104 protein-coding genes, 3 tRNA genes and 1 other RNA gene (2 of these 108 cut by a window edge) are annotated in these 113,954 nt (G+C 70.5%); 75 read left to right on the top strand and 33 right to left on the bottom strand.

Going from position 1 to position 113,954, the window contains the following annotated elements; all coding sequences use genetic code 11:
* On the top strand, positions 1 to 928 hold the 3' portion of the coding sequence (locus NNL39_RS03460; protein ID WP_255160312.1) for a helicase HerA-like domain-containing protein. Its footprint begins 827 nt before the window's first position; the window shows 928 of its 1,755 coding nt (coding positions 828-1,755); the start codon falls outside the window, past its left edge; the stop codon is at positions 926 to 928.
* A 42-nt stretch (positions 929 to 970) separates the two neighbouring features.
* Here the strand turns inward: NNL39_RS03460 and NNL39_RS03455 are convergent, their stop codons facing one another.
* From NNL39_RS03455 to NNL39_RS03445, 3 genes are read right to left on the bottom strand one after another with little or no spacing between them, the layout of a single operon-like run.
* Positions 971 to 2,785, bottom strand: a complete 1,815-nt coding sequence (locus tag NNL39_RS03455) for an SLC13 family permease (RefSeq protein ID WP_255160311.1) — start codon at positions 2,783 to 2,785, stop codon at positions 971 to 973.
* Between the two features lie 43 nt (positions 2,786 to 2,828).
* A complete protein-coding gene (gene cls, locus NNL39_RS03450) occupies positions 2,829 to 4,289 on the bottom strand; it encodes a cardiolipin synthase (RefSeq protein WP_255160310.1) in 1,461 nt (486 codons plus the stop codon).
* Between the two features lie 4 nt (positions 4,290 to 4,293).
* Complete coding sequence (locus tag NNL39_RS03445) at positions 4,294 to 5,397, bottom strand: AI-2E family transporter (protein ID WP_255160309.1); 1,104 nt, start codon at positions 5,395 to 5,397, stop codon at positions 4,294 to 4,296.
* A 152-nt stretch (positions 5,398 to 5,549) separates the two neighbouring features.
* Between NNL39_RS03445 and NNL39_RS03440 the strand changes: the two genes are divergently transcribed.
* Positions 5,550 to 7,016, top strand: a complete 1,467-nt coding sequence (locus NNL39_RS03440) for a leucyl aminopeptidase (protein ID WP_255160308.1) — start codon at positions 5,550 to 5,552, stop codon at positions 7,014 to 7,016.
* A gap of 68 nt (positions 7,017 to 7,084) precedes the next feature.
* On the opposite strand, the gene NNL39_RS03435 is transcribed toward NNL39_RS03440, so the two are convergent.
* The 5 genes from NNL39_RS03435 to NNL39_RS03415 all read right to left on the bottom strand — a co-directional run bounded on the left by NNL39_RS03435 (position 7,085) and on the right by NNL39_RS03415 (position 13,396).
* The gene (locus NNL39_RS03435; protein ID WP_255160307.1) at positions 7,085 to 8,713 is read right to left on the bottom strand and encodes an MFS transporter; all 1,629 of its coding nucleotides are present in this window, start codon (positions 8,711 to 8,713) and stop codon (positions 7,085 to 7,087) included.
* A gap of 109 nt (positions 8,714 to 8,822) precedes the next feature.
* On the bottom strand, positions 8,823 to 12,506 hold the full coding sequence (locus tag NNL39_RS03430) for an SCO7613 C-terminal domain-containing membrane protein (protein ID WP_255160306.1): 3,684 nt from the start codon (positions 12,504 to 12,506) through the stop codon (positions 8,823 to 8,825).
* Positions 12,503 to 12,724 carry a helix-turn-helix domain-containing protein gene (locus tag NNL39_RS03425; protein ID WP_255160305.1) on the bottom strand — a complete coding sequence of 74 codons (222 nt, stop codon included), beginning with the start codon at positions 12,722 to 12,724 and terminating at the stop codon, positions 12,503 to 12,505. Before NNL39_RS03425 ends, NNL39_RS03430 begins: the two co-directional genes overlap by 4 nt.
* A complete protein-coding gene (locus NNL39_RS03420) occupies positions 12,724 to 13,200 on the bottom strand; it encodes a DUF2975 domain-containing protein (protein ID WP_255160304.1) in 477 nt (158 codons plus the stop codon). The genes NNL39_RS03425 and NNL39_RS03420 overlap by 1 nt, the downstream gene beginning before the upstream one ends.
* Before the next feature lie 108 nt (positions 13,201 to 13,308).
* Positions 13,309 to 13,396: transfer RNA gene (locus NNL39_RS03415), tRNA-Ser, on the bottom strand.
* A gap of 59 nt (positions 13,397 to 13,455) precedes the next feature.
* Between NNL39_RS03415 and ffs the strand changes: the two genes are divergently transcribed.
* The 12 genes from ffs to NNL39_RS03355 all read left to right on the top strand — a co-directional run bounded on the left by ffs (position 13,456) and on the right by NNL39_RS03355 (position 25,895).
* An RNA gene (ffs, locus tag NNL39_RS03410) (signal recognition particle sRNA small type) lies at positions 13,456 to 13,552 on the top strand.
* A gap of 80 nt (positions 13,553 to 13,632) precedes the next feature.
* Positions 13,633 to 15,828 carry a phosphate acetyltransferase gene (pta, locus tag NNL39_RS03405; RefSeq protein WP_255160303.1) on the top strand — a complete coding sequence of 732 codons (2,196 nt, stop codon included), beginning with the start codon at positions 13,633 to 13,635 and terminating at the stop codon, positions 15,826 to 15,828.
* Positions 15,828 to 16,952 (top strand): acetate/propionate family kinase, encoded by a 1,125-nt coding sequence (locus tag NNL39_RS03400; protein ID WP_255160876.1) that lies wholly within the window; start codon positions 15,828 to 15,830, stop codon positions 16,950 to 16,952. Before pta ends, NNL39_RS03400 begins: the two co-directional genes overlap by 1 nt.
* A gap of 56 nt (positions 16,953 to 17,008) precedes the next feature.
* On the top strand, positions 17,009 to 19,177 hold the full coding sequence (locus NNL39_RS03395) for a DNA polymerase III subunit gamma and tau (RefSeq protein WP_255160302.1): 2,169 nt from the start codon (positions 17,009 to 17,011) through the stop codon (positions 19,175 to 19,177).
* 28 nt (positions 19,178 to 19,205) lie between these two features.
* Positions 19,206 to 19,805, top strand: coding sequence for a recombination mediator RecR (gene recR, locus NNL39_RS03390; protein WP_255160301.1), 600 nt, complete (start codon positions 19,206 to 19,208; stop codon positions 19,803 to 19,805).
* A gap of 87 nt (positions 19,806 to 19,892) precedes the next feature.
* A complete protein-coding gene (locus NNL39_RS03385) occupies positions 19,893 to 20,360 on the top strand; it encodes an SRPBCC domain-containing protein (protein ID WP_255160300.1) in 468 nt (155 codons plus the stop codon).
* A complete protein-coding gene (locus NNL39_RS03380) occupies positions 20,357 to 20,929 on the top strand; it encodes a TetR/AcrR family transcriptional regulator (RefSeq protein ID WP_255160299.1) in 573 nt (190 codons plus the stop codon). The genes NNL39_RS03385 and NNL39_RS03380 overlap by 4 nt, the downstream gene beginning before the upstream one ends.
* Before the next feature lie 159 nt (positions 20,930 to 21,088).
* A complete protein-coding gene (locus tag NNL39_RS03375; RefSeq protein WP_255160298.1) occupies positions 21,089 to 22,354 on the top strand; it encodes an aspartate kinase in 1,266 nt (421 codons plus the stop codon).
* A gap of 2 nt (positions 22,355 to 22,356) precedes the next feature.
* Entirely contained in the window at positions 22,357 to 23,418 is a 1,062-nt protein-coding gene (locus NNL39_RS03370) for an aspartate-semialdehyde dehydrogenase (protein WP_255160297.1), read from the top strand.
* Between the two features lie 11 nt (positions 23,419 to 23,429).
* Complete coding sequence (locus tag NNL39_RS03365; RefSeq protein WP_255160296.1) at positions 23,430 to 24,191, top strand: SGNH/GDSL hydrolase family protein; 762 nt, start codon at positions 23,430 to 23,432, stop codon at positions 24,189 to 24,191.
* 80 nt (positions 24,192 to 24,271) lie between these two features.
* Complete coding sequence (locus NNL39_RS03360; RefSeq protein ID WP_255160295.1) at positions 24,272 to 24,946, top strand: SGNH/GDSL hydrolase family protein; 675 nt, start codon at positions 24,272 to 24,274, stop codon at positions 24,944 to 24,946.
* 37 nt (positions 24,947 to 24,983) lie between these two features.
* Positions 24,984 to 25,895 carry a cation diffusion facilitator family transporter gene (locus tag NNL39_RS03355; protein WP_255160294.1) on the top strand — a complete coding sequence of 304 codons (912 nt, stop codon included), beginning with the start codon at positions 24,984 to 24,986 and terminating at the stop codon, positions 25,893 to 25,895.
* A gap of 30 nt (positions 25,896 to 25,925) precedes the next feature.
* Here NNL39_RS03355 and NNL39_RS03350 read toward each other — a convergent pair whose 3' ends face one another.
* Positions 25,926 to 26,573 carry a helix-turn-helix domain-containing protein gene (locus NNL39_RS03350; protein WP_255160293.1) on the bottom strand — a complete coding sequence of 216 codons (648 nt, stop codon included), beginning with the start codon at positions 26,571 to 26,573 and terminating at the stop codon, positions 25,926 to 25,928.
* A gap of 89 nt (positions 26,574 to 26,662) precedes the next feature.
* The gene (locus tag NNL39_RS03345; protein ID WP_255160292.1) at positions 26,663 to 27,418 is read right to left on the bottom strand and encodes a sulfite exporter TauE/SafE family protein; all 756 of its coding nucleotides are present in this window, start codon (positions 27,416 to 27,418) and stop codon (positions 26,663 to 26,665) included.
* A gap of 57 nt (positions 27,419 to 27,475) precedes the next feature.
* On the opposite strand from NNL39_RS03345, the gene NNL39_RS03340 reads away from it, so the two are divergent.
* Positions 27,476 to 28,948 (top strand): malate:quinone oxidoreductase, encoded by a 1,473-nt coding sequence (locus NNL39_RS03340; protein ID WP_255160291.1) that lies wholly within the window; start codon positions 27,476 to 27,478, stop codon positions 28,946 to 28,948.
* Positions 28,949 to 28,977: 29 nt separating this feature from the next.
* Positions 28,978 to 29,958 (top strand): DUF2804 domain-containing protein, encoded by a 981-nt coding sequence (locus NNL39_RS03335; RefSeq protein ID WP_255160290.1) that lies wholly within the window; start codon positions 28,978 to 28,980, stop codon positions 29,956 to 29,958.
* A gap of 17 nt (positions 29,959 to 29,975) precedes the next feature.
* Here the strand turns inward: NNL39_RS03335 and galK are convergent, their stop codons facing one another.
* Together galK and galT are read right to left on the bottom strand one after the other, a co-directional pair.
* The gene (gene galK / locus NNL39_RS03330) at positions 29,976 to 31,133 is read right to left on the bottom strand and encodes a galactokinase (RefSeq protein ID WP_255160289.1); all 1,158 of its coding nucleotides are present in this window, start codon (positions 31,131 to 31,133) and stop codon (positions 29,976 to 29,978) included.
* Positions 31,126 to 32,235, bottom strand: coding sequence for a galactose-1-phosphate uridylyltransferase (gene galT / locus NNL39_RS03325; protein WP_255160288.1), 1,110 nt, complete (start codon positions 32,233 to 32,235; stop codon positions 31,126 to 31,128). Before galT ends, galK begins: the two co-directional genes overlap by 8 nt.
* Positions 32,236 to 32,315: 80 nt before the next feature.
* On the opposite strand from galT, the gene NNL39_RS03320 reads away from it, so the two are divergent.
* From NNL39_RS03320 to NNL39_RS03310, 3 genes are all read left to right on the top strand, one after another.
* Positions 32,316 to 33,113, top strand: coding sequence for a DeoR/GlpR family DNA-binding transcription regulator (locus NNL39_RS03320; RefSeq protein ID WP_255160287.1), 798 nt, complete (start codon positions 32,316 to 32,318; stop codon positions 33,111 to 33,113).
* 4 nt (positions 33,114 to 33,117) lie between these two features.
* Positions 33,118 to 34,056 (top strand): aldose 1-epimerase family protein, encoded by a 939-nt coding sequence (locus tag NNL39_RS03315; protein WP_255160286.1) that lies wholly within the window; start codon positions 33,118 to 33,120, stop codon positions 34,054 to 34,056.
* Positions 34,057 to 34,198: 142 nt separating this feature from the next.
* On the top strand, positions 34,199 to 34,606 hold the full coding sequence (locus NNL39_RS03310; protein ID WP_255160285.1) for a hypothetical protein: 408 nt from the start codon (positions 34,199 to 34,201) through the stop codon (positions 34,604 to 34,606).
* On the opposite strand, the gene NNL39_RS03305 is transcribed toward NNL39_RS03310, so the two are convergent.
* Positions 34,607 to 34,679 (bottom strand) — tRNA-Lys (locus NNL39_RS03305).
* 57 nt (positions 34,680 to 34,736) lie between these two features.
* Here NNL39_RS03305 and NNL39_RS03300 point away from each other — a divergent pair.
* From NNL39_RS03300 to NNL39_RS03275, 6 genes are all read left to right on the top strand, one after another.
* Positions 34,737 to 35,369 carry a DNA-directed RNA polymerase subunit beta gene (locus tag NNL39_RS03300; protein ID WP_255160284.1) on the top strand — a complete coding sequence of 211 codons (633 nt, stop codon included), beginning with the start codon at positions 34,737 to 34,739 and terminating at the stop codon, positions 35,367 to 35,369.
* A 252-nt stretch (positions 35,370 to 35,621) separates the two neighbouring features.
* On the top strand, positions 35,622 to 36,086 hold the full coding sequence (locus tag NNL39_RS03295; RefSeq protein WP_255160283.1) for a cupredoxin domain-containing protein: 465 nt from the start codon (positions 35,622 to 35,624) through the stop codon (positions 36,084 to 36,086).
* Between the two features lie 56 nt (positions 36,087 to 36,142).
* Positions 36,143 to 36,805 (top strand): hypothetical protein, encoded by a 663-nt coding sequence (locus NNL39_RS03290; protein WP_255160282.1) that lies wholly within the window; start codon positions 36,143 to 36,145, stop codon positions 36,803 to 36,805.
* A gap of 137 nt (positions 36,806 to 36,942) precedes the next feature.
* On the top strand, positions 36,943 to 37,356 hold the full coding sequence (locus tag NNL39_RS03285; protein ID WP_255160281.1) for a hypothetical protein: 414 nt from the start codon (positions 36,943 to 36,945) through the stop codon (positions 37,354 to 37,356).
* Positions 37,357 to 37,374: 18 nt separating this feature from the next.
* The gene (gene sigK, locus NNL39_RS03280; RefSeq protein ID WP_407665145.1) at positions 37,375 to 37,983 is read left to right on the top strand and encodes an ECF RNA polymerase sigma factor SigK; all 609 of its coding nucleotides are present in this window, start codon (positions 37,375 to 37,377) and stop codon (positions 37,981 to 37,983) included.
* Positions 37,980 to 38,699 (top strand): anti-sigma factor, encoded by a 720-nt coding sequence (locus NNL39_RS03275; protein WP_255160280.1) that lies wholly within the window; start codon positions 37,980 to 37,982, stop codon positions 38,697 to 38,699. The genes sigK and NNL39_RS03275 overlap by 4 nt, the downstream gene beginning before the upstream one ends.
* 79 nt (positions 38,700 to 38,778) lie before the next feature.
* On the opposite strand, the gene NNL39_RS03270 is transcribed toward NNL39_RS03275, so the two are convergent.
* Positions 38,779 to 39,204 (bottom strand): arsenate reductase ArsC, encoded by a 426-nt coding sequence (locus NNL39_RS03270; protein ID WP_255160279.1) that lies wholly within the window; start codon positions 39,202 to 39,204, stop codon positions 38,779 to 38,781.
* A gap of 67 nt (positions 39,205 to 39,271) precedes the next feature.
* Complete coding sequence (locus tag NNL39_RS03265; RefSeq protein ID WP_255160278.1) at positions 39,272 to 40,180, bottom strand: metalloregulator ArsR/SmtB family transcription factor; 909 nt, start codon at positions 40,178 to 40,180, stop codon at positions 39,272 to 39,274.
* A 35-nt stretch (positions 40,181 to 40,215) separates the two neighbouring features.
* Here NNL39_RS03265 and NNL39_RS03260 point away from each other — a divergent pair, with 35 nt between their 5' ends.
* Positions 40,216 to 40,914, top strand: coding sequence for an aquaporin (locus NNL39_RS03260; protein WP_255160277.1), 699 nt, complete (start codon positions 40,216 to 40,218; stop codon positions 40,912 to 40,914).
* On the opposite strand, the gene NNL39_RS03255 is transcribed toward NNL39_RS03260, so the two are convergent.
* Complete coding sequence (locus tag NNL39_RS03255; RefSeq protein ID WP_255160276.1) at positions 40,911 to 41,552, bottom strand: arsenate-mycothiol transferase ArsC; 642 nt, start codon at positions 41,550 to 41,552, stop codon at positions 40,911 to 40,913. The genes NNL39_RS03260 and NNL39_RS03255 overlap by 4 nt on opposite strands.
* A gap of 131 nt (positions 41,553 to 41,683) precedes the next feature.
* Between NNL39_RS03255 and NNL39_RS03250 the strand changes: the two genes are divergently transcribed.
* The 6 genes from NNL39_RS03250 to pstB all read left to right on the top strand — a co-directional run bounded on the left by NNL39_RS03250 (position 41,684) and on the right by pstB (position 49,063).
* Positions 41,684 to 43,879 carry an RNA degradosome polyphosphate kinase gene (locus NNL39_RS03250; protein WP_255160275.1) on the top strand — a complete coding sequence of 732 codons (2,196 nt, stop codon included), beginning with the start codon at positions 41,684 to 41,686 and terminating at the stop codon, positions 43,877 to 43,879.
* Entirely contained in the window at positions 43,876 to 44,847 is a 972-nt protein-coding gene (locus tag NNL39_RS03245; RefSeq protein WP_255160274.1) for an NUDIX hydrolase, read from the top strand. The genes NNL39_RS03250 and NNL39_RS03245 overlap by 4 nt, the downstream gene beginning before the upstream one ends.
* Positions 44,848 to 44,981: 134 nt before the next feature.
* A complete protein-coding gene (locus NNL39_RS03240; RefSeq protein WP_255160273.1) occupies positions 44,982 to 46,064 on the top strand; it encodes a phosphate ABC transporter substrate-binding protein PstS in 1,083 nt (360 codons plus the stop codon).
* A gap of 147 nt (positions 46,065 to 46,211) precedes the next feature.
* Positions 46,212 to 47,171, top strand: a complete 960-nt coding sequence (gene pstC / locus NNL39_RS03235; protein ID WP_255160272.1) for a phosphate ABC transporter permease subunit PstC — start codon at positions 46,212 to 46,214, stop codon at positions 47,169 to 47,171.
* Between the two features lies 1 nt (position 47,172).
* Entirely contained in the window at positions 47,173 to 48,252 is a 1,080-nt protein-coding gene (gene pstA / locus NNL39_RS03230; RefSeq protein ID WP_255160271.1) for a phosphate ABC transporter permease PstA, read from the top strand.
* 31 nt (positions 48,253 to 48,283) lie between these two features.
* On the top strand, positions 48,284 to 49,063 hold the full coding sequence (gene pstB / locus NNL39_RS03225; protein ID WP_255160270.1) for a phosphate ABC transporter ATP-binding protein PstB: 780 nt from the start codon (positions 48,284 to 48,286) through the stop codon (positions 49,061 to 49,063).
* Positions 49,064 to 49,099: 36 nt separating this feature from the next.
* On the opposite strand, the gene NNL39_RS03220 is transcribed toward pstB, so the two are convergent.
* The gene (locus tag NNL39_RS03220) at positions 49,100 to 49,792 is read right to left on the bottom strand and encodes a response regulator transcription factor (RefSeq protein WP_255160269.1); all 693 of its coding nucleotides are present in this window, start codon (positions 49,790 to 49,792) and stop codon (positions 49,100 to 49,102) included.
* Positions 49,793 to 49,842: 50 nt separating this feature from the next.
* Here NNL39_RS03220 and NNL39_RS03215 point away from each other — a divergent pair, with 50 nt between their 5' ends.
* From NNL39_RS03215 to NNL39_RS03195, 5 genes are all read left to right on the top strand, one after another.
* Positions 49,843 to 50,106, top strand: coding sequence for a hypothetical protein (locus NNL39_RS03215; RefSeq protein WP_255160268.1), 264 nt, complete (start codon positions 49,843 to 49,845; stop codon positions 50,104 to 50,106).
* 161 nt (positions 50,107 to 50,267) lie between these two features.
* Positions 50,268 to 50,864: an FABP family protein gene (locus tag NNL39_RS03210; RefSeq protein WP_255160267.1), complete on the top strand. Its 597-nt coding sequence runs from the start codon at positions 50,268 to 50,270 to the stop codon at positions 50,862 to 50,864.
* A complete protein-coding gene (gene ygfZ, locus NNL39_RS03205; RefSeq protein ID WP_255160266.1) occupies positions 50,857 to 51,981 on the top strand; it encodes a CAF17-like 4Fe-4S cluster assembly/insertion protein YgfZ in 1,125 nt (374 codons plus the stop codon). Before NNL39_RS03210 ends, ygfZ begins: the two co-directional genes overlap by 8 nt.
* Before the next feature lie 16 nt (positions 51,982 to 51,997).
* A complete protein-coding gene (locus NNL39_RS03200; RefSeq protein ID WP_255160265.1) occupies positions 51,998 to 53,098 on the top strand; it encodes an FUSC family protein in 1,101 nt (366 codons plus the stop codon).
* 727 nt (positions 53,099 to 53,825) lie between these two features.
* Entirely contained in the window at positions 53,826 to 54,224 is a 399-nt protein-coding gene (locus NNL39_RS03195; protein WP_255160264.1) for an endonuclease domain-containing protein, read from the top strand.
* A gap of 83 nt (positions 54,225 to 54,307) precedes the next feature.
* Here NNL39_RS03195 and NNL39_RS03190 read toward each other — a convergent pair whose 3' ends face one another.
* Complete coding sequence (locus NNL39_RS03190) at positions 54,308 to 55,093, bottom strand: class I SAM-dependent methyltransferase (protein WP_255160263.1); 786 nt, start codon at positions 55,091 to 55,093, stop codon at positions 54,308 to 54,310.
* 33 nt (positions 55,094 to 55,126) lie between these two features.
* On the opposite strand from NNL39_RS03190, the gene NNL39_RS03185 reads away from it, so the two are divergent.
* Positions 55,127 to 55,870 carry a phosphoglyceromutase gene (locus tag NNL39_RS03185; RefSeq protein WP_255160262.1) on the top strand — a complete coding sequence of 248 codons (744 nt, stop codon included), beginning with the start codon at positions 55,127 to 55,129 and terminating at the stop codon, positions 55,868 to 55,870.
* Positions 55,871 to 55,945: 75 nt separating this feature from the next.
* Here NNL39_RS03185 and phoU read toward each other — a convergent pair whose 3' ends face one another.
* Positions 55,946 to 56,596, bottom strand: a complete 651-nt coding sequence (gene phoU / locus NNL39_RS03180) for a phosphate signaling complex protein PhoU (RefSeq protein WP_255160261.1) — start codon at positions 56,594 to 56,596, stop codon at positions 55,946 to 55,948.
* Between the two features lie 162 nt (positions 56,597 to 56,758).
* Here phoU and NNL39_RS03175 point away from each other — a divergent pair, with 162 nt between their 5' ends.
* Positions 56,759 to 57,916, top strand: a complete 1,158-nt coding sequence (locus NNL39_RS03175; protein ID WP_255160260.1) for a sensor histidine kinase — start codon at positions 56,759 to 56,761, stop codon at positions 57,914 to 57,916.
* Positions 57,913 to 58,593 carry a response regulator transcription factor gene (locus NNL39_RS03170; protein ID WP_255160259.1) on the top strand — a complete coding sequence of 227 codons (681 nt, stop codon included), beginning with the start codon at positions 57,913 to 57,915 and terminating at the stop codon, positions 58,591 to 58,593. The genes NNL39_RS03175 and NNL39_RS03170 overlap by 4 nt, the downstream gene beginning before the upstream one ends.
* Before the next feature lie 81 nt (positions 58,594 to 58,674).
* Here the strand turns inward: NNL39_RS03170 and NNL39_RS03165 are convergent, their stop codons facing one another.
* On the bottom strand, positions 58,675 to 59,145 hold the full coding sequence (locus tag NNL39_RS03165) for a DNA modification methylase (protein WP_255160258.1): 471 nt from the start codon (positions 59,143 to 59,145) through the stop codon (positions 58,675 to 58,677).
* Positions 59,146 to 59,331: 186 nt separating this feature from the next.
* Between NNL39_RS03165 and NNL39_RS03160 the strand changes: the two genes are divergently transcribed.
* The 8 genes from NNL39_RS03160 (at position 59,332) to NNL39_RS03125 (ending at position 68,038) form a co-directional block, all read left to right on the top strand.
* Positions 59,332 to 59,814 carry a CarD family transcriptional regulator gene (locus NNL39_RS03160; RefSeq protein WP_047565183.1) on the top strand — a complete coding sequence of 161 codons (483 nt, stop codon included), beginning with the start codon at positions 59,332 to 59,334 and terminating at the stop codon, positions 59,812 to 59,814.
* Between the two features lie 2 nt (positions 59,815 to 59,816).
* Positions 59,817 to 60,992, top strand: coding sequence for a 2-C-methyl-D-erythritol 4-phosphate cytidylyltransferase (ispD, locus tag NNL39_RS03155; protein WP_255160257.1), 1,176 nt, complete (start codon positions 59,817 to 59,819; stop codon positions 60,990 to 60,992).
* A gap of 235 nt (positions 60,993 to 61,227) precedes the next feature.
* Positions 61,228 to 62,634 (top strand): cysteine--tRNA ligase, encoded by a 1,407-nt coding sequence (gene cysS / locus NNL39_RS03150; protein ID WP_255160256.1) that lies wholly within the window; start codon positions 61,228 to 61,230, stop codon positions 62,632 to 62,634.
* Positions 62,627 to 63,619: a 23S rRNA (guanosine(2251)-2'-O)-methyltransferase RlmB gene (gene rlmB / locus NNL39_RS03145; RefSeq protein ID WP_255160255.1), complete on the top strand. Its 993-nt coding sequence runs from the start codon at positions 62,627 to 62,629 to the stop codon at positions 63,617 to 63,619. The genes cysS and rlmB overlap by 8 nt, the downstream gene beginning before the upstream one ends.
* Before the next feature lie 63 nt (positions 63,620 to 63,682).
* Positions 63,683 to 64,723 carry a ketopantoate reductase family protein gene (locus tag NNL39_RS03140; protein ID WP_255160254.1) on the top strand — a complete coding sequence of 347 codons (1,041 nt, stop codon included), beginning with the start codon at positions 63,683 to 63,685 and terminating at the stop codon, positions 64,721 to 64,723.
* 112 nt (positions 64,724 to 64,835) lie between these two features.
* A complete protein-coding gene (locus NNL39_RS03135) occupies positions 64,836 to 65,729 on the top strand; it encodes a cupin domain-containing protein (RefSeq protein ID WP_255160253.1) in 894 nt (297 codons plus the stop codon).
* A gap of 40 nt (positions 65,730 to 65,769) precedes the next feature.
* Positions 65,770 to 66,477: an SDR family NAD(P)-dependent oxidoreductase gene (locus NNL39_RS03130; protein WP_255160252.1), complete on the top strand. Its 708-nt coding sequence runs from the start codon at positions 65,770 to 65,772 to the stop codon at positions 66,475 to 66,477.
* Positions 66,478 to 66,589: 112 nt separating this feature from the next.
* Positions 66,590 to 68,038 (top strand): amidohydrolase family protein, encoded by a 1,449-nt coding sequence (locus NNL39_RS03125; protein WP_255160251.1) that lies wholly within the window; start codon positions 66,590 to 66,592, stop codon positions 68,036 to 68,038.
* Positions 68,039 to 68,104: 66 nt separating this feature from the next.
* Here NNL39_RS03125 and NNL39_RS03120 read toward each other — a convergent pair whose 3' ends face one another.
* Positions 68,105 to 68,554 carry a VOC family protein gene (locus tag NNL39_RS03120; protein WP_255160250.1) on the bottom strand — a complete coding sequence of 150 codons (450 nt, stop codon included), beginning with the start codon at positions 68,552 to 68,554 and terminating at the stop codon, positions 68,105 to 68,107.
* A 333-nt stretch (positions 68,555 to 68,887) separates the two neighbouring features.
* On the opposite strand from NNL39_RS03120, the gene NNL39_RS03115 reads away from it, so the two are divergent.
* The 5 genes from NNL39_RS03115 to NNL39_RS03095 are packed head-to-tail and all read left to right on the top strand — an operon-like array spanning position 68,888 to position 74,290.
* On the top strand, positions 68,888 to 69,667 hold the full coding sequence (locus tag NNL39_RS03115; RefSeq protein WP_255160249.1) for an SDR family NAD(P)-dependent oxidoreductase: 780 nt from the start codon (positions 68,888 to 68,890) through the stop codon (positions 69,665 to 69,667).
* A gap of 40 nt (positions 69,668 to 69,707) precedes the next feature.
* The gene (locus NNL39_RS03110) at positions 69,708 to 71,090 is read left to right on the top strand and encodes a M24 family metallopeptidase (RefSeq protein WP_255160248.1); all 1,383 of its coding nucleotides are present in this window, start codon (positions 69,708 to 69,710) and stop codon (positions 71,088 to 71,090) included.
* 7 nt (positions 71,091 to 71,097) lie between these two features.
* Entirely contained in the window at positions 71,098 to 72,180 is a 1,083-nt protein-coding gene (locus tag NNL39_RS03105) for a zinc-dependent alcohol dehydrogenase (protein ID WP_255160247.1), read from the top strand.
* A gap of 44 nt (positions 72,181 to 72,224) precedes the next feature.
* Positions 72,225 to 73,283 (top strand): 2,3-butanediol dehydrogenase, encoded by a 1,059-nt coding sequence (locus NNL39_RS03100; RefSeq protein WP_255160246.1) that lies wholly within the window; start codon positions 72,225 to 72,227, stop codon positions 73,281 to 73,283.
* Positions 73,284 to 73,315: 32 nt separating this feature from the next.
* Complete coding sequence (locus tag NNL39_RS03095; protein ID WP_255160245.1) at positions 73,316 to 74,290, top strand: zinc-dependent alcohol dehydrogenase; 975 nt, start codon at positions 73,316 to 73,318, stop codon at positions 74,288 to 74,290.
* Between the two features lie 93 nt (positions 74,291 to 74,383).
* Here the strand turns inward: NNL39_RS03095 and NNL39_RS03090 are convergent, their stop codons facing one another.
* The gene (locus NNL39_RS03090; RefSeq protein WP_255160244.1) at positions 74,384 to 75,463 is read right to left on the bottom strand and encodes an SDR family oxidoreductase; all 1,080 of its coding nucleotides are present in this window, start codon (positions 75,461 to 75,463) and stop codon (positions 74,384 to 74,386) included.
* A 475-nt stretch (positions 75,464 to 75,938) separates the two neighbouring features.
* On the opposite strand from NNL39_RS03090, the gene NNL39_RS03085 reads away from it, so the two are divergent.
* The 4 genes from NNL39_RS03085 (at position 75,939) to NNL39_RS03070 (ending at position 81,839) form a co-directional block, all read left to right on the top strand.
* Positions 75,939 to 76,958 carry an ABC transporter permease gene (locus NNL39_RS03085; RefSeq protein WP_255160243.1) on the top strand — a complete coding sequence of 340 codons (1,020 nt, stop codon included), beginning with the start codon at positions 75,939 to 75,941 and terminating at the stop codon, positions 76,956 to 76,958.
* A gap of 95 nt (positions 76,959 to 77,053) precedes the next feature.
* Complete coding sequence (locus NNL39_RS03080; RefSeq protein WP_255160242.1) at positions 77,054 to 78,148, top strand: substrate-binding domain-containing protein; 1,095 nt, start codon at positions 77,054 to 77,056, stop codon at positions 78,146 to 78,148.
* A 105-nt stretch (positions 78,149 to 78,253) separates the two neighbouring features.
* Positions 78,254 to 80,785: an ATP-binding cassette domain-containing protein gene (locus NNL39_RS03075; RefSeq protein ID WP_255160241.1), complete on the top strand. Its 2,532-nt coding sequence runs from the start codon at positions 78,254 to 78,256 to the stop codon at positions 80,783 to 80,785.
* Between the two features lie 31 nt (positions 80,786 to 80,816).
* The gene (locus NNL39_RS03070) at positions 80,817 to 81,839 is read left to right on the top strand and encodes a ketopantoate reductase family protein (RefSeq protein ID WP_255160240.1); all 1,023 of its coding nucleotides are present in this window, start codon (positions 80,817 to 80,819) and stop codon (positions 81,837 to 81,839) included.
* Positions 81,840 to 81,878: 39 nt separating this feature from the next.
* Here NNL39_RS03070 and NNL39_RS03065 read toward each other — a convergent pair whose 3' ends face one another.
* Positions 81,879 to 82,784: an NAD(P)-dependent oxidoreductase gene (locus NNL39_RS03065; RefSeq protein ID WP_255160239.1), complete on the bottom strand. Its 906-nt coding sequence runs from the start codon at positions 82,782 to 82,784 to the stop codon at positions 81,879 to 81,881.
* A 215-nt stretch (positions 82,785 to 82,999) separates the two neighbouring features.
* On the opposite strand from NNL39_RS03065, the gene NNL39_RS03060 reads away from it, so the two are divergent.
* Entirely contained in the window at positions 83,000 to 83,743 is a 744-nt protein-coding gene (locus NNL39_RS03060) for a cupin domain-containing protein (RefSeq protein ID WP_255160238.1), read from the top strand.
* A 9-nt stretch (positions 83,744 to 83,752) separates the two neighbouring features.
* Here the strand turns inward: NNL39_RS03060 and NNL39_RS03055 are convergent, their stop codons facing one another.
* Together NNL39_RS03055 and NNL39_RS03050 are read right to left on the bottom strand one after the other, a co-directional pair.
* The gene (locus NNL39_RS03055) at positions 83,753 to 84,427 is read right to left on the bottom strand and encodes a GntR family transcriptional regulator (protein ID WP_255160237.1); all 675 of its coding nucleotides are present in this window, start codon (positions 84,425 to 84,427) and stop codon (positions 83,753 to 83,755) included.
* A 4-nt stretch (positions 84,428 to 84,431) separates the two neighbouring features.
* Positions 84,432 to 84,956 carry a VOC family protein gene (locus NNL39_RS03050; protein WP_255160236.1) on the bottom strand — a complete coding sequence of 175 codons (525 nt, stop codon included), beginning with the start codon at positions 84,954 to 84,956 and terminating at the stop codon, positions 84,432 to 84,434.
* 124 nt (positions 84,957 to 85,080) lie between these two features.
* On the opposite strand from NNL39_RS03050, the gene NNL39_RS03045 reads away from it, so the two are divergent.
* The 7 genes from NNL39_RS03045 (at position 85,081) to NNL39_RS03015 (ending at position 94,839) form a co-directional block, all read left to right on the top strand.
* Entirely contained in the window at positions 85,081 to 87,267 is a 2,187-nt protein-coding gene (locus NNL39_RS03045; protein WP_255160874.1) for an alpha-ketoacid dehydrogenase subunit alpha/beta, read from the top strand.
* A complete protein-coding gene (locus tag NNL39_RS03040; protein ID WP_255160235.1) occupies positions 87,267 to 88,568 on the top strand; it encodes a dihydrolipoamide acetyltransferase family protein in 1,302 nt (433 codons plus the stop codon). The genes NNL39_RS03045 and NNL39_RS03040 overlap by 1 nt, the downstream gene beginning before the upstream one ends.
* A gap of 124 nt (positions 88,569 to 88,692) precedes the next feature.
* Positions 88,693 to 89,847: a Re/Si-specific NAD(P)(+) transhydrogenase subunit alpha gene (locus NNL39_RS03035; protein WP_255160234.1), complete on the top strand. Its 1,155-nt coding sequence runs from the start codon at positions 88,693 to 88,695 to the stop codon at positions 89,845 to 89,847.
* Positions 89,847 to 90,155 carry an NAD(P) transhydrogenase subunit alpha gene (locus tag NNL39_RS03030; RefSeq protein WP_255160233.1) on the top strand — a complete coding sequence of 103 codons (309 nt, stop codon included), beginning with the start codon at positions 89,847 to 89,849 and terminating at the stop codon, positions 90,153 to 90,155. The genes NNL39_RS03035 and NNL39_RS03030 overlap by 1 nt, the downstream gene beginning before the upstream one ends.
* Positions 90,152 to 91,528 (top strand): NAD(P)(+) transhydrogenase (Re/Si-specific) subunit beta, encoded by a 1,377-nt coding sequence (locus NNL39_RS03025; protein ID WP_255160232.1) that lies wholly within the window; start codon positions 90,152 to 90,154, stop codon positions 91,526 to 91,528. The genes NNL39_RS03030 and NNL39_RS03025 overlap by 4 nt, the downstream gene beginning before the upstream one ends.
* Positions 91,529 to 91,592: 64 nt before the next feature.
* Entirely contained in the window at positions 91,593 to 92,405 is an 813-nt protein-coding gene (locus tag NNL39_RS03020; RefSeq protein ID WP_255160231.1) for an Ig-like domain-containing protein, read from the top strand.
* A 13-nt stretch (positions 92,406 to 92,418) separates the two neighbouring features.
* A complete protein-coding gene (locus tag NNL39_RS03015) occupies positions 92,419 to 94,839 on the top strand; it encodes a hypothetical protein (protein ID WP_255160230.1) in 2,421 nt (806 codons plus the stop codon).
* A 13-nt stretch (positions 94,840 to 94,852) separates the two neighbouring features.
* On the opposite strand, the gene NNL39_RS03010 is transcribed toward NNL39_RS03015, so the two are convergent.
* Together NNL39_RS03010 and NNL39_RS03005 are read right to left on the bottom strand one after the other, a co-directional pair.
* On the bottom strand, positions 94,853 to 96,169 hold the full coding sequence (locus NNL39_RS03010; protein WP_255160229.1) for a DUF4032 domain-containing protein: 1,317 nt from the start codon (positions 96,167 to 96,169) through the stop codon (positions 94,853 to 94,855).
* A gap of 96 nt (positions 96,170 to 96,265) precedes the next feature.
* Complete coding sequence (locus NNL39_RS03005; RefSeq protein WP_255160228.1) at positions 96,266 to 97,363, bottom strand: ABC transporter ATP-binding protein; 1,098 nt, start codon at positions 97,361 to 97,363, stop codon at positions 96,266 to 96,268.
* 240 nt (positions 97,364 to 97,603) lie between these two features.
* On the opposite strand from NNL39_RS03005, the gene NNL39_RS03000 reads away from it, so the two are divergent.
* From NNL39_RS03000 to NNL39_RS02970, 7 genes are all read left to right on the top strand, one after another.
* Positions 97,604 to 98,521, top strand: coding sequence for a DsbA family protein (locus NNL39_RS03000; protein WP_255160227.1), 918 nt, complete (start codon positions 97,604 to 97,606; stop codon positions 98,519 to 98,521).
* A gap of 48 nt (positions 98,522 to 98,569) precedes the next feature.
* Positions 98,570 to 98,642 (top strand) — tRNA-Thr (locus NNL39_RS02995).
* A gap of 270 nt (positions 98,643 to 98,912) precedes the next feature.
* Positions 98,913 to 99,881 carry a CAP domain-containing protein gene (locus tag NNL39_RS02990; RefSeq protein ID WP_255160226.1) on the top strand — a complete coding sequence of 323 codons (969 nt, stop codon included), beginning with the start codon at positions 98,913 to 98,915 and terminating at the stop codon, positions 99,879 to 99,881.
* Between the two features lie 16 nt (positions 99,882 to 99,897).
* Positions 99,898 to 100,779 carry a CAP domain-containing protein gene (locus NNL39_RS02985; RefSeq protein WP_255160225.1) on the top strand — a complete coding sequence of 294 codons (882 nt, stop codon included), beginning with the start codon at positions 99,898 to 99,900 and terminating at the stop codon, positions 100,777 to 100,779.
* Between the two features lie 74 nt (positions 100,780 to 100,853).
* Positions 100,854 to 101,864 (top strand): Gfo/Idh/MocA family protein, encoded by a 1,011-nt coding sequence (locus NNL39_RS02980; RefSeq protein WP_255160224.1) that lies wholly within the window; start codon positions 100,854 to 100,856, stop codon positions 101,862 to 101,864.
* The gene (gene dacB, locus NNL39_RS02975) at positions 101,861 to 103,435 is read left to right on the top strand and encodes a D-alanyl-D-alanine carboxypeptidase/D-alanyl-D-alanine endopeptidase (RefSeq protein ID WP_255160223.1); all 1,575 of its coding nucleotides are present in this window, start codon (positions 101,861 to 101,863) and stop codon (positions 103,433 to 103,435) included. The genes NNL39_RS02980 and dacB overlap by 4 nt, the downstream gene beginning before the upstream one ends.
* A 17-nt stretch (positions 103,436 to 103,452) precedes the next feature.
* Positions 103,453 to 104,043: an isochorismatase family protein gene (locus NNL39_RS02970; protein ID WP_255160222.1), complete on the top strand. Its 591-nt coding sequence runs from the start codon at positions 103,453 to 103,455 to the stop codon at positions 104,041 to 104,043.
* Here NNL39_RS02970 and NNL39_RS02965 read toward each other — a convergent pair.
* Positions 104,040 to 105,878, bottom strand: a complete 1,839-nt coding sequence (locus tag NNL39_RS02965) for an ABC transporter ATP-binding protein (protein WP_255160221.1) — start codon at positions 105,876 to 105,878, stop codon at positions 104,040 to 104,042. The genes NNL39_RS02970 and NNL39_RS02965 overlap by 4 nt on opposite strands.
* A gap of 62 nt (positions 105,879 to 105,940) precedes the next feature.
* On the opposite strand from NNL39_RS02965, the gene NNL39_RS02960 reads away from it, so the two are divergent.
* Genes NNL39_RS02960 through NNL39_RS02950 form a run of 3 tightly spaced genes read left to right on the top strand, consistent with a single transcriptional unit; the run spans position 105,941 to position 108,527 of the window.
* A complete protein-coding gene (locus NNL39_RS02960) occupies positions 105,941 to 106,867 on the top strand; it encodes an ABC transporter ATP-binding protein (RefSeq protein WP_255160220.1) in 927 nt (308 codons plus the stop codon).
* Positions 106,864 to 107,691: an ABC transporter permease gene (locus NNL39_RS02955; RefSeq protein ID WP_255160219.1), complete on the top strand. Its 828-nt coding sequence runs from the start codon at positions 106,864 to 106,866 to the stop codon at positions 107,689 to 107,691. Before NNL39_RS02960 ends, NNL39_RS02955 begins: the two co-directional genes overlap by 4 nt.
* Before the next feature lie 11 nt (positions 107,692 to 107,702).
* The gene (locus tag NNL39_RS02950) at positions 107,703 to 108,527 is read left to right on the top strand and encodes an ABC transporter permease (RefSeq protein ID WP_255160873.1); all 825 of its coding nucleotides are present in this window, start codon (positions 107,703 to 107,705) and stop codon (positions 108,525 to 108,527) included.
* A 3-nt stretch (positions 108,528 to 108,530) separates the two neighbouring features.
* Here the strand turns inward: NNL39_RS02950 and NNL39_RS02945 are convergent, their stop codons facing one another.
* The 5 genes from NNL39_RS02945 to NNL39_RS02925 all read right to left on the bottom strand — a co-directional run.
* Positions 108,531 to 109,802, bottom strand: a complete 1,272-nt coding sequence (locus tag NNL39_RS02945) for an MFS transporter (protein ID WP_255160218.1) — start codon at positions 109,800 to 109,802, stop codon at positions 108,531 to 108,533.
* 127 nt (positions 109,803 to 109,929) lie between these two features.
* Positions 109,930 to 111,954: a family 14 glycosylhydrolase gene (locus NNL39_RS02940; RefSeq protein ID WP_255160217.1), complete on the bottom strand. Its 2,025-nt coding sequence runs from the start codon at positions 111,952 to 111,954 to the stop codon at positions 109,930 to 109,932.
* 247 nt (positions 111,955 to 112,201) lie between these two features.
* Positions 112,202 to 112,672, bottom strand: coding sequence for a 6,7-dimethyl-8-ribityllumazine synthase (ribH, locus tag NNL39_RS02935; RefSeq protein WP_255160216.1), 471 nt, complete (start codon positions 112,670 to 112,672; stop codon positions 112,202 to 112,204).
* A complete protein-coding gene (gene ribB / locus NNL39_RS02930; protein ID WP_255160215.1) occupies positions 112,669 to 113,952 on the bottom strand; it encodes a 3,4-dihydroxy-2-butanone-4-phosphate synthase in 1,284 nt (427 codons plus the stop codon). Before ribB ends, ribH begins: the two co-directional genes overlap by 4 nt.
* A protein-coding gene (locus tag NNL39_RS02925) for a riboflavin synthase (RefSeq protein ID WP_255160214.1) crosses the window boundary here: on the bottom strand, positions 113,949 to 113,954 show its 3' portion. 612 nt of this gene lie beyond the right edge of the window; 6 of the gene's 618 nt are visible here — the last part of the coding sequence; its start codon lies beyond the right edge, outside the window; its stop codon occupies positions 113,949 to 113,951. Before NNL39_RS02925 ends, ribB begins: the two co-directional genes overlap by 4 nt.

Below are 113,954 nucleotides of genomic sequence, written 5' to 3'. Positions count from 1 at the left end.
GTTCGACACCGCGCACTTCCTGCGCACGACGGCCGACGGCCGCGGCATCGTGAGCCTGCTCGAGGTGCCGGGTGTCGCCGACAAGCCGGCGCTGTTCTCGACCTTCCTCATGTGGCTGCTCGCCGACCTCTTCAACGACCTGCCCGAGGTCGGCGACCTCGACAAGCCGAAGCTCGTGTTCTTCTTCGACGAGGCGCACCTGCTGTTCCGCGATGCGAGCAAAGACTTCCTCGCCGCCATCACCCAGACGGTGCGGCTCATCCGCTCGAAGGGCGTCGGCATCTTCTTCGTCACCCAGTCGCCGAAAGACGTGCCGGGCGACGTGCTCGCGCAGCTCGGCTCGCGCGTGCAGCACCAGCTGCGCGCCTTCACGCCCGACGACGCGAAGGCCCTCAAGGCCGCCGTCTCGACCTACCCGAACAGCGGCTACGAGCTCGACGAGGTGCTCACGACGCTCGGCATCGGCGAGGCGATCGTGACCGTCATGAACGAGAAGGGCGCCCCCTCGCCCGTGGCCTGGACGCGCCTGCGCGCCCCCCAGGGCTCGATGGATCCCGCGCCCGCCGAGCTGGTCGCGGCGACGATCGCGGCCTCGCCCCTGCTCGCGCAGTACGGACAGGCGGTCGACCGCGAGTCGGCCTACGAACTGCTCACGGGACGCATGAACGCCGCGGCCGAGGCCGAGGCGGCGCGCGAGGCGGCCGAGCAGGCTGCCGAGCAGAAGGACGCCGCGCGCGAGGAGTACGAGAAGGCCTTGCGCGACCTGCAGAAGAAGGAGCGCACGACGACGCGCACGACGAACCGCCGCACGACGAAGCCCGAGCCGGGCGTCGGCGACATGCTCGGCGACGTGCTGGGCTCGCGCACCGGCCAGACCGTCATCCGCGAGGTCGTGCGCGGCATCTTCGGCACGCTCGGGCGGCGCTGAGCCGACGCCGGAGCGACGCGGTCGGCGGGCGCGACGGACGGGTCAGAAGGGGAACAGCACGGGCACGAGCAGCACCGCGACGCCGAAGAACACCAGGCCGACCGGTAGCCCGAACTTCCAGTAGTCGCCGAACTGGAACCCTGACGGGGCCATGATCATGAGGTTGCCGGGCGTCGCGACCGGGGTCAGCACGGCGGCAGCGGCGGTGACGGCGACCGCCATGAGGAACGGGAGCGGAGAGACCCCCATCTCATAGGCCACCGAGATGGCGATCGGCGCGATGATGAGCGCGGTCGCCGTGTTGCTGATCAGCTGTCCGAAGATCAGGGTCACGAGACCGAGAGCCGCGAGCACGACGCCGGGGCCGAGAGCGCCGACCGCGTCGACGATGCCCGTGGCGAGCAGGTCGGCCGCGCCCGTCTGCGTGATCGCGGTCGAGACCGGGATCATGCCGCCGACGAGCAGCACGGTCGTCCACTGGATCGAGCGGTGAGCCTTCTCGATCGACACCACGCGCGTGAGCACCATGATCGCCGCGGCGACGAGTCCGGCCACGGCGGGCGGCACGATGCCCGTCGCGAGGGCGACGACCATGAGCACCAGCACCCCGAGGGCGAGGTACGCGCGGCGCCCGAGGGGCGCTGCCTGGCGGCGGATCTGGTCGGGAGCATCCACGACCATCACCGAGGTGTCGCGGAGGTTCTCGTCGAGGGCCTCCCACTTGCCTTGCACGAGCAGGATGTCGCCGGCCTCGAGGCGGATGCCGGTCTGATCGCCGATGTCTTCGCCACCGCGCTGGATCGCGACGATGATGAGGTCGCCGCTCTCGGTGACCATGCCGGGGAACACCTCGTCGCCGATCGCACGCGAGCGCGGAGGGATGACGATCTCGGCGACGCCGTACTCGGCGTCCATCGCGGCCCAGGTGCTCGAGACCGTGCTCGTGCCGATGCCCTCGAGCTTGACGTCGTCGCTCACCGAGCGGATGCTCGTCGGGGTTCCCTGCAGAATCAGCACGTCCCCCTCGCGGATGGGCGCGGAGGCGTCACGCGAACCGCGCACTCCCGGCGACTGGATCGCGATGAGCGACACCGCGGAGTCGCTCTCGAACACGATCTGCTCGGCGGTGCGGCCGATGAGCGGCGACCCCGAGAGTACGCGCACGCGGCCGAACGGCTGCGCGCCGCCGAACTGGGCGAGCAGCGTGCGGGCGTGATCACCGAGGTCGGTCGCGAGCGTCGAGGGCGTGCGGGCCGGGATGAGCCGGTTGCCGAGCAGCACCGCGATGAGCACCGTTCCGGCGACGATCGGCAGGCCCACGAGGCTGAACTCGAAGAAGCCGAACGCGCGTCCCGTCTCCTCTTCGGCGAGCTCGGACATGATGACGTTGACGGGCGAGCCCGTGAGCGTGAGGAGCGAGCCGGCGTGCGCCCCGAAGGCGAGCGGCAGCAGCAGACGGCCCGCGGGCATCGTCATCTTCGTCGCGATGACGACGACGACCGGCAGCAGCGCGGCGACCGCGCCGTTGACGCTGATGAGCGCCGCGAGCACGGCGACGACGATCATGATGATGATCGTGAGCACGCGCGAGCTGCCCCCGCCGCGCTTGATGAGCTGCTGGCCCGTCCAGGCCGTGAGCCCCGAGCCGTCGAGCCCCTCGGCGACGACGAAGAGCGCGGCGATGAGCACGACAGCCGGGTCGCCGAAGCCCGCGAAGGTCTGAGCGAGGTCGAGGATGCCGAAGGCGTAGAGGGCGAGCGAGGCGCCGACGGCGATGAGGCCGACGGGGATGCGGTTCGTCACGAACGCCAGCACCACGACGGCGAGGATCAGCATCGTGATGGTGATGTCGCTCACGATGCCGACTCTAGCCGCGGGCCCGTCGCGCGCATAGCGGCGATCACTGCAACGACGAGGTGAGCCGGGCGATCGAGTCGCGCGCCTTCTCGCCCCACGGTCGTCGCACCCACTCGTCGAGGTGCAGCTCGCGGCTCTCCGCGCGGTACGAGGCCTCGATCGCGCGCATGCGCTGCACGAACTCGGCGCCGTGCACCATGACCGAGACCTCCATGTTGAGGCTGAACGAGCGGATGTCCATGTTGCTCGAGCCGACGATGGCGACGTCGTCGTCGATCGTGAAGTGCTTCGAGTGCAGCACCGTCGGCGCCTGATAGAGGTAGATGCGCACCCCGGCGCGCAGCAGGTCTTCGTAGTACGAGCGCTGCGCGTGATAGACGAAGAACTGGTCGCCGATCTCGCTCACGTAGAGCTCGACGAGCAGCCCTCGCGACGCCGCGGTGATGATGGCCAGTTGAATTGCCTCGTCGGGAACGAAGTACGGGCTCGTGATGCTCACCTGGCGCTCGGCCTTGTGGATGAGGGTCGTGTAGAGCTTGAGGTTGTTGTCGTTCTCGAAGCTCGGCCCGCTCGGCAGCACCTGGGCGTCCAGCAGAGCGGGGTCGTCGCCGAGCACGACGGGGCTCGTGTCGAGCGGCAGCAGCTCGTCGGTCTCGCTGTACCAGTCGGTCACGAAGACGGCGTCGAGCTCACGCACGACCGGCCCCTCGAGCCGCACCATGACCTCGTGCCAGTGCAGTCCGCGCGCGATCGACTTCTTCTTGCCGTAGTTCGACTGGATCATGTTCTGCGAGCCCGTGTGGCCCACGCGCCCGTCGACGACGACGAGCTTGCGGTGGTTGCGCAGGTCGGGGCGCTGCCACTGGCCCTTCCACGGGCGAAGGGGGAGCATCCCGTGCCATTCGGCCCCCATCGCGGCGAGGCGACCGAGCGTCTCCTTACGCGGCGGGTACAGGATGCTCATCAGGTGGTCGCTCAGAACGCGCACCGTGACCCCGCGCGCGGTCGCCCGCTCGAGTGCGGCGAAGAAGGGCTCGGTCGTCGCATCGAGGGTCAGGATGAAGAACTCGACGTGCACGTACTGCTCGGCCGTGTCGATGTCGGCCACCATCGCCGCGATCGCGCCCTCGTAGTCGTCGATGAGCTCGGCACGATTGCCGCCCACCATGGGCAGGGCGCCGAGGTTCTCGTTGAGCCGCACCGAGGAGCCCAGCCACTCGGGCCACTCGTCACGGTGGCTCACACGGTCGAGACCCTCGGTGCGATCGAGGATGGCCCGGCTGACCTCGTGCTGCTTCTCGCGCCGGCGCTTCGGCAGGCGGCTGAGGCCGACGAGGAAGAAGGCGATCGCGCCGATGTACGGGATGAAGATGATCGTGAGCATCCACGCGATCGCCGTCGACGGCCGGCGTCGGGCTGAGATCAGGATGATCGCGATCGAGCCGAGCACGACGTGCGCGACGACGAGCAGGGCGGGCAGCAGCCCGGTCGCATCACTGGGCACGCGACTACTTCACCCTCTGCCGCGGAACGACGACCTTCTTGAGGATCAGCAGGATGCTCGCGACGACGGGCGACGCGACGAGGGCACCGAGCAGGCCGAGGAGGGTGCCGCCGATGACGGCGCCGATGAGCACGAGCGAGGCCGGGATCTTGATGGCCTTGCCGATGATGCGGGGCGTCAGCAGGTATGCCTCGAGCTGCATGTACACGATCATGACGATGCCGACGACGAGCGCCGCTGCGGGTGAGGTGAAGAGCGACACGAGCACCATGAGGGTCGTGCTGATGACCGAGCCCACGACCGGGATGAGCGTTATGAAGAGCGCGATGAACGCCAGGATGCCGGCGTAGCGCACGCCCATGATGGTGAGCAGGATGAAGGAGAAGGTCGCATTGGTGACCGCGATGATGACCTGCCCGCTGAGGTACTTGCCGATGGAGTCGAAGATCTCCTCCGCGATCTCGGCGAAGCCCGCGCGCTTCGAGCCCGGCACGAGGTCGTAGAGCGCGTTCTTCATCACGTCGAGCGAGGCGACGAAGTAGATCGTGATGACGACGACGAGCAGCACGCCGAACGTGCCGTTGATGATGTCGGCACCGATGCGCAGCGCCCCGCCGCCCACCGTGAGCCACAGGCTCGGGTCGGCCGAGTTGAGGCGGATCCACTCGAGCAGGATGAGCGGGTAGCCGTTGAACTGCTCGTCGAGATCGATGAACCACGGTTGGTTGTTCACGTCGGTGAGGTTCTCGGGCAGCGTGCGCGCGAGCTCCGTGGCCTGCTCGATGACGATCGGCACGATGAGGAAGAGCATGGCCGCCACGACGGCGAGGAAGGCCGCGAGCACCACACCGATAGCCGCGCCCTTGCTGAGCCCGCGTTGCTGCAGCCGGGTCACGACGGGGTAGAGCCCGAGACTGATGAAGGTCGCCAGGAAGATGAGCGTGATCGTGTAGGCGAGCTGCGCGACCGCGGCGCCGAGCAGCAGGGCGAGCAGGACGCCGAGCGTGCCGATGAACCCGATCGCGAACGGCCCGGAGCGCAGCCAGGTGACGCGTTCGGTGCGCACGGCCTCCGGCTCGGGTGCGGGGACGGGTGCCTCGGACGCCATGGCGGTCCTCTCTGTCTTCCGCCGATCGACCGACAGAATCCTCGTCACCATATCGCCCGAACGATGAAGGGAATAGCCTGGGCGCGACGAATCGTCACTCCACGATCGTCCTGACCCGCACGAGAAACGGACCACCCATGAGCAGCCTGACGGTGACCACCTCATCCGCCGCCCCCGCATCCCTCGACGTCGACGTCGTTGTGATCGCCGCGCGCATCGGGGCCGACGGCCCCGAGCTCGTCGCGCACCCGTCGCTCGCCGCACTGCACGACCAGCTCGTCGCCATCGGGCTCACGGGCAAGGCCGACGAGCTCGTGCGCCTGCCCGCGCTCGACGGCTCGCGCGCGACCCTCGCCGTCGTCGGGCTCGGCGCGACGCTCTCGGCCGACACGGCCCGTCGTGCGGCCGGCTCGGCCGTGCGCCAGCTCGCCGGCGCCGCATCCATCGCGCTCGCCTTCGGCCTCGACGACGAGGCGCACGTGCACGCCATGATCGAGGGCGCCGCGCTCGCGGCCTACGCCTTCACCGACTACCGCGCGAAGACCGCCGCGAAGGTCAAGACCCCGGTCGGCGCTGTGACGGTGTGCACGGCCGCGGCGGTCTCGGCCGAGGCGATCGAGCGCATCCGCATCGTCACCGAGCAGATCGCCCTCGTGCGCGACCTGACGAACCGCTCGGGCGGCGACCTCTACCCGCAGTCGTTCGCCGACGCCGCCATCGCGGCCGCGAAGGGCGCGCCCGTCACGGTCGAGGTGTGGGACGAGAAGAAGCTCGCGGCCGAAGGCTGCGGCGGCATCATCGGCATCGGCCAGGGCTCGTCGCGCCCGCCGCGCCTCGTGAAGGTCTCGTACGCTCCCGCGGGCGCCGAGCAGCACGTCGCGCTCGTCGGCAAGGGCATCACGTACGACACGGGCGGCTACTCGCTCAAGCCCGCCGAAGCCATGAACGGCATGCAGAACGACATGGGCGGCGCCGCCGTCTCGCTCGGCCTCGTGCTCGCGGCGGCGCGGCTCGGGCTGCCCGTGCGCCTCACGGCGTTCCTGTGCATGTCAGAGAACCTCGTGTCGTCGACGGCGATTCGCGTCAACGACATCCTCACCATCCGCGGCGGCACGACCGTCGAGGTCATGAACACCGACGCCGAGGGCCGCCTCGTCATGGCCGACGGCCTCGTGCTCGCGAGCGAGGAGGGCCCCGACGCGATCATCGACGTCGCCACCCTCACGGGCGCGGCGATCGTCTCGCTCGGCCGCCGCACGGTCGGCGTCATGGGCGATGACGAGCTCGTCGGTGCCATCGTCGCCGCGGGCCGCGAGACGGGCGAGCCGCACTGGCACATGCCCCTGCCGGAGGAGCTGCGCTCGCAGCTCGACTCGCGCTTCGCCGACATGGCGAACCTCAAGGTGGGCAATCGCGATGGCGGGATGCTCGTCGCGGGCATCTTCCTCAAAGAGTTCATCGGCACGCGCGCCGACGGCTCGCCGATCCCGTGGGCGCACCTCGACATCGCCGGCGCGGCCGTGAACGAGGGACCGGCCTACGGCTACCTCGCCGAAGGCGCCACGGGCGTCTCGGTGCGCACGCTGCTCGCCGCGATCGAGCAGCGCTTCGCGGCCTAGCGGCGCACCTCGCACGAACGGGCCCCGGCGGAGAACATCCGCCGGGGCCCGTTCGTGTCGTGCGCTCGCTAGTCCTTCTTCTCGTCCGACTCCGGGTACCCCACGTACAGGTCCTCCTTCTGGAAGCCGGGCATGCGGCGCGCAGGAACGATCGCGAGCGCGGCGAGCCCGCCCAGCACGAGCATCGTGGTGCGCAGCGCGGTGAGCCGTGATTCGGTGAACTCCTCGACGGCGAACGCGATCTGCTCCTCGGTCGCGTCGGTGCGCTCGGTCAGCACCTGCTCGAGCTGCGCGTTGGTGAAGAAGTTGACGTTGTCGAAGTTGATCTGCTCGACGATCTCGGGTGTGAAGACCTCGGAGTCGTTCGCTGCCGCGTAGGCGCTCGAGGTGAGCAGGCCGACGGCGAAGGCCGACGCGACGGCGATGCCCGCGCTGCCCGAGAGGTTGTGCGTCAGACCGCGGATGGCGCCGACGTCGCCGGCGTTCTCGGCGGGCGCCGAGGTGAGCAGCGAGTTGAAGACGAGGGCGACGACGCAGCCCTGCGCGAGGCCGAGCACGACGAGACCGATGATGACGGATGCCTGACCCCAGTCGTTCGCGATCGTGAACGACAGCCACACGAGCGCGAGGGTGACGACCGTCATGCTCACGCTCGCGATCGTGCGCGGCGCGAATCGGCTGTAGAGCCGCGAGACGAGGGTGTTGGCGATGAAGATCGAGATCGTGTACGGAATCACGGCGAACGAGACCTCGATGCCGACGAAGCCCTGCACGACCTGCATGTAGAGCGGCATGAGGAAGCTCACGGCCGTGCCCACGAACAGCATGAGGCCCATGACGGTGACGGTGGCGCGCTCGCTGCGCGTTCCGACGATGTCGAGGTTGACGAGCGGCACCTTCTGCTCGGCCATGCGCTTGCGCGTGCGGCTGAGGAAGAGCTGCGCGAAGATGACCGCCGCGACGAAGAAGAAGGGCACGACCGAGAACTCGCCGATCGAGATCGGAGCGTTGCCGCTCGCCGTCAGCAGGCCCCAGTCGTTCATGACGCTCATGCCGAAGCTGATCAGGATGATCGAGATCGCGGCGAGCATGCCGCCGGTCCAGTCGACGATGAGGTTCTTCTGCGGCGGCACGGGCTTGAGCAGGAAGCTCGCGGCGAAGTTGATGAGGCCGATCGACGCGACGAGCACGAACGACCAGCGCCAGCCGATCGTCGAGGCGAACTGACCGGCGATGAGCAGCGAGACCACCTGGGCGAGCGGGATGCTCGCCGCGAAGTAGCCGATCGCCGAGGCCTGCTGCTTGCCCTGGAAGCTCGCGGCGATGATGATCGTGAGCGCCGGCAGCGTGATGGCGTTCGAGGCGCCCGTGATCGACTGGGCGATGAAGAGCACCGAGCCGTCCTGCGCCGTCGCGATGAGGATGGCGGCGAGCGCGGGAATGATCACGCCGATGCGGAAGGCGAGCACGGGGCCGATCTTCGCGGTGATCTTCGCGCCGAGCAGCAGGAAGGCCGAGACGGCGAAGGTGCTCGCGGTGTTCGCGAGGCCGACCGTGGTCGGCGAGATGCCGAGGTCTTCCGTGATGCCGGTGATCGACACGTTCCAGGCGTTGAACGCGAGCTGAACCTGCGCCAGCATGACAACGAACAGCGGCAACCACGAGCTGCGCGTTTCGACAGCGGATCCTGCGGACATGGGGGTATGCCTCCGGCTCTCGGCGCGTTCGGATGCGCGCTCTGTAGCCGCAATACTGCCCCACCACGAACGGCTTGGCGAGAGATATTCGGCGCGGCGCCGCGGGCGGTCAGCGGAGGTCGCGCAGGCGCGGCGTCGCCGGGGCACCCGGGCCGCCGCGGCGCTCGGATCCGACAGCGATCACGAGCAGCACGAGGCCCACGACCGCGAGGGTGATCCACCACGGCATGGCCTCGATGCCGCGCCCGATCTGCACCGAGAACGCGAGCACGTTCTCGACCGGCAGCACGATGATGCCGAGCACGAAGGGGGCCGCGAGCCGCCACCGCACGCCGACGAGGATGAAGGCGAGGGCGAGCCCCATGACGAGCACCGCGCGCCAGGTCTGCGGGTCGGTGGCCGTCGCGAGCATGGAGGCGAACACGAGCACGATGAGCCCCGGAGCGAGCAGCCACCACGATCCCGATCGCCCGGCAGGCCAGTGGTGCACCGGAACCGTGGTGCTCGGTGCTGTCTGACGCAGCGCGATGGCGCCGGCGATGAGCAGCAGGAGGCCGAGGGGCAGCGAGAAGGCTTCGACCCGCAGGAACTCGCGCGTGCTCCACGCGACGATGGCCGTGCCGAGGGCGAGCGAGAAGAGCACCCACGCTCGCGGCAGCAGAGTCGTGCCGCGCCGCTCACGAGCGACGGCGATGGTCATGGTGATGAGCAACGCGAGCATGAGCATCCACAGGATGGCGACCGTCAGCGCCTCGGGCTCGATCGCCGTCCACGCCGCGATCGTGACAGCGGAGATCGCGGGCACGAGCGCCCAGCGCCGGGCCGGCGCGTCGAGGGATGCGGTGCGCAGCATTCCCGCGACCCCGGCGGGCACGGCGCCCGCGAGGGCCACGAGCAGCACGACCACGACGGTCGGCGCGGCCGCCGGGTCGACAGCGAGCGAGGCGGTGCCGAGCCCGATGCGGGCGGCGAGCGCGGCGCCCGCGAGACCCGCCACGGTTGCGGCCGAGAGCGTCCATGCCCGTACGGGGGCGAGGCGGTGCGGTTCGAGGCCGCCGCCCGGCGCCGCCGCGCGGGGACGGATGCTCGCCCCGAGCACTGCGAGACCCACCGATGCGAGCACGAGCCCCAGCGCTCGAGCGGGCACGGGCTCGGCGTCGAGCGCGAGCAGCGCGAGCAAGGGCACGATGCCGGTGAGCAGGGCCGCGCCGTAGAGCTCGGGGCGCGGCCTTGCCCGCGCCGTCAGCACCGCGGCGATCGTGGCCGTGGCGATCGCCGGCGGCAGCAGGTGTGCCTCGGGTGCCGTGACGCCGAGCTCGAACCACAGGGTCGAGAGCGCCGCCGTCGCGGCGGCCCCGCTCACCCACCAATACGGTGCCGCGCCACGCACGCGCGCGGCGGTCGCGCAGCCCAGAGCCACGAGTGCGAGCACGATGATCGCGGTCACGGGCCCGGCGGCCTCGCGTGCGTAGGCCAGCGCGACGGCGATGACGGCGGTGAGCAGGGTCGAGAGCTCGATCGCCCGGCCGACGGCGCTCGCGTGCGCGACCGGCATGCCGCGGTCGCGCATGCCCTCGACGAGGCGGGGGATGAGCGGCAGGGTCGCCGCCACGAGCAGGGCGATCGCCGGCAGCACGATGGGCGAGCCGCTCATGACGAGCAGCTCGGCTCCGAGGTCGACGAGCACGACCGCGAGGGAGGGAACGATGACGGTGCCCGCGAGCACCCGCACGACGATGCCGAGGCCGGGCCGACGCGTGCGCAGAAGGCTCACGGCCAGCACGATCATGGCCGTGGTCGAGAGGGCCGCCCAGCCGCTGCGCTCGACCACCACGAGAGCGACGGCGAGCGCGAACGGCACGGTCGTGACGACCAGCACCGTGAGCCAGTGCGCGGCGGGAACCCGCGGCACGAGCGTCACCGCGATCGCGACGATGAGCCCGATCGTCGCGGTGAGGCTCACCAGTGCAGGGCCGCCGACACCGGCGAGCGAGAGCGCCGAGGCGGTGAGGACGAGTGCGTACCCGACGCCGACGGCGGTGTGCGCGGCACGGCCGGCGGCGGGCACCGTGCCGGCGAGCGCGACGAGCGCGACGAGGGCGGCGGGCCCGAGCATCACGGCCGACTCGGTCGACTGCCACGACAACGAGACGGCGACCAGCAGCGCGGCATGGCCCGCGAGGATGATCGGCAGTCGCAGGGCGAGCCGTGCGCGCGGCCCTGCGGCGGTCGTGGTCAGGATGACCGCCGTGGCTGTCACGAGCACGATCGCGGCGATCGCGCGCACCTCCGGGGCGACGATCGTCAGCCCGAGCGCACCGAGACCGGCGAGGCCGAGCGTCCAGAAGCTGAGCGCGCGTCCGCGGTGCACGGCCGCGGTCGGACGACCGGCGCGGTCGCCGACGAGCCGAGCCTGCAGGGCGAGGGCGACACTCGCGACGACGAGGCCGAGCACGACGGCGGCGCCCGTGTCGGCGTCGAGCGGCGAGCCGCCGCCCGCGGTCGCGCGGGCGCCACCGAGCAGTGCGGCCAGCGCGCCGAGCGCGGCGAGCCCGGCATGCGGGGACACCACGATCGCGAACACGCTCATGGCCCCCGCGAGCACGGTGCGGCGGTGCGCGGCGACATCGGCGCGGCTCAGGGCCGTGAGCGCGAGCACGCCCGCGGCTGCCGCGGCGGGTACGAGCACGATGAGGGCCGAGGGCCCTCCGATCCAGCCGGGGTCGATGCCGAGCGAGGCAATCACGAGCGCGGCCGGCACGCTCGCCCCCGCGATGAAGCTCCACAGCAGGCGCAGGCCGTGGCGGGCGCTGCGCGCGGCGACGGCGCCGCCGCCGAGCACGGCGGCCGCGGTGCTCAGCCAGCGCTCGGTGCCGTGCGCCCAGCCATCATCGGGGCCGCCGAACCAGGCCTCGACGATGAACGCGGCGAGCAGCACGGCGCCGAGCAGCTGCACGGCGATGAGCAGGGTGCGCTCACGGTGCCGACCCAGCGCTCCGCGCGCCTCGAGCCGGCTCGCCCCCTCGAGCAGCGCGAGCGCGACGGCCGCGGAGCCGAGCGGACCCCACAGCGTGCCGGGCGGGGTGCCGATCGCGGCCGCCGCGAGCAGGGGCACGAGGGCGAGGGCGAGGCTGCCGGCGAGCATCCACCCGCGAAGGCGCGTGCGCAGGCCGAGCGCCAGCGCGAGAGCGCCGCCGAACAGGGCGCTCAGGGTCGTGAGTGCCCAGCCGTCGAGACCGAGGGGCAGCGCGGGCGCGAGCGCGACGATCGCGAGGGTCGCGAAGACGAGGGCGAGGGCCGCGACGCACTCCGCCGAGACGGCGAGGGCGCGGCGGCGCAGCACCGGAGCGCCGCCGGCGAACAGCAGCGTCGCGGCGACGAGCACGCCGCCGCGCGCGATCGGGTCGGTGAGGTCGGGGTTGAGCAGCGTGAAGACGAGCGCGGCGAGTGCGACGAGACCCGCCCCGGCGACGGCGAGCACCGACTGCAGCGTGGTGCTGGCGCGCGGAGGAGCGGCGGACGTCGGCCGACTGGCGGGCGCTGCCACGGGACGCGGGCGCACGGTGACCGGGTCGATGACGCGGCGCGGGATGCTCGTGACCACCGTCTGCAGCGCCGCGAGCGCATCGGCCGCGGCCGACGCCGCCTGCCACACCTCGACGCCGGGCTCGCCGCGCAGGTCGGCACCGCAGGATCGGCAGAGGCCCGCGTCGAGGGGACGGGTGCACACGGGGCATCGTGTGGCGTCGCGCAGCCGCTCGACGGTCGGCGCGCTCCAGTGCGTCGTGGTCATGCGCCCGGCTCCTCGTCGGCAACCCACACGAGGATGTCGCCGGGCTGGCACTCGAGCACCCGGCAGATCGCGTCGAGGGTCGAGAACCGCACGGCCTTCGCGCGACCGTTCTTGAGCACGGCGACGTTCGCCGGGGTGATGTCGATCGCGGCGGCGAACTCGCCCACCGACATCTTCTTCTTGGCGAGCTGCACGTCGAGGTTGATGATGATGGGCATCACACCACCTCCGCGAGGTCGCTCTCGAGCTGCGAGGCCTGCCGCAGCAGCCCGCGCAGCACGACGACGAGCAGGGCGAGCACGGCGCCGATCACGATGCCGAGCAGGCAGAGCAGCGCGATCGAGGGCGAGGCCGCCCCGACGGTCGTGAGCAGCCCGAGCGTCGCGACGACGATGAGGGTGGCGACGATGATCGCCCCGAGGATCACGTCGACGTAGGCGAAGGCTTTGACGTTGAAGATGATGCCCTCGCCCACGAAGGTCAGCAGGCGCCAGACGCAGACGAGCGCCGCCTGCAGGCACAGCACGAACACCGCGGCCGCGATGACGCCGGGCCACTGCAGGAACGCGAGCGGGGGCAAGCGCTCGGCGGTCTCGGCCGCGATGACCGGAACGACGACCAGCTGGGTCAGCGCGAGCAGCGCGAGCAGCACGGCGATGAGCGACTTGAGCGTGAGGATGGTGATCCGGTGCATCGCGTTCCTATCGTTTGTCGGGCGATATCTATCGACAAACGATACATGACGGGCGGCCGAGCGCACGCAACCGCGACAAACGCCGCGGCAGCGGCACGAGAGGAGTGGTGGCGGAGAATGGGGGATTCGAACCCCCGAGGGCTTGCACCCAACACGCTTTCCAAGCGTGCGCCATAGGCCACTAGGCGAATTCTCCTGGGCGGCGCCCGCCACGGAGGCGGGAGCGACGAGACTGAATCCTACCGGTAAACTGATGGCGGCTCCTCGCGTGGCGCCATCCAGGCCAACTCCCCCAGGGCAGAAATGCAGCAAGGGTAACCGGGCTCTGGCGGGTGCGCGAGGGGTCCTTTTTTGTGCGCGGATGCCCGGCGCAGCATCCCCGGGACCATCGACCCCTGGGCCCTCCAAGGCTGTCGCCCTAGGCTGGGCGCAATGTCGCGCAGCATCTACATCACCTCCGCCGAGGGCAACTCGGGCAAGTCGACGGTGGCCCTCGGGCTCGTCGACACGTTGAGCCACCGCGTGCAACGGGTTGGCGTATTCAGGCCCGTTACTCGTGCGCGCGACGGTCGCGGTGTGCGCGACGCTGCGCCTTCTGTAGTCGCGCCAGAGCGCGACTACGTGCTCGACGTGCTGCTCGCGCACGACGGCGTCGACCTCGCCTACGACGACGCGATCGGCGTCGGCTACGACGAGGTGCATGCCGACCCGGAGGCGGCGCTCGCCGTGATCGTCGAGCGCTACCACGCCGTCGCGCAGCGCAGCGATGCCGTCGTCATCGTCGGCAGCGACTACACCGACGTGTCGAGCCCCACCGAGCTGTCGTTCAACGCGCGCATCGCGGCCAACCTGGGTGCGCCCGTGCTGCTCGTCATCGGCGGGCGCGAGAGCGGAGCGGCCGGCGGGCGCGGGCTCGCCGAGTCGGGGGCACGCTCCGCCGACGACATGCGCCGCGTCGCCGAGGTGGCCGTCGCCGAGCTCGACCACGAGCACGCGCAGCTGCTGGGCATCATCGCCAATCGCGCCGACGCCGAGGCGCTCGACGCCATCTGCGCGGCCGTGCAGACCGTGGCGCCCGAGGCGCTTGTGGCGGCCATCCCCGAAGACCCGTACCTCATCGCGCCCACCGTCGCCGCCGTCATGGAGGCCTGCGGCGGCACCTTCGAGCGCGGCGACGATGCGCTGCTGCAGCGCGAAGTGCTCGGCGCCGTCGTGGCGGGCATGTCGATGGAGAACGTGCTGCCGCGCCTCACCGAGGGCGCCGTCGTGCTCATTCCCGGCGACCGCAGCGAGGTGCTGCTCGCGGTGCTCATGGCGCATGCGAGCGAGACGTTCCCGAGTCTCGCGGCCATCGTGCTCTACGGCGGGTTCGACACACCGGATGCGGTGCAGAGCCTCGTCGAGGGCCTCGACCCGAGCCTCCCCATCATCCGAGCCGCGTCGGGCACCTACGACACCGTGCTCGCCATCATGGGCGCGCGCGGCCGCCTCGCGGCCGACAGCCAGCGCAAGTACGACACCGCGCTCGCGCTGTGGGAGCGCCACATCGACGCCGACGCACTCATGAACCGGCTCGACGTCACGCGCTCCGACGTCGTGACGCCCCTCATGTTTGAGTTCGACCTGCTCGAACGGGCGCGCGGCGACCGCAAGCACATCGTGCTGCCCGAAGGCGACGACGACCGCGTGCTGCGCGCGGCCGGCACGCTGCTGCAGCGCGGCGTGTGCCAGTTGACGATCCTGGGCGATGAGCAGGCCGTGCGGGCCCGCGCCGCCGAGCTCGGGCTCGACCTGTCGCAGGCGAGCATCCTGTCGCCCTTCGATGAGTCCCTGCGGCACCGCTTCGCCGAGGAGTACGCGCGGCTGCGGGCCCACAAGGGTGTCACGGTCGAGACGGCGCGCGACGTCGTGACCGACGTCAGCTACTTCGGCACGATGATGGTGCACCTCGGCCTCGCCGACGGCATGGTCTCGGGCGCCGCGCACACGACGGCCCACACGATTCGCCCGAGCTTCGAGATCATCAAGACCGACCCGGGCGTGAGCGTCGTGTCGAGCGTCTTCCTCATGTGCCTCGCCGATCGCGTGCTCGTCTACGGCGACTGCGCGGTCATTCCCGATCCGACGAGCGAGCAGCTGGCCGACATCGCCATCTCGTCAGCCGCGACCGCGGCGCAGTTCGCGATCGAGCCGCGCGTCGCGATGCTCTCGTACTCGACGGGTGAGTCGGGCTCGGGCGATGACGTCGAGAAGGTGCGCGCCGCCACGCAGCTGGTGCGCGAGCGAGCGCCCGAGCTGCTGGTCGATGGTCCGATGCAGTACGACGCGGCGGCCGAGCCGAGCGTCGCGGCCGCGAAGATGCCGGGCTCGCCCGTCGCCGGCCACGCGACCGTCTTCGTGTTCCCCGACCTCAACACGGGCAACAACACCTATAAAGCAGTACAGCGGTCGGCGGGCGCCGTCGCGATCGGGCCCGTGCTGCAGGGGCTGCGCAAGCCCGTCAACGACCTCAGCCGCGGCGCGCTCGTGAGCGACATCGTCAACACGGTCGCCATCACGGCGATCCAGGCGCAACGGACGCCTCCTCCTCCGACGACGCCCATCTCGACCATCGGCGGCGTGGCCTGATCGTGCGCGTCTTCGTCGTCAACTCCGGATCGAGTTCGATCAAGTACCAGCTCGTCGACGTCGTGAGCGAGAAGGTCGTGCTGTCGGGCCTGCTCGAGCGGCTCGGCCAGCCGGGCGGTGATGCCGCCGACCACGAATCCGGGATGCGCGTCGTTCTCGATCGCCTCGGCTCCGAGGCGGCGTCGATCGCCGCGGTCGGACACCGTGTCGTGCACGGCGGTTCGGTGTTCACGGCACCCGTCGTCATCGACGACGCCGTCGAGGCGGGCATCCAGACCGTCAGTGCGCTTGCGCCGTTGCACAACCCGGCGAACCTCGCGGGCATCCGGGCTGCTCGCCTCGCCCTGCCCTCCGTGCCGCACGTCGCGGTCTTCGACACCGCCTTCCACCAGTCGATGCCCGCGGCCGCCGCGACCTACGCGATCGACCGGGCTGTTTCGGCCGAGCACGGCATCCGCCGCTACGGCTTCCACGGCACGAGCCACCAGTTCGTCGCCGGTCGCGCTGCGGCGCTGCTGGGCCGCCCCCTCGCGTCGCTCAAGCTCATCGTGCTGCACCTCGGCAACGGCTCGTCAGCGGCCGCGATCGACGGCGGCCGCTCGATCGACACCTCGATGGGGCTCACCCCGCTCGCCGGCCTCGTCATGGGAACGCGCTCGGGCGACGTCGACCCGGGAGTGCTGCTGCACCTGCAGCGAGCGGGCCTGTCGGGGGCCGAGGTCGATGCCCTGCTCAACAGCCGCAGCGGGCTGCTCGGTCTCGCCGGGTCCGCCGACATGCGCGATGTCACGGCGGCGGCCGCCGCGGGCGATGCGGATGCGGAGCTCGCCCTCGACGTCTGGGCGCACCGCATCCGGCACTACGTCGGGGCGTACCTCGCCCAGCTGGGCGGCCTCGACGCCGTCGTCTTCACGGCCGGCATCGGCGAGAACGCGGCCGACCTGCGGGCCCGTGCGCTCGACGGGCTCGGGCACCTCGGGCTCGCGATCGACGCCGACCGCAACGGCGCGCCGTCGCGCGAGGCGCGGGTCATCTCGCCCGAGGGCGCTCCCGTCGCGGTGCTCGTCGTGCCGACGAACGAAGAGCTCGCGATCGCGCAGGCCGCCGCCGCCCTCGTCGCCTGAGCCCGGGGCACGGGATGCCCGGCTCGGGCATCGGAGGTGACGACTACGCTGGGCACGTGGTCACCGCCCTCTACCGCCGCTATCGGCCCGAGACCTTCGCCGAGCTCATCGGCCAGGCGCACGTGACCGACCCCCTGCGGGCGGCGTTGCGCGGCGACCGGGTCAACCACGCCTACCTGTTCAGCGGCCCACGCGGCTGCGGCAAGACGACGTCGGCGCGCATCCTGGCTCGCTGCCTCAACTGCGCCGAGGGCCCCACCGATACCCCGTGCGGCGTCTGCCCGAGCTGCATCGAGCTCAGCCGCGATGGCGGCGGGTCGCTCGACGTCGTCGAGATCGACGCCGCGAGCCACAACGGCGTCGACGACGCCCGCGACCTGCGCGAGCGCGCCGTGTTCGCCCCCGCGCGCGACCGCTACAAGATCTTCATCCTCGACGAGGCGCACATGGTGACGCCGCAGGGCTTCAACGCCCTGCTCAAGATCGTCGAAGAGCCGCCCGAGCACGTGAAGTTCATCTTCGCGACGACCGAGCCCGAGAAGGTCATCGGCACGATCCGCTCGCGCACCCACCACTACCCGTTCCGGCTCGTGCCTCCCGCGCAGCTGCTCGAATACGTGCAGCAACTGTGCGCGAGCGAGAAGGTCACGATCGAGCCGGGCGTGCTGCCGCTCGTCGTGCGCGCCGGCGGCGGATCGGTGCGCGACACCCTCTCGCTGCTCGACCAGCTCATGGCCGGCAGCGACGACGCGACCGTCACCTACGAGCGCGCCGTCGCCCTGCTCGGCTACACGCACGGCGCCCTGCTCGACGAGGTCGTCGTCGCGATCGCGGCGCGGGATGCCGGGGCCGCCTTCCACGCGGTCGATCGCGTCATCCAGACGGGGCAGGATCCGCGACGGTTCGTCGACGACCTGCTCGAACGCCTCCGCGACCTCATCGTAGTCCAGGCGACCGCCGACAGCGCCGCCTCGGTGCTGCACGGCATCCCCGCCGACGACCTGCAGAGCATGCGCGACCAGGCCGCGATGTTCGCCCCCGCCGAGCTCTCGCGCGCGGCCGACGTCGTCAACCGCGCGCTCACCGAGATGTCGGGCGCCACCTCTCCTCGCCTGCACCTTGAGCTCATGACCGCGCGCGTGCTCGTCGCCCTCGGCGGCGACGGGGTCGCGGCCGCGCCCGTGGCCCGCGCGACGTCCGCGCCGGCCGCGCCGGCCGCGCCGGCCCCGCCGGCTGCGGCGGCACCGGCCGCGACCTTACCGGCTCCGACTGCCGCCGTGCCGTCTTCCGCTGTGCCCTCTTCCGCCGTGTCCTCTGCCGCAGCGCCGTCTGCCGCTGCGCCCTCGACTCCCGTGCCCTCGACTCCCGTGCCCTCGGCCGCGGCGCCCTCCGCTCCGGCACCGACCGAGCCCGTCTCGCTCGACACGCTGCGCGCCGCGTGGCCCGCCGTGCTCGACGCCGTGCAGCAGGCGAAGCGCAGCTCGTGGACGGTCGTCTTCGGCACCACGCCCGTCGCGCTCGATGACGACGTGCTGACCATCGCCTTCCCGACCGAGGCCGACGCCGCCGCCTTCAAGCAGCGGGCAGCACCGACCGACAGCGTCAGCGAGCACGTGCGCGGCGCCATCCAGTCCGTCGTGGGTCTGCGGGTCAAGTTCCGCGTGCGCGTCGATGCCACTCCGGATGCGCGCCCCGCCGTCGCCGCGGCGACCGAGCCCCCGGCGGATGCCCCCGCCGACCCCGACCCGGCGCCGAGCGCCCCCGCACGATCGCGGCCGACGCCGCCCGCCCCGACTGCGCCGCCCGCCGCGGCTGGCGGCGGCACTGCAGCGCAGGCGGCCGTGACCGACTGGGTGGTGACGGCGATCCCGGGCGCGGTCGCGGCGTCGGCGAGCATCCCATCGCCGGAGTCACCGGAATTGCCGGACTCGCCGCCGTCGGTCGACCCGCCCGAACCGGCCGAACCGGTGCGGCCCGCGGTGCAGCACCAGACCGAGATCAACGGTCGGCAGCGCTACGGCGAGGCTGTCGTGCGCGAGGTGCTCGGCGCGACCTTCCTCGTCGAGGAGGCCATCGAGCCGCTCGTGACCGCCGGCCCGGTCGACCTGTTCGCCGAACCCGCCCCGGCCGCCGCGCCGCGCGACCCCGACCGACCCTCGAGCGCCGACGCCCCCGACCGACCCTCGAGCGCCGACGCCCCCGACCCGTTGCGCGACGAGTATTGAGCCTGAGAGCCCAGAGAGCAGAGCTGACGTGTACGACGGCATCATCCAAGACCTGATCGACGAGTTCGGTCGTCTGCCCGGCATCGGTCCGAAGTCGGCGCAGCGCATCGCCTTCCACATTCTGCAGACCGAGTCGTTCGACGTCGCGCGCCTGGCGCAGCTGCTCATCGACGTGCGCGAGAAGGTGCGCTTCTGCGAGATCTGCGGCAACGTCGCGGAAGAGGCGCAGTGCTCCATCTGCCGCGACGTGCGTCGCAGCCCGACGACGATCTGCGTCGTCGAAGAGGCGAAAGACGTCGTGGCGATCGAGCGCACGCGCGAGTTCCGCGGGCTGTACCACGTGCTCGGCGGAGCGATCAGCCCGATCGACGGCGTCGGGCCCGACGACCTGCGCATCGCCCAGCTGCTCACGCGCTTGCGCGACGGCACGGTCACCGAGGTCATCATCGCGACCGACCCCAACCTCGAAGGCGAGGCGACGGCGACCTACCTCTCGCGCCTGCTCGTGCAGCCGGGGCTGACGGTGTCGCGCCTCGCGAGCGGCCTGCCCGTGGGCGGCGACCTCGAGTACGCCGACGAGGTCACGCTCGGGCGGGCCTTCGAGGGGCGCCGCACGGTCGAACGCTGAGCGATATTGCAACTTCTGTTGCATTAGCGTCGCGGCGGGCGTAGTCTCACTATCGCAACAGAAGTTGCGCAAGAGAGGATGCCCCGCATGACCCCCGCCGACTCCGTCACCTCGAGCGCCCTGCGCGTCGAGATCACGACCAGCATCGAGATCGACCGACCCGCCGCCGAGGTGTGGGCCGCGCTCGTCGATCGCGACGCCTACCCGCAGTGGAACACCTTCATCCGCTCGTGGCAGGGCGCGCTCGCGCTCGGCGAGCGTCAGACCGTGCGCATCGAGCCCACCGACTCGAGCGGCCAGACCTTCCGCCCCCGCATCGTCGAGCTCGAGCCCGGACGGCTGCTCGTGTGGCTCGGCCGCGTCGGAGTGCCCGGAGTTCTCGACGGCCGGCACCGCTTCGAGATCGTGCCGATCGACGCGAACCGCAGCCGCCTCCTCCACAGTGAGGTGCTGTCGGGGGTGCTCGTGCCCGCCTTCCGCCGCATGCTCACGGTCGACACCCCGGCCGCCTTCGCCCGCATGAACACCGAGCTCGCCGCGCGGGTCGCCGCGTGAGCGCCCCGACCGAGCCGCGTCGCCGCGGGGCCGCCGTCGAGACGACGGTGCTCGACACGACGATCGCGCTGCTTGCCGAGCGCGGCGCGGCCATCACGGTCGACGACATCGCCGCCGCGAGCGGCGTGCACAAGACCACGATCTACCGCCGCTTCGAGACGCGCGAACGGCTCGTCGCCGCCGCCATCCGACGCCTCGGTGAACTGGAGGTGCCGCCCGTCGACGCGTCCGACCCGCGCGCAGCACTCGAGGCACTTGCCGTCTCGGTCGCCGCCGCGCTGCGCAGCCCGCGCGCCGGCAACATCCTGCGGGCCGCGATCGCCGCCTCCGCGGCGACGCCCGAGCTCGTCGCACTCGCCGACGAGTTCTTCCGCGACCGCTACGAGCTCGCGCGCGAACCGCTGCAGCGGCTCGTCGACGCCGGCGTGATCCGCCGCGATCTCGACGCGATCATCGTGTGGGAGCAGATCGTCAACCCGATGCACGTTCGCACCCTGTGCGGTCGCAGCACCGGTGACGATGCCGCGCGGCAGCTCGTCGAGCTCGCGGTGCGCGGGGCCCGCCCGTGAGTGCGGTCGGCCTGCGCGTCCGCGACGGCTCGGGGCGCCCGGCGCTGGTCGTGCCGGTTGCAGCACCCCATGCCGAGGCAGGCATGCCACGCCGCTAGAATCGAGCCGTCGGCCTCTCGCCCGCGCCGTCGTCTCGCCACCAATCCCAGGAGTCCCTTCGTGAGCCTCATCGTGCAGAAGTTCGGCGGATCGTCGGTGGCCGACGCCGAGAGCATCAAGCGCGTGGCGAAGCGCATCGTCGAGACGCGCAAGGCCGGCAACCAGGTCGTCGTCGCCGTGAGCGCCATGGGCGACACGACCGACGACCTCATCGACCTCGCCCACCAGGTCGCGCCGCTGCCCGACCCGCGCGAGATGGACATGCTGCTCACGACCGGCGAGCGCATCTCGATGGCGCTGCTCGCGATGGCGATCAAGAGCATGGGCCACGATGCGCGGTCGTTCACGGGCAGCCAGGCCGGCATGATCACGGATGCCCGCCACGGCGCCGCCCGCATCGTCGACGTCACCCCGGTGCGCGTGCAGGAGGCGCTCGACGAGGGCGCCATCGCGATCGTGGCAGGCTTCCAGGGCTTCAACCGCGACAGTCGCGACATCACGACGCTCGGTCGCGGCGGCAGCGACACGACAGCCGTCGCCCTCGCCGCTGCGCTCGGCGCGGAGGTCTGCGAGATCTACACCGACGTCGACGGCGTGTTCACCGCCGACCCGCGCGTGGTGAAGAAGGCGCACAAGATCAGCCGCGTGACGTCGGAAGAGATGCTCGAGCTGGCCGCCGCGGGCGCGAAGGTGCTGCACATCCGCGCCGTCGAGTTCGCACGCCGGCACGGGGTCACGCTGCACGTGCGGTCGTCGTTCTCGCCCAATGAGGGCACCTGGGTCGTCACCCCGACAGAGGGAGAAGTTATGGAAGAGCCGATCATCACGGGCGTCGCCGGTGACCTGAGCGAGGCCAAGATCACGGTCGTCGGCGTGCCCGACACTCCCGGCATGGCCGCCGACATCTTCACGATCGTGGCCGAGACCGGCGCCAACATCGACATGATCGTGCAGAACGTGTCGGCCGCCGCCACGAGCCGCACCGACATCAGCTTCACGCTGCCCAAGACCGACGGCGAGAAGGTCATGACGGCGCTGCGCGCGGCGCAGCCCGGCCTCGGCTTCGAGTCGCTCGCCTACGACGACCAGATCGGCAAGCTCTCGGTCGTCGGCGGTGGCATGCGCACGAGCGCGGGCGTCTCGGCGCAACTGTTCACGGCGCTCAAGGATGCCGGCATCAACATGGAGATGATCAGCACCTCCGAGATCCGCATCTCGGTCGTCATGCGCGCCGACATCCTGCACCACGCCCTGCAGATCGTGCACACGGCATTCGGGCTCGACGGCGAGGCCGAGGCGGTCGTCTACGCGGGAACGGGGCGGTAGTCATGGGTTCGACGGTCAACATCGGCGTCGTCGGCGCCACCGGCCAGGTCGGCGCGGTCGTGCGCCAGCTGCTGCTCGAGCGGCAGTACCCCGTCGGCGAGCTGCGCTTCTTCGCGAGTTCGCGCAGCGCGGGAACGGTCATCCCGTGGGGCGATCGCGAGATCGTCGTGGAGGATGCGGAGACGGCTGACCCGAGCGGGCTCGACGTCGCCATCTTCAGCGCGGGCGCCACGCTCAGCAAGGCGCAGGCCCCGCGGTTCGCGGCGGCAGGCGTCACCGTCGTCGACAACTCGAGCGGCTGGCGCATGGACCCTGACGTGCCGCTCGTCGTGAGCGAGGTCAACCCGCACGCGATCGACCAGGCCGTCACGGGCATCATCGCCAACCCCAACTGCACGACCATGGCCGCCATGCCCGTGCTCAAGGTGCTCGACGCCGAGGCGGGCCTGCAGCGCCTCATCGTCAGCACCTATCAGGCCGTCTCGGGCGCGGGACTCGCGGGCGGCGAAGAGCTGCTTGAGCAGGCCAATGCCGTCATCGTGCAAGACGCGATGGGCCTCGTGCACGACGGCGCCGCGGTCGAGTTCCCGCCGCCCGTGAAGTTCCCGAAGAACATCGCCTTCAACGTCATCCCCCAGGCCGGCTCGTTCGTCGACGACGGGCTCGGTGAGACCGATGAAGAGAAGAAGCTGCGCAACGAGTCGCGCAAGATCCTCGAGCTGCCCGAGCTGCTCGTGAGCGGCATCTGCGTGCGCGTGCCGGTCTTCACGGGTCACTCGCTCGCCATCAACGCCGAGTTCGCGCGCGCCATCAGCCCCGAGCGGGCGCGCGAGCTGCTGGCCGACGCACCGGGTGTTCAGCTGATGGATGTTCCCACCCCGCTCGACGCCGCCGGCGCTGATCCGAGTCTGGTGGGGCGCATCCGCGCCGACGAGGGTGTTCCCGGCGGTCGCGGGCTGGCGATGTTCATCAGCAACGACAACCTCCGCAAGGGCGCGGCCCTCAACGCCGTGCAGATCGCCGAGCTGCTGGCCGCACGGCTGCTGACCGGTACGGCCGCCTGAGCGGCTCAGCCGTGCCCATCACCTCGTACGCCGCGATCGGCGACAGCTACACCGAGGGGATGGGTGACGAGCGGCCCGACGGCACGCCGCGCGGCTGGGCCGACCTCGTCGCCGCGGGGCTCGCGCATGCCGCGGGCGGCACGATCGGCTACGCCAACCTCGCCATCCGCGGCCGGCTGCTCGCGCCCATCCTCGACGAGCAGCTGCCCGCTGCCCTCGCGCTCGGCCCCCAGCTGCTGAGCATCAACGGCGGCGGCAACGACATCCTGCGGCCCTCCGTCTCGATCGAGGCGGTCGCCGATCGCCTCGTCTCGGCAGCGGAGCGGGCGCGGGCGACCGGTGCGCACGTCATGATCGTGAGCGGCGGCGACCCCACCCGCCACATCCCGCTCGGCCGGGTCTTCTCGCGCCGCGGCGACGCGCTCGCCGTCGCCGCGCGGCACCGGCTGGTCGGCACCGACGTGCTCTTCGTCGACAACTGGAGCGACCCGCAGCTGCCCGAGCTGCGCCACTGGTCGGTCGATCGCTTGCACCTCAACGCGCAGGGGCACGCTCTCGCGGCCGCGAACGTGCTCGCCGCGCTCGGGGTCGCCATCGCCCCCGCGCCGACGGCGCCCGATGCCGCCGACGACGTCGAGCGCCCGCGCACCGCCGAGTACTGGCGGCGCTACGTGCTGCCCTGGATCGGGCGGCGGCTGACCGGGCGCTCGTCGGGCGATCACCGGCGGGCCAAGCGCCCGGCGCTCGAGCCCTTCGGCCCGGAGCAGCTCTGATCGGGGGCATCGCGGCGGCGAGCGCGCATCCCGGCGACGCCACACGCGAACCCTCAGGCGCACCGCGTCGAATACGGGGCATGTCCTCTCGTCGCACCGTGCTCATCGCCGCCGCGCTCGCCGCGCTCGCGGCCCTCTCGGCATGCTCGCCGCTCGCCGCGCCGCCCGCCGTGCCGGTCGTCGCCGAGGGCGACGGACCGCTCGTGGCCTTCTACGGCGACTCGTACACGCTCGGCACGGGCGCGAGCGACCCGGCCCTGCGCTGGTCGACGCAGATCGCCGAGCGTCGAGGCTGGCGCGAGTTCAACCCGAGCGTCAACGGGCTCGGCTTCGTCAACAACCGCGGAACCTACGGGGCGGGTGACCTGCCCGATCAGATCATCGCGCAGCAGCCCGACATCGTGTTCGTGACGATGGGGCTCAACGACAACTTCTCGTACTCGCGGGCCGCGGCCGAGATCGAAGCGCAGATCGCGATCGATCTGCGCCGGTTGCGCGAGGGGCTTCCGGATGCGCGCATCATCGTCGTCGAACCCTTCTGGTACACGGCCGAGCAGCCGGAGTCGCTCGGCATCATCGCCGGCTGGGTGCAACGCGAGGCGCAGGCGATCGGGGCCGACCACATCGCGGGCGCCTCCGACTGGATCGCGGGTCGCCCCGGCGAGATGGCGGCCGACGGCCTGCACCCCAATGATGAGGGCTATGCGCTCATGACACGGCTCATGGAGGAGGCGCTCGCCGAGCTCGGACTGTGACCTGCTGCGACGACGGCCCGGGCAGTACGCTGAGCGCGTGACCACACCGGCGGCGCCCGCGCTCACCGAGCGCTCCGCACTCATGCAGTCGGTCGTCGTCGCCCTCGTGATCTCGGCGATCGCCGTCGTCGGCGGCCTCGCGGTCGGCTCGCGCATCATCGTGTTCGACGGCGTGTACGGCATCATCGGGCTCTCGCTCACCTGGATCTCGTTGCGCGCCTCGCGCGCCGTGGAGAGCGGGCCATCGGCGCGGTATCCGTTCGGGCGCGAGTCGTTGACCCCGTTCGCGATCATGCTGCAGGGCGTCGCCATGCTCGGCACACTGCTCATCGCCGCGGTCGACGCGGTCGTGCTCATCCTCGACGGGGGCAGCGATGTCGCGCCGATCTCGGTCGTCATCTACGGCCTGCTCTCGGCCGTCGTCAGCGGAATCTTCGCGGCGCACCTGCTGCGCCGGTCGGGTGGCTCAGAGCTCGTGCGCGTCGAGGCGCTGCAGTGGCGCGCGGGCGCCGTGCGCAACGCCGTCATGGTCATCGGTGCGACGGTCGCGGTGCTCATCGCCTCGACGTCGTTCGGGGGCCTCGTCCGGTTCCTCGACCCCGTGCTCGTGCTCGTCGCCGTCGCGATGCTCGCCCCGATCCCCATTCGGTTCCTGCGGTCGGGCATCTACGAGCTGCTCGAGGGCGCGCCGTCGCCCGAGGTGCAGCAGCGGGTGCTCGCCGAGGTCGAGGCGATCCGCGCGCGGCACGGCCTGGGCGACCCGTACATCCGCATGACGAAGCTCGGGCGCAAGCTCTACCTGCAGATCGACATCGTCGTCGAACCCGGCACGTGGACGATCGAGGGGCAAGACGCGGTGCGCCGCGAGCTGCTCGCCGGGCTCGACACGCTCGGCTACGAGCTGTGGGCGTCGATCGATCTCACGACCGACCGCTCGCTCGCCGAGTGAGTGCCGCCGCTCAGAGCGCGGCGACGCCCGTCAGTGGAGGAGGTTGTGCAGCTCGCGCGCGGTCGCACGTGTTTCCTGGGAGGCGCGCTGAATCGTCGACTCCGTCGCTCTCGAGCGCGGGAGAGCGACCATGAGCAGAGCTGAACGGTCGGGGCGCTCGTCGTCGATGGGCGCGATCACTCTGACGGCATCGTCATCGCTGAGGACGGCGACGCCATCGACGAGCGTTGGAGGGAAGCCATGGAGGTCGTCCACGGCAGGAGCGCCTTCCGCCGCCGAGAAGCGAATACGGCGAGCGGACTCAGCAACGACGAGGTGCCGTGCCTCGTCCATCGCGCCAGTGATGAAGGATACGGACTCGTCGAGATCGGTGCGAAGCCGCTCGATGATGGGGCGAACGACCGACGCGACGCCGTCGTGATCCTGTAACCGCAGCGCGAGAGCCTTCAGTCTGACTCCCGGCAGATACGGGCCCAAATCGCTTTCCTGTTCGGCGAAACCGGCGTCTCGGAGGCTTGCGAGAACTCGGCTCGCCGCACTGCGATCGACGCCGGTGGCACGGGCGATCTCTCGAGGTCCGGTGCCAGTCGGGTGCTTCGACAGCTCTTCCAGTACCAGTGCGACCCGCTCGATCGTGCTGTTGCCGATCGGGGGGCGCACACTCGGTGATTCAGTCACGATGCCCCATCTTCTCGAAGGTCGACTCGACTCACACTGTATCGACGACGTCCTGACGGGGCTCGCCGTCGCTGGACCACGCGGCCGGATCAGCCGCGCGGCGGCACGCGCCGCAGCGCCATCTGCACGATCACCCCGAGCAGCAGCGCGGCGAACAGCCACGCCGCGAGCTGCGGCGGGATGAGGAACGCCAGCCAGACACCGACGAGCGACATCACCGCGGCCGCCGCACCGATCGTCGCGGACTCGCGCCACTGCACGAGCCCCGCCCGCAGATTCGTCGCCGTGCCGGCGATCGCGCCCGGAATCATCGCGAGTAGCGAGGTGCCCTTCGCGAGCAGATCACCGACCCCGAACACGGCGATCAACACGGGCACCGCGACGATGCCGCCGCCCACGCCGAGCAGCCCCGCGAGCACGCCCATGAGCACGCCGAGCGCGACGAGGCCGAGCACCGTCACGACCCCGTACTCGAGCACCCCGCTGCGCTCGGGCGCGACGACGACGAGCCGCAGCGCGGTGGCGAGCAGCCCCGCGATGAAGAGCCACTTGAGCCAGACGAGCGAGAGGCGCCGCAGCAGCAGGGCACCGAGCGGTGTTCCCGCGATCGCCCCGACGGCGATGATGGCGGCGGCGAGCAGATCGATCTGCCCCCGCGCGCCGTAGAGCGACGCGCTGAGCGCTGCCGGCGGGATGATCGCGAGCAACGAGGTGGCGGATGCCCGGCGCTGGTCGAAGCGCAGCCAGGCCATCATGAGCGGCACCATGATGAAGCCGCCGCCGACCCCGAAGAGACCGGAGAACAGGCCCCCGATTGCTCCGATCGCAAGAAGGGGCAGAATCACCGGGCCAGCCTAGTCGGGCCGCGTCGAACCCCTGTTGAGCGAGACTAAACTGGCGGGGTGACTGAACCCATCGACGTCGTCCTCATCGGCGGCGGCATCATGAGCGCGACCCTCGGCACGATGCTGCGTCAGCTCGAGCCCGAGTGGGACATCCGCATCTACGAGCGCCTCAGCGACGTGGCGCTCGAGAGCTCGAACCCCTGGAACAACGCCGGCACGGGCCACGCCGCCCTGTGCGAGCTCAACTACACGCCCGAGCGGCCCGACGGCTCGATCGAGATCACGAACGCCGTCAAGGTCAACGAGCAGTTCCAGGTCTCGCGCCAGTTCTGGTCGTATCTCGTCGGCAAGGGCCTGCTGCCCGAACCGAGCGCGTTCCTCACCGCGACGCCGCACATGAGCCTCGTCTGGGGCGAGAGCAACGTCGAGTACCTGCGCAAGCGCTACGACGCGCTCAAGGACCACCCGCTCTTCGCCGGCATGGAGTACAGCGACGACGCCGCGGTGATCCGCCAGTGGGCGCCGCTCGTCATCCCGGGCCGGGCCAAGTCCCAGCCGATCGCCGCGACGCGCATGGCCGCGGGCACCGACGTCGACTTCGGCGCGCTCACCAAGCTGCTCATGAACGGCCTCGTCGCGAGCGGGGCGACCCTGCACGTCGAGCACAGCGTGCAGAGCATCCGGCGCACGAAAGACGGGCTGTGGAAGCTGCGCCTGCGCGAAGAGGTCGGCACGACGCCGGTTGAGGTCACCGCGCGGTTCGTCTTCGTCGGCGCCGGTGGCCACGCGCTGCCGCTGCTGCAGAAGAGCGGCATCAAGGAGATCCGCGGTTTCGGCGGCTTCCCGGTCAGCGGCCAGTGGCTGCGCACCGACAACCCCGCGGTCGTCGCGAAGCACCACGCCAAGATCTACGGCAAGGCCTCAGTGGGAGCCCCGCCCATGTCGGTGCCGCACCTCGACACGCGCGTCGTCGACGGCTCGCCCAGCCTGCTCTTCGGCCCCTATGCGGGCTTCACTCCCAAGTTCTTGAAGACCGGATCGTGGTTCGACCTGTTCGGCTCGATCCGCTGGCACAACCTCGTGCCGATGCTGCAGGTGGGCCTCAAGAACTTCGACCTCGTGAAGTACCTGGTCGGCGAGCTGCTCGCGTCGCGATCGGCGAAGCTCGATGCCCTGCGCGAGTTCTACCCGAACGCCGACGGCGACGACTGGTACCAGCAGACCGCCGGCCAGCGCGTGCAGATCATCAAGAACGTGCCCGGCAAGGGCGGAACGCTGCAGTTCGGCACCGAGGTCGTCGCCTCGGCCGACGGCTCGATCGCGGGCCTCCTGGGTGCCTCGCCCGGCGCCTCGACCGCTCCGTCGATCATGATCGACCTCATCGAGCGGTGCTTCCCCGAGAAGCTCGAGGCCTGGAAGCCCGGGCTGCTCGCGATGGTGCCGAGCTACGGTCGCAACGTCTCCGACGACCCGGCGCTCGCCGCCGAGCTGCTCGAGAGCACGGCCGAGACGCTCGCGATCGCCCGCTGAGCCCATCCGCTGCCGAACGCCCCGCACCGATGCCGTTGCACGAGATCACCGAGCCCGTCGACCTGTGCCTGCCGAACGGCCGGCTCAACCCGGCCGCGGTCGGGCGAACCCGAACGCCCCTGCACCGCTCGCCCCTGCGCGGCTGGGGTCGCACCAAACGGTGGGAGTACTGGGGCATCATGACCCCCGACTGGTTCGCCGGCCTCACGGTCTCGAGCCTCGACTACGCGGCGGTGCCCTCGATCTATCTCGTCAACAGGGCGACCGGCGAGCATCGCACGATCGGCGGGCTCGTGCCGTTCGCACGCGGCACGAGCATCCCCGACACCCTGCCGCCCTTCGAGGCGAGCACGCGGTGGGGTTCGGCTGAGCTCAGGATGCGCTCCGCGGGTTCGGCCACGAGCATCCGCGGCACCGCACCGGGTTTCGCGATCGACGTGACGAGCCCCGACGCCGGCGACGCGCTCGGCGTGGTCGTGCCGTGGAGCGACCGGCTCTTTCAGTACACCCTGAAAGACGTGGCCCGCCCGGTCTCGGGCACGATCACCGTCGACGGCCGATCCTTCCCGGTGGGGGAGGGCAGCTGGGCGGTGCTCGACCGCGGGCGCGGCCGCTGGCCGTACCGCATGACGTGGAACTGGGCCGCGGGCTCGGGCCTCGTCGACGGCCGCCGCATCGGCCTGCAGCTCGGCGGGAAGTGGACCGACGGCACCGGCTCGACCGAGAACGCCGTATTCGTCGACGGCGTGCAGCACTACATCGACGAGGAGCTCAGCTGGCAGTACGACCTTGACGACCCCGCGTCGCCGTGGCGCGTCGTCGGCGAGCACGCCGACGTGACGCTCACGCCCTGTCACCGCCGGGTCGAGCGCACCAATGCGGTCGTCGTGGCCAGCACCATCTACCAGGCGCTGGGAACGTGGAGCGGGTGGATGCTCGACGCGAGCGGCACGCGCGTCAGCGTCGACGGCCTCACCGGCTGGGCCGAGCAGGCGCAGAACCGCTGGTAGCGGCCCGCCCTGAGCCGTCAGTTGCGCGCGGCCCCGTCGGAGGCCGTGACGACGAAGGTGTCGGGCTGGCCGAAGGCGTGCTCGCCGAAGGCATTGTCGACCGCGACCTGCACGCGCGAGAGGTCGCCGACGCGCACGAGCGCGATCGCGGCACCGCCGAACCCTCCGCCCGTCATGCGGGCGCCGATCGCGCCCGCGCCGACGGCGGTCTCGACGGCGAGGTCGAGCTCGGGCACCGAGATCTCGAAGTCGTCGCGCATGCTGCGGTGCGAGGCATCCAGCAGTTCGCCGATGGCCGAGGCACCCTGCGCCTTCAGCACCCCGACGGTGTCGAGCACACGCTGGTTCTCGGTGATGACGTGGCGGATGCGCCGGAAGGTCACATCGTCGAGCAGCTGCTGCGCGCGCGGCAGGTCGTCGACCGTCAGGTCGCGCAGCGAGGATGCGCCCATCGCCGCGGCCCCGCGCTCGCACGCGGCGCGGCGCTCGCCGTACCCGCCGGTGGCGTGGCTGTGCTTGACTCCGGTGTCGATCACGAGAATCGCGAGCCCGGCCTCGGCGAGCCCGAGCGGCACGAGCTCGCTCTCGAGCGTGCGGCAGTCGAGGAAGACCGCGTGGTCGACCTGGCCGAGCAGCGATGCCGACTGGTCCATGATGCCCGTGGGGGCGCCGACGGCGACGTTCTCGGCGCGCTGGCCGACGCGCGCGAGGGTGCGGCGGTCGAGGCCCAGACGCCAGACGTCGTTGAGGGCGAGGGCCACGGCACTCTCGATCGCGGCAGAGCTCGACAGCCCGGCACCGACGGGAACGTCGGAGTCGATGAAGAGATCGACGCCGGGCACCGCCGCGAGGTCGGCGCCGAACTCGCTGAACGCCCAGGCCACACCCAAGGGGTAGGCCGACCAGCCACCGAGGGCGTCAGGGGCGAGCGCGTCGAGGTCGATCTCGGCGAGCTCGTCGGCGAAGGTGCTTGCGACGCGGACGCGGCGATCGTCGCGCACCCCGAGCGCCACGACCGTGCGGCGGTCGATCGCGAACGGCAGCACGAAGCCCTCGTTGTAGTCGGTGTGCTCGCCGATGAGGTTGACGCGGCCGGGGGCCGACCAGAGACCGTCGGGCGCGTGTCCGAAGACAGCGTCGAAGCCGTCGCGCGCGTCGTCACGGATGTCAGTCATTGCCGGTCTTCTCGATTCCCTCGCGGATGAATGCGGCCTGGGCTTCGGGCGCGACGTCGCCGATGAACGCGCCCATCGCGGCCTCCGAGCCGGCCAGGTACTTCAGTCTGTCAGCGCCGCGCCGCGGGCTCGTCACCTGCAGCATGAGGCGCACAGCCTCGCGCCCGATGTGCACGGGCGCCTGGTGCCAGGCGGCGATGTACGGCGTCGGCGTGGGATAGAGCGCGTCGATACCGCGCAGCAGGCGGCGGTAGAACGGCGCGAGCTCGTCCTTCTCCGCGTCGCTCAGCGCGGCGAAGTCGGGCACGTGGCGGTGCGGCAGCACGTGCACCTCGATGGGCCAGCGCGCGGCGAACGGCACGAAGGCGGTGAAGTACTCGCCCTGAAGCACGACGCGCTCACTGCCCTGCTCGCTCTCGAGCACGCGCGCGAAGAGGTCGGGGCCGACCGCGTCGATCGAGCGCAGCAGCGTGTTCGTGCGCGGTGTGACGAAGGGGTAGGCGTAGATCTGCCCGTGCGGGTGCGGCAGGGTCACGCCGATCTCGGCGCCACGGTTCTCGAAGGGGAAGACCTGCTGGATTCCCGGCAGCGCGCTCAGCGCCGCCGTGCGGTGCGCCCACGCCTCGATCACGGTGCGCGCACGGCTGACGGTCTGCGAGCCGAACGAGCCCTCGTGGTCGGGCGAGAAGCACACGACCTCGCAGCGGCCGACGCTCGTGCGGCTGCGGCCGATGCCGATCTCGGCGAGGTCGTCGAGGCTGGTCGGCGCGTGCTCGTGCTCGAGGGCCGGGCCGAAGCTGGGGGAGCGATTCTCGAACACGGCGACGTCGTAGTTGCTGGGGATCTCGCTCGGGTTCGCCGCGCTCGCGGGCGCGAGCGGGTCTTGATCCGGCGGCGGCATGAAGACGCGGTTCTGCCGATTGCTCGCGATCGACACCCACTCGCCCGTCAGCACGTCCTGCCGCATGCGTGCGGTCTCGGGCCGCGGGTCGAGCACCCGGCGGTCGATCGAGCGCTCGGGCCCCAGCGTCGTGTCGGCGTCGTCGACGTAGATGAGCTCGCGGCCGTCGGCGAGCGTCGTGGAGTGGAAGCGGATCGTCACCTCACGATGCTACGGCCGGAAGCTTGCGAAATCGTAAGCGATAGGCTTTCGATATCGACAGATCTCGAAAGGGAGCGCTCATGGATGCCGCACCGCTGCGCCGCGACCGCATGGCGGCATCCATCGCCCGGCGCGGCTTCGCCCGGGTCACCGACCTCGCGCGCGAGCTGGGCGTGAGCGAGGTGACCGTGCGCACCGACCTCGCTGCGCTCGAGACCGAGGGCCGCATCACGCGCGTGCACGGCGGAGCGATGCCGCGCGGCCTCGTCGCCGAGCGGGAGTCGAGCCTCGAGCAGTCGCGCACGCGCCTGACCCGGGCCAAGCGCGCGATCGCCGCCGAGACGGCGACGCGCGTGCGCTCGGGGGAGAGCATCCTGCTGGATGTCGGCTCGACGACGCTCGCCGTGGCCCACGCCCTCGTCGATCGCGTCGATCTCGACGAGGTCGTCATCGTGACGAACGGGCTCGCGATCGCCCTCGCGCTCGAGCCGGCCATTCCGCGCTTCACCGTGGTGGTCACCGGCGGCACCGTCCGCTCGCTGCAGCACTCGCTCGTGAACCCCCTCGCGACGACGCTGCTCGATGACGTGCGCGTCGACCTCGCCATCCTCGGCGCGACGGGGATCGACGCCGCCGCGGGGGTCACGAACGTCAACCTGCCCGAAGCCGAGGTCAAGCGCCGCATGGTCGCGAGCGCCGCCCGGCGCGTGCTCGCCGCCGACTCGAGCAAGATCGGCCAGGTGCACCTCGGGCGCGTGGCCACGCTCGGCGAGCTCGACGAGCTCATCACCGACGATGCGGCGACGGATGCGGAGCTCGCGCCCCTGCGCGCGGCCGGCCTCGCTGTCACAACGGTGGCGGTCTCGCGCGTACAGTGACGGCATGAGCACGACGCATCGCGCAACGCCCCCGACGGGCGAGCAGTACGCCCTGCATCACGACGGCGCCCACGGCCCCGTCGAGGCGATCATCACCTCCGTGGCCGCGGCGCTGCGGCACCTCACCGTCGATGGGCACGACCTCGTGCAGGGCTTCGACGAGCAGTCGACCCCGCCGTTCGGCTGCGGCATCGTGCTCGTGCCCTGGCCCAACCGCGTGCGCGACGGCCGCTGGGTGCACGAGGGGGCCACGCTGCAGCTGGACCTCACCGAGGTGGACCGCACGAACGCCATCCACGGACTGCTGCGCAACACCTCGTACCAGCTCGTCGAGAAGACCGACGATGCCGTGACACTCGGTGCCGCCGTGGTGCCGCAGCACGGCTACCCTTTCCACCTCTGGACCACGGTCGAGTACCGCCTGACCGGCAACGGCGTGCGCGTCACCCACGCCGTCACCAACCTCGGCGACCGCCCCGCGCCCTACGCGGTCGGCACGCACCCCTTCATCCGCGTGGGCGCGCACGCGGTCGACGAGCTCACGATCGCGGCGCGCACGGTCGAGCACGTCATGGTCGACGAGCGCCTCAACCCCGTTGGCCTCGAGCCCGCCGAGGGCGAGTGGGATCTCACCGCGGGTCGACGCATCGGGGCCCTCGCGCTCGACGATGCCTTCCGCGTGCAGCCCGACGACGACGGCGTCACCCGCACGGTGCTGACGGCCGCCGACGGCACCGAGACCGAAGTGTGGCAAGACGGCGACTGGGAGTGGCTGCAGCTGTTCATCACGCGCGTCTTCCCGACCGCTGCCGGGCCCGTCACGGCCATCGCCGTCGAGCCCATGACGGCGCCGGCCGACGCCCTGAACTCCGGGGTCGGTCTGCGGTGGATCGACCCCGGCGCCTCCTGGTCGGGCAGCTGGGGAATCTGCCGCCCGGCCTGAGCGCAGCATCCGCAGCACCGATCGTCGTGGCCGCCCGCGAACGGGGGGTGACCCTCATGCCGTCCGGGTGATTGGATGAGCGAGGGGGCTGGGGAATGCTCCCCGCGTGCGGATGCGCGCGCGTTCGACGGGGGAGTCGACCATGGCCATTGCACCGAAGACCATCGCGATGATCGCGGGCGGGGTGGTGGTCGTCGGCGGCGGGTTCGCCCTCGCGCCCACGCTCGGCGACATGTTCACGCAGGCCGTCGCTCCGTCGACCGAGATCGTCGGCGATCAGATCGAGTTCGAGGTCAATGCCAACGGCGAGACCTACGGCAGCCCGCTCAACGATCGCGTGCCCGACCTCATCGTGGCGCGAGCGGAGGGCGGCAAGACCGGCTACATCCGGGTGAGCGAGCTGGAGTTCGCGCGCAACCTCTGGCGGTCGACCTCCGACGCCAATGCCGTCTACGACATTCCCGTCTACGAGTCCGACGGGGTCACCGAGATCGGCGTCTTCCGTGTGCTCAAGGACACCCCTGGTCCGCGCGACGGCTTCAACAATTAGTAGGCCCCGTCGGGCTCGAACCGACGACCCGCGGATTAAAAGTCCGCTGCTCTACCAACTGAGCTAGAGGCCCCTACCTCCCTAATCTACCGCGGCGCGGCCACAGCCGCTGCGGGCTAGCGTGGAGCGCATGACCGATCGACCGATGCGCCCCGTGCGGCGACCGTCGAGCGCCTTCGACGCCCTCGAGGGCGGGCTCGACCCCGCCGTCGCGCTGCGCATCGCGCACGACTCGGCCCGCGCTCTCGTGCACCGGGTGCGTTCGAGCGACGACCCCGACCTGGTCGAGCGCATGGTCGCCTTCACCGATGAGCACGGCCTCGACACGCTCGCCGAGCTGTGGTCGCGCGCGGGCGCCCGCACGCTGCCGGGCGCGCTCTGGCGGCTGTCGCTGCTGCGCGCGCTCATCCGCCAAGACCCGGCGGGCACGGCGCTGCTGTTCCAGCGCGGCAGCGAGGTGCTGTCGACCGCCGATGTCGTCGTGGCCGGGGCGGAAAGCCCGACGGGCCCGGACGAGATCCGCGTGCTCGCCGACGCCGTGCTGCGGGGCGTCTACGACGGCGACGTCGCGGTCGCGTTCGATCGCGCCGCCGCCTTCTGCCGCACCGCCGCGGCGGGCGCCGCCGATCTCGCCGACGACGCGGATGCCGCGGCCGACGATGCCCGCGCCGCCGAGCTCACGGCGCGCGCCGCCCGCCTCACGTCGAGCGGCCGCGACTTCACGGCCTGCGCCGCCCTCGAGCGCGCCGGTTCGCTCGACTGAGCCCGAGCATCCACCGCCCGAGCATCCACCGCCCGGGAATGCCGTGCAGGGTCACCCGGTTACACTGCTGTAGCCGGGCCGCAGTAACCCCGGGCTCCAATATTTGCCGCTCCGAGCGGCCACTCGCCGAGAGGCGTTCTGCGGCCCGGCTTTTCTGCGCCCTCGAGCTCTCGCTCGGGCCCTCAAGCTGAGAGTGCGCTGAAGAACGCCACCTCGGCCAAACCCCGCACCCCGTGGTGCCGAACACCTGGCATGTCACCGACCGCACGCACCATCCGCTCCGGGCTCGCCATCGCAGCCCTGCCGCTCGTGCTCGCCGCCCTCGTGGGATGCACCGGGAACACCCCGGCCATCATCGCGACGTCGACGAGCCTGCCGCAGGCTGCGGAGGAGTCGCTCGAGGCGGGACCGAACGAGGTCATCACGATCGGACTCCGGTTCATGCCGGAGGACATCACGGTGCCCGTCGGAACCACCGTCACCTGGCGCAACGGCGAAACCATCGGGCACACGATCACATCGGGTGCCTGGGGCGACGTCAACGAGAGCACCGGGCTGCGCGGTTCGCAGTCGGCCGACGGCCTGTTCGATCACGCGCTCGCGCCGATGGGACAGGAGGGGGACACGTTCTCGTTCACCTTCACCGAGCCGGGGGAGTACCTGTACTTCTGCATGCCGCACCTCACGATGAACGCTCGCGTCATCGTCGAGGGCTAGGCACCCGGCCCGCACCAACACCAACAGCACCAACACCAACTAAGGGGAATCACATCATGCGCAAGTCCATCGCATTCGCCGGCCTCGGCCTGGCTGCCGCTCTCGTTCTGTCGGGCTGCTCGACCGCCGCCGAGGCGGAGGCTCCCATGGAGGAGACCGCCGTCATCGACACCGTCAACAGCGACGGCTCGGCACTGCGTGCCCAGCTCACCGCTCTGCTCGCCGACCACGTGTACCTCGCCGGTGCCGCGATCGACCAGGCGCTGCAGGATGGTGGCGACCTCACGACCGAGCAGGTCACGGCCGCTGTCGCCGCTCTCGACGAGAACTCCGTCGAGGTCGCCGCGCTCGTCGGTTCGGCGTACCCCGACGCGGAGCAGCCGTTCCTCGACTCGTGGCGCTCGCACATCCCGTTCTTCGTGAACTACACGCTCGGCAAGGCGACCGGTGACGACGCGCTCGCCGAGCAGGCCGTCGCCGACCTCGGCGCCTACGCGGTGTCGTTCGGCCAGCTGATCAACTCGGTCGTTCCCGAGCTGCCGGCCGAGGCCGTGCAGGCCGAGCTCGAGATGCACGCGACGACGCTGCTCGCGGCGATCGACGCCAACATCGCGAACGACCCGGCGTACTTCGACCTGCTCAAGGAGGCCGCGAGCCACATGCCGATGACCGCGACCGCGCTCGCCGGCGGCATCGCGACCAACCTGGGAATCCAGTAGTCGCCAGCATGATCCAGCGCGCCGACCGGTAGGGGTCGAGCGCTGACCACCGGCCGGTGGGGAGGGGACCCGAGCCCCGCCCCACCGGCCGTACTCGTCTTTGCCCACCAGTACCGCCCCTCGAGAGGATCCGGCTCATGCGCGCATTCCGCATCGCCCTGCTGATCGTCACCGCCATCGCGCTCGTCGTGAACGCGGTCATCCATTTCCAGCTCGCCGGCCCGTTCGAGGCGATCACGGGCACGCTCGTGGGCCAGGGCACGCTCTTCCGCATCCAGGCCGCCGTGAACATCGCTGCCGCCCTGCTGCTCATCACCCGCACCCGCTGGGCCGCGGCGCTCGCCGCGCTCGTCGCCGCGGGCGGCCTCGCTCTCGTCGTCATCACGACCCTCGTGCCACTCGACCTCAGCCCGATCGGCCTGCCGGTCCTGTTCGAGCCGATCTGGTACGCCGACAAGGTCATCGCCGCCGTCGCGCAGGCGATCGCGCTCGCTGCGGCGATCACCGCCGCGCTGCTGCGCCCGCGACCCGCAGGCCCCGTTCAGCCGTAGATCAGCCCGAGTCCTGCAATGCTGGTACTCGTGCCCCCAGAAATAGCGCTCGACGACGTCGCCCCCGCTGCCGACGCCACCGTCGAAGCCACCAACGCCCTGCTGCTGCGCGTCGCCACGGGCGACCAGCGCGCCTTCAGCGAGCTGTACGACCTCATCGCTCCGCGCATGCTGGGCCTCGTGCGCCACGTGCTGAAAGACCACGCCCAGTCGGAGGAGGTGGTTCAAGAAGTTCTGCTCGAGATCTGGCAAACCGCCCCGCGCTTCGATCCGAATAAGGGGAAAGCGGTGACCTGGATGCTGACGATGGCCCACCGGAGAGCGATCGACCGCGTACGCAGTGCGCAGTCGTCTCGCGACCGTGACACCAGGATCGGCATCCGCGATCTCGATCGGGATTACGACTCGGTCGCGGAGAGCGTCGAGATCCGCATCGAACACGATCGAGTGGAGAAGGCCTTGAGCCGGTTGACCGAGCTGCAGAGACAAGCGGTGGAGCTCGCCTATTACGGCGGGTACAGCCACAGCGAGGTCTCCGACATGCTCGGCATCCCGATGGGCACGGTCAAGACTCGACTGCGCGACGGCATGATGCGGTTGCGCGAAGAATTGGGGGTGGCGTCATGAAGTCGACCGACGATGACGCGAACGGTTTCGATGAGATGCGCGATGAGGAGTTCGCCGACGTGCGCGCCGCTCTGGGTCTCGCGGTGGCGCCGGTGGCGCCCTCGGCGGGCCTGAAGGACGCGGTCATGGCGGCGATCGCCACGACGCCGCAGCTCGCGCCGTCGCCGCCGGCAGCGGTCGCGCCGAGTGCTGCCGATTCGATCGAGGATGCGATGCCTGCCGCCGCGCCGGGGTCCGCCGCCGCGCGCGCTCAGGCGCGCTGGTTCGCCCGGCCGGCGATGCTCGTGACGGCCGCCGCCGCCGCGGTGGCCCTGTTCTTCGGGGGCGTGCTCGCCGCCGATCTCATCGTTCCGGGCTCGCCGAGCGATGCCGACCAGCTCGCGGCGATCGTCGCGGCGCCCGACGTGTCGACCGTGGTCTCCGGGGTCGCGGGCGGCGCCTCGGTGACGCTCGTCGCAAGCGAGTCGGTGGGACTCTCGGCCATGGTCTTCGACGGCCTCGAGCCGTTGAGCGACGACGAGCGCTACGCCCTCTGGTACATCACCGACGGCGTCGCGACGCCTGCGGGGCTGTTCGCGGTCGATGGTGAGGGAGCGGTCGTGCAGGTGCTCGACGGCGCCTTCGAGGCCGGCACGATCGTCGGAGTGACGGTCGAGCCCGCGTCGGGCAGCCCGGCGCCGACGAGCGACCCGATCGTGGCGATCGTTACGGCGTAGCCTCGAGTGACGCCGAACGGCCCCCGCGCATGCACGGGGGCCGTTCGTCGTGAAAGGGGTCGCGCGTGCCCGTTCGTGCCTAGCGCGCGGGCGCGATCTCGGCGACGAGGGCTTCGACGCGGCGCTTGATGTCGTCGCGGATCACGCGCACCGAATCGATGCCCTGCCCGGCTGGATCCTCGAGCTCCCAGTCTTCGTACCGCTTTCCCGGGAAGATCGGGCACGCGTCGCCGCACCCCATGGTGATGACGACGTCGGAGTCGACGACCGACTGCACGGTGAGGATCTTGGGCACGTTGTGGGCGATGTCGATGCCCTCCTCGGCCATGGCGTCGATCGCGACGGGGTTGATCTGGTCTTTGGGCTCAGAGCCCGCGGAGAGCACCGTGACGCGGTCGCCCGCGAGGTGCTGCAGGTAGCCCGCGGCCATCTGGGAGCGGCCGGCGTTGTGCACGCACACGAACAGCACGGTGGGCAGGGGTTCAGCAGGAGCGTTCTTCTTCATGTCCAAAGTATAGACACACATCTATATGTAGTGGCAACGGGATGCGGACCGCCGCCCTGCGGCCGACTCAGCTCCGGCCCGCCAGCTCGCCGAGCAGCCCGCGCACGCGTGCATCGATGTCGTCGCGGATCGCGCGCACGCGGTCGAGGGGCTGCCCCGCCGGATCGTCGACCGCCCAGTCGAGGTAGCGCCGACCGGGGAATACCGGGCACGCATCGCCGCAGCCCATCGTCACGACCACGTCGGCGGCACGCACGACGTCGTCGGTGAGCGGCTTCGGGAACTCGCCGCCGAGCGGCACGCCGATCTCGTCGAGCGCTGTGACCACAGCCGGTCGGATCGCGTCGATGGGGGCCGAGCCCGCCGTGCGCACGCGCACGCGTTCGCCGCCGAGGTGCCGCATGATCGCCGCGGCCAGCTGCGACCGCCCCGCGTTCTGCACGCACACGAACAGCACCTCGAGCGGGGCACCCGGCGGTCGCTCGCCGCCGAGCCCCGAGGTCTCTTGTGCGCTCAGGCGCTCGGCGGCGAACTGCGCCGTGGCCGAGGGCAGCGCGCGGCCCGCGCCGTCGCGCGCCCGCAGCAGGTCGTAGCTGTCGAGCACGACGCGCTGCACGGTCTCGCGCGAGAAGGTGCCCGCGAAGCGCGTGCCGAGGTCGTCGATGATGCGCCCGAGCAGCGCTCCACTCAGCGAGTCGGCGGCGCTCGGCGGCGCCCATTCCTCGAGCCGTGCCGCGACGGTCTCAGACAGCGAGTACCAGACCTCGCGGCCGCGGGGCTCGCGCGCGACAAGCCCCGCCTCGAGCAGCACGCGCAGGTGATGCGAGACGGTGGGCTGGCGCAGGGCGAGCGCCTCGGTCAGACGGCCGACGGTGAGCGCGTGGTCGTCGGCGTCGAGCAGCAGGCGGGCGATCGCGCCCCGCGTCGCATCACCGAGCGCGCTGAGCTCGGGAGCGATCGTGCCGCGCTCTCTCATAGACCCGAGTCTATGCGATGGCCTACAGTGTGGGCGTGACCGATGTCGACGCGCCCTCCGCCGCTCCCCGTCCCCTCGCGATCCGGATGCTCGCCGAAGCACTCGGCAGTGCCGGGCTCGGCGCCACCGTCATCGGCTCGGGCATCATGGCCACGCGACTGACCGACGACGTCGGCGTGCAGCTGCTCATCAACGCCGTCGCGACGGCCGCCGCCCTCGTCGTGCTCATCGTCGTGCTGGGGCCCGTGAGCGGCGCCCACCTCAACCCCGTCGTCACCGCCGCGCTCGCAGTGCAGCGCCGCGTGCCCGCCCGCGAGATCCTGCCGACCGTGCTCGCCCAGGTGCTCGGCTTCGCCGCGGGCGCCGTGCTCGCCAACCTCATGTACGGCGGCGCGGCCGTGTCGATCAGCACGACCGTGCGCGCCGAGCCCGGGCTGCTGCTCGGCGAGGTCGTGGCCACGGCCGGGCTCGTGGCGGTCATCCTGACCCTGGTGGCCCGTGACCAGCAGGCCTGGGTGCCCGCCGCCGTCGGTCTGTACATCGGCAGCGCGTACTTCGTCACGAGCTCGACGAGCTTTGCCAACCCGGGCATCACTCTCGGCCGCATTCTGAGCGACAGCTTCGCAGGCATCGCCCCCGAGAGCGCACCCGCCTTCATCGCCGCGCAGCTCGTCGGCGCCGCGGTCGGCGTGCTCGTCGTGCGCGCGCTGCTCGCGCCGTCCGCCCGACGCTAAGCCGAGCGCTGCACGACACCGTGCTCGCGTGCGAGCGCGTGCACGTGCTCCGCGATCTGATCGCGGGTGTGCCGCAGTCCCTGCCGACCGCTCGTGCTCTCGAGCATGATGCTCCACGTGCGGAACTCGCGGCCGTCGAGCGCCGCGAGCCCGTCGTCGCAGTTGAGCACGACGATGTGGTCGGCAGCCGCGACGAACTCGGGCGCCACGGGCTTGGGGTACTCGCCGAACGACGGGATGCCGAGCTCGTCGAGCGTGTCGACGACCGCCGGCAGCACGCGGGCCGCGGGATGCTCGCCCGCACTCATGACGCGCGTCGCGAGCGGGGCGACCGCGCGTAGGAGGGCCGCGGCGATCTGCGAGCGACCGGCGTTGCCCGAGCAGACGAAGAGGAACGAGGGGGGTGATCCGGCTGCGCGTCGTGACGTGAAGCGCACGGCGTCGAGGCGATCGGCGGCGAGCTGCGCGGCGAGCGCTCGCCCGTGATTGGCGGGGTGGTCGAGGTGCCGGTAGCGCCGGAAGCTGTCGACCACGATCTCGCGGACGGCAGGCTCGCCGAGCGCGCTCGCGTGCTGGGCCGCGAGCCTCCGTGTCACCTGCTCGATGATCTCGGGCACGGCGGGAGCATGCAGGGTCACTGCTCCCCCCTGCCGTGCCGTGCGCTCTGCCCCCGTGTCACGTGACCAGGGAACGGGGTGTTCGTGAACGACCGGTGAACGGCCCGAGACCGGGGCAAGGCGCGCGGGCGATTCCTGTCACAATGGGCGCCATGCACGACGAGGGACTCACCGACACGGGGTACCAGGTCGACGGCGGCGTCGGCGGCGACTTCGTCGACGACTACGACGAATCGACGAGTGTTGACGACGGCACTCTGCCCCCCGATCGGTACCTCGATCGCGAGCTGAGCTGGCTGCGCTTCAACCAGCGCGTGCTCGAGCTCGCCGAAGACGAAGCCGTTCCGCTGCTCGAGCGCGTGAACTTCCTCGCCATCTTCGCGAGCAACCTCGACGAGTTCTTCATGGTGCGCGTGGCCGGCCTCAAGCGCCGCATCGTCACGGGCCTGGCCGTGCCCTCCAACACGGGTCGAGCGCCGGGCGACGTGCTGGCCGACATCAACGCGCTCGCGCTCGAGCTGCAGCACCGGCACGTGCGCGCCTTCCACGAGAAGGTGAAGCCCGCCCTCGATGAGGCCGGCATCCACGTCGAGTCGTGGGCCGACCTGAGCGAGAGCGATCGTTCGCGGGTCGACGAGATCTTCTCGACCCAGATCTTCCCGGTGCTCATGCCGCTCGCCGTCGACCCCGCGCACCCCTTCCCCTACATCTCGGGCCTCTCGCTCAACCTCTCGGTGCGCGTGCGCAACCCGAAGACCGATCGCGTCGAGTTCGCGCGCCTCAAGGTGCCGCAGGTGCTGCCGCGCTTCGTGCAGCTGCCTGACGACGGATCGGGCCGCGTGCGGTTCCTCACGCTCGAAGACCTCATCTCGAACCACCTCGACGAGCTCTTCCCCGGCATGCAGATCCTCGAGCATCACGAGTTTCGCGTCACGCGCAACGAAGACGTCGAGATCGAAGAAGACGAGACCGAGAACCTCATCCAGGCGCTCGAGCGCGAGCTGCTGCGGCGTCGCTTCGGCCCGCCGATCCGTCTCGAGATCACCGACGACATGGATGACCTGACGCTCGGTCTGCTGGTGCGCGAGCTCGGCATCACCGAGCAGGAGGTCTACCGCCTGCCCGCGCCGCTCGATCTGGGCGGACTGTTCGAGATCTCGAAGCTCGACCGACCGCACCTCAAGTACCCCAAGCACGTGCCCGTCACGCCCGTGCAGCTGCAGCCCGCCGAGCCCAACGCGACCCCCGACATCTTCGCCTCGATCGCGCGCGGCGACATCCTCGTGCATCACCCGTACGAGTCGTTCGCCACGAGCGTGCAGGCCTTCCTCGAGCAGGCCGCGCGCGACCCCAATGTGCTCGCCATCAAGCAGACGCTCTACCGCACGAGCGGCGACAGCCCCATCATCGAGGCGCTCATCGACGCCGCCGAGGCGGGAAAGGCCGTGCTCGCGCTCGTCGAGATCAAGGCGCGGTTCGACGAGCAGAACAACATCGAGTGGGCTCGCAAGCTCGAGAAGGCGGGCGTGCACGTCGTCTACGGTCTCGTCGGTCTCAAGACCCACTGCAAGCTTGCGCTCGTGGTGCGACAGGAGAAGGGCGGAGCGCTTAAGCACTACGCCCACATCGGCACGGGCAACTACAACCCCAAGACGAGCCGCATCTACGAAGACCTCGGGCTCTTCACCGCCGACGACCAGGTGGGCAAAGATCTCACGCGGCTGTTCAACGAGCTCTCCGGCTATGCGATCGAGAAGAAGTTCAAGCGCATGCTCGTGGCCCCGCGCTACCTGCGTCGCGGCCTGCTCAAGCTCATCGCGACCGAGACCGAGCACGCGAAGGCCGGCCGGCCCTCGGGCATCCGCATCAAGGTCAACTCTCTCGTCGACGAGGCCATCATCGACGCCCTCTACCGCGCGAGCGCCGCGGGCGTCGCGGTCGACATCGTCGTGCGCGGCGTGTGCGCCCTCGTGCCGGGGCGGGAGGGCCTCAGCGAGAGCATCCGCGTGCGCAGCGTGCTCGGGCGCTACCTCGAGCACTCGCGCATCTTCGCCTTCCACAACGCGGGCGACCCGCAGATCTACATCGGCAGCGCCGACATGATGCATCGCAACCTCGATCGGCGCGTCGAGGCGCTCATCCGCCTCACCGAGCCCGCGCACCTCGCCGAGATCGACGAGCTGTTCGATACGTCCATGAGCGAGCACACGGCCTCGTGGCACCTGCAGCCCGATGGCGACTGGCAGCGTGTTCACCGCGATGAGCACGGCCGCTCGCTCGCCGACCTGCAGAATGTGGTCATGAACGCGATCGCGACCCGGCGGCGCGGGGGTGCGTCGCGCGCATGACGCCCGCATCCCCGGCGACGACCGCCCTCGCCGACACGGTCGAGGCGGCCGGTGCTGTCGTCTGGAAGATGGTCGACGGCAAAGCGCGCATCCTGCTCGTGCACCGCACGCAGCACAAAGACATCTCGCTGCCCAAGGGCAAGGTCGACCCGGGCGAGACCCTGCCCCACACGGCCGTGCGCGAGATCGCGGAGGAGACGGGCTTCGACGTCGTGCTCGGCGCCCCCCTCGGCACGGTCGAGTACCGCTTGCCGAACGGACGCGACAAGGTCGTGCACTACTGGTCGGCTGAAGTGGATGCGGGCCAGGCCGAACGGCACAGCTACGAGGCGAACGGCGAGATTCGCGCCCTCGAGTGGGTGCCGGTCGCCAAAGCGGCCAAGCGCTTGACCTACGCCCACGACGCCGACGTCGTGGAGCGGTTCGCCGCGCAGGTCGATGCGGGCCACGCGCGCACCTTCGCGCTCATCGTGCTGCGCCACGGCAAGGCCATGCCGCACGAGCAGTGGGACGGCCCCGACCACACCCGCCCGCTGCTGCACCGCGGTCTCGAGCAGTCGCGCTCGGTCGCCGGCGGCATCGCCGCGTTCGGTCCCCAGTCGCTCGTGACGAGCACGGCGGCACGGTGCGTCGCGACGATCATGCCGACCGCCGAAGCGACCGGGCTCGAGGTCAAGCACTCGCGCGGCATCAGTCAAGACGCCTACGCGGGCGACGGCCTGCGCGTGCGGCGGCAGGTCGAGAAGCGCCTCACCCGCGGCGTCACGGCCGTGCTGTGCAGCCACGGTCCCGTGATCCCGCAGATCATCAGCGCGGCCGCCGACCTGAGCGGCGCCACGGTGACGCCGCAGCTGCGCCGCAGTGCGGCCCTCGCGACGGGGGAGTACACGGTGCTGCACTTCGCGCACGGCCCCGAGCATCCCGCGCTCGTCGCGATCGAGACGCACGCGCCTGCCGTCGGCGCGTGACGGCATTCGCGGGTCGTTAACCTGCCGTTCACCCGCGCGGCGGACCCTGGACACCGTCGCTCCTTAGCGTGGCATCGCCCGGCCTCCTGCGCCGTGCATGCAGTCACGACATCCATCCCCGAAGGGAAAACACAGTGAACATCACGCGTGTCGGCAGCTTCGCTGCCATCAGCGTCGCCGCAGCGCTCGTCCTGAGCGCCTGCGCCACGAACGAGACCCCCGCCGAAGAGACCCCCAGCGGCCTCTCGGGCACCCTTGTCGGCGCCGGCTCGTCGGCCGTCGGCGCGGCCCAGGAAGTCTGGATCGCCGAGTTCCAGACCGCCAACCCCGAGGTCACCGTGACCTACGACCCCACCGGCTCGGGCGCTGGCCGCGAGACCTTCCTCGGCGGCGGCAGCGACTTCGCCGGCACCGACCGTGCGTTCAACGACGAGGAGATCGCCGCGGGCGGCTTCGCCGCGTGCGCGCCCGACTCGGGCATCGTGCAGCTGCCCCTCTACGTCTCGCCGATCGCCGTCATCTTCAACCTCGAGGGCATCGACTCGCTCAACATGAGCGCCGACGTCATCGCGAGCATCTTCGCCGGTGCGATCACCAACTGGAACGACCCGGCCATCGCCGCCCTCAACGAGGGTGTCGAGCTGCCCGACCTCGCGATCACCGCCGTGCACCGCTCGGACGACTCGGGCACCACCGAGAACTTCACCGACTACCTCTTCCAGGCCGCGCCGTCGATCTGGACCGAGGAGCCGGACGGCGTGTGGCCGTTCGAGTCGGGTGAGGCCGCTCAGGGCACCTCGGGTGTTGTCGACGCCGTCACCAACGGCACCGGCACCATCGGCTACGCCGACGCCTCGCGCGCCGGTGACCTCGGTACCGTCGCGGTGCAGATCGGCGAGGAGTTCGTTCCGTTCTCGCCCGAGGCCGCGGCCGCTGTTGTCGACGCCTCGCCGTTCGTCGAGGGTCGCCCCGACTTCGACCTGAGCATCGAGCTCGACCGCACGCCCGACAGCGCCGCCTACCCGGTCGTGCTCGTCGCGTACCTCGTCGGCTGCGAGACCTACCTCGACGCCGCTCAGGGTGAGCTCGTCAAGGCGTACTTCACCTACATGGCGAGCGAGGCCGGCCAGGCCGCGGCTGCCGCGGGTGCCGGTTCGGCCCCGATCTCGGCGACGCTCTTCGAGCGCGTGACCGCCGCGATCGACGTCATCAGCTAGTCAGTTCCACCCTCACGACGCCGGGGGGTGGGGGGGCAGTTGCCCCCCCACCCCGCGGCCGTCAGACTGGGGGCGGGCATCCCGGTCCCGTTCCCCTGAGTACCAGCCAGCACCCCTGTCAACCCGATCTGCGGAGGAACCGAGTCGATGACCGCGACAGACCCGAAGGTACGAGCGGTCGCACCGCAGGGCAAGCCGAAGCAGCGGCTCGGCGACATCATCTTCTCCCGCACCTCGCTCATCTCGGGCGCCGCGATCCTCGTGATCCTCGCCGCCGTGGCCCTCTTCCTCGTGGGGCAGAGCATCCCGGCCTTCGTCGCCGATCCGGTCGACTTCATCGGGTCACCCGCGAGCTTCTGGGACTACGTCTGGCCCCTCGTCTTCGGCACGCTCTGGTCGGCCACGCTCGCGCTGCTCATGGCGCTCCCGCTCGCCGTCGGGATCGCCCTCTTCATCTCGCATTACGCACCGCGCCGTCTCGCGCAGGCGCTCGGATACATCGTCGACCTCCTCGCCGCCGTGCCCTCGGTCGTGTTCGGGCTCTGGGGCATCGGCGTGCTCGCGCCGGCCGTGCTGCCGGCGTACACCTGGCTGTCTGAGAACCTCGGGTGGATCCCGCTGTTCGCCCCGCCCGTGTCCGGCACGGGCCGCACGATCCTCACCGCGGCGATCGTGCTCGGGGTCATGATCCTGCCCGTGATGACCGCCATCTGCCGTGAAATCTTCATCCAGACCCCGGTTCTGCACGAAGAAGCCGCGCTCGCGCTCGGTGCGACCCGCTGGGAGATGATCACGATGGCGGTGCTGCCGTTCGGCCGCCCCGGCATCATCTCGGGTGCCATGCTCGGCCTCGGCCGCGCGCTCGGCGAGACCATGGCGGTCGCCATGGTGCTCTCGGCGACGGGTGTCATCACGATCAACCTCGTGAGCTCGTCCAACCCCTCGACGATCGCGGCCAATATCGCGCTGAGCTTCCCCGAGGCCTACGGCGTCAACGTCAACCTGCTTATCGCGACCGGTCTCATCCTGTTCCTCATCACGCTCATCGTGAACTCGATCGCGCGCTACATCGTCAACCGTCGCAAAGACTTCTCGGGAGCGAACTGACATGACTGCGACTGCCCTGCAGCCCGGTATCGCCAACACCCTCACCCAAGGGCAGCTGCACCCCCGCACGCCCTGGGTGATCCTCGGCCTCTCGTTCGCGGCTGCCGGCGGCATCGTCTCGCTCATCACGAGCGCGACCGCCTCCGAGTTCTCGCTCGTCGGCGCCGCCGCTCTCGGCGTGCTGTTCTACCTCGTGTCGATCGTCGTCATCAGCCGGCTCGTCGAAGGCTCGCGCAAGGCGACCGACCGCTTCGTCACGGCGCTCGTCACCGGGGCGTTCCTCATCGCGATGGCCCCCCTCGTCTCCCTGCTCGTCACCGTCGTGGTCAACGGCTCCGCCCGCTTCGACATCGAGTTCTTCAGCAGCTCCATGCGCAACGTCGTGGGTGAGGGCGGCGGCGCCGCGCACGCGATCGTCGGCACCCTGCTCATGACGGGCACCGCGGCCATCATCTCGATCCCGATCGGCCTCTTCACCGCGATCTACCTCGTCGAGTACGGCCGAGGCCCCCTCGCGCGGGCGATCACGTTCTTCGTCGACGTCATGACGGGCATCCCCTCGATCGTCGCGGGCCTCTTCGCCTTCGCGCTCTTCGCGCTGTTCTTCGGACCGGGAGTGCGCATGGGCTTCGCGGGGGCCGTCGCGCTGTCGGTGCTCATGATCCCCGTGGTCGTGCGCTCGTGCGAGGAGATGCTGCGCGTCGTGCCCAACGAGCTGCGCGAGGCGTCGTTCGCGCTCGGCGTGCCCAAGTGGCTCACGATCCTCAATGTCGTGCTGCCCACCTCGGCGGCCGGAATCGCGACGGGCATCATGCTCTCGATCGCCCGCGTCATCGGCGAGACGGCGCCGCTGCTCATCGTGGCGGGATTCACGGCGAGCATGAACTACAACCTCTTCGCCGACCGCATGCAGTCGCTGCCCGTGTTCGTCTTCACCTCGTATGCGAACCAGGGTGTCGACACCCAGGCCTACCTCGACCGCGCGTGGGCCGGCGCCCTCACGCTCATCCTCATCGTCATGCTGCTCAACCTCGTGGCGCGCATCATCGCCCGCGCGTTCGCCCCCAAGCTCGGCCGCTGAACCCCGATCTGACCGAAGGAATCCCCACACCGTGTCTAAGCGCATCGAAGTCAACGACCTCAACGTCTACTACAGCAAGTTCAAGGCTGTCGAGGGCGTCAGCATGGTCATCGAGCCCCGCAGCGTGACCGCCTTCATCGGCCCCTCGGGGTGCGGCAAGTCGACCTTCATCCGCACGCTCAACCGCATGCACGAGGTCATCCCCGGCGCCTACGTCGAGGGCGAGGTGCTCATCGACGGTGACGACCTCTACGGCCCCGGGGTCGACCCCGTGCTCGTGCGCCGGCAGGTGGGCATGGTGTTCCAGCGCCCCAACCCGTTCCCGACCATGTCGATCCGCGACAACGTGCTCGCGGGCGTGAAGCTCAACAACCGGCGCATCAGCAAGACCGACGCCGACGAGCTGGTCGAGAAGTCGCTGCAGGGCGCGAACCTCTGGAACGAGGTCAAGGATCGCCTCGAGCGCCCCGGCTCGAGCATCTCGGGCGGCCAGCAGCAGCGCCTCTGCATCGCGCGGGCCATCGCCGTCGAGCCCGAGGTGATCCTCATGGACGAGCCCTGCTCGGCCCTCGATCCCATCTCGACGCTCGCCATCGAAGACCTCATCGAAGAGCTCAAGAAGGACTACACGATCGTCATCGTGACGCACAACATGCAGCAGGCCAGCCGCGTGAGCGACAAGACGGCGTTCTTCAACATCGCCGGCACCGGCAAGCCCGGCAAGCTCATCGAGTACGACGACACCTCGGTGATCTTCTCGAACCCGAGCGTGAAAGACACCGAAGACTACGTTTCGGGCAAGTTCGGGTAAGGCCGACTCGGCGTCAGCGTTGCTCGCGGGCGCCCGCTAGGCCTCGACGCGCCGCGCGGCCTGCTCGGCGTCGTCCTCGTGCACCGTGAACCGGTAGCCGACGTTGCGCACGGTGCCGATGAGCGACTCCATGTCGCCGAGCTTGGCGCGCAGGCGCCGCACGTGCACGTCGACCGTGCGGGTGCCGCCGAAGTAGTCGTAGCCCCAGACCTCGCTCAGCAGTTGCTCGCGCGTGAAGACGCGGCTGGGATGCGTAGCGAAGAACCGCAGCAGCTCGAACTCCTTGAACGTGAGGTCGAGGGTGCGGCCATGCACTTTCGCCGAGTAGCTGGCCTCGTCGATGACGACACCGGATGCCCGGATCATGCTCGACCCCTCATCACGCGACTGGCGGCCTACGGCGAGGCGCAGCCGGGCATCCACCTCTGCGGGCCCCGCGGTCTCGAGCAGCACGTCGTCGATGCCCCACTCCGCGTTGACGGCCGTGAGGCCGCCCTCGGTGAGCACGACGATGATCGGCGAGCCGGCGCCCGTGGTCGTGAGGATCTTGCAGAGCGACTTGGCGCTCGCGAGGTCGGCGCGAGCATCCACGATGATGACGTCGGCGGGAGGCGCACCGACGAGGGCCGCCGGCTCCGCCGGAATGCGGCGGACCCGGTGGCTGAGCAGCCCTAGCGCGGGGAGAACGTCGGTGTTCACCTGCGAGGTCAGGATCAACAGCTGAGCCACATGTCCTCCACGGTGTCCCGCTCAGTGTACAAGCGGCCTAGCATGGGGGCATGTCCCGCACCATCGCGACCGCGCTGCCCGTCTGGTTGGCCGTCGCGGCGGCGGTGCTCGTCGTCGCGCTGCTCATGCCCTCCGACCAGTGGTGGGCGGTGCTGCCGGCCATCGCGGGCGGGGCCATGATCATGACGTTCGTCATCCAGGTGAGCCTGCAGTCGAAAGACGGGCTCGTCATGCGCATGCTCGTCACGGTGACGGGCGCGATCCTGCTGCTCATGGTGGCGTCGGTCGCAACGCTGCTCGTGACCACCCTCTAGGCGTTCTCCCCGCGCGCGCCGTCGTACACTGGAGTCATGCTTCTCGCCCTTGAGATCTTCTTCCTCGGCCTGCTGGGTCTGGCGACGCTCTCGATCGGATTCGTCTCGGTCGTCGTGCTCGTCAACCTGTACCGCGGCCAGCGCTGATTCCGCGCGGAGCCGTGTTCTCCCTCGACACGAGTCTGCCGGCCGAGCTCGCCCCGCTCGCCTGGCTCATCGGGGTGTGGGACGGCACCGGAGTCGTGCACTACCAAGACGGCGATCGCACGCGCGAACACGAGTTCGGCCAGCGCGTGAGCTTCAGCCACGACGGCCTCAACTACCTCAACTACTCGTCGCACACCTGGCTGCTCGATGAGGCGAACACGCCCCTGAGCGCCGAGGCCGGCTACTGGCGACTGCACCGGCCCTCGCAGCCGGGCGACCCCGGCCCGGGCATGCTGCCCGGTGATGGGCCGCGGCCGTACGCCACCGCCGAGCAGGTCGAGCAGCTGCGGGCCCCGCACGGCGGCTTCGACGTCGAGGTGGCGCTCATCCACCCCGGCGGCGTGAGCGAGCTGTACCTGGGCCGCGTCGCCGACGCGCGCATCGACCTGCAGACCGATGCCGTCATGCGCTCGGCGAGCGCCAAGGAGTACGCCGCCGCGACGCGCCTCTACGGACTCGTCGAGGGACGCCTGCTGTGGGCGTGGGACATCGCCGCCCTCGGCAACGACCTGCGCACCCACGCCTCCGGAACCCTGAACCGCGATGCCTGACATCTCGCCCCTGCTGGCCCTGCCCGGCGCCGTCGCCGGTGCGGGCACGACGGCCGACCACTACGGCGACCTGGTCGCCGAGCAGCGGATGCTCGCCGCGGGCCGCGCCATCGTCGACCTCAGCGACCGCGGCGTCATCACCGTCACGGGCCCCGACCGTCTCACCTGGCTCGACTCGCTCACCTCGCAGTCGCTCGCCACCCTCGACGCGGGCCAGTCGGCCGAGACGCTGCTGCTCGATCCGAACGGGCGGCTCGAGCACAGCATCCGCATCATCGATGACGGCGTGACCGCGTGGCTGCTCGTCGAGGCGTCGCAGACGGCGGCGCTCGCCGCCTGGCTCGACCGCATGCGCTTCATGCTGCGCGTCGAGGTCGCCGACGTGTCGCAGCAGTGGGCCACGCTGGGGCAGCTGCTGCCCGTGGGTTCCCCGCCGCTCGTCGAGCCCGCCGCGCCGAACGGCGTGCCACTCGTCTGGCACGACCCGTGGTCGGCCGTGCAGGTCGGCGGCTGGCAGTACGCGGCCGAGGACGGCCACCCCGCGGCCGAGTTCCCCGCGGTCGAGATACTCGTCGAGCGCGACCGCCTCGCCGAGGTCGGGGTGGCGGCCCGCGCGGGTGAGCTGCCCGTCGCCGGCGCGCTCGCGCTCGAAGCCCTGCGCATCGCCGCCTGGCGCCCGCGCTTCGGCGGCGAGGTCGACGACCGCACGATCCCGCACGAGCTCGACTGGCTGCGCTCGGCCGTGCACCTCAGCAAGGGCTGCTATCGGGGGCAAGAGACCGTGGCGAAGGTGCACAATCTCGGCCATCCTCCCCGCCGGCTGGTCATGCTGCACCTCGACGGCTCCGATGCCCTGCTGCCCGGCCACGGCGCGCCCGTGCTGCACGAGGGCGCCGCCGTGGGCACCATCACGTCGAGCGCGCGGCACCACGAGCTCGGGCCCATCGCGCTCGCCGTCGTCAAGCGCTCGCTCGATCCTGCTGCCGCGCTCGTCGTCGAGGTCGACGGCGTGGCCATCGCCGCCGCCCAGCAGGTCATCGTGCCGACCGACGCCGGGGCCACCGCCGGCGTGCCGCGGCTGCCGCGGCTCGGCGCCGTTCAGCGCCCGCAGGCCTGAGCCGGGCGGCGTCGGCGTGGGCGACGAAACCCGGGCGCTGAAGCGGCTCGAGCGCAGCATCCGTCGGCGATTGGATGCCCGCGCCGCGCTCGACCGCGTCGTGCGCTCGCTGCCCGCGATCGTGCAGATCGTCGTCGGTGCGACCGCGGCCTACCTGCTCGCGCGCGGGCTGCTCGGGCACGAACTGCCTCTCGTCGCCGTCACCGTGACGATCGTCGCGCTCGGGCTCGCGCGCGACGCCACCCCGCGTCGCGTCGTCGAGATCGTCATCGGCATCAACATCGGCATCGCGGTGAGCGCCCTGCTCGTGCAGGTGATCGGCCAGGGGGCGTGGCAGATCGCGGTCATCCTCGCCGTCACGCTGGTCGTCGCCCGGGCCGTGTCGCCCTCCGCACCGTTCGCGATCGCGGCGGGCGTGCAGTCGATGCTCGTGGCCGTGCTGCCCGCTCCCGATGGCGGGGTCTTCGCGCGCAGCCTCGACGGCCTCGTGGGCGGAGCCATGGCCCTGCTCATCACCGCCCTCATTCCGCGCTTCGACCTCGTGCGCCAGCGCGGCGAGGCGACGTCGCTGTTCTCGCTGCTCGAGCAGTCGCTCTCGGGCCTGCACGAGTCGCTGCGGGCGGGCGACGCCCCCGCCGCCGAGCTCGCCCTCGCGCGCATCCGCCGCAGTCAGGCGCTCATCGACGAGTGGAGCCGCTCGCTCGAGAGCGCGCGCGGCGTCGCCGCCGTCTCGCCGTGGCTGCGTTCGCAGCGCGCCCGCCTGGCCGAGGAGGTGCGGCTGCTCGCCGTCGCCGACCTGACGACCCGCCACGTGCGCGCGATCGCGCGCCGCGTCGACGTGATCGTGCGCGACGGGCGACCCCGCCCCGTGCTCGCCGAGCTCGTGGAGTCGGCGGCCGAGGTCGTGCGCCTGCTCGGCCGCAGCCGCGACGATGAGGCCGCGCGCTACGCGGCTCGCGCCGTCGCGGCGGTGCTCGCCGGGCGCTGCACGCCGACCGCAGTCGAGGGCGTCGGCGACCAGGTCGTCATCGTGCTGCTGCGCCCGCTCGTGTTCGACGTGCTCGTGCACCTCGGCACCCCGGCCGACGAGGCCCGCGCCCTGCTGCCGCCGCTCTGAGCGGGTCAGCTCCCACTGCGCCGCCCCCTCCCTCCCCTGTTCCCGCGGCCCACTCGCCAAATGACGGAAAAGTGGGCAGGGAGAGAGTCGCCGGGCCGATTCGGTGCCTCGGCCTCCGTCATTCGGCTGATAGGAGGGCGTCGACTCCCTCACACAGAGTCGTCAGCTCTGTCGACAATGAGGGGAACCGCGCAGTAGGTCGCGATCATCGAGCGCCGGTCATCCTGCCCGTGTGCGCGACATCAGAACCCTCACCGACCTTCGCGTGCTCGCAGCCGAGCGCGGTGGGATCATCCCGACGTACCGCCTCCGGGGCGCGGGCTACGGCCCGTACCTCATCTCAGAGCTTCGTCGTCGCGGCACGCTCCTCCGGGTGCGACAGGGCTGGTACGCACTCCCGGGCACTCCGGAGGAGACCATGCAGGCCGCTCGCGTCGGAGGGCAGTTGACCTGCCACGACGCGCTTCGGCGGCATGGTGTCTGGGTGATCCCGGATGCTCGGCTCCATGTCGCTCTGCCTGCACACGCCGTGCGTCCTCGTGATCCCGACGATCACCGACGCCGACGAGATCCGACAAGCACGGCGCTCGTTCTCCACTGGCGCGGCACGTCCGCGATCGTCGACCGTCCGATTGCATCGGTTGCGGATGCTCTCGCCGACCTCGAGCGCTGCGGGCCGTTCGAGTCGTTCGCGGTCGCTCTCGATAGCGCGCTCCACCTCGGTCTGGTGACCGCCGAGCTCGAACTCGCCCAACGCCACGCCGCGACCGGTGTCATCGGGCTCTGCGAATCAGGCATCGAGACGCTCTTCTGGCTGCGGTTGCCCGCGCTCCGGCGGCGCATCCGTCGCCAGGTTCTCATTCCCGGTGTCGGTCGAGTCGACTTCCTGATCGGTAGCCGCCTTGTGGTCGAGGTGGATGGCCGTGAGCACCACACGAGCCCGGATGCGTTCGAGCGGGACCGCGCGCGGGATGCGCACCTGGCACGCCTCGGTTACCGGGTGGTGCGCTTCAGCTATCGGCAGATCATGCACGAGTGGGGCACCGTGGCCGTGACGGTCAGCCTCCTCGTGGCGCAGGGCGAGCACCGCGCACGACGTGGAATGCCCCTCGCCTCCGCCAAATGACGGAGACGTGAGCGGAGAGTCCTCTCGGCACAGGCCAAGTAGTCCCGTCATCCGTCATTCGGCAGGAAATTCTGGCGACGAGGTCAGGGCAGCGGCGCGACTGCGGACCAGGGCACGGTGAGCTCGCCGAGCCGCCAGCGGGAGGGGCCGTCGAGCACGGGCCACCCGGCCTCGCGCAGCCCGCGCACCGCGGCGATGAAGCGCTGCCGGGGCGAGAAGGTCGACAGCGGGGCCTGCCGCGCCCACTGGGCGTCAAGGTCGCGCAGCAGCGCGTGCACCGGCTCGCCCGGCACGTTGCGGTGGATGAGCGCTTTCGGCAGCCGCTCGGCCACGACCGAGGGCCCGCCGAGCTCGTCGAGCGACGCGAGGTGCAGCGCGAGCGTGAGCGAGACGGGCCCCGACGGGTCGAGCGCGACCCAGCTCGCCACGCGGCCGACCTCGCTGCACGTGCCCTCGAGCAGCAGCCCGCCCGGCTGCAGGCGCGAGCGCAGCAGCGCCCAGGCCGCGGGCACCTCAGCCTCGTCGTACTGCCGCAGCACGTTCGCGGCGCGGATGATCGCGGGCCGGACATCCCCGTCGAGCGGCACCTCGAAGCCGCCCAGCCGGAAGCTCAGCCCCTCGCGCGCGAACGCGGCCGCCGCCCGCACGCGCTCGGGGTCGATCTCGATGCCGACGACCCGGGCGTCCGGCCGCACCCGGCGAAGCCGTTCGAGCAGCTCGAGCGAGGTCCAGTGCGCGGCCCCGTACCCGAGGTCGACGATGAGGGGGTCGGATGCGCGGCGCAGGGCGGGCTGCGCCGCGAGCCAGCGGTCCATGCGCCGCAGACGGTTGACGCCCGTCGTGCCCCGCGTGATGCGCCCCTCTGCCATCCGTCCATTGTCGGCCCTCGATAGGCTGGAGCCATGACGCACACCCTGATCCTGCTTCGCCACGGCCACTCCGTCTGGAACGAGAAGAACATCTTCACGGGCTGGGTCGACGTGGGGCTCACCGAGCAGGGCAAGGCAGAAGCGGCCCGTGCCGGCGAGCTCATCAAGGCCTCGGGGCTCGCCCCCCGGGTGCTCTACACGAGCCTGCTCAAGCGCGCCATCCACACGGCGAACATCGCCCTCGAGGTGGCCGACCTCGACTGGCTGCCGGTCAAGCGCAGCTGGCGACTCAACGAGCGCCACTACGGCGCCCTGCAAGGGCTCAACAAGGCCGAGACGCTCGCGGCGCACGGCGAGGAGCTCTTCATGACGTGGCGCCGCAGCTTCGACACCCCGCCACCGCCGCTCGACGACGACGCCGAGTACAGCCAGGTGCACGACCCGCGCTACGTCGGCATCGACGGCGAGGTGCCGCGCACCGAGAGCCTCAAGCTCGTCATCGATCGCATGCTGCCCTACTGGCACAGCGACATCACGCGCGATCTCGCCGCCGGCCAGACGGTGCTCGTGACCGCCCACGGCAACTCGCTGCGGGCACTCGTCAAGCACCTCGACGGCATCTCGGACGACGCGATCGCCGAGCTCAACATCCCCACGGGCATCCCGCTCGTCTACGAGCTCGGCGACGATTTCATGCCGGTGAAGCCCGCCGAGTACCTCGACCCGGAGGCGGCTGCCGCCGGTGCCGCGGCCGTCGCCGCGCAGGGCAAGAAGTAGCGCGCATCCCCCGATCGCGAACGGCCCCGGCAGATCTGCCGGGGCCGTTCGCGTGAGCGGGATGCTCGAGCGGGGTCAGTCGACCGGAACCCAGTCGCCCGTGGCGAGGTACTGCACCTTTTTCGAGATCGAGACGGCGTGGTCGGCGAAGCGCTCGTGGTACCGCGAGGCCAGCGTTGCGTCGACCGTGTCGATGGCTTCGCCCTTCCAGGTCTCGCCGAGCACCTTGTCGAAGACGCTGAGGTGCAGCGCGTCGATCTTGTCGTCTTCGTTGCGGATGTGCTCGGCGATCGCGACGTCTTCGGTCTCGAGCAGCTCGACGAGCTTGCGCGCGATCTCCACGTCGAGCGCGCCCATCTCCTTGAACGTGCCGCGCAGGCTCTTCGGAACGACCTTGTCGGGGAACCGGTAGCGGGCGAGCTGCGCGATGTGCTCGGACATGTCGCCCATGCGCTCGAGCGAGGCGCTGATGCGCAGAGCGCTCACGACGACGCGCAGGTCGCGGGCGACGGGCTGCTGGCGGGCGAGGATGTTGATCGCGAGCTCGTCGAGCTCGGCGGCCGCGGCATCGATCTTCGCGTCGTCGGCGATGACGGTCTCGGCGAGCGAGACGTTCGACTCGTTGAAGGCGCGGGTCGCGTTGTCGATCGAGTCGGCCACGAGGCCGGCGATCTCCACGAGGCGCTCCCGCACCTCTCGCAGCTCCTGCTGGAACACTTCGCGCATCTGAACACGTCCTCTTGATCTCGGGGGCTGCGGCACAATCCCTTGCACAGTGCCGTTCAGCGGTGAACGGCAACTGGCCCGCAGGTTAATTCTCGGCGATGTCGCGCTCGCGGCGCCCTTCGGCACCCGGAGGGCGCTCCATCGGTCACTAATCTAGTGCTCATGGACTCGGCACTGCTCGTGCCCCTCGCTCTCGCCCTCGGGGCCGTGATCGGGGGCGGAGCCGTCGTCGCCGTCATCACGGCCGCTCGACGGGGCCGGATGGCCGCCGAGGTCGCGTCGACCACCGTGCCCGACGGCGTCGACCAGGTGATCGAAGCCCTCGAGTCGGCCGGCGTCGTGCTCGACCCGAGCAACAACGTCATCAAGGCCTCGCCGCGCGCCGTGACCCTCGGGCTCGTATGGCACCGCACGCTCGTTCACCCGCGTCTCGTCGAGCTCGTCGATCGCGTGCGCCGCAGCGGCGAAGCCGTGACGGAAGAGCTCGAGCTGAGTCGGGGGCCGCTCGGCGATGCCGCGCTGCACCTCTCGGTGCGGGTGGCCCGGCTCGGCAGCCGCTTCATGCTGCTGCTCGCCGAGGACCGCACCGAGTCGTACCGACTCGACGCCGTGCGCCGCGACTTCGTCGCCAACATCAGCCACGAGCTCAAGACGCCGATCGGGGCGATCGGGCTGCTGGGCGAGGCGCTCGGCCACGCGGCCGATGATCCCGTGCAGGTGCGGCGCTTCGCCGAGCAGCTCACGAAAGAGTCGTCGCGGCTCGCGAGCATGACGCAAGAGATCATCGAGCTCTCGCGGCTGCAGGCGAAGGATGCCCTGTCGCATCCCGAGATCGTCGACCTCGATCACGTGATCACCGCCGCGATCGATCAGAACCGCGTGCTCGCCGAAGCCCAGCGCGTGACGCTCGTCAGCGGCGGCTCGAAGGGCCTTCGGGTCTGGGGCGACGAGGCGATGCTCATCACGGCCGTGCACAACCTCGTGCTCAACGCCGTGCAGTACTCGCCGTCGCCGTCGCGCGTCGGCATCGGTGTGACGGCGGCCGACGATGTCATCGAGATCGCCGTGACCGATCAGGGCATCGGCATTCCCGAGGACGAGCTCGATCGCGTCTTCGAGCGCTTCTTCCGTGTCGACCAGGCGCGCTCGCGCACCACGGGCGGCACCGGCCTCGGCCTCAGCATCGTCAAGCACGTGGTGCAGAACCACGGCGGCGACGTGCGCGTGTGGTCGCAGCCGGGTCGCGGGTCGACCTTCACCATCCGACTGCCGCGCGTGCTCGAGCCCGCGCTTCCCCTCCTCACGAAAGCCCGGTCATGACCCGCATCCTCATCGTCGAAGACGAAGCCGCGCTCTCCGAGCCGCTCGCCTACCTGCTGACCCGCGAGGGCTATGAGACGACGGTGGCGGCCGACGGCATCGCCGCCCTCGCCGAGTTCGATCGCGCGGGTGCCGACCTCGTGCTGCTCGACCTCATGCTGCCGGGGCTGCCGGGCACCGAGGTGTGCCGCGAACTGCGGCAGCGGTCAGGCGTGCCCATCATCATGCTCACGGCGAAAGACAGCGAGGTCGACATCGTCGTGGGGCTCGAGCTGGGTGCCGACGACTACGTGACGAAGCCGTACTCGACCCGGGAGCTGCTCGCGCGCATCCGGGCGGTGCTGCGTCGTCAGGTCGACGCGGGCGACCTCGACGATGCCGTGCTCACGGTCGGTCCGGTGCGCATGGATGTGGAGAAGCATCAGGTCACCGTGGACGGCACGGTCGTCGCCATGCCGCTCAAAGAGTTCGAGCTGCTCGAGCTGCTGCTGCGCAACGCCGGGCGCGTGCTCACTCGCGGGCAGCTCATCGACCGCGTCTGGGGCGCCGACTATTTCGGCGACACCAAGACCCTCGACGTGCACGTCAAGCGCATTCGCTCGAAGATCGAACCCGACCCCTCGAACCCGCGGATGCTCGTGACCGTGCGCGGCCTCGGCTACCGCTTCGAGGCCTAGGGCGCGGTCGCCCGCAGGGCGAGGTCAAGCGATTCGTCGCCCGACGGGCGAGCTCAGGAATTCGTCGCCCGACGGGCGAGGTCAGGGGATGTACAGCTCGTACTCGGGCAGCGCGCCGTCGAGCACCGGAACCAGCACCTCGACGCCCTCGGCGCCGCTGTAGGCGAAGAACACCGGAACGAGCCCGCCGATGGTGGCGCCGCTGCCGGCGATCACGATCTGCGTCTCGTCGTCCGGGCCGCCCACGCGGGTGCGGTCGCCCGCTGCGACGACGACCGCTTCGGTCACGCGCTCGCCGTCGGCCTCCCACTGCACGGTGAGGCGGCGGTCGACGTCGGCCGAGCTCGCGATCGTCATGACGAGGTTCAGCTCCTCGCCGGTCTCGCCGATGAGCAGCGCGTTGCGGATGGCGAGCTCGCCGACCTCGGCACCGACGCCGTCGCTCGGGTCGTAGTCCTTCTCCGTGGCGATCACCGCTCCGAACGTGCAGCCGGTCGTGCCGACCAGGAGGGCGGCCGCGAGGGCGATCGACGCCGCCAAGCGAGATTTCACGAATTGACTCCTTCAGCCCGTCGGGTGGCCCGTTCGCGCACGGTGCGAGAGGCGCGCGAGAGCGCATCCGAGTCTAGTGTAGTGAGCCATCGAGGGCCTGTTCCGCGCCCCGGTGGTCGCCGCCCGGCCCGATTCTCTGTGAAAACGCTGTGGTAGACTGGCAGTTCTGCGGAAGGACCATCACCCATGCTTTTTCAGGTTGGCGAGACGGTCGTCTACCCCCACCACGGTGCGGCGACGATCATCGAAGTGAAGAACCGAATCATCAAGGGCGAAGAGAAGCTGTACCTCAAGCTCAACGTCACGCAGGGTGACCTGACGATCGAGGTTCCCGCCGAGAACGTCGACCTCGTCGGCGTGCGCGACGTCATCGGCCAGGAGGGGCTCGACAAGGTGTTCGAGGTGCTGCGCGCGCCGTTCACCGAAGAGCCGACCAACTGGTCGCGCCGCTACAAGGCGAACCTTGAGAAGCTCGCTTCGGGCGACGTCATCAAGGTTTCCGAGGTCGTGCGCGACCTCTGGCGTCGCGATCAGGACCGCGGCCTCAGCGCCGGCGAGAAGCGCATGCTCGCGAAGGCCCGCCAGATTCTCATCAGCGAGCTCGCGCTCGCCGAGAAGACGGACGAGGAGAAGGCCTCGACGGTGCTCGACGAGGTTCTCGCCTCCTGAGCATGACGGCGCCTCTCGCGCCGCGGCTCGCGGTCATCGTGGTCGCGGCCGGCAGCGGCACCCGGCTGGGTCGCCCCGAGCCCAAGGCCTTCGTGACCCTCGGCGGGCGCACGCTTCTTGAGCACGCGCTCGAGGGTGTCTTCGCCCAGCCGGAGCCCGCCCAGGTCGTCATCGTCGCGCCCGCGAGCCACCGCGGCGACGCAGCGGCGATCGGCCGTCGCGTCGCCGGCCCGGTGCAGGATGCGGTGACCGTCGTCACGGGAGGCGACAGCCGCGCGGCCTCCGTCGCGGCCGGGCTCGCCGCCGTCGCCGAGGGCGCCGACGTGGTGCTCATCCACGACGCCGCGCGGGCGCTCACCCCGCCGGAGGTCTTCACTCGAGTGGTGCAGCGCGTGCGGGCCGAGCAGGTGGGCGTCATCCCCGCCCTGCCCGTGGTCGACACGATCGCGCGGCGCGACCACTCCGGCGCCGTTCTGGAACAGGTCGATCGCAGCGAGTTGGCGGCGATCCAGACCCCCCAGGGTTTTCCGGCCGAGGCCTACCGGGCGGCGGTGACGGCGGTCGTTCCGGGTGCGGAGCACACCGACGATGCCAGCGTGTTCGCCGCGGCCGGGCATCCCGTGGTCACGGTGCCGGGCGATGAGCGCGCCTTCAAGGTGACCACCCCGTGGGATCTGCGGCGGGCCGAGCACCTCGTCTCGGGCGGTCGGCCGTCGCTGCGCACGGGCGTTGGCATCGACGTGCACGCCTACGACGAGAGCCAGCCGCTCTGGCTGGGCGGGCTGTACTGGCCCGACGAACCAGGGCTCGCCGGGCACAGCGACGGCGACGCCATCAGCCATGCCATCTGCGACGCGCTGCTGTCGGCCGCAGGGCTCGGCGACATCGGCTCGCGCTTCGGCGTCGACGACCCGCGGTTCGCTGAGGCGCGCGGCGAGGTGTTCCTCACCGCGACGCTCGAGCTCGTGCGCGACGCGGGCTTCGAGGTCGTCAACGTGGCCGTGCAGGTCGTCGCCCAGCGCCCGCGCTTCGCCGCTCGGCGGCACGAGGTCGAAGCGCTGCTGACGCGCACTCTCGGTGCTCCCGTGAGCGTCGCCGCGACGACCTCGGACGGCCTCGGCTTCACCGGCCGCGCTGAGGGCGTCGCTGCAATCGCCACGGCACTGTTACATTCCTGATCGCGCCGCCGCTCCTGCGGCGCGATGCGGCTCCGCCGACGAGCGCGGTCGTCGGCTTCGCCGCTCGCAACGTCGAGGCGAGCACCCCCGTCGGCTTCGCCGCTCGCAACGTCGAGGCGAGCACCCCCGTCGGCTTCGCCGCTCGCAACGTCGAGGCGAGCACCTCCGCCGGCCGAGCGCTGTCGCCCGGCTACGCCGCGGCCCGGGCAATACGGCCCGCCGGTAGGCTGGGCCGGTGACCGTGCGCCTCTACGACAGCCTCAAGGCGGCCGTCGTCGACCTCGAACCGCGCGTCGAGGGGCAGATCGGCATGTATGTCTGCGGGCCGACCGTGCAGTCGGCGCCGCACATCGGCCACTTGCGCAGCGCGCTCGTTTACGACCTGTGGCGGCGCTGGCTGACCGCGCGCGGCTACGCAGTGACGTTCGTGCGCAACGTCACCGACATCGACGACAAGGTGCTCGCGAACGCGAGCGACACCGAGCCGTGGTTCGCCGTGGCCTACCGCGTCGAGCTCGAGTTCACCGCCGCATACCGGGCCTTAGGCATCCTGCCCCCGACGTACGAGCCGCGCGCGACCGCGAGCATCCCGCAGATGCATGAGCTCATCGAGCGTCTCATCGCCGCCGGCCATGCCTACGCGGCCACGGATGCCTCGGGCGACGTGTACTTCGACGTGCGCAGCTGGAGCCGCTACGGCGAGCTCACCCGGCAGAGCCCCGACGACATGGAGGACGCGGGGGATGCCCCCGCGCGCGCCAAGCGAGACCCGCGCGACTTCGCTCTGTGGAAGGGCGCGAAGGCTGACGAGCCGCCCACGGCGCGGTGGGACTCGCCGTGGGGTGCGGGCCGACCGGGCTGGCACATCGAGTGCTCGGCGATGGCGGCGCGCTACCTCGGCCCGGTTTTCGACATCCACGGCGGCGGGCTCGACCTGCGGTTCCCGCACCATGAGAACGAGCTGGCTCAGTCGGCCGCGGCCGGCGACGCCTTCGCGCGGCACTGGGTGCACAACGGCCTCGTGACGGTCGGCGGGCAGAAGATGTCGAAGTCGCTCGGCAACTCGGTGTTCGCCGCCGACCTGCTCGCGAGCCATCGGCCGGCCGTCGTGCGCTACTGGCTCGGCTCGGCGCACTACCGCTCGAGCATCGACTACACGCCGACCTCGCTCGACGAGTCGCAGTCGGCGCTCGAGCGCATCGAGGGCTTCCTCGCGCGGGCGGCGCGCCGCATCGCCGGCACGCGCTTCGCAGAGACCGAAGCCGAGCTGCCCGACGAGTTCGCCGCGGCGCTCGACGACGACCTGGCGGTGCCGCAGGCGCTCGCCGTGCTGCATGACCGTGTCCGGGCCGGTAACGCCGCCCTCGACGATGACGACCCGGCGGCCGCCGCCCGCGCCCGCGCCGAGGTGGCGGGCATGGTCGCCGTTCTCGGCTTCGATGCGGCCGAGGGGGATGCTCGCGACGACGACCCCGCCCGCCGAGCCCTCGCGACCCTCGTCGAGCGCTTGATCGACGAGCGCCGCACGGCCCGTGACGCTCGCGACTTCGCGACCGCCGACCGCATCCGCGACGATCTCGCTGCCGCCGGCATCGTGCTCGAAGACTCACCGACCGCAACCGACTGGAGTATCGATGGCTAAGCCTGGGCGCCCTGGCGCGAGCAAGAAGAGGAAGGGCCCCACGGTCGGCTCGGGAGGGCAGGGCCGGCAGGCGCTCGAAGGCCGTGGGCCGACGCCCAAGGCGGAGGACCGCACGTGGCATCCGGCTGGCAAGCGCAAGGCGGCCAACGACCGCCTCGCGGCGGCGAAGAGCCGGGCGGGCGGCGGCAACGGCGGAGGGCAGCAGGCGAGCCGGTCGCGCGCCCCGAAGAAGACCGCTGACGCCGAGGTCGTGAGCGGCCGCAACTCGGTGCTCGAGGCGCTGCGCGCCAAGATTCCGGCCAGCACCCTGTACATCGCTTCGCGCATCGAGATGGACGACCGGGTCAAGGAGGCGCTCTCGCTCGCGACGAAGCGCGGCGTGCCCGTGCTCGAGGTCATGCGCCCCGAGCTCGACCGCATGACGGGCGAGAACTCGGTCAACCAGGGCATCGCCATCTCGGTGCCGGCGTACGAGTACGCGCACCCGATGGATCTCGTCTCGCGCGCGATCGACCGCGGCCAGACGCCGCTGCTCGTCGCGCTCGACGGCGTGACCGACCCGCGCAACCTCGGAGCGATCATCCGGTCGACGGCCGCGTTCGGCGGGCACGGCGTCATCGTGCCGCAGCGCCGGTCGGTCGGCGTGACGGCCGCCGCGTGGAAGACCTCGGCGGGGGCCGCGGCCCGCACGCCTGTGGCCATGGCCGCGAACCTGACGCAGACGCTCAAGGCCATGAAGGCCGAGGGCGTGTTCGTGCTCGGGCTCGACGGCGACGGCGACATGCAGCTGCCGCAGCTCGAGCTCGCCGACCGCCCGCTCGTGATCGTCGTGGGCAGTGAGGGCAAGGGCCTGTCGCGACTCGTCACCGAGACCTGCGACGCGATCGTGTCGATCCCCATCTCGGCGGCGACCGAGTCGCTCAACGCGGGCATCGCGGCGAGCGTGGCGCTCTACGAGGTCGCGCGGAGGCGCTCGGCGTTGTAGCGGTCTCGCGCGCGTGTGTATCCTCACAGTGTTCACCTTTACTGAACGCGCGAGGAGGCGGCGATGGAGCTGCAGGACCTGAGAATCGCCGTCGTCGGCACGGGCGCGGTGGGTGCCTCCGTGGCCGCCGACCTCGTGCGGGCGGGGCTCGACGTACGGCTCATCGACCAGTGGCCCGCCCACGTCGAGGCGATGCGCGCGGACGGCCTCACCGTCGACACCCTGGGTGACGTGCAGGTCACCGAGGTGCGCGCGCACCACCTGTGCGAGGTCGCCGAGCTGCGCGAGCCCGTCGACCTCGTCCTGACCTCCGTGAAGACCTACGACACCCGCTGGGTCGCCGAGCTCATGCGCCCCCTCATGCGGCCCGACTCGGTATTCGTCGGCCTGCAGAACGGCATGACGATCGACCAGGTCGCCGCGACCCTCGGGGCCGATCGCACGATCGGATGCGCGATGGGCATCGCCGCGAACCTCCGCGAGCCGGGCCTCGTGCGCCGACAGGTCGCGACGGCCGACACCTGGTTCTCGATCGGCACGCTCTCGGGCGAGCGCACGGCGCGCCTCGACGATGTCGCGGGCGTGCTCGCGCACGCCGCGCAGATCGAGGTGACCGACGACATCCGCTCGGCGAAGTGGATGAAGCTCATCGCCAACATCCCCGAGATGCTGCCCTCGGCCCTGCTCGGCATCCCGCTCCTCGAGGCCGCCATGATGCCCGGTGTGCGTCCGGTCATGGATGCCATGTCGCGCGAGGCCTACGCGCTCGCCATCGACCTCGGCATCACGATGCGCCCGAGCCTGGGCATCACCGCCGCCGAGGTGCCCGACGGCGACCAATACTCGCTCGACCTCCTCGATCGCGTGCTCTCGCACTTCTCGCAGCCCGACACCCGTGTCGCGGTGCTGCAGGACTGGGAGAAGGGCCGCCGCGGCGAGCTCGACGCCTTCAGCGGCTACATCGTCGACAAGCGGGCCGAGGTCGGCGGCCGGGCCTCCGTGAACGAGGCCGTGCTGCGGCTCGCGGAGCGCGTCGAGCGCGGCGAGCTCGTTCCCGCGCCCGAGAACGCCGCGCTGCTGATCGCGACCCTCGACGCCGCCTGAGCGGTCGCGCCGCCTCGTCGCGCGCTTGACAGAAGACCATGCGATCGCATTGACTATGTTCACCAACGGTGAACGCGACGGTGCGTCGTGACAGTGTGCTGAGGAGTCGATGATGACCAACCGCTATGTGGTGCGAACGGCCGAGGAGGCCGATTACCGCGACCCAGGCGCCCTCGCTCCCGATTCCTCCGGGTTCACGCGCTGGTGCGCGGTCGGCTTCGACGACGGCGCCGCCCACACCGACTTCGGGATGTCGCGGCTCGAGCCCGGCGGCGTCGTGCCCACGCACGTGCACTCGGTCGAGGAGTCGTTCCACCTCGTCGAGGGCGAGGTGCTGCTCGTGACCCCCGAGGCCACGGTGCACCTCGTGGCGGGCGACTACGGCGTGATCCCGCTCGGCGTGCCGCACTCGTGGCACGCGGTCGGTGACACCCCCGCGGTGTGGAGCGACATCTACTCGCCGCCGCCGCGCGCGCACCACGGCTACGACACCTTCCGGGTGCCCGACATCGCCCCCGGCACCCCCGTCGCGGTCGACCCGCGCGACCCGCGCACGCGCTCGTTCGGCGCGATCACGACCGAGCAGATGAACCCCGGCAAGCAGTCGCAGGAGCTGCTCGCGCAGTCGGCGAGCATGCGCACCGCGCTGCTCGTCTACAGCGGCATCTCGCTCAAGATGATGGTCGACAGCGACCTCGGCTCGGTGCTGCACACCATGTTCATGGTGCAGTACGAGCCCGACGGCGTCGCGGGCCCGCACGACCACCCGCTCGAAGAGGCCTACCTGATCCTGGACGGCGAGGTCGACGCGACCTTCGACGGCTACGAGGTGCGCATGAAGCCGGGTGACATCGCGTGGGCGGGCGTCGGCTGCGTCCACTCGTTCCGGGCCGTCGGCGAGCCCGTGCGGTGGCTCGAGACCCAGTCGCCCCAGATGCCCGCGCGCCACGCCTACCGGTTCGCGCGTGACTGGACCTACTTGTCGGACAAGCTCGGCTCCGAGTAGCCCGACCACATCGCAGCAGACACTAGCGCAAGGAGGAGCAGTGATTCAGCGCACCATCGTCGTCGTCGGCGGAACATCCGGAATCGGCCTGGAGATCGCGAAGGAGGTCGTCGCCCGCGGCGACCGCGTGGTGCTGACCGGTCGCGATCAGGAGCGGGCCGAGGGCATCGCTGCCTCGATCGGCGGGAACGCCATGGGCCTCGGGGTCGACATCTCCGAGCCCGAGACGATCGCGGCGAGCCTCGCGCCCATCGGGCCGGTGCACGGCCTCGTGCTCGCTGCCATCGAGCGCGACGCCAACACGGTGCGCGAGTACGACATCGCGCGCGCCCGCCGCCTCGTGACCCTCAAGCTCGTGGGCTACACCGAGACCGTGCACGCGCTGCTCGACCGCCTCGAGCCGACCGTCGATACCGGCATCGTGCTGTTCGGCGGCCGCGCGAAGGACGCGCCGTACCCCGGCTCGACCACGGTCGCGACGATCAACGGCGGCGTCGAGGGCCTCACACACTCGATGGCGCTCGAGCTCGCGCCGATGCGCGTCAACGGCCTGCACCCCGGCATCATCGGCGACAGCCCGTTCTGGGCCGACAAGCCCGAAGCCGTGCTTCAGGGCTACGAGTCGCGCACGCCGGGCGGCAAGCTCGCGACCATGGCCGACATCGTCGGCGCGACCCTGTTCCTGCTCGACAACCGCGGTGTCTCGGGCACGAGCCTCTACGTCGACCGCGGCTGGCGCCTCACCTGACTCTCTGTCGGCCCGGGCGCCGCGGGCTAGATATATCCATTCGCATAGACCTAGGATGTCAGCGAAGCTGAACACGTACAGCTCCAGTGAATTGCTCAACGAGGAGGAACTCATGACTGACGCCGCGCCCCGCGCCGGGGACTTCACCCCAGGCAGGCCGATCGTCTTCCGCAACGCCACCGTCATCACCGTCGACTCGGCGGGGGTGCTCGAGAACGCGGACGTGCTGATCATCGACGACACGATCGCCGGCGTCGGCCACCACCTCGAGGTGCCTGCGGGCGCGCTCGAGATCGACGCCAAGGGCGGCATCGTCATGCCCGGCATGATCGACACCCACCGCCACATGTGGCAGACCGCGTTGCGCGGCTACGGCGGCGACTGGGCCCTCAGCCAGTACTTCGTCTTCTATTACCTCACGTGGGGGCACGTCTTCCGCGCGGAGGACATAGCGGCGGGCAACCAGTTGAGCGCGCTCGAGTCGATCGACGAGGGCGTCACGACGACCGTCGACTGGTCGCACGCCCTGCGCACGCCCGACTACGCCGACGCCGCCGTGGAAGCTCTGAAGAGCATCCCGGGCCGGTTCGTCCTCGCCTATGGCAACTACCTGGGCGCACCGTGGGAGTGGATGAACGAGCCCGGCTTCCAGAACTGGGTGAAGAACTTCAATGCCGACGACATGATGGGCCTGCAGGTGGCCTTCGACGTGAACTCGGGCCCCGATTTCCACGAGAAGGGCGCCTTCGAGGCCGCCCGCGAACTGGGGCTGCGGGTCACCACCCACGCGGGAGTGTGGGGCGTCAACGGCGACCCCAACATCGAGTACATGTACGAGAACGGCTTCATGGACGACACCGTGACCTACGTGCACGCGAGCTCGCTCGGCCCCGACAGCTACCACAAGATCGCCGCGACGGGCGGGACGATCTCGATCGCCACCGAGAGCGAGCAGAGCGCCGGCCAGGGCTACCCCTCGGCGTGGGTCGCCAAGAAGTACGGCATCACCGCGTCGCTCTCGATGGACACGAGCGTGTGGTGGAGCGCCGACTTCTTCTCGGCGATGCGGGCCACGCTGAGCTCGTTCCGTTCGCGCGACCACCTCGAGGCGCATAACAAGGGCGAAACGGTCAACGTCAACCGCATGAAGGCGGAGGACGCCGTGTGGCAGGCGACCATGGGCGGTGCTCACACCCTCGGCATGGCCGACAAGCTGGGCTCGATCACCGTGGGCAAGAAGGCCGACCTCGTGCTGCTCAAGAACGACGAGTCGCCGGCCATGACGCCGATCCTCAACCCGTACGCCCACGTCGTGTACCAGGCGGGCACGGCGGACGTGCACACGGTCGTCGTCAACGGCAAGGTCGTCAAGTACGCCGGAGAGCGCATCGGACTGCCCCTCAAGCCGGTCGCCGACCGCGTCGCGGCCTCCGTCGAGTACGTGCGCGGCGAGCTGGGCGAGGACGCCTGGAAGGAGTGGATGAACCCCGCTCTGCCCGAGGACGAGCCCATCGCGAACCCCTACATGTATCTCTCGGAGGACGACGGGCACAAGCACTGAGTCCGCCCTCCACAGAACGACGGCGGGCGACCCCTCGGGGTCGCCCGCCGCATCCCGAGCGGTTCGCTAGTGCTTCGGGTACTGCCAGATCTCGAGCTGGATGCCGTCAGGGTCGCGCAGGTAGGCCCACTGCGAGCCAGCCAGGTCTCCATCGGTGAGCGTGACCGGCGGACCGTTGAAGACGGCGCCGCGAGCGATCAGTTCGGCATAGGCCGCGTCCATGTCGTCGACCTCGAGGCAGATGTGCGCCGAGCCGACATCGCCGTTCGTGCGATCCCAGTCCTTGCCCTCGGGCTGGTGGTACTGCAGGAACTCCACGTTGACGTTGCCGATGCGGATCATCGAGAACGAGAGCTCAGCGCCGGGTACCTGGACGCCGCGCTCGAGGTCGGGGCCGGAGCCGTGATTGACGGGTCCGGGCTCGACACCGAACATGCGGGTGTACCACTCGAACGACCGTTGCATGTCGCGAACGGTGATGCCGACGTGGTGCACTCCAGTGACCGTGAATGCCATTGCTCACTCCTTCGTGTCGGAGGCCGTGCAGAGCGGGTGCACGCTCCAGCGCCCGTACCTGCATGGCTTGTACCCAGACTCAACACCACGATCGGGCGTCACGGCAACCCTGCACTCGCGACCACAGGGGCGAGATCGGCAGAAAACCGTGGCCATGAGCGCCGGGCCGGGGTTGCCGGGGCGCCCTGCGCGGGGAGCGTTCCTTGCCGAACTGTTCACTTGATTTGGATGACGCCGGGCAGTAAGTTCACCTATAGTGAACACAAGGCGCACCGCTGCCACGGCCGCGCCGGGCGCATCGGGGCGCGCGAACGGACGCAAAGGAGCATCCTCATGACGGGACGACTGACCAATCGCACGATCGTCGTGACCGGGGGTGCATCGGGCATCGGCGCCGCCCTGTGCGAGGGATTCGCCGCCGAGGGCGCGAACGCCGTGATCGCCGACCTCAACCTCGAAGCGGGCCAGGCGCTCGCCGACCGAATTTCCGCCGCGGGCGGCAGCGCGAGCGCCGTGCGCGTCGACGTCACCGATCGCGACGCCGTGCGAGCGGGCATCGCCGCCGCGGTCGAGCGCTACGGGCGCCTCGACGCATATTTCAACAATGCCGGGATGAACTCGCCCATGAAGTACCTCGATGTCACCGAGGCCAACTTCGATCTGATCATGAAGGTCAACGTGCTGGGCGTGCTTATCGGGGCCCAGGAGGCCGCACAGCAGTTCATCGCCCAAGGCACTCCTGGCAAGATCGTCAACACTGCTTCGATCGCCGGCCGCACAGGATTCTCGAGCTTCGCGCCCTACAGCGCGGCCAAGGCCGCGGTCATCTCCCTCACCCAATCCGGCGCTCGCGCTCTCGCCGAGCACGACATCACCGTCAACGGATTCGCTCCCGGCGTCGTCGCGACCCCCCTGTGGACGAAGCTCGACAAAGAGCTCGACGAGATCGGCGAGGGACAGAACGGCTTCGACTCGATGTCGAGCTCGATCCTGCTCGGCCGCCCGGCCGACCCGAGCGACATCGTGCCCACCGGCATCTTCCTCGCCGGGCCCGACAGCGACTACATCACCGGTCAGATCATCCCCATCGAGGGCGGGATGATCCTCGTCTGAGCGACGAGGCCGTCACCGCAGCCAAGAGAGAGCATCCATCATGAAGAACACGGGAACCACGGGCACCAACGGCGTCGACTGGGAGGCGCGCATCGATTTCGAGCGCCTGCGCGACGAGCGGCTCGCCCGCCTCAAGGCGCAGCTCGACCGCTCCGATGTCGGCGCGCTGCTCGCCTTCGACTTCTCGAACATCCGGTACATGACCGCGACCCACATCGGCACGTGGGCGATGGACAAGCTCATCCGCTTCAGCCTGCTGACGCGCAACACCGACCCCATCTCGTGGGACTTCGGCTCGGCGGCGAAGCACCACAAGCTCTACAACCCGTGGCTCGACGTCACGACCTCCGAGATGGACGCCGACCCGCACTCGCCGCACGAGGGCGCGAAGCGCCCCCGCCTCGAGAGCGGCGCGCGCGCCGGCATCTCGACGCTGCGCGGCGCATTCCCGCCCGACGCGGGCATCGCCGAGGAGGTCGCCCGCAAGATCAAGCGCGAGCTCGAGAAGTTCGGCGTCGCCGATCAGCCGCTCGGGGTCGACGTGATCGAGTTGCCCATCCTGTTCGCGCTGCAGCAGCAGGGCATCCAGGTCGTTGACGGCCAGCAGATCTTCCTCGAGGCCCGCCGCATTAAGACCCACGACGAGATCCGCCTGCTGACCCAGGCGGCGTCGATGGTGGATGCGGCCTACGAGAACCTGTACGAATTCCTGCGGCCCGGCGTGCGCGAGAACGAGGCCGTGGGCCTCGTCGCCAAGACGCTCTACGACCTCGGCTCGGAGTACGTCGAGGGCGTCAACGCCATCTCGGGCGAGCGCTGCTCGCCGCACCCGCACGTCTTCAGCGACCGCCTCATCCGCCCGGGCGACCCGGCCTTCTTCGACATCCTGCACAGCTACAACGGCTACCGCACGTGCTACTACCGCACCTTCGCGGTCGGCTCGGCGAGCCAGGCGCAGAAGGACGCGTACACGCGCGCCCGTGAGTACATGGATCGCGCGATCGCGCTCGTGAAGCCGGGCGCCACGACGGCCGACATCGTCGCCGTGTGGCCCAAGGCCGAGGAGTTCGGATTCCCCGACGAGGAGGCCGCGTTCGCGCTGCAGTACGGCCACGGTGTGGGGCTCTCGATCTGGGAGAAGCCGATCTTCTCGCGCCTGACCTCGTTCGACCACCCCGAGGTGCTCGAAGAGGGCATGGTGTTCGCGCTCGAGACCTACTGGCCGGCGGCCGACGGCTGGGGTGCCGCGCGCATCGAGGAGGAGGTCGTCGTGACCGCCACCGGCTGCGAGGTCATCACGAAGTTCCCGGCCGAAGAGCTGCTCGTCGCGGGCAAGCGCTACTACTCGGTCGGCGGCGAGCTCAGCACGCTGCGCGACTCGCAGTCGCACCTCAACACCTTCGACGGCCGCGGCGGAAAGTAGCGCACTGATGCCCGCCCACACCGGAACGATGCGCGCCGCCGTCTACCACGGCCGCGGCGACGTGCGCATCGAGACCCTGCCCGTGCCGATCGCCGTCGAGGGCCAGGCGCTCGTCAAGGTGCTGCGCAGCGGCATCTGCGGCACCGACGCCACCGAGTACAAGGCCGGGCCGATCATGTTCCCGATCGACGCCCCGCACCCGAAGAGCGGCCACCAAGGCCCGCTCATCATCGGGCACGAGTTCGTCGGCGAGATCGTCGACCTGCCGGGAGGGCCGGTCGAGGGCCTCGCGGTGGGCGACCACGTCGCGTCGGGCGCGGGGGTAGCGTGCGGCGAGTGCCAGCGCTGCCGTCAAGGCCGCACGAACCTGTGCGAGCGCTACGTGACACACGGCCTCAACATCGACGGCGGCCTCGCCGAGTACGTCGCGGTCGCCACCTCGACGCTCGTGCGCATCCCCGACGACTGCGCGCTCGACGCCGCAGGCGTCGCCCAGCCGCTCGCCGTCGGGCTGCACGCTGCCCGCCGCGCGCAGGTCGTCGACGGCGACCGCGTGGTGCTTTTCGGGGCGGGGGCCATCGGCACGTTCATCCTCGCCGGGCTCATCTCGCTCGCCGATGCCGACATCACCGTCGTCGACTTCGCGGGCGAGCGCCTCGATCGCGCCCTACGCCTCGGCGCCACCCGCGTCGTGCCGGTCGACGACCAGCTGCAGGATGCCCTGCGCGCGATCGTCGGACCGACCGGTGCCGACGTGGTCATCGAGGCCACGGGGGCCCCGGGGCAGCTCGACGTCGCCCTGCGCCTCGTGCGCCAAGGCGGGACCATCCTCGAGGTGGGTCTGCCCTCGAAGCCCCAAGAGCTCGACGTCCACAAGCTCGTGCTGAGCGAGGTGACGATCGCGACGACCGTCGCGCACGTGTGCGGAGACGACCTCGTGCCCTCGCTCGAGATCCTCGCCCGCACCGATCTCGGTGACGAGCTCGTCGAGGCCGTGTTCGGGCTCGACGAGGTCCCGACCCAGCTCGCCCGCCTCGCGGCGGGAGAGATCCGCGGCAAGGTGCTGTTCGACCCGACGCGCACCGCCTGACCGCAGCAGCATCCCGATCACTCAAGAAAGGTGGCGACAGAGCCATGAGAGCAGCCGTCTTCCACGACGCCAAAGACATCCGGGTCGAAGAGGTCGCCGAGCCGGGAGCCCTCGGGCCCCGCGACGTGCGGCTCAAGCCGTTCTGGTGTGGCATCTGCGGCACCGACCTGCACGAGTACGCCGTCGGCCCCATCGTGATCCCGACCCAGCCCCACAAGCTCAACGGATCGACCGCCCCGCAGATCCTGGGCCACGAGTTCTCGGCCGAGGTGCTTGAGGTCGGGAAGGAGGTTCGCAGCGTGCGCGCGGGCGACCGGGTCTCGGTCATGCCTCTGCTGTTCTGCGGCGCCTGCTACTTCTGCCAGCGCGGCCTCAACCACCTCTGCACCTCGATGGCCTGCGTCGGCCTGAGCGACGAGTGGGGCGGCATCGCCGAGCAGGCGATCGTGCACGAGTCGAAGGTGGCCAAGCTGCCCGACTCGATGTCCGACATCCAGGGAGCCCTCGTCGAGCCCACCGCTGTCGCCGCCTACGGCGTCGACAAGGCGCAGGTGCGCCCCGGCGACACCGTGCTCGTGACCGGGCTCGGCCCGATCGGCGCCCTCGCCTCGCTGTACGCCGCATCCCTCGGCGCCACCGTGTACATGTCGGAGGTCAACCCGAAGCGCCAGGAGCTCGCGCGGTCGCTCGACGTGGGCGTGCTGCTCGACCCGCGCTCCACCGACGTGGCCGCCGAGCTGCGCGACCGCACGGGCGGCATCGGCGTCGATGCGGTCATCGAGTGCTCGGGCAACGAGATCGCGCTGCAGACCGCCCTGGCCTCGGTGCGGGCTTCGGGCAACATCTCGCAGACGGGCCTGCACACGAAGCCTGCCGCCATCGATCCCATGGTGCTCTCGGAGCGCGACATCACGCTGCGCGGCACGTGGTGCTACCCCGTGACCGACTGGCCGCGCATCATCGACCTCATCGGCCGTGGCCGCATGGATGTCGAGAAGGTCGTGAGCGCGAAGATCGACATGGCCGACATCGTCGAGAAGGGCTTCGAGACCCTGCTGTCGCCGACCGGCGACCAGGTCAAGGTCCTCGTTCGCGCCTTCTGATCACCCCTACGAGTTCAAGGAGCACCACTCTCATGAAGGCACTGCAGTACGTCTCGGTCGACACCCCGCAGGTCGACGAGCTGCCCATCCCCGAGATCGCCGACGACGAGGTGCTCGTGGCCGCGCGCTCGGTCGGGGTCTGCCACAGCGACATCGAGCTGCTCGAGGGGCGTTACATCATCCCTTTCCAGTACCCGATCATCCCCGGCCACGAGTGGTCGGGCGAGGTCATGGCCGTCGGCTCGAAGGTCACCGGCCTGACGAAGGGTGACGGCGTCGTCGGCGAGTGCGTCATCGGCGACGACCACTTCGGCTTCTCGATCAGCGGCGCGGCCGCCGAGTTCTTCGTGGCGAAGCAGTCGTGGCTGCACAAGCTGCCCGAGGGCGTCTCGTGGACGAACGCCGCGCTCGTCGAGCCGTTCAGCGTCGCCTACTACGCGCTCATGCGCGTGGGCAATGTCAACGCGAGCGACACCCTCGTCGTGCTCGGTGCCGGCCCGATCGGCCTGTGCGTCACGGCCGCCTCGGCCAAGCTCGGTGCCAAGACGATCGTCGTCGAGCCGAGCGAGCACCGCCGCGAGAAGGCCCTGTCGCTGGGGGCCCACTTCGCGGTCTCGCCCGATGAGCTGGCCGCGGTGCTCGACCGCGAGTCGGGAGGCCGCGGCGCGAGCGTCGTGATCGAGGCGACGGGTCGCCCCGAGGTCATGGCGCAGGCGCTCGAGATCGCCGCCTTCAAGGGCCGCGTCGGCTACATCGGCATCGACGTGGGCCGCGAGGCGCCCGCGAAGCTGGGGCTGATCCAGTCGAAGGAGCTCACGATCACGGGCTCGATCGGCTCGCCTGGCGTCTGGCCCGACACGCTGCGCTTCATGGCGCAGGCGGGCATCGACCTCACCTCGCTCGTGACGCAGCGCTTCGACGTCGACTCGGCGACCGAGGCCGTCGCGGCGGCGCGCAACCCGGCGCAGACGATCAAGGCGCACATCGAGTTCGACGCGTCGCTGTAGTGCGGTCGCGCGGGGCCGTTCGGGTCGGCCGCGCGCGAACCGGAAGGGGGCGGATGCTGTGCGCATCCGCCCCCTTCGTCATGTCGACCCGCTCTACGGCAGCAGCTTCGCCTCGCGGTAGCGCGCGACCGTGTCGAAGAAGCTCGTGCGCGTCGACCGGAAGTCGAGGAACCCGGCCTCGCGGCTCTTCGTCATGTCGGTGATGCACTCGACCTCGCGGCCGAGGTCGCTATCGCTGTGCCACCACGACGCGAGCTTGCTCACGTCGCTCTCGACGAGGCCCTCGCGCTCGGCGATGCGCGCCCAGACCTCGGGGGCGACCTCGGTCATGGAGGCGACGAGGGTGCGCGGCGTGCCCGTCGGGCCCTCCCACTCGACCCCGAAGTGCTCGGCGATCTGCGGCCACAGCCACCGCCAGCGGAAGACGTCGCCGTTGGCGATGTTGAAGGCCTCGTTCGCGCCCTCCTCGTGCGTCGATGCCCACACGAGCTGCTCGCCGAGCAGCTCGGCGTCGGTGACGTCGGTCACGAAGTTCCACTGCTCGACCGAGCCGGGGTAGATGAACGTCTGGCCCAGCTCCTTGCAGATGGTCGCGTAGACCGAGAGCGTCAGCACCATGTTCATGGCGTTGTCGACGGCGAAGCCGAAGACGGTGTGCGAGCGGTGCACGCTCCAGGTGAAGCCCATGCGCTCGGCGGCCGCGAAGAGCTCGTCCTCCTGCGCGTAGTAGAAGTTGGGGCTCGGCAGGCGGGGCTCCGACTCCTTGAACGGGGTCTCGGCCTTCACGCCGGTCGCGTAGTCCTCGAAGGGGCCGAGGTAGTGCTTGAGCCCGGTGAGCAGTGCGACGTGCCGCACGCCGCCGTCGGGCTCGAGCGCCGCGAAGAGGTTGCGCAGGGTCGCGCTGTTGACCGCGATGTTCTCGGCTTCGGTGTCCTTGCGGATCCACGCCGTGATGATCACGATCTCGGGCCGCAGGGCCGCGAGGGCTGCGGCGGTCGCCTCCGCGTCGAGCAGATCGGCCTGGATCGGGATGACGCCCTCGACCATCGAGTTGCCGCGACGCGCGAGGCCGTGCACCTCCCACCCCGCCTCGAAGAGCTGACGGCTGACCGTCTGGCCGGCGATGCCGGTCGCGCCCACGACGAGCGCGCGCCGGGTGTGTGCAGTGTTCATCAAAGAGCCGCCTTTCGAACGACGATGTTCAGTTGTGATAAACGGTAGCGCACGGCACGCGCCGCGTCGATGCCGAGTGGGCTGCGCGGCCGCGCCCCTCGGTCGCCGGAAGATCGCGCGCGGTCGGGCCCGCGGCGGGCATCCCCGGCGCCCCGCATGACCCGCACCCGGCAAGAGTATGCAAAATCATGGAAATCCCGCGGAATGCGGGACGTTGGTCCCTTCCGAACGGGGCGCGAGAGGAGCAGGATGCGAGCCGGAGCGGCCGCTGCGGGCACTCGCGCGGCGACGGTCGAGCACTCCGATCAGCGGCGGCCGGGCCCAATCGGAGGCGCGGAAAACGAACATCCGGGGCCCCCGCGGCGGAATCGTTATGAACAACGCTTGTGAACACCAGCGCTTTTCCATAAAGTGTGACTCAACACCCCGTCCAGCGTGAACAGCCGGGAGCACCGACTCTTTCAAAGGGGAAAGCATGGCCGACGCCACGTCACCGCCGCGACTGCTCACGAGCGCCCGGTTCGGCATCTCGAAGGGCCTGCTGACGGTGCTCATCTCGACCGTCGCGCTCATCGTGCTCAGTGCGCTGCTCGCGCCGAGCTCCGTCTCGCAGGGAGCCGTGCTCGGCATGCTGCCCTTCGCCGCGGTGCTCGCGATCGTCGGCCTCGGCCAGATGCTCGTCGTGCAGCAGGGCGGCATCGACCTCTCGGTGCCCGGCTCGGTCTCGCTCGCGGTCGTCATCGTCACGCACATGCCCAACGAGAACGACGCCATGCTGCTGCCCGCCATGCTCGTCGCCTTCGCGTGGGCGATCGGGGCCGGCCTGCTCAACGGCTTCATGGTGGGGCGCCTCGGGCTCAACCCCATCATCGCCACGCTCGGCACCAACGCCCTCCTCTTCGGCGCCGTTCTCGGCATCTCCGGAGGCATCCCCCGCACGACCACGAACCTCCTCAGCGAGATCGCCGGCGGTCGTACCGTGGGCATCCCGAACGCGGTGCTGTTCGCGATCGGGTTCCTCGTGCTCGTCACGATCATGGTGAAGAAGACGGTCGTCGGCCGCCGGTTCGAGGCCGTCGGCGCGAGCCCGGCCGCGGCGCGCGCGACGGGCCTGCGGTACCGCACGCACCAGGGCGCCGCGTACGTCTGGGCCCAGCTGCTCTTCGCGAGCGCGGGCATCCTGCTCGCCGGCATCACCAACCAGCCCACCGCCTTCCAGGGCAACAGCTACCTGCTCACCTCGGTCGCCGTCGTGGTGCTGGGAGGCACCTCGCTGCTTGGCGGTCGAGGCTTCCCCGCGGCCACGGTGGTGGCCGCCCTGTTCCTCAGCCAGCTCGACCAGTTCGTGCTCGCTCTGGGCGTGCCCTTCGCGGTGCGCACCCTCGTCCAGGCCGCCGCTCTTGCGATCGGCGTCGCGATCTACACGGTCAACTGGACGGCACTACGGCAACGGTTCGCCCCCCGGGGCGAGCCCGCTGTCGCCGCAACACCCTGACCCGCCTGCACCACCCCCCGAACCACCCGCTCCACCGGAGCGAGTGCACCAAGAGATGTGCGACAAGGCCGTCGCGCTCAACAATGGAGGAAACCATGATTCACCGCAGAATCTCCGCGGCCATCGCCGCAGCGGGACTGACGGCGCTCGTCCTCGCGGGCTGTGCCGCTCCGTCCGAAGAGCCGGCTGAGCCGGGCGCGCCGGTCGAGGGCGCACCCGACTGGTGCGGCCCCGAGGAGGCCGTCGTCGGTCTGCTCGACGGCTTCGGCGGCAACAGCTGGCGCCTGGTCACGACCGCCGCCGGTGCCGACGAGGTCGCCAAGTGCCCGAGCGTCGTGGAGTACCTCTACGCCGACGGCCAGGGCGACACGCAGAAGTCGATCTCCGACATCCAGGGCATGGTCGCGTCGGGTGCCGACGCCATCGTCGTGTTCCCGGACGCCGGCGAGGCCATGCTCCCCGCGCTCCGCAGCGCCTACGAGGCGGGCGTCGTGACGGTCCCCTACCGCGTCAACCCGAACGGTGTCGACGGCGAGGACTACGACCTCTGGGTCGGCGCTGACTTCGTCGCTGACGGTGTCGCGTGGGGCAACTGGATCCTGGAGAACTTCCCGGACGGCGCCAACATCCTGTTCCTCTCGGGCCCGGCCGGCAACAGCCAGGGCATCGACGAGCGCACGGGCTTCGAGTCGGTCCTGACCGACCCGAAGTACCAGTACATCGGCGAGCAGCCCTACGAGGTCACGAACTGGGACCCGGCGCTCACGCAGCAGGTGCTCACCGCGGCCATCGCGAAGTACGACCAGATCGACGTGATCGTGTCTGACTTCGGCCCGTCGCTCGTCGGCGCTCTGCCCGAGTTCGAGAAGAGCGGTCGCTCGATCCCCGCGCTCGTCACCTCCGACGGCAACGTGCTCAGCTGCTTCTGGGAGGAGAAGAACGCGTCGAACCCCGACTTCAAGCTCTTCACCGTCGCCACGGGCAACGACAACGTGCGTCTCGCCGTGCAGCACGCCGTGGCTCGCGCCACGGGCGGTGTCATCCCCAGCGAGACCGCGTTCGCCGCTCCGGTGTTCGAGGACTCGGTGAGCGGTTCGCCGAACCCCGTGACCTGCCGCGACGACCTGCCGGGTGACATCTACCTGTCGGCCCAGATGTCGCCGGACGACCAGGCTGCGCTCCTGCAGTAACAGCAGTACCCGCGATCCCGGCCCCCGGCTCGTAGAACTCGATTCTGCGGGCCGGGGGACCGGCCGCTCCACACCCGCTCGCACGCACCGATTGAGGGTTCAACCGTGAACAACCAGGCCACCGCCGCGCCGACGACCGTCGCGACGCTCACCATGACCGGCATCTCCAAGAGCTTCGGAGGCGTCGCCGCGCTCACCGACGTCTCGCTCGAGGTGCTCCCCGGCGAGGTGCACGCGCTGCTCGGCGAGAACGGCGCCGGCAAGTCGACCCTCATGAACGTGGCCACGGGCACCATCCGCCCCGACACGGGCACCCTGACCTTCCGCGGCGAGGCGCTCGACGACCTCGACCCGCGCGCCGCCGCCCGCCGCGGCATCGCCTTCGTGCACCAGCACCCGGCCGTCATGCCCGACATGACCGTGCTCGAGAACCTGCTCGTCGCCCTCCCGAAGTCGGTCTTCTCCGGCGGGCGCGTCGACGACATCGCCCGCGGCCTGCTCGAGACCGCCGGCCTGCGCGTGCACCTGAGCGACCGCGTCGAGAACCTCTCCGTGGCGCAGAAGTACTTGCTGGAGATCGCCAAGGCCCTCGCGGTCAAGCCCGCGCTGCTCGTGCTCGACGAGCCCACCGCCCCCCTCGGCCAGGAATCGGTCGACATGCTCTTCGCCCTCGTGCGCGACTTCGTCGCCCAGGGCACCTCGGTCGTGTACATCACCCACCGCCTCGCCGAGGTGCGCGAGCTCGCCGACCGCGTCACGGTGCTGCGCGACGGCAAGCTGCGCGCGACGGCCGTCGTCGACGAGATCTCCGACAAGGAGCTGCTCTCGCTCATCGTGGGTCGCCAGCTCGACTCGACCTTCCCGCCCAAGCACGAAGGGTCGGACGAGGAGCCCAACTTCGTCATCGACGCCGTCACGGGCCCGGGCTTCAATGACGTCTCGGTCAGCGCGCGCCGCGGCGAGATCATCGGCGTCGCGGGCGTCGTCGGCAACGGCCAGAGCGAGCTGCTCCGCGCGCTCGCCGGCCTCGTGCCCCTCGACGGCGCTGTCGTCATCAACGGCACGGCCATGTCGGCCCGCGAGCTGCTCAGCAAGGCCGCCTACCTGCCCGCCGACCGCATCACCGAGGGCCTCATGATGCGCCTCTCGGTGCGCGAGAACGCCGCCGTCTCCGCCCTGCGCCGCTTCCGCGGCCGTGCGCTCATGAGCCGCAAGCGCGAACTGGGCATGGTGGGGGAGACCCTCGGGTCGCTCTCGGTCAAGGCCGCCTCGCTCGATGCCACGGTCTCCTCGCTCTCGGGCGGCAACCAGCAGAAGGTCATGGTCGCGCGGGCGCTGCTCTCCGAGCCCGTGCTCGTGCTCGCCGACGAACCCACGCAGGGCGTCGACGTCGGCGCGCGCGCCGAGATCTACCAGATCCTGCGGGATGTCTCGGCATCGGGCATCCCCGTCGTCATCGCCTCCTCCGACGCGAAGGAGCTCGAGGGGCTCTGCGACACGGTCATCGTCATGTCGCGCGGCCACGTCGTCGACACCCTCCGCGGTGACGACCTGACCGAAGAGCGCATGATCCACGCGGCCGTCAGCTCGACGACGCAGACGGTCAGCGTCGACGAGATCGCCGAGGCCGAGAGCGACGAGCGCACGGCCGTCCGCGCCGCGAAGCTGCGCCGGTTCCTGCAGGGCGACTACGCGCCCACGGTGCTGCTCGTCGCCGTCATGCTCGGCCTCGGGGCGTTCATCTTCGCGCAGAACGACCGGTACCTCGGCGACTTCAACATCTCATCGATGCTGCTCCTCGTGTCGGCGCTCGGCTTCATCGCGATGGGCCAGACGATCGCCTTGCTCACGGGCGGCATCGACCTCTCCGTCGGGCCCCTCGTCGGGTTCCTCGTGGTCGTGGGCTCGTTCTTCATCCTCGACGAAGCGCCCGTCACCTCGATCGTGCTCGGCTTCGCGGCCATGCTGGGTGCCTCGCTCATCGTCGGGCTCCTCAACGGGTCCTTGATCCGATATGCGAAGTTCACGGCGATCGCGGCGACCCTGACCGTCTACATCGCACTCCAGGGCATGAGCTTCATCCTCCGGCCGACGGCCGAGGGCTTCATCAACCGCGAGATCTCGAGCATCATCACGACGAAGCTCGGCCCCGTGCCGGTCGCGTTCATCGTGCTCGTGCTCGTCGTCATCGGTCTCGAGTACGCGCTGCGCAAGACCCCGTGGGGCTGGCGCCTCCGGGCGGCGGGCTCCGACGAGGAGTCGGCGCGGCGCGTCGGTGTTGAGATCAACCGCACGGTCGTGCTCGGCTACGTCGCCACGTCGGCGCTCACCTTCCTCGGAGCGATCATGCTCATGACGCAGATCGGCGTCGGCGACCCTGCGCAGGGCGTGGCGTACACGCTCTCGAGTATCACGGCCGTCGTGCTCGGCGGCACGAGCCTGCTCGGCGGGCGCGGCACGTTCGTCGGCACGCTCCTCGGCTCGATGCTCCTCATCCAGGTGCTCAACGCGACCGTGTTCCTGCGGCTCGACCAGATGTGGCAGTACATCCTCCAGGGCGTTCTGATCCTCGCGGCGGCCATCCTGTACGCGATCGCGCGCTCGAAGCGCCGCCGCCGCACTGCGCCCCGCGCGTGACCGGGCGGGCGATCGAGACGGGATGCCGCGCGTGAGCGCGGCGCGCGTCGCGGTGCTCGGCGCGGGTGCGAACGGTGCCGGCATCGGCGCCGACCTCGTGCGCGCGGGCCACGACGTGACCTTCATCGAGCAGTGGCCCGCGCATGTCGAGGCCATGCGGCAGCGCGGCATCCGTGTCGAGATGCCCGAAGAGACCGTGACGACGCCGGTCACGGTGCACCACCTCTGCGAGGTGGCCGAGCTGCGAGAGCCCTTCGATCTCGTCTTCGTGCTCGTGAAGGCGTACGACACGCGCTGGGCGAGCGAGCTGATCCGCCCGCTCGTGGCCGACGACGGCCTCGTGGTCGGTCTGCAGAACGGCATGGAGCTCGACCACATGGCCGACATCATCGGTGCCGAGCGCACGCTCGGCGCCGTGATCGAAGTCTCGTCGAACATGTTCGAGCCGGGCGTGGTCGAGCGCCAGAGCCCGCCCTCGACGTCGTGGTTCGCGATCGGCAGCATGCATCCCTCGACCATCGGGCGAGAGGAGGAGGCGGCCTCGGTGCTGCGCGCCGCCGGCACGGTGGAGATCTCGGCCGATATCCGCTCGTCCAAGTGGATGAAGCTCGTCGCCAACGCGGCCGAGCTCGTGCCCTCGGCGATCCTCGACCTGCCCCTCGGCGACGCCGTGCGACTGCCGGGCATGCGCGAGTTCATGATCGCGACGGGTCGGGAGGCCGTGCGCACGTGCCTCGCCACCGGCAGCCGGCTCATGCCGATCTTCGGCATGACCGAGGCCGACATCGCTGAACCCGACGATTACGCTGTGACGCTGCTCGACCGCGTGCTCACCGATTACACGCTGCCGTCGACCCGCACGACCGTGCTGCAGGACTGGATGAAGGGTCGCCGAAGCGAGGTCAACGAGATCAACGGGCTCGTCGTGCGCGAGCAGCTCCGGCTCGGCGGCTCGGCGCCCCTCAACGAGCGCGTCGTCGAGCTCGCGCTGCGCATCGAGGCCGGCACGCTCGACGCCCGGCCCGAGAACCTCGCGCTGCTGCTCGCCGACTGACGGCCGATCGTGCCCCGGTCGGCGATCGGGGCGGGATGCTCAGCGCGCGCTGCGCCGCCGCGTGACCTCGGCCACGGCCGACCAGTCGAGCTCGGCGAGTTCGGGGTCGGCGAGGGCCGCGTCGAAGAGCTCGTGCAGCACGGGAGCGACGGGGAGGCGCACGCCGAGCTCGGCCGCCGCGTTCTCGGCCAGCGTCAGGTCCTTGAGGCCGAGCGACATCGCGAAGCCGACCGGCAGGTAGCGCTTCTCCGCGATGATCGGGCCGTATCCCTTGTGGGCCGAGCCGCTGAAGGCCGTGTGGGTGAGGATCTCGACGAAGGTGCTCGGGTCGATGCCCGCCGACTCGACGAGCACGACGGACTCGGTGATCGACTGCAGGGCGTTGAGGATGGAGTAGTTGACGGCGATCTTGACGACGCTCCCGAGCCGGGGATCCGTGCCGAGGTTCCAGACCCGCGAGCCCAGGCTCTGCAACGACGGCAGGGCGGCCTCGAGCGCCGCGGTGTCGCCCGAGGCGACGACGAGCAATGCGCCCGTGGCCGCGACCGTCGAGCGGCCGAGCACGGGGGCGGTCACGTAGCCGACGCCGTGTCGCGCGTGGCGCTCGGCGAGCTCGGCCGCCGCTCCGGGGCTGATGGTCGAGTGGTTGACGTGCACGCGGCCGGGGGGCACGGTCGAGAGCAGCTCGTCGCTGAACACCTCGAGTACGACGCGGTCGTCGGTGAGCATCGAGTGCACGATGGTCCGGGCCGCGAAGGCGTCGGCCACCGAGCCGGCCACGTCGACGCCGTCGCGCTCGGCCAGCTGCTGCGCGGGGCCGGCGCTGCGGTTCCACACGGTGACCGCGAATCCTTCGTCGAGCAGTCGCGAGGTCATGCCGACACCCATGGCGCCGAGCCCGAGGAAGGCGATGGCGGGCTGCTCGGCGGTGCGGTCGCGATCCACGGTGATCTCCTTCGTCCGGGCGGGCGGGCATCCCCGACCGCTTTCGTACAGTAATGCTTCACAATCACGTGAACAAGCCGGGGCCGCCGGGCGCGGCCCAGAACTCCCTGCGCATCGGTGGGGGTAGACGGGGTGGTCGGCTATGCTGAACCAACGTTCTCGTGTTCAGCGAGGCTGTCGATCGACGATGATCGTCGCCGCTGCAGAAAGGTGTGATGATGCAGTTCGATGTCGGATCTGAACTGCGTCGTGTGCGCGAGGCCCGCAAGCTGAGCCTGCGCGCCGTCGCCTCCGCCGTGGGCGTGTCGGCGAGCCTGCTCTCGCAGGTCGAGACGGGCAAGACCCAGCCCTCGGTGAGCACCCTCTACGCCCTCGTCAACCACCTCGGCATCTCGCTCGACGGGCTCATGGGCACGAACCGCGTCGCCGCCACCCCGCTCGGCTTGAGCCCGGTGGGTTCGGCGGGGAGCGCCCCCGACCCCGACGGCAATCGCCGGAGCGACTCGGTGGTGCAGCGCCGGGAGGACAACCCGGTCATCGAGATGGAGAACGGCGTGACATGGGAGCGCCTGGCCGTGGGCGACACGGGCATCGCCGACCCCCTCATCGTCACCTACGAGCCCTCGGCCTCCTCCTCGCTCGAGGGCAAGATGATGCGGCATGCCGCGCTCGAGTACGGCGTGCTGCTGGAGGGGCGGCTCACCCTTCGGATCGACTTCGAGACCTACGACCTCGAGCCGGGCGATTCGTTCTGCTTCGACGCATCCCGCCCGCACCTGTACATCAACGCCGGCGACGTTCCCGCCCGCGGCATCTGGTTCGTCATCGGTCGCCGCGAGATGGCGTACCAGTCGCTCAGCGACCTGGGCCACGACGACGAGGCCGAGGTGCGTCCCATCTCGTCCGCGGTCGACGTGCTGCAGGCCATGAAGGCGATGCGGCCCGAGAAGCGCCGCTGAGGCCTGGCCTCAGCTCGACTCCTCCCGCGCGGCGAACACCTCGGGGTGACTCGCGAGCTGGCGCCGCGTGCGTCGAATGTGGCCGGCGAGCAGCGACTCGGCCGCGTCGATGTCGTGGTCGCGCAAGGCCCCGACGATGAGCCGGTGCTCGTCGTGCACGGTGCGGCGTGCGCGAGCATCCATGAGCCCCGTGTACACGCGCCGATAGGCCTGCGTGCGGTTCCAGAGCCGGTGCACGAGCTCGGTCAGCACGACGGTCTGCGTGCCCGTGTAGGTGAGCAGGTGGAACGAGCGGTCGAGTTCGAGGAAGGTCTCGGAGTCGTCGGAGTCGGCCATCTGCGCGGCGAGCTCGTCGAGCCGCTGCAGCGTCGGCTCGTCGAGGCTCGGGCCGCTCATGCGCAGCAGCAGGGGCTCGACGCGCTCGCGCACGCGGTAGATCTCCTGGCACTCGCCGAGGCTCAGCGACGACACCCACGCGCCCGTGTTGGCCACGAGGGTCACGAGCCCTTCGGCCTCGAGCATGCGCAGGGCCTCACGCACGGGAACGCGGCTGGCGCCCGACTCGAGGGCGAGCTCCTCCTGCCGGATGCGCGCGCCGGGCGGGTACTCGCCGCGGATGATCGCCTCGCGAATGCGGTCGGCGACGTGGGCGGCGGCGGCGCCGTGCTCGCGGGGCGGGGTCACCTCTTTACTCTGCCGGACGCGCGGGGTGCCAGAGCACCACGTCGGCGTCGCGCTCGTAGGCCTTGCCCGCGGGGAAGCTCACGAGCTCGAACTGCATGCCCCAGGGGCTGAGGAAGTAGACCCAGCGCTGGCCCTCGCTCGCATTGCGGCTGGCGGTCGGCTCGCCGAGCACGCGGATGCCGTGCTCGAGCAGGTGCGCGACGCCCGCATCGAGGTCGTCGACGTAGAACGCCAGGTGGTGGCCGCCGATGTCGCTGTTGCGCGGTTGCGGCGCGTGCCCGTCGGCGGGCTCCCACTGGAAGACCTCGAAGTTCGGCCCGTGCCCGCAGCGGTAGAAGCGCAGTTCACGCATGACCGAGCGGGGGTGCACGTTGAGGTGCTCCTGCATCCAGTCGTCGTCGCGTTCGAAGGGACCGAGCGAGTAGACGTACTCGCAGCCGATGACGTCGACAAAGAAGCGGTGCGCCTCGTCGAGGTCGGGCACCGTGAAGCCGATGTGCTCGGTGCCGCGTAGCCCTGGCAGTGCCATCGGAGCCTCCAGACGGGGGAGAGGGCGGTCAGTGGATGCAATATACCCCGATCTGAGGGAAATGCACGAGAGATTCCTCATGAGAGTGTTGCGATTGGATGCAATCGTGTCTATTCTCACTCTCATGGCGAAACAGCGACGTTTGCAGACCGAGGTTCCGTGGGTCGAGATCACGACCACGCCCGCCGACTGGAAGGCGGCCGACCCCGGCCTGCTCGCCACGATGCTCGGGCAACTGCACCTCATCCGCGCCTTCGAAGAGCGCGTGCTCGACCTCGCGGCCGAGGGCCTCGTGCACGGCCCCGCCCACTCGTCGATCGGTCAGGAGGGCGGCGCGGTCGGATCGATCGTGGCCCTGCGCTCGAGCGACGCCGTCAACGGCTCGCACCGCGGCCACCACCAGTTCCTCGCGAAGGCGCTCACGCACGTCGCGACCGACGGCCTCACGCTCGACGCTCTCGTCACCGCCGACATCCAGACCGTGCTGCAGCGCACCCTCGCCGAGATCCTCGGCCTCGCCCAGGGCTACTGCCGCGGTCGCGGCGGCTCGATGCACTTGCAGTGGTTCGAGGCGGGCGCGCTCGGCACCAACGCCATCGTCGGCGGTGGCGCCCCCATGGCCACGGGCAATGCCTGGGCTCAGAAGCACGCCGGCACGACCGACCTCACGATCAACTACTTCGGCGACGGCGCCGCGCAGATCGGCTCGGTGCTCGAGTCGATGAACCTCGCGGCGGCCTGGAAGCTGCCCGTGGCCTTCTTCATCGAGAACAACCTCTACGCCGTCTCGACCCACATCGACGAGGCCGTGGCCGACACGCGCCTCTCGGTGCGGGGCCAGGGCTTCGGCATCCCCTCGTGGCGCGTCGACGGCATGGACCCGCTCGCCGTGCACCTCGCGATGCAGGAGGCGGCCGAGGTCATGCGCTCGGGCGCGGGCCCCGTCGTCATCGAGGCCGAGGTCTACCGCTTCTTCCACCAGAACGGCCCCTACCCCGGCAGCGCCTTCGGCTACCGCACGAAGGAGGAGGAGCAGGAGTGGAAGAAGCGCGACCCGCTCGACCGGGTCGCCGCCGAGATGATCAAGCTCGGCCTCATCGACCAGGCCGTCGTCGACAGCGTGCGCGCCCAGGCGATCGCGGCGATGGATGCGGCCACCGCCGAACTGCTCGAGGCCGACCCCGAGAAGCAGGGTCGCCGGCGGATCCGCCCCGAGCTCTGGCCCGACACCGCGTTCGTCAACGTGGGCGTGCGCGGGGACGCGAGCGAGCTGGACGCCCTGCGCGTGCTCGACCCGAGTCGATCCGACGCCGCTCGCGAGGAGATCAAGTTCGTCGACGCCGTCGCCGCGGTGATGGAGCGCCGGATGAGCGAGGACGAGCGCATCGTGATCATGGGCGAGGACATCCACCGCCTCAAGGGCGGCACGAACGGCGCGACCAAGGGTCTCAGCGCGGCGTACCCCGAGCGCGTGCTCGGCACGCCCATCAGCGAGAACGCGTTCATGGGCCTCGGGGGTGGGCTGGCGCTCGACGGCCGCTACCGCCCCGTCGTCGAGTTCATGTACCCCGACTTCATGTGGGTCGCCGCCGACCAGGTGTTCAACCAGGTGGGCAAGGCGCGGCACATGTTCGGCGGCGACAACCCCGTGCCGCTCGTGCTGCGCACGAAGGTCGCGATGGGCTCGGGCTACGGTTCGCAGCACCTCATGGACCCGGCGGGCATCTTCGCCACGAGCCCCGGCTGGCGCATCGTCGCCCCCTCCTCGGCGGCCGACTACGTCGGGCTCATGAACGCCGCGCTCGCCCTGCAGGACCCGGTGCTCGTGATCGAGCACGTCGACCTGTACGCCGAGAAGGACGAGATCATCGCGGGCGACCTCGACTACATCATCCCGCCCGGAACCGCGGCCGTGCGCCGCGAGGGCTCGGCTGTCACCGTCATCAGCTACCTGTCGATGGTGAAGCACAGCCTCGAGGCGATCGACCAGACCGGTGTCGACGCCGAGCTCATCGACCTGCGCTGGCTCGACCGCGCGTCGATCGACTGGGCGACCATCGAGGCGAGCGTCAAGAAGACGAACGCCGTGCTGATCGTCGAGCAGGGAGCCCAGGGCACGAGTTATGGCGCGTGGCTGGCCGACGAGATCCAGCGCCGGTACTTCGACTGGCTCGACCAGCCGGTGCAGCGCGTGACGGGGCAGGAATCGTCGCCCTCGATCTCGCGCGTGCTCGAGCGGGCGGCCATCGCGCGCACGGAAGAGGTCGTCACCGCACTGCAGGCGATCGTCGCGAACGGGGCAGGTGCCTGATGGCGACGACGATCCGCATGCCCGAGGTGCTCGCCAACGTCACTGAGGCGGCTGTGCAGAAGTGGCTCGTCGCCCCCGGCGATGCCGTCGCCGTCGGCCAGCCCTTCGCCGAGATCGAGACCGAGAAAGCTGTTGTCGAGTACATGGCCGAGACGGCCGGTACCGTGCTGCAGCTGCTCATCAATGAGGGCGACGCCGTCGACGTCGGCGCGCCCATCGCCATCGTGGGAGAGGCAGGGGAGGTGGCCCCTGCCTCTCCCGCGGCAGCACCGTCTGCCGCATCCGACGGGGGTTCTGTGGTGGTGCCCCCGTCGGATGCGGCGGCGGGTCCTGCCGCCGCGGCCGCTCCGGCCGCTGCGCCTGTTCCGGCGCCCGCCGCCCCGCCTGCCGACTCCGGCGCTCGCCGGTTCGTGAGCCCGCTCGTGCGCCGACTGGCGCGCGAGAAGGGCCTGAGCCTCGACGGCGTCGTCGGCTCGGGACCGGGCGGCCGCATCGTGCGGCGCGACGTGCAGGCGCTGCTCGCGACCAGCTCGGCCAGCACCCCCGCGGCCAGCACCCCGGCGGCCAGCGCTCCGGCAGCCGCGGCCCCCGCCGCCGCGTCCGCCACGGCCCCCGCGGGCCTCGAGCCCGAGCTCATCCCGACCTCGCGCATGCGCAAGACGATCGCCCGCCGCCTGACCGAGAGCAAGAGCACGGTTCCGCACTTCTACCTCACGGCCGACTGCCGCGTCGATCGCCTGCTCGAGCTGCGGCGCGAGATCAACGCGATCGACGGCGTCAAGATCTCGGTCAACGACCTCGTCGTCAAGGCGGTCGCCGCGGCGTTCGTCGACGTTCCTGAGGCCAACACGACGTGGACCGACGAGGGCATGCTGCGCCACCGCACGGCCGACATCGCGATCGCGGTCTCGCTCGACGACGGCCTCGTGACCCCCGTCGTGCGCGGCGTCGAGTCGCTCAGCGTCACGGCCCTCTCGGCCGCGATCGGCGACCTCGCGACGCGCGCCCGCAGCGGCGGTCTCAAGCAGCACGAGATCGAGGGCGGCAGCTTCGCCGTCTCGAATCTCGGCATGTTCGGCACGCCCGCCTTCAGCGCGATCATCAACCCGCCGCAGGCCGGCATCCTCGCGGTCGGTGCCGCACGGCAGGCTCCGGTGGTGGTCGACGGCGCGCTCGCCGTGGGCACGATCATGACCGTGACGCTCTCCGCCGATCATCGGGTGCTGGATGGCGCGCTCGCCGCGCGCTGGCTCGCCGCCTTCGTCGCCCGCATCGAGAACCCGGTCTCGATCCTCGCCTGATCGCGCCTGCGATCCTGCAAAGAACGCAGTTTCTTTCACCCGATGCGCGCCGGATACCTCTCTCTCAGCACCCCGAAACCGATACTGTTCCAGTGTTTGCTGTGCCAGCCGAACGGGAGAATCAATGAAGATCGCCATCCGGCGTGAGCCGATCGAGGGGGAGCGGCGCGTCGCCGCAACGCCGGCGGCCGTCGCTCAGTACGTCGCCGCGGGGTACGCGGTGACCGTGCAGAAGGGCGCGGGGGTCGCTGCTGGCTACGCCGATGCCGCTTACGTCGAGGCGGGGGCCGCGCTTGCGGCGAGCATCCCGCTGTCGAAGGTCGACGTCGTGGTGCACGTTCGCCCGCTCGATGCCGAGACGATCGGGAAGCTGCCGAAGGGCGCCATCACGATCGGGTTCGCCTCGCCCGCGAGCGAGCTCGACGGTGTCGCGGCGCTCGCCGCGCGCGGCGTCACGGCGTTCTCGCTCGAGCTCATCCCGCGCATCTCGCGCGCCCAGTCGATGGACGCCCTCACGTCGCAGGCCCTCGTCGCCGGCTACCGCTGCGTGCTCGAGGGCGCCATGCGGTTTCCGCGATTCCTCCCCTTGTTCATGACCGCGGCCGGCACCATCCCGCCCGCGCGCGTGCTCGTGCTCGGGGCGGGCGTCGCCGGTCTGCAGGCCATCGCGACGGCCAAGCGACTCGGCGCCAAGGTGTCGGCCTACGACGTGCGCTCGGCCTCGGCCGATGAGGTGCAGTCGATGGGCGGCACGTTCATCCACCTCGACCTCGACGCCGCGGCCGATGCCGCCGGTGGCTACGCGAAAGAGCTCGCCGCCGATCGTGCCGACCGGCAGCGCGAACTGCTCGCGCCCCACGTCGCCGAGGCCGACCTCATCGTGACGACCGCCGCCATCCCCGGCCGCCCGGCACCGCGCCTCATCACCGCGAGCATGGTGCAGGGCATGGCCCCCGGGTCGATCATCGTCGATCTCGCCGCCGAGACGGGCGGCAACGTCGAGGGCGCGAAGCCGGGGGAGGACGTTCTCGTGCCCGTCACCGGTGGCGCCGTCACGATCGTCGGCATGAAGGATGCCGCGTCGACGATGCCCTTCGACGCCTCACGCCTGCTCGGCCAGAACATCGCCAATCTCGTCGCGCTCATGACGCGCGAGGGCGGCGTCCTCGCGCCCGACTTCGACGACGAGGTCGTCGCGGGCGCGTGCCTCACGCACGAGGGGGCGGTGCGGCACGAGCCCACTGCCGCCGCCATCGCCGACCGGAAGGGCGACAAGTAATGGACGCCATCACCCTGCTGACCTTCTTCGTGCTCTCCGTGTTCGTCGGCTTCGAGGTCGTCTCGAAGGTGTCGAGCACGCTGCACACGCCCCTGATGTCGGGGGCCAATGCCATCCACGGCATCATCCTCGTCGGCGCCGTCATCGTCGCTGGGCAGGCGGAGAGCATCCCGGTGCTCGTCGTGGCCCTCATCGCGGTGCTGCTCGCGACCGTCAACCTGGTCGGCGGCTTCGTCGTCACCGACCGCATGCTCGAGATGTTCGGCGGCCGCACGCCCGCCGCGAAGGTTCGCGAGGAGTCGAAGTGATCGTGCTCAGCCCCGAGTGGACCGCCGTGCTGTACCTGGTCGCGGCCGTCTGCTTCATCCTCGCCCTCAAGGGCCTCAGCTCGCCGAAGTCGGCCCGCCGCGGCAACCTGATCGGCGCGTTCGGTGCGCTGCTGGCCATGGTCGTCGTGTTCCTCTCGACCGAGCTCGACAACATGCTGCTGATCCTCGGCGTCATCGCCCTGGGCACCGTCATCGCGGTGCCCGCCTCGCGCATGGTCAAGATGACCCAGATGCCGCAGCTCGTCGCCCTCTTCAACGGCGTCGGAGGCGGTGCCGCGGCGCTCGTCGCACTGCTCGAACTGCCCCTCGTCGCGGACGAGCTCGGCGCGGTCATCGCCGTCGCCTTCACGGTGCTCGTCGGAGCGGTCTCGTTCTCGGGATCGGCGATCACCTTCGCCAAGCTGCAAGAGCTCATGCCGACTCGACCGATCGTCTTCCCGGGCGCCCCGATCGTCATCTCGCTCGTCGCGCTCGGCTCGCTCGCGAGCGCCGTCTGGCTCGTGCTGACGGCCGACCCGACCGCGGCCTACGTGCTGCTCGCCCTCGGCACCGCGCTCGGCGTGCTCGTCGTGCTGCCGGTCGGCGGCGCCGACGTGCCGATCGTCATCTCGCTGCTCAACGCCTTCACGGGCCTGACGGTGGCCGCATCGGGCCTCGTGCTCGGCAACACGCTGCTGCTCGTCGCGGGCACCCTGGTGGGAGCATCCGGCACCATTCTCACGCGGGCCATGGCCTCGGCCATGGGCCGTAGCGTGACCGGCACGCTCTTCGGGGCGTTCCGCGGCGGCTCGACCGCGGGTTCGACCGCGCAGAGCGACCGCCCCGTGCGCAGCTCGAGCGCGGAGGACGTCGCCATCCTGCTCGGCTACGCCCAGCGCGTCATCGTCGTGCCGGGCTACGGGCTCGCCGTCGCGCAAGCGCAGCACACCATGGCGGAGCTCGCGACGACGCTCGAGGCGAAGGGCATCGAGGTCGTCTTCGGCATCCACCCCGTCGCCGGCCGCATGCCCGGGCACATGAACGTGCTCCTCGCCGAGGCGAACGTGCCCTACGAGGTGCTCGCCGAGATGGACGAGGTGAACCCGCAGTTCAAGAACTGCGACGTCGCCCTGGTCGTGGGGGCGAACGACGTGGTGAACCCGGCCGCGAAGACGAGCCCCGGCTCGCCCATCTACGGCATGCCCATCCTCGACGTGGCCTCGGCGCGCCAGGTGGTCTTCCTCAAGCGCTCGATGCGCCCCGGCTTCGCGGGCATCGAGAACGACCTGCTCTACGAGCCCCAGACGACGCTGCTGTTCGGCGACGCGAAGGACTCGCTCACGAAGGTGCTGACGGCCGTCAAGAACCTGTAGCAGCGGTCACGAAGAAGACGATTCGCCCCTACCGCTCCACCCATGCGGCCGACAGGATGGTGCGATGGCGATCAGTGCGCTCAGCGGGTGGATGATCTCGGCGGGTGCCGTGGCGCTGTCGGGCGTGGCCGGAGCGAGCATCGCACTCTCGGGCGTTCTTGCACCGCCCCAACCGCTCGACCCGGGAATCGGCGGGGTGATCCAGTCGACGGCCGCTCATGCGTGCGTCGATGGCCCCGTGGTCAGCGAGCTGTTCGCGGGCGACCGGGTGCTCGTGGTCGCCCAGAGCGACGACGCTGACTGGGTGGCCGTGCGCAACCCGCAGCGTCTCGGCGAGCTGCTCTGGGTGCCGATCAGCGTGATCGTGCTCGATGACGGCGAGGCCGCCGCCGTGAGTGTCGCACCCGTCGGCGGGCAATGCGCCTCGGTGACGATCGTGGCGGACCCGACGCCAGCCGCCGCCGATCCGGGCGCTGCCGATCCGGGCGCTGTCGAGCCACCGGTCGACGGCTCCGGCGGGGCGGCACCTCCCGCGCCGCCGGCCCCGGCACGCGACACCGCGGCCCCCAGGATCTCCAGTGTCACCTCGCAGCATCCGATCGTCGCGTGCGACGCCGGGTACACCTACCCCACGGCATCGGTGATCACGATCGCCGCCACTGACAATGTCGGCGTCACTGCTGTTCGGGCGACGTGGAGCGGCGCCTACTCCGGCCAGGCGACCGCGACCCGGTCGGGCGCGGTGTGGGTCTTCACCTTCGACGCGACCGGCCCCGGCACGCAGGGACCCGTTCAATTCGCGATCACGGCGGTCGATGCTGCGGGCAACGTGAGTGCGCCCGCTGGGTTGACCGTTCCCGTCGACTGCCTCATCTAACGAGAGAGCCTCCGTGATATCTCGCCGAATCTGGATGCCCGTCATTGCCGGCGTCACGTCCATCGCGGTGGGGGTGGGCGCTTTCGCCATCGCTGCTCCGTTTGCTGCTCCGCGCATCGTCGAACCTGAATTGCTCGACGCGTGGGTGCTGCCCACGAGCTCGGGAATCACGCCGCTCGCGCTCGACCGGGACGGGGACGAACCCCCGATCGACGAGCTGCTGGTGCCGACCCAGGTGTCGACGGCCGACCCGGCGTCAGCCGTGGCGGCACGGTCGGCGATGCTGGAGATGACCGAGGAGGTGGGGGCGCTCGACCGCGCCGACCCGGAAGCGCTCCTGCTCGCGCGCGACCTGCTGCCGAGTGCGGGACGCGCGGCGATCTCGGCCGACCCCTGCGCCGCACTGCCTCCCGTCGAGGGCGAGTGCCCTGACGGCGGCCGAGCGACCGTTCTCGATCTGCCCTTCGGCCCGCCACTCGAGCTGCGGGCGAGCGACCGATCGGATTGCGCGCCGGAGGCCAACGCTCGCGATCGATGGGAGTTCCAGGTCTTCTCGACCCGGCCCGTCGTGCTCGACATCACGTACGTGGTTGACGGGGCGCCACGCGCGCTCACCGTCACGACCTCCGACGAGGCCGAATCGGCGTGGCTCGCGGCCGGCGCGGTCGACTTCATCGCGCACTGCGTCGCGCTGACGAATCTCTCGCCCGCGTGGCAGGGCACGGCGGTCATCGACGCCACCGATCAGACGGGCGGCACCGCTCGCCTCGAGAAGCGCTTGCAGTGGTACGACGCGAACCCGATCCCGCCCTCGTGGGTCGAGCCGATCACGCCGACCGCGGTCATGATCTCGGTCGCGACGGGCGATGTCGCGACGGTGCGGTTTCTCGCTTTCGCGGTTCCCTTCGGCGAACCGGCCCTCGCCTGCGACTTCGACAACATCGAGAACGCGATCGAGCCCATCGACCAGGTCATGCAGAGCTCGTCGCGAGAGCAGCTGCGGGAGGCCGGGTACAACGACCTCTTCATCGAACGGCATGCGGCGGCCTTCGCCGTTCCGGAGGCGTCGACGATCACGGTCTGCGCGGGCTGGGTCGAGTCGCACACGTGGTCGGGGAACATTCCTGATCAGGTCTTCGGCGAGGTGCTTCACAGCCCTGACCTCGCCTACCCCGTGATTTCCGTCGACGATGCGGACCTGGACGAGTGGATTCTCGCCAACCCCGTGCGGCTCGAGGCCCGCCTGGGCGGGTCGTTCTCCGAGTCTGCACTGTTCGGCGAGTCCTACTGCGGCGGGTGGGGCACCGACTTCTGGGGGCCCGTTCGCGCGACCGACTACGTCCTGTGCGACGCGACGCGGTTCGCTGATGCACCGGACTGGAGGTGGAACAACACCCTCATCGTCTCGACCCTGCAGGACGGTGCGCCTCGTTCAGCGGCGCGCCCGTACGCCCACATCATCGACGCGCGGCAGTGCGGCATCGGATGCGAATCCCTCCCGTCGACGTTCGTCGATGTCCCCCTGCCCGCGCAGCGGGAGTGCCTCGGCAACGGATGCGCGCCCTACGACCGCAGCTGGGTCCGACTGCGGATCGACTGGGTCGATGGTCGCGACTCGTGGTTCACCGACTGGGTGCGCGACGACATGCCCTTGGCCGAGGTCGATCGACCCGTGCTCGACCGCAGTTCAGGGATCGAGATCGGGCCACCGCAGGCCGACGGCATCACCTTCCCCGCGACCGCGACCATCGTCGCCGACCGCGAGGTCACCATGGTCGGCACGTTCTCGGTCGACTACTCCTTCTCGGGCGACCCGAGCGTCATCGACGTCGACGTCCCCGTCATTCGCGAGACGTCGTTCGCGCAGCGGCATGTCATCGATCTCGGACTGGTGGATGCCCGCACGGCCTACTCGCTCGTTCTCACTCTCACCGACCGAGACGGAAACATCAGTGTCTACGACGGAAACGGTCTGCAGGGCCTCATGTGGCCGGCCGGCGTCGTCTTCGTCGATCCGCGACCGGTCGAGGTTCGCGCCGACATCTCCGTGCGCCGCCTCGACGGCGGCCCCGTCGTCCTGGGTGAGCACTCGGTCACGATCGGAAGTGCTGTCTGGCAGAACGACCGGTCTCGGCGCCAGTGGTTCTCGTGCGGGTCCGGCGTGCAGACGTCTCCTCTCGAGAACGACGTCCGGTCGACGTACCTCATCCGGTCGACCGAGGTGTCGGTGCACGTCGAGGCGTTCACGCCGGAGTCGGTCGGCGGCGATAACGCGGCATGCCCGACCGATATCCCGCGGGCAGACGGCTACGATCGCGCGGTCCGGCAGTCCGTGAGGGTGCCGATCGAGCAGTTCCTCTCGGGTACCCGGCTCACGTTCGTGCGTGACGGGGTCGAGGTCACGGTGCAACTGCAGATCGAGCCATCGACCTGAGTCGCACGACGGATCAGATCTTGTCGCGCCAGCTTCCCGCCGGGGCGTCGTCGCCCTCCACGATCTCGATCTCGCTCGTGTCGAGCGCGGGTAGCGAGATCGTCTCGGTCGGCGGGGCGATCATCGTCGCCTCGTCGCGGCGGTGCCGCAGCACCGTGTCGATGTACGAGCTGAGCGCCTCGGCGAGCGGAATCGCACGACCCTCGTCTTGCGAGCGGTACCAGCGGTGCTCGAGCAGCTGGTGGAACAGCTCGGGCGTCTCGAGCTTGCCGCGCAGATCTTTCGGCACCGCGCGCACGACGGGCTCGAACACGCGCGCGAGCCACTCGTGGGCGACGACCTCCTCGTCCGCCTCCCGATCGGGGTAGTTGGATGCCGCGTACGAATCGAGGTCGTTGAGCAGGCGGCGCGCCTGGTTCTCCTCCGCATCGATGCCGGTCAGCCGCAGCAGGCGCCGCGTGTGATGGCCCGCATCCACGACCTTGGGGCGGATGCGCACCTCGGTGCTCTCGCCGTCGGTCGTGATCGCCAGTTCCTCGATGTCGAAGCCGAGGTCGTTGAGGCGCTCGACGCGCTGGTTGATGCGCCAGCGCTCCGATCGGTCGAACGACTCCCAGCCGGTGAGCTCCTTCCAGAGCGAGCGGTAGGCCTCGATGATGCCGTTGCTCGTCTCGATCGCGTCGACGCTCTCGTCAAGGCGACCGCCCGCCTCCAGGTCGAGCAGCTCGCCGGCGATGTTGACCCGCGCGATCTCGAGGTCGTTCTCGCGCTGGCCGTTCGACAGGCCGCCCTCGTAGAGCTGGCCCGTCTCGGCGTCGACGAGGTAGGCGGCGAAGGCGCCGGCGTCGCGGCGGAAGAGCGTGTTCGAGAGCGAGACGTCGCCCCAGAAGAAGCCGATGATGTGCAGGCGCACGAGCAGCAGGGCGAGGGCGTCGACGAGCCGCGTCGCCGTGTCGGGGCGCAGGGTCTGCGAGTAGAGCGCGCGGTACGGCAGCGAGAAGCGCAGGTGGCGCGTGACGAGCACGGGCATGAGCTCTTCGCCTTCCGCGCTCACCCGCCCGGTGATGACGGCGACGGGCTCGACGCACGGGATATCGAGTCGCTGCAGCGTGCGCAGCATGTCGTACTCGCGCCGCGCCATCTCTTCCGTCGTCTCCTTCACGGCGACGACGAAGTCGCTCATGTGCACGAATCGCACGAGGTGTCGCGAGATGCCCTTCGGCAGCGACGCGATCGCGTCGTCGGGCCAGAGCTCGAGCGGCAGCTGCCACGGCAGGTCGAGCAGCGCCGGATCGGTGACGGCCGAGGTGATCGAGAGCGATGCGCTCATGCGAGCTCCTGTCGCGGGAGGGGGAGCGGCGGAATGCGGCGAGGGCGGGAGTGCTGGTTCAGCACGCCCGCCCTCGCCGGTGGATCACGAAGCGTCTCAGCTCGAGACGGGCTCCTTGTTCAGGCGCAGGCCCGACGCGGTGTCGAAGACGTGCACGTGCTTCGGCTCGGGCGTGATGTAGACCGTGTCGCCGCTGTGCGGGTGCACGCGGCCGTCGACGCGAGCGACGATGTCGACGCGCTGACCCTGCACCTCGGTCTTGCCGTAGAGGTAGCCGTCGGCGCCGAGCTCTTCGACGATCTCGACCTCGACCGGCAGTCCTTCGCCGCTCGTGCTGACGATCATGTCTTCGGGACGCACGCCGACCGTGACGATCTTCTCGCTCGTCGACGAGAGCACGTCGCGCTCGACCGGTGCGATCGCCGTGCCGAACTTGACGCCGCCGTCGGCGACCTCAGCCGGGAACAGGTTCATCGCGGGCGAGCCGATGAAGCCGGCCACGAAGACGTTGTTCGGGGTCTCGTACAGGTCGCGCGGGGTGCCGACCTGCTGCAGGATGCCGTCCTTGAGCACCGCGATGCGGTCGCCCATCGTGAGGGCCTCGGTCTGGTCGTGGGTGACGTAGACCGTCGTGACGCCGAGGCGACGCTGCAGCGAGGCGATCTGGGTGCGCGTCTGCACGCGCAGCTTCGCATCCAGGTTCGACAGCGGCTCGTCCATGAGGAACACCTGCGGCTGGCGCACGATCGCGCGACCCATGGCGACGCGCTGGCGCTGGCCGCCCGAGAGCGCCTTCGGCTTGCGGTCGAGGTAGGGCTCGAGGTCGAGCAGCTTCGCGGCCTCGAGCACGCGGGTCGCGCGCTCGTCCTTGTTGATGCCGGCGATCTTGAGCGCGAAGCCCATGTTCTCGGCGACGGTCATGTGCGGGTACAGCGCGTAGTTCTGGAACACCATCGCGATGTCGCGGTCTTTCGGCGGCACGTCGGTGACGTTGCGCTCACCGATGAAGATGTTGCCGTCGTTCACCTCTTCGAGACCCGCCAGCATGCGCAGCGAGGTGGACTTGCCGCAGCCCGAGGGGCCCACGAGCACGAGGAACTCGCCATCGGCGATGTGCAGGTCGAGCGCGTCGACCGCGGGAACAGTCGAACCCGGGTAGAGGCGGGTGGCCTTGTCAAAGGTCACAGTAGCCATACTGATCTTCTCCTTCACCGGCAGGTACGTGCCGGACGATCCGTTGTGAATGGATGTGCCAAAAGGCGCGGTGGGCGTCGTCGACCACCAGGGTCAGTATGCCACTCGCGGGGCTTCCCGCCCATTCCGGTGCTCTGCGTGGCACCCTCCCGGGCGTGCGACGTAGAATGCCCCGAGGGCGCCGAGTGCGCCCTTCACCGTGTCCCGGGGGAGCCCAGTCCTCCCGACGAATGAGGTTCCATGAGCGACCAGCGACCCGCGAGCGCGCGACCGTCCAAGAACGAGCGCCGCGCCGAGGCGCGCGAGAAGGCCCGACAGCTGCGTGCAGAGCACCTCAAGAAGGAGAAGCGCAACCGCCTCCTGCTTCAGGGCGGCGTCGCCCTTGCCGCTGTCGCCATCGTTGCGATCATCGCGCTCGTGCTCGTCAACTCGGTGCGTCCTGCGGGCCCCGGGCCTCGCAACATGGCGAGCGACGGCATCCGTATCGCCGAAGGATTCGTCGCGGTGCCCACGCCCGCGCTGCCCGCCGGCGACCGGCCCATCGTCTCCGAGGCCAACGCCGACGGGGTGGTCGACATCCAGATCGTGCTCGACTACCTCTGCCCCATCTGCGGCGAGTTCGAGGAGACGAACGGCGAGTTCATCGAGACGCTCATCGAATCGGGAGCGGCCACCGTCGAGTACCGCCCCATCGCCATCCTGACCAGCAGGTCGGCCGGCACCGAGTACTCGCTGCGCGCGGCCAACGCGGCGGCGTGCGTCGCCAACTCCTCACCCGACTCGTTCTTCGCGTTCAACGCGGCACTGTTCGACGAGCAGCCCGAAGAGGGCACCCCGGGTCTCGACGACGCGCGGATCATCGAGCTCGCCGAGCAAGCGGGTGCGACCATGAGCCTCGTCGAGCCATGCATCGCCGACCGCGGCTTCGAATCGTGGGTCAAGGCCGCGACGGAGCGGACGCGGACCGGCCCCCTCGCCATTCGCGGCGTCGAGGTTGACGGCATCGAGGGCACCCCCACGATCTTCGTGAACGGCCAGCAGTTCGAGTACCGGTACCCGTTCGACCAGGGCGAGTTCGCGCAGTTCGTGTTGCAGGCCGCTGGTGACGAGTTCTCGACGACCCCGACCCCGAGCCCCACTCCGACGCCGACGCCGTAGCGGCGGTAGTCTGGGCGAGGGCTCTAGCCCCGGCCGGCATCGGCCATCGCCGACTTGGCGCAATTGGTAGCGCACCCGACTTGTAATCGGGCGGTTGCGGGTTCAAGTCCCGCAGTCGGCTCTCTGTCGCATTCCTCCCCCACCGGGCGCTCGGCCCGTGTCGACCTCGAGGTCAGCGTTCTCCCAGCGATCGCGGGCAAACCTCCTGCGCGGTCTGACCGAATCGTCAATACCCCCGACCGGGGGCGAAAACGGCACGACACGCCCCCCAGTTCGCGGGGCATTCGTTCGTTTTTCGACTATGCGCACTTGGTCGTTCGGCCGAGCGGGCATACCGTGAAATCACGACAGCCGGGGGGCTGTCAAGCCAACTGTCCGGGGGGAGCGGCTCATGATGCGTTCCGTGTTCGCGGGGTCTGCACTGACCGCGGTCATGCTCCTCGCCGTGCCCGTTCTCGGCACCGCAAGCCCGGGCCTGGCCGGCATCTTCGCCACGGCCCCGAGCAGCAGCGCTCCCGTGATCACCGCCGCCGACGCCCGCGGCATCGACGACGATTCGACGGTCGCGATCATCGAGTACGTCGAGCGCCGGACGGCCGACGAGCAGGCCGACGCCGAGCGCGACGCCACGGACTCCGAGCACACGGCGCAGGCGCCGGTCGCACCCGCCCCGGTCGAGCAGGGCGGCTCCTCCGAGTCCGCGTCGGCCAGCACGTCGGGCGGCTCGTCGGGCGGGTCGTCCGGCGGCACGTCGGGCGGCTCCTCCGGAGGATCCTCGGGCGGCTCGTCCGGCGGCACGTCGAGCCCGGCTCCTAGCGCGCCCGAACCGAGCGCTCCCGCGCCCGCCCCGCAACCCGAGGCGCCGAAGTGCCCCGCCGCGATCGGCGGCTCCACTCCCGGGGCCCCCGGCAAGACCTCCGCTGGCGGCGTCGCCGGTACGACCTCCGGCGACCTGCAGTCGTTCGCCGAGAAGTTCAACGCCATCCGCGTGGCGAACTGCCTGCCTCCCGTGCCGTTCTCGAACATCCGCTATGACAGCTGCATGGAGCAACGCCTGTTCTGGATGGCGGAGGACCCGAGCACCGACCCGATGAGCGCGTGGGGCCACATCGGCTCGAAGCGCAGCGACGGCGTTCCGAGCGTCGGCTGCGATGGCAACCTCGCGGGTGGTTCGGGCAACACCGGGGCGACGGTCGCGCAGAAGTGGTGGGACTCGAGCGGCCACCGCGCCTCGCTCTACAAGCCGACCTACACGGGCAGCACGGGCGGCGTCTGCATCCTGTTCGCCATGACGCACGGCGGCGTTCCCAACGAGCCGTACTCGTTCACCCGCGCGGCCGCGCGCTGGACGAGCTGCTGACGGGGGGCGGATCATCATGCTGAAGTCACTCGACTACCGCTCGATCACCACCATCGTCGCGCTCACGGTCGTCGTGGGCCTCGCCGTTCCGGTCGTGAGCGGCGCCGGCACGACGCCGGCCGCGCAGCGGGCCGACTCGGTCGTCATCGCGAGCACCGACGCAGGCGAACGGGATCTCACGGTCACGCCCACGCCGGTTCCTGACCAGGGCGACTTCGTCGCGGCATCCGCCGCGCCCTCACCCACCGCGACCGCGTCATCGCCGAAGCCCACCGCGACCGGCTCGAGCAGTTCCGGCTCCGGCACTTCGACCGGCACCTCGACCGTCACGGCCTCGCCCGTGCCCATCTACCTTCCTATCGCCGAGGAGTCGCCGACCCCGACGCCGACCCCGACCGCGGGTTCGTGCCCCGCCGCGATCTCCGGCACCACGCCGGGTGCTCCCAGCCGCACCTCGCCGCTCGGCGTCGCCGGCACCACCTCGGCCGACCTGCAGTCGTTCGCCGAGAAGTACAACGCCATCCGCGTCGCGAACTGCCTGCCTCCCGTGCCCTTCTCGAACATCCGGTACGACAGCTGCATGGAGGACCGCCTGTTCTGGATGGCGGAGGACCCGAGCACCGACCCGATGAGCGCGTGGGGCCACATCGGCTCGAAGCGCAGCGACGGCGTTCCGAGCGTCGGCTGCGACGGCAACCTCGCCGGCGGCACCGACAACTCCGGCACCACGGTCGCGCAGAAGTGGTGGGACTCGAGCGGCCACCGCAGCTCGCTCTACAAGCCGACCTACACGGGCAGCACGAGCGGCGTCTGCGTCCTGTTCGCGATGACGCACGGCGGCGTGCCCAACGAGCCGTACTCGTTCACCCGCGCGGCCGCGCGCTGGACGAGCTGCTGACCGCTGCTCGAGCAGCGCCACTCGATTAGGCTCGCTGCACCGGGCGCCACGGCGGCGCACGAGAGGAGCCGACCGTGACGACCGCACTCCGCTGGGGAATCCTGGCCACCGGGCACATCGCCCGCACCTTCGCTCAGGACCTCGTCGATGCGGGCATCACGATCGGAGCGGTCGGGTCGCGCGCGACCGGCGCGGCCCAGGCCTTCGCGACCGAGTTCGGCATCCCGCGCGCGCACGGATCGTACGAGCAGCTCGTAGCCGACCCCGACATCGACGTCGTCTACGTGGCCACGCCGCACCCGCACCACGTCGACAACGCTCTGCTCGCGATCGATGCGGGCAGGCACGTGCTCATCGAGAAGCCCCTCACCCTCAACCGGACGGATGCGCAGCGCATCGCCGATCGGGCCGCCGAGCACGGCGTCGTGGCGATGGAGGCGATGTGGACGCGCTTCCTGCCCCACATGGTGCACCTGCGCGCCCTGCTCGCCGCGGGCGCTATCGGGGAAGTGCGCACCGTCATCGCCGACCACACGCAGGCGCTGCCGACCGATCCGGGGCATCGACTGCAGAACCCGGCGCTCGGCGGGGGAGCCCTGCTCGACCTCGGCATCTACCCCGTGTCGTTCGCGGTCGACGTGCTCGGGCTGCCGACGAGCATCCTCGCGCACGCCGCGATGACGCCCACCGGAGTCGACCGGCAGACGGCGATGATCCTCGGCTACGACGACGGGCGGCAGGCCGTGCTGCAGTGCGCCCTCGACACGGCCGGCTCGAACCGCGCCGTCGTGCTCGGCACGGCAGGGGCGATCGAGCTCGACCGGGTCTGGTACACGCCCACCGCGCTCACCCGGTACGACCGCGACTGGCAGGTCGTCGAGCGGTTCGAGCAGCCCGTCGCGACCCGCGGCATGCACTTCCAGGCGCTCGAGCTCGAACGCCGCGTCGCCGGGCACGCGCCGACGACGCTGCCGATCGAGGAATCGATCGCGATCATGGGCGTGCTCGATCAGGTACGGGCGATCATCGGGCTGGCATATCCGGGCGAGGACGCCTCGGATTCCCTCGGTATCATGGGCGCGTGAGCGACTCGCAGCAGCCCCCTAGCCGTCGCGCGGCGCGCGAGTCGACCTCGGGCGCTCGAGCCCGGCGCGGCGCGGCGCCCGCGGCCCCCGTCGCTGACGGTACCGTTGCCGACGGCTCCGTCGCCGCGGGTGACGAGGCCGCCTCGGCCGGCGGTATCGGCGGGTTCGTTCGCCGTCATCCGCGCGCTGTGCTCGCGACCTCGCTCTCCGCCGCCTTCGTGCTGCTCGCGAGCGGCGCCCTCCTGGCGGGCATCGCCGTCGGCTCGGCCGACGCCTCGCCCGCCCCCGTGGTCAGCGAGACGCCGACCGCCGAGCCCGATCCGCGCACCCTGCCCGCGACGATCGCCCAACCCAGCCTCGTGCGCACGTGCAGCATCCTGAGCCTCGCGCGCAGCCCCGAGCTCGCGACGATCTACGGCACCGTGATCAACGCCGGCACGGGCGAAGTGCTCTTCGACCGCCGTGGCGACGCCGCCGTGCGCACCGCGAGCGTGCTCAAGGTGGCCACGGCCGCCGCCGCGCTCTCGGCGCTCGGTCCCGACTTCCGCATCACCACGAAGGTGGTCGCTGGCTCGACGCCCGGCACGGTCGTGCTCGTCGGAGCCGGCGATGCCACGCTCAGCCGCCTTCCCGCGGGCCAGGAGAGCATCTACCGCGGGGCTCCGAAGCTCTCCGATCTCGCTGCTCAGGTCGTCGCCGCCCACGTGGCCGCCAACCCCGACTCGCCCGGCATCACCCAGCTCGTGCTCGACGCCACCTACTGGAACCCGGCCGACGCGTGGCACCCGACCTGGAACCGCGACCGCATCCCGGCGGGCTTCCAGGCCCCCGCGACCGCGCTCATGGTCGATGGCGATCGCGCCGACCCCCGGGCCCAGACCAGCCCGCGCTCGGACGACCCGATCGCCCGTGCCGGCGCCGCCTTCGCTCAAGCCCTCGCGGCCGCGGGCAACCCCGCCGGCGTGCCGAGTGTGAGCCGGGGCTCGGCCGTCGGCGGCAACGTGCTCGGCCAGGTGCAGTCGCAGCCGGTGAGCCGGCTCATCGGCCAGATGCTGCCGAACAGCGACAACATGCTCGGCGAGATGCTCGCGCGCATCACCTCGAAGTCGCTCGGCCTCGACGGCTCGGGCGCCTCGCTCACCCAGGCCATCACGGGCGCCCTCAACAGCTACGGCCTCGACACCTCGGGTCTCGTCATCAAGGACGGCTCGGGGCTCGCCACCGACAACGGCGTGCCGCCCCGATTCATGGCGCAGCTCTTCGCGGTCATCCAGAAGGGCGAGCAGAACCTCTCGATCATCACCGACGCCCTGCCGGTGGCGGGGCAGAGCGGCACGCTGGCCGGTCGGTTCACGGGGTCGAGTGCCGTCGCGCGCGGGCAGGTGACGGCCAAGACCGGGTTCCTGCGGTCGGCCCACACGCTCTCGGGCATCATCCGGGCCGCTGACGGCACCGTGCTGACCTTCGCCTTCTACGCGATCCGCGACGGCATCACCGACGGGGCGCGGCCCGCGCTCGACGCGCTGACCGCCGGCGCCTTCCGCTGCGGCAACAACCTCTCGAACAACTGACCCGTCCCGGAGGCGATATGTCCCGCGCGCTCGTGATCATCGATGTGCAGAACGACTTCACCGAGGGCGGAGCGCTGGGCGTGGAGGGAGGAGCGGCGGTCGCGGCTGCGATCACCGACCACCTGCGCGCGCATCCCGAGGCCTACGACGTCGTCATCGCCTCGCGCGACTGGCACGACCCCGACAACGACAACGGGGGACACTTCGCCCTCGAGGGCGAGCCCGACTTCGTCGGCACCTGGCCGAAGCACTGCATGGCGGGCACCGAGGGCGCCGAGTACCACCCCTCGATCGATACCGGGCTCATCGACATTCACGTGCGCAAGGGGCAGGGCGTGCCCGCCTACTCGATCTTCGAGGGCACGACCGACGACGGCCGGCAGCTCGTGACCGCGCTCGACGAGCTCGGCATCACCGATGTCGACGTCGTCGGCATCGCGACCGACTACTGCGTGCGCGCCTCGGCACTCGATGCGCTCGCCGCCGGCCGCCGGGTGCGCGTGCTCACCGACCTCATCGCGGGTGTCGCCCCCACCACGAGCGCGGCCGCGCTCACCGAGCTCGCCGCCGCGGGTGCGACGGTCGAACCGGCCGAAGGCGGGCGCTAGACCAGCAGCTGGTGCTTCGCGAGCTCGCGGTAGAGCGGCGTCGAGACGACGAGCTCGCTGTGCGTGCCGACCCCGACGACGCGACCGTGGTCGAGCACGACGATCTGGTCGCTATCGACGACCGTCGAGAGCCGGTGGGCGATGACGATGAGCGTGCGGTCCTCGGCGACCGCGTCGATGGCCTCGCGCATGCGCTGCTCGTTGACGCCGTCGAGCGATGACGTCGACTCATCGAGCAGCAGGATCGGCGGGGCCGCGAGCAGCGCGCGGGCGATCGCGAGGCGCTGGCGCTCGCCGCCCGACAGCATGACGCCGTCCTCGCCGACCTGCGCATCCAGCCCGCGCTCGTCGCGATCGAGCACCTCGTCGAGGTTGACCGACCGCAGCACCGCGACGCACTGCTCGTCGGTCGCACCCGGGGTGCCGAGCAGCAGGTTGTCGCGCAGGGTTCCCGCGAGCACCGGGGCGTCCTGCTCGACGTAGCCGATGCGACTGCGCAGCTCGGTGCGCTCGAGGCCGCGGATGTCGTCGCCGCCCATGCGGATGACGCCCGCGGTCGGGTCGTAGAACCGCTCGATGAGCGAGAGCACCGTGCTCTTGCCGGCGCCGCTCGGCCCGACGAGGGCGGTGCGCGAGCCGACCGGGACGCTGAAGCTCACCCCCGCAAGAACCGTCTTGTCGCGGGGATGCTCGCCCACGACCTCCGCGATGACCTTCTCCTCCTCGGTGCGGTGCGCCGCCTCCGGGTACCGGAAGTGCACATCGTCGAACTCGACCGCCGCGCGCGAGGCGGTGGACGCGGCGGGCACGACGTCGGCGTCGCCCTCGCTCTCGCTCGGCAGGCCGATGATCTCCTGGATGCGGCCGAGCGCCCCGAGCGCCGCGTTGACGCTCGTGATCGCGCCGAAGGCCTGCCCGAGCGGCCCGATGAGCAGGAACAGGAAGAGGATGAACGCGACGAGGTCGGCGACCCCGATGACGCCCGAGGCCACGCGGAAGCCGCCGACGCCGAGCACGACGAGGAACGACACCTGCAGCGCGATCGACGAGATGGGCACGACGAGCGCCGAGATCTTCGCGACTTTGATGCCCTGCTCCCAGGCCCCGACCGCGTTCTGCTCGACGACGGCGAACTCGCGCTCGGTCGCGTTCGCCGCGCGCACCGTGCGCACCGACGAGATCGAGCGCTCGACGGCGGCGGCGAGGTCGCCGACCTTCTCCTGCGCCTTGCGACTGGCGATGCGGATGCGCTGCGAGAGCAACACGACCGTGACGACCGACACCGCGATGACGAGCACGGTCAGGCCGAGCAGCACCGGGTCGATGATGATCATGGCGATGAGCGCACCGACGAACGTGAGGCTGCCGCCGATGGCTTCGACCAGGCCCTGCGTGAGCACAGCCCGCAGCAGGGTCGTGTCGCTGCCGACGCGGCTCACCAGGTCGCCCGTGCGGCGCTGGTCGAACTCGCTGATCGGCAGGTGCAGCATGCGGCGCACGAGCGCGCGCCGGCTCGACAGCACGACTCCCTCGCCCGTGCGCTGCAGCAGGTAGTGCCCGAAACCGCTCAGCAGGGCGCCGACGACGACGAGCGCGACGAGCAGGGCGACGAGCGGGCCGAGGTCGCCATCGTCTTCGACGACCGTGATGACCTGGCTCACGAGCAGCGGTTGCGCGAGCGACGCTCCGGCGCCGAGCACGCTGATGACGATGACCCAGCCGAGCACCCGGCGGTGCTCGAGCAGATAGGGCAGCAGCTGGCGGAAGGTCGCGCGCGGTCCATCGTCGACGGGTCGGCCGAAGCGGCGGGCGGGGCGCGCGGAGGGGCTGCTCATGGTTCCATCCTGGCCGACCCATCCTCGGTGCCGACCGTGCAGCGGGGCTAGGCTCTTCTCTCGTGCCCCAGCCCGTCATCACCGCATCTGCCCTCACCAAGACCTACGGCGACTTCACGGCCGTCGACGGCATCGACTTCGAGGTGGCTCCGGGTGAGAGCTTCGGCCTGCTCGGCCCCAACGGCGCGGGCAAGTCGACGACCATGCGCATGGTCGGGGCGGTGTCGACGCGCACGAGCGGGGCCCTGAGCATCCTGGGCCTCGACCCGAACGACCACGGCCCCGACATCCGCTCGCAGCTGGGTGTCGTTCCCCAGCAGGACAACCTCGACCAAGAGCTGCGCGTGCGCGACAACCTGCTCGTCTACGGGCGCTACTTCGGCCTGCCGCGCGCGGTCGTGGCCGAGCGGGCGGATGCCTTGCTCGAGTTCGCCCAGCTGACCGACCGCAAGAAGGCCAAGGTCGACGACCTCTCCGGCGGCATGAAGCGCCGCCTGACGATCGCGCGCGCGCTCATCAACGAGCCGCGCATCCTGCTGCTCGACGAGCCGACGACGGGCCTCGACCCGCAGGCGCGGCACATCCTGTGGGACCGCCTCTTCCGGCTCAAGGAGCAGGGCACGACGCTCGTGCTCACGACGCACTACATGGACGAGGCCGAGCAGCTCTGCGACCGCCTCGTCGTGGTCGACAAGGGGCGCATCATGGCCGAGGGCTCGCCTGCCGCGCTCATTCGCGAGTACTCGAGCCGCGAGGTGCTCGAGGTGCGATTCGGCAGCGACAAGAACGCTGAGGCGGCGGAGCGCATGGCCGGGGTCGGCGAGCGCCTCGAGGTGCTGCCCGACCGCATCCTCGTCTACAGCGAGAACGGCGAGGCGGCGCTCGAGGCGATCACGCACATGGGGCTCGAGCCGATCACCTCGCTCGTTCGCCGCTCGAGCCTAGAGGACGTCTTCCTGCGCCTGACCGGGCGGAGCCTCATCGAATGACGGTTCAGACGACACGGCAGGATGCTCAGCGCGCGCTCGCCGCCGGCGCCGCCCCGCGCCGCTGGGGCTCGTGGTACATCGCCGAGCACCGCATCCGCGCGATGAAGGGCTACGCCGGCGACGCGATCTTCCAGAGCTTCGGCAACCCGCTCATCTACCTCTTCGCCCTCGGCGTGGGGCTCGCGAGCCTCGTGCCGCAGGGCATCGGCGACGTCACCTACCTGCAGTTCGTCGCGCCCGCGCTCATGGCGACGGCGGCGATGACGGTCGCGGCGAACGAGACGAGCTACCCGATCATGATGGGGTTCAAGTGGAACCCGATCTTCTTCGGCATGAACGCCTCGCCCATCACGGGCGGCCAGATCGTCAACGGCATGATGATCCACATCGCGCTGCGCATCGTCGTGACCGTGGCGATCTACTTCGGCATCATCGTGCTGTTCGGTGCCGTGCCCTCGGGCCTCGGGTGGCTCGCGATCGTCGCCGCCACCCTCACGGGAATGGCGATCGGCGTCGTGCTCTCGACCTACACCTCGACGATCGAGGAGGACCGCGGGCAGATGGCGATGCTGCAGCGCTTCGGCATCACGCCGCTGTTCCTGTTCTCGGGCACTTTCTTCCCGCTCGAGCAGCTGCCGGTCTGGCTTCAGCCGATCGGCTGGGCCTCGCCGCTGTGGCACGGCACCGAGCTCGGCCGCGTGCTCACGTACGGCGCCGACGAGCCCCTCTGGCTCACGGTGACTCATGTCGGCTACCTGACGACGCTGCTCATCGTCGGCCTGTGGGCGACGCGCAAGCACTTCGTGCGGAGGTTGAACAAGTGAGCGCCGCGAATCTGCCGGCTCCCGCCACGACGGCCGCCCCAGCCCTGCAGCCGCGCCGCAGTGCGCTGTACGCGGGCAACACCGGCGCGGTCATCCATCGCGGCCTCTTGGCGACCCGCAGCACGAACTACCTCGTCGTGCTCAGCGGGTTCTTCGAGCCGGTGTTCTACCTGCTCTCGCTCGGCATCGGCTTCGGTGCGCTCGTCGGCACCGTGCAGACCTCGACGGGGCAGGAGGTTCCGTACGCGGCCTTCATCGCCCCGGCGCTGCTCGCCGTCTCGGCCATGAACGGCGCCGTCTACGACTCGACGTGGAACGTGTTCTTCAAGCTCAACTACTCGAAGCTGTATCAGGGGATGCTCACGACCTCGCTCGGCCCGCTCGACGTGGCCCTGGGCGAGATCTTCCTGGCGCTGCTGCGCGGGGCGATGTACGCCCTCGGCTTCATGGTGATCATGCAGGCCTTCGGGCTCAACCTGGCCTGGACGGCGCTGCTCGCGCTGCCGGCCGTGCTGCTCATCGCCTTCGGCTTCGCGAGCCTCGGCATGGCGATCACGAGCTACATGAAGACCTTCCAGCAGATCGAGTGGGTGACCTTCATCATGCTGCCGATGTTCCTCTTCTCGGCGACGTTCTACCCCATCACGGTCTACCCCGAGGCGATCCAGTGGATCATCCAGGCGCTGCCGCTGTGGCACGGCGTCGAGCTCGTGCGCGGGCTCACGACGGGGGCGCTGTCACCGATGATGCTCGTGCACGTCGGCTACTACCTCGTCATGATCGCGATCGGCGTCGTCTTCACGACGAGCCGGCTACGCGCTCTGTTCCTTAAGTAGCGGTCAGCGCACCGAGCGCACGGGCAGCACCGCGAGCCCGCCGAGCGTCGCGGCGACCGCCGAGGCGATGAAGAGCGCGGTGAAGCCGCCGGCCGCCGCCACGAGCAGCGCGCCGAGCAGGGGCGCGACAGCCTGCGGCACGGCGAGCGCGACATTCATGATGCCGAGGTCCTTTCCCCGGGTGTGGCGGTCGGGCAGCACCTGCGTGGCGAGGGCCTGATCGACCGCCATGAAGCTGCCGTAGCCGATGCCGAGGAACGCCGCGGCCACCATGGCGATCGTGTAGTCGGGAGCGATGGCGAGCAGCAGGGCCGCGATCGCCTGCAGGTAGGCGGCGACGTAGACGAAGGGCTTGCGCTGCCCGAAGCGGTCGCTCAGCCGCCCGAATCCGAGCGCGGCCGCCGTGAAGAACACGAGGTAGACCGCGGTGAGCAGCAGCAGGTCGTCCTCCGCCGTCTCGGTTCGGCCGAGCCCGTAGAGGATGAAGTACAGCAGCAGGGTCGTGCCGAGGGCGTTGCCGATGTTGACGAGCACGCGGCTGACGAGCGTCCACGCGAAGTCGGGGTGCTTGCGCGGGCTGATCCAGAGACCCGTGACGAGCATCCCGGGGCGGAATTTCGGTCGCAGGATGCGCGGCAGCGCCTCATCGCGCACCCCCAGCAGGAACGGCAGCACGAGCACGACGAGCAGCCCGGCGACGAGCACGTACCCCCCGAGCAGGCCGAGACCCAGGATGAGCACGAGCACGATGCCCAGCACCGTGCCGATCGCCTGCGGTGCCGAGACCCAGGCCGACACGAAGCCGCGCTGCTCGACGGGCACCTGGTCGGCGATCGTGGCCGTGATGCCCGCGGAGGCCATGCAGAAGCCGCTGATGGCGAGTGCCCAGGCGACGCCGATGCCGACGAGCGAGGTCTGCAGCCCGAGCGCGACGAGCGACCCGGCGAAGACGAGGGTTCCCGCGAGGATCCACGGTTTGCGACGGCCGAATCGCGAGGTGGTGCGGTCGCTCAGGGCTCCCGTGAGCGGGAAGACGATGAGGGCGCAGGCCCCGGCGATGGCGGAGATGATGCCGAAGGCGACGACGCTCTGCGTCCAGTCGTCTCCGCTCGCGAGCGCATCGATCTCTTGCGGCAGCAGCAGCTGCACGGGGGTCAGCTGGGCCATCCAGATGCCGAGCCACGCGGTGGCGAACAGGGCGATCCAGCGGGCGCTCACCCGACGCGTCGGCTCGGCGAAGGGCGTGAAGGCAGGAGGCGGGGGCAGCGTGCTCACAGGCGTCAGGCTAGCCTGCGGCACGGCGATGGCGCCTCACTTTTCTCGGCGGTCGATGGCCCCTCTTCGGGGCCATCCCGCGGTGGGTCGCGGTGGGGGTGCGGCGCGCGCACCCCCACCGCGGCGCTCACGGCCGGGTGGTGAAGACCGTCGCGCTGCCCGGCAGCACGTAGACCGTGCTGGCCTGACTCGTGTAGGCCCGGTCGGGCGAATCCCAGTTGCCGTTGCTGTTCGTGAACGTGAAGCCGAACGAGCTCGGCGCGTTCGAGAGCGTCACCTTCCACCAGTGGCGGCCGTTGATGAATCCCTCGTACGCCATCGGGAAGGTGCCGCTGAGCCCGTTCCAGGTGTGGATCGAGTAGCTCGAGGCCGACTGCCACTCGGCGAAGTGCACCGTGACCGCGGAGCCCTGCGGAGGCTGGCCGCTCGGCGTCGCCGCGTAGACCTTGGTCACCTCGTTGAAGGTGATCGTGTAGGTCGTGTTCGATGCCACCGCGATGTCGCCGCCGCTCTGCACGGCCGTGCCGGTGAGCCCGGTTCCGCCGTAGTTGAGGCTCCAGTCGCCGCGGACGTCGAACTTGAACCGCTGGCTGGCGGCGGCGCCGAACGAGACGTTCGTCGCCGTCCAGACATTGCCCGACTTCACCATGGGCGTGCCGAGACCCCAGCCGTTGTTCGTGCCGCGAACGTACAGCGAGTTCCACGCCGAGCCGGCCGGCCGGTACTTCTGGATGAACTGCGCGTAGCGCGTGGCCCCGGTGCCCGAGGCGACCTCGCCGACCCGCAGCACCGTCATGCCGAGGTAGGGGAAGTTGTCGAACGCCTGGTTGACGTTGTCCCATCCGCCGTTCGAGGTGATGCCGCCCGCAAGGGCGTTCTCGCCCTTGATCTTCACGTTCTGCCGGCCCGCCTCGGCGCCGACCCAGCCCACGAGGGTCCTGGCCTGCGAGTACTGCGGCGCGAAGTTCTCATCGTTGAACTCGAGGCAGGTGAAGTGCAGGATGACGCCGCGGCCCGAGTCGGCCACGCGGTTCGCGAGCCCGACGATGTTGGCGTAGCCGCGACCGGTGTTCACGGCGTACATGTCGACGCTCGTCTGGATGAGCCCGGCCGTGACCTCCGCAGCCCGCGGCGTCGGCCCCGTCATCGACCAGTGCACACCGGGGATCTTGTAGCCGATCTCGGCGCCCGGGAAGGACGAGCCGAGGGCGGCGAGCACGGTGTCGAGCATCCGCTCGCCATGATCGACGAGGCTCTTGTTGTACCAGTCGATCAGGTCCTTGCCGTACTGCGTGGTGCGGTAGTCGCCCGAGGAGAAGAAGAAGCCCGCATTGCTCGGGGGCTGCACCTGCGTGATGGTCGTCACGGTCGAGCCCCAGGCCGCGTTGATGCCCGCGATCGTGCCGTACTTCGCGAGCGCCCACTGCTGGAAGCTCTTGATGGCGAGCGGCGAGTAGGCCTGCAGCGCGCCGCGCGTGGGGTAGCCCGTGCCGGAGTCGTGGCTGTTGTACGAGGGGTAGCGCAGCTCGCCGGCCGGGCCGAGGGAGACGTTGATCTCTTGCATGCGCGTGGCGTAGGTCGTGCCGTAGCGGGCGACGAAGGCCTGCGTGAACGCCTGGTACTCGTTCTGCACGAGCTGCGTGGCCCAGCCCTGCACGGTCTCGTTCGAGAAGTTGCCCTGCTCGCTGCGGTGCTTCAGCCCGTTGATGTCGAGCGTCACCCCGTTGAGCGTCGCACCCTGGTACTTGCTCCACAGCCACGAGGGCAGCGGGATGTTGCAGGTGTCACCCACGTTGCCACCGCACTGGTGGAACGAGAAGATCGGCACGATGTCGAGCCCGCGGCTCGTGATGACCTGGAAGATCTGGTCGTAGTAGCTCCAGTTGAACTGGTTGTCGCCGGCGGCCTCGACCTTGCCCCACCAGACGTCGACCGTCACCGCGTCGACGCCGTAGGCCTCGACGGTCGCGAGCTGGTTGCTGAACTGCGTCCAATTCGAGACCTCGAGCGGTGCCATGACGTTGGCGCTGAAGTCGGGATTGTTGGTGGCGGTCGCCGCCGTGGCCGAGGTCGGCCCGACGATGAGGGTGGCGATGATGGACAGCGCGAGGGCGATGACGCCCGAGGCTGTGTACCGCGTTCGAGTGCGCATGTGGTGCTCCCCTGACGGGAGGAGCGACACCGTCGTCGCTGACGACCTCCCTGTGGGGGAGTATCACCCCGGCGCCAATGATGTGCAACCGGTTCCACAAATCTCACAGGATAGACGGGGCGTTCCACCCCATGAAGCCCTCGTTCCACGAGGGTTCCAGGGGTGTCAGCGGTCGTTCCTCATCGTTCCCGATGAGAGTTCCACAGGTTCCACACGGGCGCGGCACGGCGCGAACCTGCGCCGGGCGTCAGCGGCGAATGGCCTGCAGCACGCGCGCGGTCGCGAGCGCGGCCTCGGCCGCCTCGGCTCCCTTGTCTTCGATCGAGCCGGGCAGTCCCGCGCGGTCGATGCCCTGCTGCTCGTTCTCGAGCGTGAGCACGCCGAACCCGACCGGCTTGCCCGTGTCGAGGGCGACGCGCGTGAGGCCGTCGGTGGCCGCGGCGCTCACGTACTCGAAGTGGGGCGTGCCGCCCCGGATGATCACGCCGAGCGCGACCACGGCATCCGCCCCCGCCTCGAGCGCGGCCTTGCTCACCACGGGCAGCTCGAACGAGCCGGGCACGGCGTACTCGACGACCGTGGCGCCGGATGCCTCGAGCACGCGCCGCGCGCCCGCCTTCAGTCCCTCGCTGATCACGGTGTGCCACTGACCCGCGACGATCGCGACCGTGAGGCCGGTGCCGTCGACGGCGAGCTGGGGGGATCCTGCGCCGCTCATGCGGTCTTCCCTTCGATGGTGGCGAACACCGGAGCGCTCGTGATGCTCTCCGGCAGGCGGTGGCCCATGCGGTCGCGCTTCGCGCTGAGGTAACCCTCGTTGTCGTCGCCGACGCCGACGACGAGCGGCACGAGCGCGCTCACCTCGACACCGTACTGGGTGAGCTGGCGCTGCTTCTCGGGGTTGTTGCTGAGCAGGCGCACGCGCGTCACCCCGAGATCGCGCAGCATGTCGCTCGCGGCCTCGTAGTCGCGCGCGTCGGCCGGCAGACCGAGCGCGAGGTTGGCGTCGAGGGTGTCGTAGCCGTCCTCCTGCAGGCGGTAGGCCTTGAGCTTGTTGATGAGACCGATACCCCGGCCCTCATGACCGCGCATGTAGAGCACAGCGCCGCCCTGGCGCTGGATCACGTCGAGCGCGGCATCCAGCTGCGGGCCGCACTCGCACTTGAGCGAGCCGAACGCCTCGCCTGTCAAGCACTCGGAGTGGACGCGCACGACCATGTCGTCGTGGGGCATTCCGCTCACGATGGCGACGTGGTCGGCGCCCGTCTTGCGGTCGCGGTAGGCGCGCATCGAGAAGGGCCCGTGCGTGGTCGGCACCGTCGTCGCCACCTCGAAGGTCACGCTGCTGACGTGCTCGGCCGTGCGGGCGGGGGAGGCGGCGGCGAAGTCCTCGCCCGACTCGAGGTAGGCGATGAGGTCGACGATCGTGATCACCACGACCTCCTCCTTCTCGCCGAAGCGGATCAGCTCGGGCAGGCGCATCATGTCGCCGTCGTCAGCCACCACTTCGCCGATTGCCGCGACGGGACGCAGCCCGGCGAGTCGCATGAGCTCGACCGCGGCCTCGGTGTGCCCGGCGCGCTCGCGCACACCCCCGTCGACCGCGCGCAGCGGCAGGATGTGCCCCGGGCGGATGAGGCTCGAGGGCGTCGACGCCGGGTCGGCGAGGGTGCGCAGCGTGTGAGCGCGATCGCCCGCGCTGATGCCCGTCGTGATGCGGTCGGCGGCGTCCACCGTGATCGTGTAGGCCGTTCGGCGCGGGTCCTGGTTGTCGGTCACCATGAGCGGCAGCTGCAACTCGTCGGCGATCTCGTTCGTCATGGGCGCGCAGAGGAACCCGCTCGTGTGGCGGATCGTCCACGCGATCCACGCGGGCGTCGCGAGCTCGGCCGAGAGGATGACGTCGCCCTCGTTCTCGCGGCTCTCGTCGTCGGCGACGAGCACGGGCTTGCCCTCGCGCAGGGCGGCCAGGGCCTGGGGGATGGTTCCGATGCTCATGA

The sequence above is a fragment of the Microcella humidisoli genome (genome assembly GCF_024362325.1).
GTDB classification, from domain to species: Bacteria; Actinomycetota; Actinomycetes; order Actinomycetales; family Microbacteriaceae; genus Microcella; species Microcella humidisoli.
This window is presented reverse-complemented; position numbering and strand designations above follow the sequence as displayed.

What these genes read in the sequence shown, in the direction of transcription:
- NNL39_RS03445 (WP_255160309.1), bottom strand. Translation starts at nt 5,397, where the DNA reads ATGGCGTCCGAGGCACCCGTCCCCGCACCCGAGCCGGAGGCCGTGCGC.
- NNL39_RS03435 (WP_255160307.1), bottom strand. Translation starts at nt 8,713, where the DNA reads ATGTCCGCAGGATCCGCTGTCGAAACGCGCAGCTCGTGGTTGCCGCTG.
- NNL39_RS03430 (WP_255160306.1), bottom strand. Translation starts at nt 12,506, where the DNA reads ATGACCACGACGCACTGGAGCGCGCCGACCGTCGAGCGGCTGCGCGAC.
- NNL39_RS03425 (WP_255160305.1), bottom strand. Translation starts at nt 12,724, where the DNA reads ATGCCCATCATCATCAACCTCGACGTGCAGCTCGCCAAGAAGAAGATG.
- NNL39_RS03420 (WP_255160304.1), bottom strand. Translation starts at nt 13,200, where the DNA reads ATGCACCGGATCACCATCCTCACGCTCAAGTCGCTCATCGCCGTGCTG.
- pta (WP_255160303.1), top strand. Translation starts at nt 13,633, where the DNA reads ATGTCGCGCAGCATCTACATCACCTCCGCCGAGGGCAACTCGGGCAAG.
- NNL39_RS03385 (WP_255160300.1), top strand. Translation starts at nt 19,893, where the DNA reads ATGACCCCCGCCGACTCCGTCACCTCGAGCGCCCTGCGCGTCGAGATC.
- NNL39_RS03370 (WP_255160297.1), top strand. Translation starts at nt 22,357, where the DNA reads ATGGGTTCGACGGTCAACATCGGCGTCGTCGGCGCCACCGGCCAGGTC.
- NNL39_RS03360 (WP_255160295.1), top strand. Translation starts at nt 24,272, where the DNA reads ATGTCCTCTCGTCGCACCGTGCTCATCGCCGCCGCGCTCGCCGCGCTC.
- NNL39_RS03335 (WP_255160290.1), top strand. Translation starts at nt 28,978, where the DNA reads ATGCCGTTGCACGAGATCACCGAGCCCGTCGACCTGTGCCTGCCGAAC.
- galK (WP_255160289.1), bottom strand. Translation starts at nt 31,133, where the DNA reads ATGACTGACATCCGTGACGACGCGCGCGACGGCTTCGACGCTGTCTTC.
- NNL39_RS03320 (WP_255160287.1), top strand. Translation starts at nt 32,316, where the DNA reads ATGGATGCCGCACCGCTGCGCCGCGACCGCATGGCGGCATCCATCGCC.
- NNL39_RS03315 (WP_255160286.1), top strand. Translation starts at nt 33,118, where the DNA reads ATGAGCACGACGCATCGCGCAACGCCCCCGACGGGCGAGCAGTACGCC.
- NNL39_RS03310 (WP_255160285.1), top strand. Translation starts at nt 34,199, where the DNA reads ATGGCCATTGCACCGAAGACCATCGCGATGATCGCGGGCGGGGTGGTG.
- NNL39_RS03300 (WP_255160284.1), top strand. Translation starts at nt 34,737, where the DNA reads ATGACCGATCGACCGATGCGCCCCGTGCGGCGACCGTCGAGCGCCTTC.
- NNL39_RS03295 (WP_255160283.1), top strand. Translation starts at nt 35,622, where the DNA reads ATGTCACCGACCGCACGCACCATCCGCTCCGGGCTCGCCATCGCAGCC.
- NNL39_RS03290 (WP_255160282.1), top strand. Translation starts at nt 36,143, where the DNA reads ATGCGCAAGTCCATCGCATTCGCCGGCCTCGGCCTGGCTGCCGCTCTC.
- NNL39_RS03285 (WP_255160281.1), top strand. Translation starts at nt 36,943, where the DNA reads ATGCGCGCATTCCGCATCGCCCTGCTGATCGTCACCGCCATCGCGCTC.
- sigK (WP_407665145.1), top strand. Translation starts at nt 37,375, where the DNA reads ATGCTGGTACTCGTGCCCCCAGAAATAGCGCTCGACGACGTCGCCCCC.
- NNL39_RS03275 (WP_255160280.1), top strand. Translation starts at nt 37,980, where the DNA reads ATGAAGTCGACCGACGATGACGCGAACGGTTTCGATGAGATGCGCGAT.
- NNL39_RS03270 (WP_255160279.1), bottom strand. Translation starts at nt 39,204, where the DNA reads ATGAAGAAGAACGCTCCTGCTGAACCCCTGCCCACCGTGCTGTTCGTG.
- NNL39_RS03265 (WP_255160278.1), bottom strand. Translation starts at nt 40,180, where the DNA reads ATGAGAGAGCGCGGCACGATCGCTCCCGAGCTCAGCGCGCTCGGTGAT.
- NNL39_RS03250 (WP_255160275.1), top strand. Translation starts at nt 41,684, where the DNA reads ATGCACGACGAGGGACTCACCGACACGGGGTACCAGGTCGACGGCGGC.
- NNL39_RS03245 (WP_255160274.1), top strand. Translation starts at nt 43,876, where the DNA reads ATGACGCCCGCATCCCCGGCGACGACCGCCCTCGCCGACACGGTCGAG.
- pstC (WP_255160272.1), top strand. Translation starts at nt 46,212, where the DNA reads ATGACCGCGACAGACCCGAAGGTACGAGCGGTCGCACCGCAGGGCAAG.
- pstA (WP_255160271.1), top strand. Translation starts at nt 47,173, where the DNA reads ATGACTGCGACTGCCCTGCAGCCCGGTATCGCCAACACCCTCACCCAA.
- NNL39_RS03215 (WP_255160268.1), top strand. Translation starts at nt 49,843, where the DNA reads ATGTCCCGCACCATCGCGACCGCGCTGCCCGTCTGGTTGGCCGTCGCG.
- ygfZ (WP_255160266.1), top strand. Translation starts at nt 50,857, where the DNA reads ATGCCTGACATCTCGCCCCTGCTGGCCCTGCCCGGCGCCGTCGCCGGT.
- NNL39_RS03190 (WP_255160263.1), bottom strand. Translation starts at nt 55,093, where the DNA reads ATGGCAGAGGGGCGCATCACGCGGGGCACGACGGGCGTCAACCGTCTG.
- NNL39_RS03185 (WP_255160262.1), top strand. Translation starts at nt 55,127, where the DNA reads ATGACGCACACCCTGATCCTGCTTCGCCACGGCCACTCCGTCTGGAAC.
- phoU (WP_255160261.1), bottom strand. Translation starts at nt 56,596, where the DNA reads ATGCGCGAAGTGTTCCAGCAGGAGCTGCGAGAGGTGCGGGAGCGCCTC.
- NNL39_RS03175 (WP_255160260.1), top strand. Translation starts at nt 56,759, where the DNA reads ATGGACTCGGCACTGCTCGTGCCCCTCGCTCTCGCCCTCGGGGCCGTG.
- NNL39_RS03170 (WP_255160259.1), top strand. Translation starts at nt 57,913, where the DNA reads ATGACCCGCATCCTCATCGTCGAAGACGAAGCCGCGCTCTCCGAGCCG.
- NNL39_RS03160 (WP_047565183.1), top strand. Translation starts at nt 59,332, where the DNA reads ATGCTTTTTCAGGTTGGCGAGACGGTCGTCTACCCCCACCACGGTGCG.
- ispD (WP_255160257.1), top strand. Translation starts at nt 59,817, where the DNA reads ATGACGGCGCCTCTCGCGCCGCGGCTCGCGGTCATCGTGGTCGCGGCC.
- rlmB (WP_255160255.1), top strand. Translation starts at nt 62,627, where the DNA reads ATGGCTAAGCCTGGGCGCCCTGGCGCGAGCAAGAAGAGGAAGGGCCCC.
- NNL39_RS03140 (WP_255160254.1), top strand. Translation starts at nt 63,683, where the DNA reads ATGGAGCTGCAGGACCTGAGAATCGCCGTCGTCGGCACGGGCGCGGTG.
- NNL39_RS03135 (WP_255160253.1), top strand. Translation starts at nt 64,836, where the DNA reads ATGACCAACCGCTATGTGGTGCGAACGGCCGAGGAGGCCGATTACCGC.
- NNL39_RS03125 (WP_255160251.1), top strand. Translation starts at nt 66,590, where the DNA reads ATGACTGACGCCGCGCCCCGCGCCGGGGACTTCACCCCAGGCAGGCCG.
- NNL39_RS03120 (WP_255160250.1), bottom strand. Translation starts at nt 68,554, where the DNA reads ATGGCATTCACGGTCACTGGAGTGCACCACGTCGGCATCACCGTTCGC.
- NNL39_RS03115 (WP_255160249.1), top strand. Translation starts at nt 68,888, where the DNA reads ATGACGGGACGACTGACCAATCGCACGATCGTCGTGACCGGGGGTGCA.
- NNL39_RS03110 (WP_255160248.1), top strand. Translation starts at nt 69,708, where the DNA reads ATGAAGAACACGGGAACCACGGGCACCAACGGCGTCGACTGGGAGGCG.
- NNL39_RS03105 (WP_255160247.1), top strand. Translation starts at nt 71,098, where the DNA reads ATGCCCGCCCACACCGGAACGATGCGCGCCGCCGTCTACCACGGCCGC.
- NNL39_RS03100 (WP_255160246.1), top strand. Translation starts at nt 72,225, where the DNA reads ATGAGAGCAGCCGTCTTCCACGACGCCAAAGACATCCGGGTCGAAGAG.
- NNL39_RS03095 (WP_255160245.1), top strand. Translation starts at nt 73,316, where the DNA reads ATGAAGGCACTGCAGTACGTCTCGGTCGACACCCCGCAGGTCGACGAG.
- NNL39_RS03090 (WP_255160244.1), bottom strand. Translation starts at nt 75,463, where the DNA reads ATGAACACTGCACACACCCGGCGCGCGCTCGTCGTGGGCGCGACCGGC.
- NNL39_RS03085 (WP_255160243.1), top strand. Translation starts at nt 75,939, where the DNA reads ATGGCCGACGCCACGTCACCGCCGCGACTGCTCACGAGCGCCCGGTTC.
- NNL39_RS03080 (WP_255160242.1), top strand. Translation starts at nt 77,054, where the DNA reads ATGATTCACCGCAGAATCTCCGCGGCCATCGCCGCAGCGGGACTGACG.
- NNL39_RS03060 (WP_255160238.1), top strand. Translation starts at nt 83,000, where the DNA reads ATGATGCAGTTCGATGTCGGATCTGAACTGCGTCGTGTGCGCGAGGCC.
- NNL39_RS03050 (WP_255160236.1), bottom strand. Translation starts at nt 84,956, where the DNA reads ATGGCACTGCCAGGGCTACGCGGCACCGAGCACATCGGCTTCACGGTG.
- NNL39_RS03045 (WP_255160874.1), top strand. Translation starts at nt 85,081, where the DNA reads ATGGCGAAACAGCGACGTTTGCAGACCGAGGTTCCGTGGGTCGAGATC.
- NNL39_RS03040 (WP_255160235.1), top strand. Translation starts at nt 87,267, where the DNA reads ATGGCGACGACGATCCGCATGCCCGAGGTGCTCGCCAACGTCACTGAG.
- NNL39_RS03035 (WP_255160234.1), top strand. Translation starts at nt 88,693, where the DNA reads ATGAAGATCGCCATCCGGCGTGAGCCGATCGAGGGGGAGCGGCGCGTC.
- NNL39_RS03030 (WP_255160233.1), top strand. Translation starts at nt 89,847, where the DNA reads ATGGACGCCATCACCCTGCTGACCTTCTTCGTGCTCTCCGTGTTCGTC.
- NNL39_RS03020 (WP_255160231.1), top strand. Translation starts at nt 91,593, where the DNA reads ATGGCGATCAGTGCGCTCAGCGGGTGGATGATCTCGGCGGGTGCCGTG.
- NNL39_RS03010 (WP_255160229.1), bottom strand. Translation starts at nt 96,169, where the DNA reads ATGAGCGCATCGCTCTCGATCACCTCGGCCGTCACCGATCCGGCGCTG.
- NNL39_RS03005 (WP_255160228.1), bottom strand. Translation starts at nt 97,363, where the DNA reads ATGGCTACTGTGACCTTTGACAAGGCCACCCGCCTCTACCCGGGTTCG.
- NNL39_RS03000 (WP_255160227.1), top strand. Translation starts at nt 97,604, where the DNA reads ATGAGCGACCAGCGACCCGCGAGCGCGCGACCGTCCAAGAACGAGCGC.
- NNL39_RS02990 (WP_255160226.1), top strand. Translation starts at nt 98,913, where the DNA reads ATGATGCGTTCCGTGTTCGCGGGGTCTGCACTGACCGCGGTCATGCTC.
- NNL39_RS02985 (WP_255160225.1), top strand. Translation starts at nt 99,898, where the DNA reads ATGCTGAAGTCACTCGACTACCGCTCGATCACCACCATCGTCGCGCTC.
- NNL39_RS02970 (WP_255160222.1), top strand. Translation starts at nt 103,453, where the DNA reads ATGTCCCGCGCGCTCGTGATCATCGATGTGCAGAACGACTTCACCGAG.
- NNL39_RS02965 (WP_255160221.1), bottom strand. Translation starts at nt 105,878, where the DNA reads ATGAGCAGCCCCTCCGCGCGCCCCGCCCGCCGCTTCGGCCGACCCGTC.
- NNL39_RS02955 (WP_255160219.1), top strand. Translation starts at nt 106,864, where the DNA reads ATGACGGTTCAGACGACACGGCAGGATGCTCAGCGCGCGCTCGCCGCC.
- NNL39_RS02940 (WP_255160217.1), bottom strand. Translation starts at nt 111,954, where the DNA reads ATGCGCACTCGAACGCGGTACACAGCCTCGGGCGTCATCGCCCTCGCG.
- ribH (WP_255160216.1), bottom strand. Translation starts at nt 112,672, where the DNA reads ATGAGCGGCGCAGGATCCCCCCAGCTCGCCGTCGACGGCACCGGCCTC.
- ribB (WP_255160215.1), bottom strand. Translation starts at nt 113,952, where the DNA reads ATGAGCATCGGAACCATCCCCCAGGCCCTGGCCGCCCTGCGCGAGGGC.